77 protein-coding genes, 2 tRNA genes and 1 riboswitch are annotated in these 86,521 nt (G+C 62.5%); of the genes, 48 read left to right on the top strand and 31 right to left on the bottom strand.

Annotation, left to right across the window (positions count from 1 at the left end; all coding sequences use genetic code 11):
• Positions 1 to 41: 41 nt before the first annotated feature.
• Both B2J69_RS04440 and B2J69_RS04435 read left to right on the top strand, forming a co-directional pair.
• A tRNA-Asp gene (locus tag B2J69_RS04440) sits at positions 42 to 118 on the top strand.
• Positions 119 to 126: 8 nt separating this feature from the next.
• Positions 127 to 202, top strand: a tRNA-Trp gene (locus B2J69_RS04435).
• Positions 203 to 318: 116 nt separating this feature from the next.
• On the opposite strand, the gene hdfR is transcribed toward B2J69_RS04435, so the two are convergent.
• A complete protein-coding gene (gene hdfR, locus B2J69_RS04430; protein WP_081136806.1) occupies positions 319 to 1,143 on the bottom strand; it encodes an HTH-type transcriptional regulator HdfR in 825 nt (274 codons plus the stop codon).
• A 121-nt stretch (positions 1,144 to 1,264) separates the two neighbouring features.
• On the opposite strand from hdfR, the gene B2J69_RS04425 reads away from it, so the two are divergent.
• Complete coding sequence (locus B2J69_RS04425; protein WP_033753510.1) at positions 1,265 to 1,603, top strand: DUF413 domain-containing protein; 339 nt, start codon at positions 1,265 to 1,267, stop codon at positions 1,601 to 1,603.
• A gap of 27 nt (positions 1,604 to 1,630) precedes the next feature.
• On the opposite strand, the gene B2J69_RS04420 is transcribed toward B2J69_RS04425, so the two are convergent.
• Positions 1,631 to 3,151, bottom strand: a complete 1,521-nt coding sequence (locus tag B2J69_RS04420; protein ID WP_081136804.1) for a YifB family Mg chelatase-like AAA ATPase — start codon at positions 3,149 to 3,151, stop codon at positions 1,631 to 1,633.
• A gap of 328 nt (positions 3,152 to 3,479) precedes the next feature.
• On the opposite strand from B2J69_RS04420, the gene ilvL reads away from it, so the two are divergent.
• From ilvL to ilvA, 6 genes are all read left to right on the top strand, one after another.
• Positions 3,480 to 3,578, top strand: coding sequence for an ilv operon leader peptide (gene ilvL / locus B2J69_RS04415; protein WP_071813600.1), 99 nt, complete (start codon positions 3,480 to 3,482; stop codon positions 3,576 to 3,578).
• Between the two features lie 149 nt (positions 3,579 to 3,727).
• Positions 3,728 to 5,374 (top strand): acetolactate synthase 2 catalytic subunit, encoded by a 1,647-nt coding sequence (ilvG, locus tag B2J69_RS04410; protein WP_081136802.1) that lies wholly within the window; start codon positions 3,728 to 3,730, stop codon positions 5,372 to 5,374.
• Positions 5,371 to 5,634: an acetolactate synthase 2 small subunit gene (gene ilvM, locus B2J69_RS04405; protein WP_081136800.1), complete on the top strand. Its 264-nt coding sequence runs from the start codon at positions 5,371 to 5,373 to the stop codon at positions 5,632 to 5,634. Before ilvG ends, ilvM begins: the two co-directional genes overlap by 4 nt.
• 12 nt (positions 5,635 to 5,646) lie before the next feature.
• The gene (locus B2J69_RS04400) at positions 5,647 to 6,576 is read left to right on the top strand and encodes a branched-chain amino acid transaminase (RefSeq protein WP_081136798.1); all 930 of its coding nucleotides are present in this window, start codon (positions 5,647 to 5,649) and stop codon (positions 6,574 to 6,576) included.
• 60 nt (positions 6,577 to 6,636) lie between these two features.
• Positions 6,637 to 8,487: a dihydroxy-acid dehydratase gene (gene ilvD / locus B2J69_RS04395; RefSeq protein WP_081136796.1), complete on the top strand. Its 1,851-nt coding sequence runs from the start codon at positions 6,637 to 6,639 to the stop codon at positions 8,485 to 8,487.
• 3 nt (positions 8,488 to 8,490) lie between these two features.
• Complete coding sequence (ilvA, locus tag B2J69_RS04390) at positions 8,491 to 10,038, top strand: threonine ammonia-lyase, biosynthetic (protein ID WP_081136794.1); 1,548 nt, start codon at positions 8,491 to 8,493, stop codon at positions 10,036 to 10,038.
• Here ilvA and ilvY read toward each other — a convergent pair whose 3' ends face one another.
• Complete coding sequence (ilvY, locus tag B2J69_RS04385; RefSeq protein WP_081136792.1) at positions 10,039 to 10,920, bottom strand: HTH-type transcriptional activator IlvY; 882 nt, start codon at positions 10,918 to 10,920, stop codon at positions 10,039 to 10,041. It abuts the gene before it with no gap.
• A gap of 162 nt (positions 10,921 to 11,082) precedes the next feature.
• Here ilvY and ilvC point away from each other — a divergent pair, with 162 nt between their 5' ends.
• The gene (gene ilvC, locus B2J69_RS04380; protein ID WP_081136790.1) at positions 11,083 to 12,558 is read left to right on the top strand and encodes a ketol-acid reductoisomerase; all 1,476 of its coding nucleotides are present in this window, start codon (positions 11,083 to 11,085) and stop codon (positions 12,556 to 12,558) included.
• A 59-nt stretch (positions 12,559 to 12,617) separates the two neighbouring features.
• Here the strand turns inward: ilvC and B2J69_RS04375 are convergent, their stop codons facing one another.
• The 5 genes from B2J69_RS04375 to B2J69_RS04355 all read right to left on the bottom strand — a co-directional run bounded on the left by B2J69_RS04375 (position 12,618) and on the right by B2J69_RS04355 (position 18,250).
• A complete protein-coding gene (locus B2J69_RS04375) occupies positions 12,618 to 13,616 on the bottom strand; it encodes an aldo/keto reductase (RefSeq protein WP_081136788.1) in 999 nt (332 codons plus the stop codon).
• 81 nt (positions 13,617 to 13,697) lie between these two features.
• A complete protein-coding gene (locus tag B2J69_RS04370) occupies positions 13,698 to 14,618 on the bottom strand; it encodes a LysR family transcriptional regulator (RefSeq protein ID WP_081136787.1) in 921 nt (306 codons plus the stop codon).
• An 80-nt stretch (positions 14,619 to 14,698) separates the two neighbouring features.
• Positions 14,699 to 16,033 carry an MFS transporter gene (locus tag B2J69_RS04365; protein ID WP_081136785.1) on the bottom strand — a complete coding sequence of 445 codons (1,335 nt, stop codon included), beginning with the start codon at positions 16,031 to 16,033 and terminating at the stop codon, positions 14,699 to 14,701.
• Positions 16,034 to 16,294: 261 nt separating this feature from the next.
• Positions 16,295 to 17,305, bottom strand: a complete 1,011-nt coding sequence (gene yhjD / locus B2J69_RS04360) for an inner membrane protein YhjD (RefSeq protein ID WP_081136783.1) — start codon at positions 17,303 to 17,305, stop codon at positions 16,295 to 16,297.
• A gap of 45 nt (positions 17,306 to 17,350) precedes the next feature.
• Positions 17,351 to 18,250: a LysR family transcriptional regulator gene (locus B2J69_RS04355; protein WP_081136808.1), complete on the bottom strand. Its 900-nt coding sequence runs from the start codon at positions 18,248 to 18,250 to the stop codon at positions 17,351 to 17,353.
• Positions 18,251 to 18,365: 115 nt separating this feature from the next.
• Between B2J69_RS04355 and B2J69_RS04350 the strand changes: the two genes are divergently transcribed.
• The gene (locus B2J69_RS04350) at positions 18,366 to 19,124 is read left to right on the top strand and encodes an SDR family NAD(P)-dependent oxidoreductase (protein ID WP_081136780.1); all 759 of its coding nucleotides are present in this window, start codon (positions 18,366 to 18,368) and stop codon (positions 19,122 to 19,124) included.
• A 20-nt stretch (positions 19,125 to 19,144) separates the two neighbouring features.
• Here B2J69_RS04350 and B2J69_RS04345 read toward each other — a convergent pair whose 3' ends face one another.
• The gene (locus B2J69_RS04345; protein WP_081136778.1) at positions 19,145 to 19,993 is read right to left on the bottom strand and encodes a PhzF family phenazine biosynthesis protein; all 849 of its coding nucleotides are present in this window, start codon (positions 19,991 to 19,993) and stop codon (positions 19,145 to 19,147) included.
• A gap of 98 nt (positions 19,994 to 20,091) precedes the next feature.
• Between B2J69_RS04345 and B2J69_RS04340 the strand changes: the two genes are divergently transcribed.
• Entirely contained in the window at positions 20,092 to 20,715 is a 624-nt protein-coding gene (locus B2J69_RS04340; protein ID WP_081136776.1) for a glutathione S-transferase family protein, read from the top strand.
• Here the strand turns inward: B2J69_RS04340 and B2J69_RS04335 are convergent.
• Positions 20,682 to 22,169 carry an aminotransferase-like domain-containing protein gene (locus B2J69_RS04335; protein WP_081136774.1) on the bottom strand — a complete coding sequence of 496 codons (1,488 nt, stop codon included), beginning with the start codon at positions 22,167 to 22,169 and terminating at the stop codon, positions 20,682 to 20,684. The genes B2J69_RS04340 and B2J69_RS04335 overlap by 34 nt on opposite strands.
• Before the next feature lie 135 nt (positions 22,170 to 22,304).
• Between B2J69_RS04335 and B2J69_RS04330 the strand changes: the two genes are divergently transcribed.
• Positions 22,305 to 22,886 (top strand): LysE family translocator, encoded by a 582-nt coding sequence (locus B2J69_RS04330; RefSeq protein ID WP_081136772.1) that lies wholly within the window; start codon positions 22,305 to 22,307, stop codon positions 22,884 to 22,886.
• Here B2J69_RS04330 and B2J69_RS04325 read toward each other — a convergent pair.
• The 3 genes from B2J69_RS04325 to B2J69_RS04315 all read right to left on the bottom strand — a co-directional run bounded on the left by B2J69_RS04325 (position 22,883) and on the right by B2J69_RS04315 (position 27,795).
• Positions 22,883 to 25,267 (bottom strand): phosphoketolase family protein, encoded by a 2,385-nt coding sequence (locus B2J69_RS04325; RefSeq protein ID WP_081136770.1) that lies wholly within the window; start codon positions 25,265 to 25,267, stop codon positions 22,883 to 22,885. The two genes, B2J69_RS04330 and B2J69_RS04325, sit on opposite strands and share 4 nt — an antisense overlap.
• Before the next feature lie 155 nt (positions 25,268 to 25,422).
• Positions 25,423 to 27,039 (bottom strand): malate dehydrogenase (quinone), encoded by a 1,617-nt coding sequence (mqo, locus tag B2J69_RS04320; RefSeq protein WP_081136768.1) that lies wholly within the window; start codon positions 27,037 to 27,039, stop codon positions 25,423 to 25,425.
• Positions 27,040 to 27,552: 513 nt separating this feature from the next.
• Entirely contained in the window at positions 27,553 to 27,795 is a 243-nt protein-coding gene (locus B2J69_RS04315) for a DUF1158 domain-containing protein (protein WP_081136766.1), read from the bottom strand.
• Positions 27,796 to 28,097: 302 nt separating this feature from the next.
• Between B2J69_RS04315 and mntP the strand changes: the two genes are divergently transcribed.
• From mntP to B2J69_RS04265, 11 genes are all read left to right on the top strand, one after another.
• Positions 28,098 to 28,673 (top strand): manganese efflux pump MntP, encoded by a 576-nt coding sequence (mntP, locus tag B2J69_RS04310; RefSeq protein WP_081136764.1) that lies wholly within the window; start codon positions 28,098 to 28,100, stop codon positions 28,671 to 28,673.
• Positions 28,674 to 28,791: 118 nt separating this feature from the next.
• A complete protein-coding gene (gene azuC, locus B2J69_RS24500) occupies positions 28,792 to 28,869 on the top strand; it encodes a stress response protein AzuC (protein WP_143806243.1) in 78 nt (25 codons plus the stop codon).
• A 251-nt stretch (positions 28,870 to 29,120) separates the two neighbouring features.
• Complete coding sequence (dgcN, locus tag B2J69_RS04305; RefSeq protein ID WP_081136762.1) at positions 29,121 to 30,128, top strand: N-acetyltransferase DgcN; 1,008 nt, start codon at positions 29,121 to 29,123, stop codon at positions 30,126 to 30,128.
• Between the two features lies 1 nt (position 30,129).
• Positions 30,130 to 31,095 carry an N-acetyl-D-Glu racemase DgcA gene (gene dgcA / locus B2J69_RS04300; RefSeq protein ID WP_081136760.1) on the top strand — a complete coding sequence of 322 codons (966 nt, stop codon included), beginning with the start codon at positions 30,130 to 30,132 and terminating at the stop codon, positions 31,093 to 31,095.
• Positions 31,096 to 31,112: 17 nt separating this feature from the next.
• Positions 31,113 to 32,972, top strand: coding sequence for an ABC transporter ATP-binding protein (locus tag B2J69_RS04295; protein WP_081136758.1), 1,860 nt, complete (start codon positions 31,113 to 31,115; stop codon positions 32,970 to 32,972).
• Positions 32,973 to 33,003: 31 nt separating this feature from the next.
• Positions 33,004 to 34,539 carry a glutathione ABC transporter substrate-binding protein gene (locus B2J69_RS04290; protein ID WP_081136756.1) on the top strand — a complete coding sequence of 512 codons (1,536 nt, stop codon included), beginning with the start codon at positions 33,004 to 33,006 and terminating at the stop codon, positions 34,537 to 34,539.
• Between the two features lie 30 nt (positions 34,540 to 34,569).
• Positions 34,570 to 35,502, top strand: a complete 933-nt coding sequence (locus B2J69_RS04285; protein ID WP_081136754.1) for an ABC transporter permease — start codon at positions 34,570 to 34,572, stop codon at positions 35,500 to 35,502.
• The gene (locus B2J69_RS04280; protein WP_081136751.1) at positions 35,499 to 36,383 is read left to right on the top strand and encodes an ABC transporter permease subunit; all 885 of its coding nucleotides are present in this window, start codon (positions 35,499 to 35,501) and stop codon (positions 36,381 to 36,383) included. The genes B2J69_RS04285 and B2J69_RS04280 overlap by 4 nt, the downstream gene beginning before the upstream one ends.
• A 2-nt stretch (positions 36,384 to 36,385) precedes the next feature.
• Positions 36,386 to 37,438 carry a DmpA family aminopeptidase gene (locus tag B2J69_RS04275; RefSeq protein WP_081136748.1) on the top strand — a complete coding sequence of 351 codons (1,053 nt, stop codon included), beginning with the start codon at positions 36,386 to 36,388 and terminating at the stop codon, positions 37,436 to 37,438.
• Positions 37,435 to 38,256, top strand: a complete 822-nt coding sequence (locus tag B2J69_RS04270) for a M55 family metallopeptidase (protein ID WP_081136746.1) — start codon at positions 37,435 to 37,437, stop codon at positions 38,254 to 38,256. Before B2J69_RS04275 ends, B2J69_RS04270 begins: the two co-directional genes overlap by 4 nt.
• 93 nt (positions 38,257 to 38,349) lie before the next feature.
• Positions 38,350 to 39,186 carry a fumarylacetoacetate hydrolase family protein gene (locus B2J69_RS04265; protein ID WP_081136744.1) on the top strand — a complete coding sequence of 279 codons (837 nt, stop codon included), beginning with the start codon at positions 38,350 to 38,352 and terminating at the stop codon, positions 39,184 to 39,186.
• Here the strand turns inward: B2J69_RS04265 and B2J69_RS04260 are convergent.
• Genes B2J69_RS04260 through B2J69_RS04235 form a run of 6 tightly spaced genes read right to left on the bottom strand, consistent with a single transcriptional unit; the run spans position 39,176 to position 45,763 of the window.
• Positions 39,176 to 40,687, bottom strand: coding sequence for a serine hydrolase domain-containing protein (locus B2J69_RS04260; protein WP_081136742.1), 1,512 nt, complete (start codon positions 40,685 to 40,687; stop codon positions 39,176 to 39,178). The two genes, B2J69_RS04265 and B2J69_RS04260, sit on opposite strands and share 11 nt — an antisense overlap.
• The gene (locus tag B2J69_RS04255; protein WP_081136740.1) at positions 40,684 to 41,424 is read right to left on the bottom strand and encodes an ABC transporter ATP-binding protein; all 741 of its coding nucleotides are present in this window, start codon (positions 41,422 to 41,424) and stop codon (positions 40,684 to 40,686) included. The genes B2J69_RS04260 and B2J69_RS04255 overlap by 4 nt, the downstream gene beginning before the upstream one ends.
• A 9-nt stretch (positions 41,425 to 41,433) precedes the next feature.
• Entirely contained in the window at positions 41,434 to 42,261 is an 828-nt protein-coding gene (locus B2J69_RS04250) for an ABC transporter ATP-binding protein (RefSeq protein WP_081136738.1), read from the bottom strand.
• Positions 42,262 to 43,158 (bottom strand): ABC transporter permease, encoded by an 897-nt coding sequence (locus tag B2J69_RS04245; RefSeq protein WP_081136736.1) that lies wholly within the window; start codon positions 43,156 to 43,158, stop codon positions 42,262 to 42,264.
• Entirely contained in the window at positions 43,158 to 44,171 is a 1,014-nt protein-coding gene (locus tag B2J69_RS04240; RefSeq protein WP_081136734.1) for an ABC transporter permease, read from the bottom strand. Before B2J69_RS04240 ends, B2J69_RS04245 begins: the two co-directional genes overlap by 1 nt.
• Entirely contained in the window at positions 44,168 to 45,763 is a 1,596-nt protein-coding gene (locus B2J69_RS04235) for an ABC transporter substrate-binding protein (protein WP_081136732.1), read from the bottom strand. The genes B2J69_RS04240 and B2J69_RS04235 overlap by 4 nt, the downstream gene beginning before the upstream one ends.
• A gap of 190 nt (positions 45,764 to 45,953) precedes the next feature.
• Here B2J69_RS04235 and B2J69_RS04230 point away from each other — a divergent pair, with 190 nt between their 5' ends.
• The 4 genes from B2J69_RS04230 to B2J69_RS04215 all read left to right on the top strand — a co-directional run bounded on the left by B2J69_RS04230 (position 45,954) and on the right by B2J69_RS04215 (position 50,343).
• The gene (locus B2J69_RS04230) at positions 45,954 to 47,045 is read left to right on the top strand and encodes a dipeptidase (protein WP_081136730.1); all 1,092 of its coding nucleotides are present in this window, start codon (positions 45,954 to 45,956) and stop codon (positions 47,043 to 47,045) included.
• A 2-nt stretch (positions 47,046 to 47,047) separates the two neighbouring features.
• Positions 47,048 to 47,956, top strand: a complete 909-nt coding sequence (locus B2J69_RS04225) for a LysR family transcriptional regulator (protein ID WP_081136728.1) — start codon at positions 47,048 to 47,050, stop codon at positions 47,954 to 47,956.
• Between the two features lie 82 nt (positions 47,957 to 48,038).
• A complete protein-coding gene (locus tag B2J69_RS04220; protein ID WP_081136726.1) occupies positions 48,039 to 48,959 on the top strand; it encodes an alpha/beta fold hydrolase in 921 nt (306 codons plus the stop codon).
• Complete coding sequence (locus B2J69_RS04215; protein ID WP_081136724.1) at positions 48,952 to 50,343, top strand: hypothetical protein; 1,392 nt, start codon at positions 48,952 to 48,954, stop codon at positions 50,341 to 50,343. Before B2J69_RS04220 ends, B2J69_RS04215 begins: the two co-directional genes overlap by 8 nt.
• Before the next feature lie 24 nt (positions 50,344 to 50,367).
• On the opposite strand, the gene B2J69_RS04210 is transcribed toward B2J69_RS04215, so the two are convergent.
• Positions 50,368 to 51,723 (bottom strand): MFS transporter, encoded by a 1,356-nt coding sequence (locus B2J69_RS04210; RefSeq protein ID WP_081136722.1) that lies wholly within the window; start codon positions 51,721 to 51,723, stop codon positions 50,368 to 50,370.
• Positions 51,724 to 51,888: 165 nt separating this feature from the next.
• Entirely contained in the window at positions 51,889 to 52,791 is a 903-nt protein-coding gene (locus B2J69_RS04205) for a GntR family transcriptional regulator (protein WP_081136720.1), read from the bottom strand.
• Positions 52,792 to 52,928: 137 nt separating this feature from the next.
• On the opposite strand from B2J69_RS04205, the gene B2J69_RS04200 reads away from it, so the two are divergent.
• Positions 52,929 to 53,957, top strand: coding sequence for a zinc-binding alcohol dehydrogenase family protein (locus B2J69_RS04200; protein WP_081136718.1), 1,029 nt, complete (start codon positions 52,929 to 52,931; stop codon positions 53,955 to 53,957).
• Here B2J69_RS04200 and B2J69_RS04195 read toward each other — a convergent pair.
• Entirely contained in the window at positions 53,929 to 54,864 is a 936-nt protein-coding gene (locus tag B2J69_RS04195) for a nucleoside hydrolase (protein WP_081136716.1), read from the bottom strand. The two genes, B2J69_RS04200 and B2J69_RS04195, sit on opposite strands and share 29 nt — an antisense overlap.
• Before the next feature lie 311 nt (positions 54,865 to 55,175).
• A riboswitch (Fluoride riboswitch) is annotated at positions 55,176 to 55,252 on the top strand.
• 88 nt (positions 55,253 to 55,340) lie between these two features.
• Here B2J69_RS04195 and crcB point away from each other — a divergent pair.
• On the top strand, positions 55,341 to 55,718 hold the full coding sequence (gene crcB / locus B2J69_RS04190; protein ID WP_081136714.1) for a fluoride efflux transporter CrcB: 378 nt from the start codon (positions 55,341 to 55,343) through the stop codon (positions 55,716 to 55,718).
• 74 nt (positions 55,719 to 55,792) lie between these two features.
• A complete protein-coding gene (locus tag B2J69_RS04185; protein WP_081136712.1) occupies positions 55,793 to 56,596 on the top strand; it encodes a sugar phosphate isomerase/epimerase family protein in 804 nt (267 codons plus the stop codon).
• On the opposite strand, the gene B2J69_RS04180 is transcribed toward B2J69_RS04185, so the two are convergent.
• The 4 genes from B2J69_RS04180 to B2J69_RS04165 all read right to left on the bottom strand — a co-directional run bounded on the left by B2J69_RS04180 (position 56,593) and on the right by B2J69_RS04165 (position 60,014).
• Entirely contained in the window at positions 56,593 to 57,198 is a 606-nt protein-coding gene (locus B2J69_RS04180) for an alpha/beta hydrolase (RefSeq protein WP_236722685.1), read from the bottom strand. The two genes, B2J69_RS04185 and B2J69_RS04180, sit on opposite strands and share 4 nt — an antisense overlap.
• Before the next feature lie 10 nt (positions 57,199 to 57,208).
• The gene (locus B2J69_RS04175; protein ID WP_081136708.1) at positions 57,209 to 58,150 is read right to left on the bottom strand and encodes a glutathione S-transferase family protein; all 942 of its coding nucleotides are present in this window, start codon (positions 58,148 to 58,150) and stop codon (positions 57,209 to 57,211) included.
• A 76-nt stretch (positions 58,151 to 58,226) separates the two neighbouring features.
• Positions 58,227 to 59,150: a LysR family transcriptional regulator gene (locus B2J69_RS04170; RefSeq protein WP_081136706.1), complete on the bottom strand. Its 924-nt coding sequence runs from the start codon at positions 59,148 to 59,150 to the stop codon at positions 58,227 to 58,229.
• Between the two features lie 39 nt (positions 59,151 to 59,189).
• On the bottom strand, positions 59,190 to 60,014 hold the full coding sequence (locus tag B2J69_RS04165) for an oxidoreductase (protein ID WP_081136704.1): 825 nt from the start codon (positions 60,012 to 60,014) through the stop codon (positions 59,190 to 59,192).
• A 144-nt stretch (positions 60,015 to 60,158) separates the two neighbouring features.
• On the opposite strand from B2J69_RS04165, the gene B2J69_RS04160 reads away from it, so the two are divergent.
• Both B2J69_RS04160 and B2J69_RS04155 read left to right on the top strand, forming a co-directional pair.
• The gene (locus B2J69_RS04160; RefSeq protein WP_081136702.1) at positions 60,159 to 61,079 is read left to right on the top strand and encodes an AraC family transcriptional regulator; all 921 of its coding nucleotides are present in this window, start codon (positions 60,159 to 60,161) and stop codon (positions 61,077 to 61,079) included.
• A 73-nt stretch (positions 61,080 to 61,152) separates the two neighbouring features.
• Positions 61,153 to 62,277 (top strand): GNAT family N-acetyltransferase, encoded by a 1,125-nt coding sequence (locus B2J69_RS04155; RefSeq protein ID WP_081136700.1) that lies wholly within the window; start codon positions 61,153 to 61,155, stop codon positions 62,275 to 62,277.
• Here the strand turns inward: B2J69_RS04155 and B2J69_RS04150 are convergent.
• Positions 62,274 to 64,106: an ABC transporter ATP-binding protein gene (locus tag B2J69_RS04150; protein WP_081136698.1), complete on the bottom strand. Its 1,833-nt coding sequence runs from the start codon at positions 64,104 to 64,106 to the stop codon at positions 62,274 to 62,276. The genes B2J69_RS04155 and B2J69_RS04150 overlap by 4 nt on opposite strands.
• Positions 64,107 to 64,169: 63 nt before the next feature.
• On the opposite strand from B2J69_RS04150, the gene B2J69_RS04145 reads away from it, so the two are divergent.
• The 3 genes from B2J69_RS04145 to B2J69_RS04135 all read left to right on the top strand — a co-directional run bounded on the left by B2J69_RS04145 (position 64,170) and on the right by B2J69_RS04135 (position 67,673).
• Positions 64,170 to 64,667 carry a GNAT family N-acetyltransferase gene (locus B2J69_RS04145; RefSeq protein WP_081136696.1) on the top strand — a complete coding sequence of 166 codons (498 nt, stop codon included), beginning with the start codon at positions 64,170 to 64,172 and terminating at the stop codon, positions 64,665 to 64,667.
• 338 nt (positions 64,668 to 65,005) lie between these two features.
• Positions 65,006 to 66,397 (top strand): MFS transporter, encoded by a 1,392-nt coding sequence (locus tag B2J69_RS04140; protein ID WP_081136694.1) that lies wholly within the window; start codon positions 65,006 to 65,008, stop codon positions 66,395 to 66,397.
• 112 nt (positions 66,398 to 66,509) lie between these two features.
• Positions 66,510 to 67,673 (top strand): HD-GYP domain-containing protein, encoded by a 1,164-nt coding sequence (locus tag B2J69_RS04135; protein ID WP_081136692.1) that lies wholly within the window; start codon positions 66,510 to 66,512, stop codon positions 67,671 to 67,673.
• On the opposite strand, the gene B2J69_RS04130 is transcribed toward B2J69_RS04135, so the two are convergent.
• Both B2J69_RS04130 and B2J69_RS04125 read right to left on the bottom strand, forming a co-directional pair.
• On the bottom strand, positions 67,670 to 69,760 hold the full coding sequence (locus tag B2J69_RS04130; protein WP_081136690.1) for a TonB-dependent siderophore receptor: 2,091 nt from the start codon (positions 69,758 to 69,760) through the stop codon (positions 67,670 to 67,672). The two genes, B2J69_RS04135 and B2J69_RS04130, sit on opposite strands and share 4 nt — an antisense overlap.
• Positions 69,757 to 70,854, bottom strand: coding sequence for an ABC transporter substrate-binding protein (locus tag B2J69_RS04125; RefSeq protein WP_081136688.1), 1,098 nt, complete (start codon positions 70,852 to 70,854; stop codon positions 69,757 to 69,759). Before B2J69_RS04125 ends, B2J69_RS04130 begins: the two co-directional genes overlap by 4 nt.
• A 239-nt stretch (positions 70,855 to 71,093) precedes the next feature.
• Here B2J69_RS04125 and kdpF point away from each other — a divergent pair, with 239 nt between their 5' ends.
• Genes kdpF through B2J69_RS04095 form a run of 6 tightly spaced genes read left to right on the top strand, consistent with a single transcriptional unit; the run spans position 71,094 to position 78,726 of the window.
• Complete coding sequence (gene kdpF, locus B2J69_RS04120) at positions 71,094 to 71,183, top strand: K(+)-transporting ATPase subunit F (protein ID WP_081136686.1); 90 nt, start codon at positions 71,094 to 71,096, stop codon at positions 71,181 to 71,183.
• Positions 71,183 to 72,871, top strand: coding sequence for a potassium-transporting ATPase subunit KdpA (gene kdpA / locus B2J69_RS04115; RefSeq protein WP_081136684.1), 1,689 nt, complete (start codon positions 71,183 to 71,185; stop codon positions 72,869 to 72,871). Before kdpF ends, kdpA begins: the two co-directional genes overlap by 1 nt.
• On the top strand, positions 72,868 to 74,913 hold the full coding sequence (gene kdpB, locus B2J69_RS04110; protein WP_081136682.1) for a potassium-transporting ATPase subunit KdpB: 2,046 nt from the start codon (positions 72,868 to 72,870) through the stop codon (positions 74,911 to 74,913). Before kdpA ends, kdpB begins: the two co-directional genes overlap by 4 nt.
• Before the next feature lie 10 nt (positions 74,914 to 74,923).
• Positions 74,924 to 75,487, top strand: a complete 564-nt coding sequence (gene kdpC, locus B2J69_RS04105) for a potassium-transporting ATPase subunit KdpC (RefSeq protein ID WP_081136680.1) — start codon at positions 74,924 to 74,926, stop codon at positions 75,485 to 75,487.
• Between the two features lie 8 nt (positions 75,488 to 75,495).
• Positions 75,496 to 78,168 (top strand): two-component system sensor histidine kinase KdpD, encoded by a 2,673-nt coding sequence (gene kdpD, locus B2J69_RS04100; RefSeq protein ID WP_081136678.1) that lies wholly within the window; start codon positions 75,496 to 75,498, stop codon positions 78,166 to 78,168.
• 54 nt (positions 78,169 to 78,222) lie between these two features.
• The gene (locus B2J69_RS04095; protein ID WP_081136677.1) at positions 78,223 to 78,726 is read left to right on the top strand and encodes a TIGR00645 family protein; all 504 of its coding nucleotides are present in this window, start codon (positions 78,223 to 78,225) and stop codon (positions 78,724 to 78,726) included.
• On the opposite strand, the gene B2J69_RS04090 is transcribed toward B2J69_RS04095, so the two are convergent.
• Positions 78,723 to 79,664: a LysR family transcriptional regulator gene (locus tag B2J69_RS04090; RefSeq protein ID WP_081136676.1), complete on the bottom strand. Its 942-nt coding sequence runs from the start codon at positions 79,662 to 79,664 to the stop codon at positions 78,723 to 78,725. The genes B2J69_RS04095 and B2J69_RS04090 overlap by 4 nt on opposite strands.
• Before the next feature lie 95 nt (positions 79,665 to 79,759).
• Between B2J69_RS04090 and B2J69_RS04085 the strand changes: the two genes are divergently transcribed.
• The 4 genes from B2J69_RS04085 (at position 79,760) to B2J69_RS04070 (ending at position 83,810) form a co-directional block, all read left to right on the top strand.
• Positions 79,760 to 80,968 (top strand): MFS transporter, encoded by a 1,209-nt coding sequence (locus B2J69_RS04085; protein ID WP_081136675.1) that lies wholly within the window; start codon positions 79,760 to 79,762, stop codon positions 80,966 to 80,968.
• Between the two features lie 60 nt (positions 80,969 to 81,028).
• On the top strand, positions 81,029 to 82,378 hold the full coding sequence (locus tag B2J69_RS04080) for a cation:proton antiporter (protein ID WP_081136674.1): 1,350 nt from the start codon (positions 81,029 to 81,031) through the stop codon (positions 82,376 to 82,378).
• 18 nt (positions 82,379 to 82,396) lie between these two features.
• Positions 82,397 to 82,747 (top strand): hypothetical protein, encoded by a 351-nt coding sequence (locus B2J69_RS04075; protein ID WP_081136673.1) that lies wholly within the window; start codon positions 82,397 to 82,399, stop codon positions 82,745 to 82,747.
• Between the two features lie 166 nt (positions 82,748 to 82,913).
• A complete protein-coding gene (locus tag B2J69_RS04070) occupies positions 82,914 to 83,810 on the top strand; it encodes an alpha/beta hydrolase (protein WP_081136672.1) in 897 nt (298 codons plus the stop codon).
• Here B2J69_RS04070 and B2J69_RS04065 read toward each other — a convergent pair whose 3' ends face one another.
• Entirely contained in the window at positions 83,811 to 84,725 is a 915-nt protein-coding gene (locus B2J69_RS04065; protein WP_081136671.1) for a bestrophin family protein, read from the bottom strand.
• Between the two features lie 224 nt (positions 84,726 to 84,949).
• On the opposite strand from B2J69_RS04065, the gene B2J69_RS04060 reads away from it, so the two are divergent.
• Both B2J69_RS04060 and B2J69_RS04055 read left to right on the top strand, forming a co-directional pair.
• Entirely contained in the window at positions 84,950 to 85,591 is a 642-nt protein-coding gene (locus B2J69_RS04060) for a hydrolase (protein ID WP_081136670.1), read from the top strand.
• Positions 85,592 to 85,733: 142 nt separating this feature from the next.
• A partial coding sequence (locus tag B2J69_RS04055) for an Rpn family recombination-promoting nuclease/putative transposase (protein WP_143806242.1) occupies positions 85,734 to 86,521 on the top strand: 788 nt, incomplete at its 3' end.

Here is an 86,521-nt window from a genome sequence, read left to right as displayed (position 1 = left end):
CGGTTATCAGCGAGACCCCGCTGGTAGCAGCAGTATTCGGTGGTGCGGTAGTTCAGTCGGTTAGAATACCGGCCTGTCACGCCGGGGGTCGCGGGTTCGAGTCCCGTCCGCACCGCCACCCTCTTTAGGGGCGTAGTTCAATTGGTAGAGCACCGGTCTCCAAAACCGGGTGTTGGGGGTTCGAGTCCCTCCGCCCCTGCCAGAAAAAAGAATCCTTTGCTTCGGCGAAGGATTTTTTTTTTGCCTGTCATCCAGCCAAAGTAAAAAAGGCCGACAGATCAGCCTCTTTTCACCTTAATTCACTTTACTCAGCACTCATCAACGCGCCAGAACCGGAAACTTCAACAGCTGACGAATATGCGCCTGCTGGTCGCTGTTCTGCAGCCACACCGCATACAAAGGACGCACAGCCACCGGCGTATCGGGGATCACCATCAGATCGCTGTAGAGGCTATGCCAGTAGTCCGGCAAAAAGGCGCACGCACCCGTGGTATAGAGCAGCTCGCGCGTAACGTGCGCAGAGGTGGTGGTTAATACCGGCACGTCGTCGCCGCCTGACAGGTAACTCTCGTGCTGATGGAAGTCCGCGCCCCATTCCAGCTTGATATAATCATACTTCTCACGCTTCTCTGTTTTACGCGCTCTGAAAAGCGCCAGAGAGATATGGCCAATCTGCTGGCTGGTCAGCTCATCCATCTTCGGTGCTTCGGTGGTGACCAGCAGATCCAGCTGTCGCTCATGCAGCTGCTTTACCAGCAGATGCCGCTGCGCCACGCGCGCTTCAAGATGAAGGCTCTCACGGTTCTCATAAAGCGTTTGCAGCCACGGCGTCAGATAGGCTTCCCATAGTGACGCGCTGGCGCCTATCGACAGCTCATGGTGCTGCTGCGTGTGTGAAACCTCTTTCTTCGCCATCATCCAGGTGCTCATCAGGCTTTCCGCGTAGGGCAGAAGGCGTTCCCCTGCCGACGTGAGCCGTATGTTATTGCGATGGCGAGTAAACAGGTTAACGCCTAGCTGATTTTCCAGCTGACGAATACGAAAGCTGACGGCGGACTGTGTGAGGTAAAGTGCTTCCGCAGCCCGGCCAAAATGGCGCGTTCTGCTCACTTCCAGGAAAGTTTTCAGTAATTCCGTATCCACAGCTTTCTCCCAAAAATTGTTTGTCGTATAGATTTAAATGTTTTGTTTTACACTCTGTCAAGCCTATCTAATACTCCGCGCCATTAATAGCTCGGCCATAAGAGAATCAGGAGCGTGTAAGATGGCGGAAAGCTTCTCAACCACAAATCGTTTCTTTGATAACAAACATTATCCGCGCGGGTTCTCGCGGCATGGTGATTTCACCATCAAAGAGGCCCAACTGCTGGAGCGTCACGGTTTTGCTTTCAACGAACTCGATTTAGCAAAACGCGAGCCGACGACGGAAGAAGAGCGTCTTTTCTTAGAAGTATGTCGTGGTCTGCGTGAGCCGCAAACCGAAGCTGAACGCGTATGGTCCAAATACACGACGCGCATTAAGCGTCCTAAGCGTTTCCATACCCTGTCAGGCGGCAAACCTCAGATGGATACCGTTGAAGATTACAGCGACAGCGACGATTAAGCAGAATGGGGCCATCAGCCCCATTTTTTATTCCAGACTGCGATGCAGATGAATGAGTAGGCGATCGATAGTGCGGTAACTAACCGCTTCCTGAAGATGACAGCGCAAAATCCTCTCCTCACCCGCTAAATCAGCAATTGTGCGCGCCACCTTTAAAATACGCTGCCATGCGCGTACCGAAAGCCCAAGCTGATTCAACACCTCTTCCAGCCATACCGCATCCTCGCTGGCAATATCACACCACTGTTTTATATCGGCATGCGTCATGTGCGCGTTAATTTTACCTTCGCGCGCCATTTGCAACGCGCGTGCGTCGATTACGCGCGCAGCGACCTCTGCTGAAGACTCGCCTGCGTCAGGTCGCTTGCTTAATATCCCACCTGGCAGCAGCGGCACCTCTATCGACAGGTCGAAGCGGTCGAGAAAAGGCCCCGACAACTTGCTCAGATAGCGCAGCACCTGCTGCGGCGAACAGCGATTATGCTGACCCTGATAGTGTCCGGTCGGGCTCGGGTTCATGGCCGCAACCAGCTGAAAGCGCGCAGGATAGGTTACCTTTGCGCGCGCGCGCGAAATGGCGATATGACCTGACTCAATTGGCTCCCGCAGCGCATCCAGCACCCGACGGTCAAACTCCGGTAGCTCATCCAGAAACAGCACGCCGTTGTGCGCCAGAGAAATCTCGCCCGGACGAGGCAAAGAGCCGCCGCCGATAAGCGCATACATCGAAGCGCTATGGTGAGGCGCGCGGAACGGCCGCTTACGCCACGCCTGAGACAGCGTCCTGTTCTGCGTCAGGCTGGCGATCGCCGCGCACTCCAGCGCCTCGCTATCGCTCAACGGCGGCATGATGCCGGGCAACCGCGTCGCCAGCATGGTTTTGCCGGTGCCGGGCGGTCCGATCAGCAGCAGGTTGTGTCCGCCCGCCGCGGTAATTTCCAGCGCCCGCCGCCCCTGATCCTGCCCAATGATGTCGCGTAGATCTTCTGCCGCCTGATCGGCACTAGCCTGCTGAACGCGTGCGCAGGAAAGCGCAGCCTGATCTTGCAGAAACGCGCAGATCTCCAGCAGGTGCGAAGCGACCCGCGTCTCGCCATGCTGGATCAAGCCGACATCCTGCTGATTCTCGGCCGAAAGAATCAGCTCTCTTCCGGCGCGCATCGCCGCCATCGCGGCCGGAATGGCGCCCTGAACGCCGCAGAGCGCGCCGTTAAGCGCGAGTTCGCCCACGAACTCATGCTGCGTCAGTTTCGCGTCAGAGAGCTGTTCAGACGCCACCAGAATAGCGATGGCCATCGGCAGATCGTAACGGCCGCCCTCTTTAGGCAGATCGGCCGGCGCCAGATTGATAGTGATGCGCTTTGCGGGAAAGCTGAACCCGCTATTAATGATGGCGCTGCGCACCCGCTCGCGCGCCTCTTTGACCGTCGTTTCGGGCAATCCCACCAGCGTCAGCGCGGGCAAGCCGTTGCTGATATGCGCTTCGATGGTGACCAACGGCGCCTCGACGCCAATCGCTGCTCGGGTAAGCACTCTGGACAATGTCATAACCGCTCCTTAACGCGGCGATTATGGCGCGCAGAAAACGCGACTGCGATGGCGAATCGCTCAGGCTTCGAGAGAGGCCTGAATAAAACAGGCGGCTATGCACGGCATTGCTTTTTTTCTCGAGCGAACAGGCAAATCTCTCCTTTCTTATTGCGTCACGGTCGTAATGAATATTTATCAACCCTGAAATAAGTCAGTGTTTACAGTCTGATAGCTGATTGGCACGCGCAGAGGCATAAAAAAATCTGATGGAAAAAGTTGTCATCCCCTGCATAACTGTGATAACTCTGTAGGTATTACTTCGAACAAACGAAAAAACAGACAACAGATGAAAGCCCTTCTACAAGTGATTAGCCTAGTCGTGATTAGCGTGGTGGTGATTATTAACCCACCGTGCGGGGCTACGCTTGGAGAAAGAAAGGCTTAAAAATCAAGCCTGGAATTCGAAAAACCCCCGCACCGAAAGGTCCGGGGGTTTTTTTTCGACCAGTGCAAATCTCAGCGAATTACCGAGGAGCAAACAATGAGCAGTAGCATAAAATTCTGTTGTTCCCCTAAGGATACAGGAGAATAACCATGACAGGTGCACAGTGGGTAGTTCAGGCTTTACGCGCGCAGGGTGTCGAAACCGTGTTTGGTTATCCTGGCGGCGCCATCATGCCCGTGTACGACGCGCTCTATGATGGCGGCGTGGAACACCTACTGTGTCGTCATGAGCAAGGTGCGGTGGTCGCCGCGATCGGCTATGCCCGCGCCACCGGCAAAACCGGCGTCTGCATTGCCACCTCCGGTCCCGGCGCGACCAACTTAATCACCGGCCTGGCGGACGCCATGATGGATTCCGTGCCGGTCGTCGCCATCACCGGCCAGGTCTCTTCGGCGTTTATCGGCACCGACGCCTTCCAGGAGATCGACGTTTTAGGCCTGTCGCTGGCCTGCACCAAACACAGTTTCCTGGTTGAATCGCTAGACGAGCTGCCCTCGGTAATGGCGGAAGCCTTCGCTATCGCGCAGTCAGGCCGTCCGGGTCCGGTACTGGTCGACATCCCTAAAGATATCCAGATCGCCAGCGCCGAGCTGACGCCCCATCTGCTGCCGGTTGAAGAGCAGATCGCGCATTCGCCGCAGCATATTGAAGAGGCGCGCGCGCTGATGGCGCAGTCGCATAAGCCGATGCTCTATATCGGCGGCGGCGTCGGCATGGCGCAGGCGGTTCCCGCGCTGCGCGCTATGGCACAGCAGACCGGCATTCCAGTGGTCGCCACGCTGAAAGGCCTCGGCAGCGCCGACAGCGACAGCGACGTCTATCTCGGCATGCTGGGTATGCACGGCACCAAAGCGGCGAACCTGGCTGTGCAGTCTTGTGATTTGCTGATTGCCGTCGGCGCGCGCTTTGACGACCGCGTTACCGGCAAGCTCGATACCTTCGCGCCACACGCCAGCGTAATCCACATCGACATCGATCCCGCCGAGCTGAACAAGCTGCGCCGCGCACACGTGTCGCTGCAGGGCGATCTGAATCAGGTGCTGCCCGCGCTGAGCATGCCGCTGCAAATTGAAGGCTGGCGCGAAGAGGTGAAGGCGATGAAAGCGGCGTTCAACTGGCGCTACGATCATCCCGGCGAGGCGATCTATGCGCCGCTGCTGCTGAAGCAGCTTTCCGACCGCAAGCCGGCGAGCGCCGTCATCACCACCGACGTCGGCCAGCACCAGATGTGGACCGCGCAGCATATGAACTTCAGCGCGCCGGAGAATTTCATCACCTCCAGCGGCCTCGGCACTATGGGCTTCGGCCTGCCGGCAGCGGTCGGCGCGCAGGTTGCGCGTCCCGACGACACCGTGATCTGCGTATCGGGCGACGGCTCGATCATGATGAACATTCAGGAGCTGGGCACCATCAAGCGCAAGAAGCTGCCGGTGAAAATCTTGCTGCTGGATAACCAGCGTCTCGGCATGGTGCGCCAGTGGCAACAGCTCTTTTTCGACGGTCGCTACAGCGAAACCATTCTGACCGACAACCCCGATTTTCTGACGCTGGCCAGCGCGTTTGATATTCCAGGCCAGCGTATTAGCCGTAAAGATGAGGTCGACGCCGCACTTGATGCTCTGCTGAACAGCGAAGGTTCTTACTTCCTGCATGTTGCGATTGATGAGCATGAAAACGTCTGGCCACTGGTGCCGCCTGGCGCCAGCAACGCAAACATGATGGAGAAAACCGTATGAACCAGCACCAATTGTCTATCGAAGCCCGCTTTCGTCCTGAAATATTGGAGCGCATTTTACGCGTCGTCCGTCATCGCGGCTTTCAGGTTTGCGCCATGAACATGGGTGCAGTGGCGAACGGCGAAACCATTAATATCGAAATGACCGTTGCCAGCCAGCGTTCAGTCGATTTACTGTCTTCACAGTTAAGCAAACTTATGGATGTCGCCAGTGTCGAGATCCAGCAACAAACATCACAACAAATCCACGCCTGGTCGTGAAAGGAAATAAGAATGAGCACGAAGAAAGCAGACTTTATTTGGTTCAACGGGGAGATGGTTAAGTGGGAAGACGCGAAAGTCAGCGTCATGTCTCACGCGCTGCACTACGGTACTTCTGTGTTTGAAGGCGTGCGCTGCTACGACTCGCACAAAGGCCCGGTGGTGTTCCGTCACCGTGAACACATGCAGCGTCTGCACGATTCCGCCAAAATCTATCGTTTCCCGCTGCAATACAGCGTCGAAGAGCTGATGGAAGCGACGCGTAAAGTGCTGCGCGACAACAATCTGAAAAGCGCCTACATCCGTCCGCTGGCGTTTGTCGGCGACGTTGGTCTGGGCGTGAACCCGCCGGACGGCTACACCACTGACGTGATCATCGCCGCCTTCCCGTGGGGCGCGTATCTGGGCGCCGAAGCGCTGGAAAACGGCATCAACGCCATGGTCTCTTCCTGGAACCGCGTGGCGCCGAACACCCTGCCAACCGCGGCGAAAGCGGGCGGCAACTACCTCTCCTCTCTGCTGGTGGGCAGCGAAGCGCGCCGCCACGGCTATCAGGAAGGCATCGCGCTCGACACCAACGGCTATATCTCCGAAGGCGCGGGCGAAAACCTGTTTGAAGTTAAAGACGGCATTCTGTTCACTCCGCCGTTTACCTCTTCTGCGCTGCCGGGCATTACCCGCGACGCCATCATCAAGCTGGCGCAGGATATGGGCATCGAAGTACGTGAGCAGGTGCTGTCGCGCGAATCGCTCTACCTGGCTGACGAGATCTTCATGTCCGGTACCGCCGCAGAAATCACGCCGGTACGCAGCGTTGACGGCATTCAGGTTGGCGAAGGCAAACGCGGCCCGGTAACCGAAAAAATCCAGAAAGCCTTCTTCGGCCTGTTTACGGGCGAAACCGAAGACAAATACGGCTGGCTGGATCAGGTTAACCCATAACAAGAGAGTAACGCGGGCGCAGCAGTGCCCGCGTCATTTACAGACTGGAGTAAACAGAGCATGCCTAAGTACCGTTCCGCCACCACCACGCATGGCCGCAATATGGCGGGTGCCCGAGCCCTGTGGCGCGCCACAGGAATGACCGACGCCGATTTCGGCAAGCCGATTATCGCCGTGGTCAACTCATTCACCCAATTTGTGCCGGGCCATGTCCACCTGCGCGATCTCGGCAAGCTGGTTGCCGAGCAGATCGAAGCGGCAGGCGGCGTAGCCAAAGAGTTCAACACCATTGCGGTGGATGACGGTATCGCCATGGGCCATGGCGGCATGCTCTATTCGCTGCCGTCGCGCGAGCTGATCGCCGACTCGGTCGAATACATGGTCAACGCGCACTGCGCCGACGCCATGGTTTGCATCTCCAACTGTGACAAAATCACCCCGGGCATGCTGATGGCGTCGCTGCGCCTCAATATTCCGGTGATCTTCGTCTCCGGCGGTCCGATGGAAGCGGGAAAAACCAAGCTTTCCGACAAAATCATCAAGCTGGATCTGGTCGACGCGATGATTCAGGGCGCCAACCCGAACGTCAGCGACGCCGACAGCGAACAGATCGAACGCTCCGCCTGTCCGACCTGCGGCTCCTGCTCCGGCATGTTCACCGCCAACTCAATGAACTGCCTGACCGAAGCGCTGGGCCTGTCGCAGCCGGGCAACGGCTCGCTGCTGGCGACCCACGCCGACCGCAAAGCGCTGTTTATCAACGCGGGCAAGCGCATCGTGAGCCTGACCAAACGCTATTACGAGCAGGATGACGAGAACATGCTGCCGCGTAACATCGCCACCAAAGCGGCCTTTGAGAACGCCATGACGCTGGATATCGCCATGGGCGGCTCCACCAACACCGTTCTGCACCTGCTGGCCGCCGCGCAGGAGGGCGAAATCGACTTCAATATCTCCGATATCGACCGCCTGTCGCGCAAAGTGCCTCAGCTGTGCAAAGTGGCGCCGAGCACCCCGAAATACCATATGGAAGACGTTCACCGCGCCGGCGGCGTTATCGGCATCCTCGGCGAGCTGGATCGCGCCGGCCTGATCGACACCAGCGCGCGCAACATCCTGCAGCAGACGATGCGCGAGACGCTGGATCAGTACGACATCATGCTGACCAAAGACCAGGCGGTGAAGGATATGTTCCGCGCCGGTCCGGCGGGCATTCGCACCACCCAGGCCTTCTCGCAGGATTGCCGCTGGGACACGCTGGATGACGATCGCGCCGAGGGATGCATTCGCACCCGCGAGCACGCCTATTCGCAGGATGGCGGTCTGGCGGTGCTCTACGGCAACCTGGCGGAAGATGGCTGTATCGTTAAAACCGCGGGCGTAGACAAAGAGATCCTGACCTTTAAAGGCCCGGCGAAAGTCTATGAAAGCCAGGATGACGCGGTTGAAGCGATCCTCGGCGGCAAAGTGGTGGCGGGCGACGTAGTGGTGATCCGCTACGAAGGGCCGAAAGGCGGGCCGGGCATGCAGGAAATGCTCTATCCGACCACCTACCTGAAATCGATGGGCCTCGGCAAAAGCTGCGCGCTGATCACCGACGGACGCTTCTCTGGCGGCACCTCCGGCCTGTCGATCGGCCACGCCTCGCCGGAAGCGGCCAGCGGCGGCACCATCGCGCTGGTGAAAGATGGCGACATCATCGAGATCGATATCCCGAACCGCGGCATCAGGCTGGCGGTGCCGGACAACGAACTGCACGCGCGTCGCGAAGAGGAAGAAGCGCGCGGCGAAGCGGCCTATACGCCGCACGGCCGCGTGCGTCAGGTTTCGTTCGCGCTGCGCGCCTACGCATCCCTCGCCACCAGCGCCGACAAAGGCGCGGTGCGCGACAAGAGCAAGCTGGGAGGCTAACCAATGGCTGAGGCTCAACCGCTACCTGCGTCGCCCTGCGGCGCGGAATATCTGCGCGCCGTGCTGCGCTCACCGGTGTATGAAGTCGCACAGGTGACGCCGCTGCAAAAAATGGAAAAGATTTCATCGCGTCTCGGCAACACCATTCTGGTGAAGCGCGAGGATCGGCAGCCGGTGCACAGCTTCAAGCTGCGCGGCGCCTACGCGATGATCGCCGGACTAGACGAAGAGCAGAAAGCGCGCGGCGTGGTAACGGCGTCGGCCGGCAACCACGCGCAGGGCGTGGCGCTCTCCGCCAGCCGGCTCGGCATCAAATCGCTGATTGTGATGCCGGTAGCCACGGCAGACATCAAGGTGGATGCAGTGCGCGCATTTGGCGGTGAGGCTTATCTCTTCGGCGCTAACTTCGACGAGGCGAAAGCCAAAGCGATCGAGCTGGCGGAGCAGCAGGGCTACACCTTCGTGCCGCCGTTTGACCATCCGGCGGTAATCGCCGGTCAGGGCACGCTGGCGATGGAGCTGCTGCAGCAGGACGCGCATCTCGATCGCGTCTTCGTGCCGGTGGGCGGTGGCGGCCTGGCAGCGGGCGTGGCGGTGCTGATCAAACAGCTGATGCCGCAAATCAAGGTGATCGCGGTGGAGTCGGAAGACTCCGCCTGCCTGAAAGCGGCGCTTGAAGCGGGCGAGCCGGTGGATCTGCCGCGCGTCGGGCTGTTCGCCGAAGGCGTGGCGGTGAAGCGCATCGGCAGCGAAACCTTCCGCCTGTGTCAGGAATATCTCGACGACATCATCACCGTCGACAGCGACGCCATCTGCGCGGCGATGAAAGATCTGTTTGAAGACGTGCGCGCGGTGGCGGAGCCGTCAGGCGCGCTGGCGCTGGCGGGCATGAAGAAATATATCCAGCAGCACGACATCAAAGGCGAGCGGCTGGCGCATATTCTTTCAGGCGCCAACGTCAACTTCCACGGCCTGCGCTATGTTTCCGAGCGCTGCGAGCTGGGCGAACAGCGCGAAGCGCTGCTGGCGGTGACCATCCCGGAACAGCAGGGCAGCTTCCTGAAGTTCTGTCAGACGCTGGGCGGACGCGCGGTGACCGAGTTCAACTACCGCTACGCCGACGCCGACAACGCCTGCATCTTCGTCGGCGTGCGTCTGACGCGCGGGCTGGAGGAGCGCGGCGAGATAATCAGCCAGCTGATTCAGGGCGGCTATCAGGTGGTGGATCTCTCCGACGACGAGATGGCGAAGCTGCACGTGCGCTACATGGTGGGCGGCCGTCCGTCGAAGCCGCTGCGCGAACGGCTGTTTAGCTTCGAGTTCCCGGAGGCGCCGGGCGCGCTGCTGAAGTTCCTGCAAACCCTCGGCACGCACTGGAATATTTCGCTGTTTCACTATCGCAGCCACGGCACCGATTACGGTCGCGTGCTGGCGGCGTTTGAAATCGGCGACAACGAACCGCGCTTTGAGTCGCATCTCACCGAGCTGGGCTACGACTTCCACGACGAAGCCAATAACCCGGCATTCCGTTTCTTCCTCGCCGGGCAGTAATTACAGCAGGTGCCAGAAGGCGTGAATCAGCGGCTCTCCGAGCCGCTTTTTTTGTACGCAGACGCCCAGCTCCAGCGGCGCCACCGACTCCACATTCTCCAGCGTCAGCACGCGATTGCGCACCGGCTCCGGGCTATTCTCCAGCACCACGTCCGGCAGCAGCGCGATGCCGCAGCCGAGCGCCACCATCGACACAATCGCCTCATGGCCGGAAACCGTGGCGTAGATTTGCGGATTGGGAATACGGTGACGACGAAACCAGAGATCGATGCCGCGTCGTGCCGGACCCTGATCGGGCAGGATAAAGGGGATCTGCGCCCAGTCGGGCGACGGCTGGGTCGCCTGGCTGCGCACCGGACAGGGCAGCGCCGGGGCGATCAGCACCAGCGGGATCAGGCCCAGCGGCGTAAAGTCGATGCTGGCGGGCAGCGACTCGGGCCGCCCGGCGATCGCCAGATCCGCCTCGCCGGACTGCACCATTTCAATGGCGTCGGCGGCGTCGCCGGTAGTCAGCTTAATCTCCACCTGCGGATGCTCGGCGCGAAAGCGATCCAGAATCGGCGGCAGGTGGCTGTAGGCGGCCGTCACCGAACAGAACAGGCGCAGTTCGCCGCTCAGCGACGGGCCGTTAAGATCCATCACGTGGCGCAGCTGCTGATACTGCAACAGCGTCTGCTGCGCGAACTGGCGCAGACGCTCGCCCGCTTCGGTCAGAGTGACGGTGCGGTTGTCGCGCAGAAACAGCGCGTGCCCCACATCCTCTTCAAGGCGCTGGATCTGGCGCGACAGCGTGGACGGACTGACGTGCATGGCGCGCGCAGTGCGGCCAAAGTGGCAGCTTTCAGCCAGATGAAGAAACAGCTTTAAATCTCGTAAATCCATGCGCCTTGACCTCTCCCGTAGCGTTGCAAATTCTGCAATGTGACCTTGCTAATATATCAATTTAAGCAACAGATTTCCTGTCATATGATGGGGTCATTCGCGGCGCTGCTGTTTACGCCGTTACAGGACAAAAACAAACACAACATCTGACCGGAGTGCCCCATGGCTAACTACTTCAACACACTGAATCTGCGCAACCAGTTAGCGCAGTTAGGCAAATGTCGCTTTATGGCGCGCGATGAATTCGCCGACGGCGCCAGCTTCCTGAAAGGGAAAAAAGTGGTCATTGTGGGCTGTGGCGCGCAGGGCCTTAACCAGGGCCTGAACATGCGTGACTCTGGTCTGGACGTCGCTTATGCGCTGCGCGCCGAAGCGATCGCCGAGAAGCGCGCCTCCTGGCGCAAAGCCACCGAGAACGGCTTTAAGGTCGGCACCTATGAAGAGCTGATCCCGCAGGCTGACCTGGTGGTGAACCTGACGCCGGACAAGCAGCACTCTGCCGTGGTGCAGGCGGTGCAGCCGCTGATGAAAGATGGCGCGGCGCTGGGCTACTCGCACGGCTTCAACATCGTTGAAGTGGGTGAAACCATCCGTAAAGACATCACCGTGGTGATGGTGGCGCCGAAATGCCCGGGCACCGAAGTGCGCGAAGAGTACAAGCGCGGATTCGGCGTGCCGACGCTGATCGCCGTGCACCCGGAAAACGACCCGAAAGGCGAAGGCATGGCGATTGCCAAGGCCTGGGCCGCAGCCACCGGCGGCGACCGCGCGGGCGTGCTGGAATCCTCTTTCGTCGCGGAAGTGAAGTCTGACCTGATGGGCGAGCAGACCATTCTGTGCGGCATGCTGCAGGCCGGTTCGCTGCTCTGCTTCGACAAGCTGGTGGCGGAAGGTCACGATGCGGCCTACACCGAAAAACTGATCCAGTTCGGCTGGGAAACCATTACCGAATCCCTGAAGTTCGGCGGCATCACGCTGATGATGGATCGCCTCTCTAACCCGGCGAAACTGCGCGCTTATGCGCTGTCAGAGCAGCTGAAAACCATCATGGCGCCGCTGTTCCAGAAGCATATGGATGACATCATCTCCGGCGAATTCTCGTCAGGCATGATGGCTGACTGGGCCAACGACGACAAAAACCTGCTGACCTGGCGCGAAGAGACCGGCAAAACCGCGTTTGAAACCGCGCCGCAGTTCGACGGCAAAATCGACGAGCAGGAGTACTACGACAAAGGCGTTCTGATGGTGGCGATGGTGAAAGCGGGCGTTGAGCTGGCGTTTGAAACCATGGTCGACGCAGGCATTATTGAAGAGTCCGCCTACTATGAGTCGCTGCACGAGCTGCCGCTGATCGCCAACACCATCGCGCGTAAGCGTCTGTATGAAATGAACGTGGTGATCTCCGACACCGCCGAGTACGGTAACTATCTCTTCTCCTTCGCCGCGGTGCCGCTGCTGAAAGAGTTTATGACTCAGCTGCAGCCGGGCGACCTGGGCAAAGCGATCGAAGGCACCCAGGTTGATAACGCGCAGCTGCGCGACGTCAACGAAGCGATTCGCCAGCATCCGATCGAAGCGGTTGGCCGTAAGCTGCGCGGTTATATGACCGACATGAAGCGTATCGCCGTCGCCAGCTAAGCCACGCGCGCCACCTTTTTCAGCACTGATAAAACCCCGGCCTGCCGGGGTTTTTCCTTTCAGGCGTTTACGCCTTTCATCCCTTCTTCCGTATAGCGCGCTCCCTGCACCTCAACGCGCTGGTGGAGGGTGTTGAGCAGCGCCACGTCCGCCTCTTCCAGCCTTATCTCTGCCGCCTGCGCGTTTTCAGTCAGATAGTCGATCTGTTTCGTGCCGGGGATCGGCACCAGCCTGTGGTACTGCGCCAGCAGCCAGGCGAGCGCAATCTGGCCGGGCGTGCAGCGATACTTCTCCGCCAGCGGACGCACCGCGTCCAGCAAGGCCGCATTATGATCGAGGCTCGCCTGCTGAAAGCGCGGATTGTGCTGGCGAAAGTCCCCATCGGCAAAATCGCTGTTGTGGCGATATTTGCCGGTCAGGAAGCCGCGGCCCAGCGGCGAATAGGCCACAAGCCCGACGTCCAGCGCTTTTACCGTGGGCAGGATCGCCTGCTCAACGTCGCGCGTCCACAGCGAGTACTCTGTCTGCAGCGCGGCGACGGGATGAACGGCGTGCGCGCGGCGCAGGGTGGCGGCCGAGACTTCGCAAAGCCCGATGTGGTTTATCTTGCCCTCCTTCACCAGCTGGCTCAGGCACGCCATGCTCTCTTCAATCGGCGTCGCCTGGCTGACGCGGTGAAGATAGAACAGATCGATGCGCTCGACGCCCAGCCGCTTTAGCGAGTCGTGGCAGCAGCGGGTGATGTAGTCAGGCCGGTTGTTGATGGTGCGGCTATACGCCTCCTCTGGCGCGCGCTCGATGCCGCACTTGGTGGCGACCCTGAACCGGCTGCGCGCGGCGCTCTCCAGCCCGGCCAGAAAGCGGCCGATCAGCGTTTCATTGTGGCCGCGGCCATACTGGTCCGCCGTATCAATAAAGGTCTGATCCAGATCGATAAGCTGGTGGAGAACGCGCAGCGACTGCGCCTCATCCGTCGCGCCGTAGAATTCGCTGAGGCCCATGGCGCCATAGCCGATGGCGCTGACCGCCAGGTCTTTTGCTAAGAATCGCGTTTGCATAATCCCTCCTGTTTGCCTGCGCTGATTCTTTCACCCGCCGGCGCAGCAGGGAATTGCCATTTTTGTGATGCCGAAAAGGTATTAAGGCGCGCTGTCGCTCAGGGTGTTCAGCGCCTGCAGCAGCACAGCGCGCGCGTCGTGACGGCGCGTGGCGGCGTAGACGTCGATAGCCAGCTGCTGCGCTTCCCTGTCGGGCAGCGGCCGGTAACACAAGCCTGCCTGAGCAAAGGCGCACTTTGACTGCGGCAGCAGCGCGAAGCCTTTACCGCGGGCGATATGCGACAGCATCGTCAGCGAATCCTCCGGCTCTTTGCGCTTTGTCAGCGGCGTTTTCAGCTGGGCGAAAAGCTGTTCGCACTTGTCATAAAAGGCGGGATTGGCGCGTCTGGCAAACCAGAACAGCGGCAGGCCGCTGAGGTCGTTTAGCGAGACGCTTTCCTGCCGGCTGGCGGGATGCCGGGCGGGCAGCGCGACAAGCAGCGGCTCGCGGCAGATCCAGCGATACTGCACGCCTTGCTCGTCGCCTGCGCCTTTCTCTCCGGTCAACACCAGATCCAGCGTCTGCTGCGCCAGACATTGCAGCAGCTGGGCCGAGGTCAGATCGGGCGAATCGATCTCATCACCGCTGTCCAGCAACGCCAGCCGCGCGGCGACCGGCGCGATGCGCGTAAAGTCCAGCGTGCGGGTCAGTCCGATGCGCAGCCGATGCTGGCGGGAAAGGGAATCAGCGCTAAGGGCGTCAAGATCGGCGAGAATTTTCTCCGCTTTGCCGACCAGCGCGCGTCCCGCCTCGGTCAAACTCACCGCGTGAGTGCTGCGGCTGAACAGCGGCTGGCGCAGCAGCGCTTCAAGACTCTGGATCTGCCGCGTCAGCGGCGGCTGGGTCATGCTGAGGCGTTCGGCGGCGCGGCGAAAATTCAGCTCGTGCGCCACGGCGAGAAAACACTGAAGCTGTTTAACGCTGGGAAGGGTGTTGCTGATCAGGTGCGCTGCCGTCGCCATGGCTCTTTTCCTGCATACCGGGAAGAGAGCCACTATAACATAGCGAGAAACCCGGCCTGAGCCGGGTTTGTTGATGTGGGTTACACCGCTTCGTACAGCGTCTGGTGGCGCGTCTCTTTGCAGGCGATCAGCGCGATCAGCGTCAGCGCCGCCATCGCCGCCAGATAGTAGCCCACCGCCTGCAGGCCGTAATTAGCGTTCAGCCAGGTAGCGATATAGGGCGCAACCGAGGCGCCGAGAATCGACGACAGGTTATAGGAGAACGAGGCGCCGGTATAACGCACTTCGGTCGGGAACAGCTCCGGCAGCAGGGCGCCCATCGGGCCGAAGGTCAGCCCCATCACGCTCAGGCCGAGCAGCAGGAACGCCATCACCAGCGCCTGCGAACCCGAGCCCAGCATCGACGGGAACAGGAAGGCGAAGCCGATAATCAGCAGCGTAATCGTAATCATGGTTTTACGACGGCCGAAGCGATCCGCCAGCAGTCCGGCGATTGGCACCATCACGCCGAAGCCGATCACCGCCATCATCAGCATCCACAGGAAGCTGTTGCGCGAGAAGCCGAGACCCGCCGGCGCCGGCGCGGTGCCGTAGCTCATCGAGTAGACGGTCATAATGTAGAACAGCGTGTAGGTCGCCAGCATGATAAAGGTGCCGAGAATGGTCGCCGTCAGATGCTTACTCAGCAGCGCGGCGATCGGCACGCGCACCTGTTTTTTCTCTTTCTGCACCTTCGCGAACACCGGGCTTTCATGCAGCGAAACGCGCACGTAAAGGCCGATAATCACCAGCACCGCCGAGAGAATAAAGGGCACGCGCCAGCCCCACTGCATAAACTGCTCGTCGGTCAGCAGCCAGGAGAGCAGCAGAAAGGTGCCGTTGGCAAAGAAGAAGCCGATCGGCGCGCCAAGCTGCGGGAAGGAGCCGTAGAGCGCGCGTTTTTTCGCCGGGGCGTTTTCCGTCGCCAGCAGCGCCGCGCCGCCCCATTCGCCGCCGAGGCCAAGCCCCTGGCCAAAACGCGCCAGCGCCAGCAGCAGCGGGGCCGCCACGCCAATCGACTGATAACCCGGCAGCAGGCCGATCACCACGGTAGAGACGCCCATGGTCAGCAGCGAGGCGACCAGCGTCGCCTTACGTCCCACGCGGTCGCCGAAGTGGCCAAACAGCGCGGAGCCGATCGGACGCGCCACAAAGGCGATGGCGAAGGTCGCCAGCGACTGCAGCGTCGCCACGGTGTTATCGCCCTGCGGGAAGAAAATATGCGGGAAAACGATCACCGCCGCGGTGGCGTAAATATAGAAATCGAAGAATTCAATCGCCGTACCGACCAGCGAGGCCACCACGACTTTGCCGCGAGAGTTCACTGGCGTATCGTCTTGTGACTTTTTCAGAGGTTCTGTGATGGAGGCTTGCATAACTGTTTCTTAATTGTAAATAGAGACAGGGAATATTACGCACCTGTCATGCCGCATTCAACGGCGATAAACCGCGCCAGAACGGGCTTTTTCGGCGAAAAAGTGAATAATTTGTGCTGGCATGGAATGCGTGGATTAAGGCAGGGAGAAGCCCGCCTTTTGCAGCGGGAATCTCTATAAAACGGGGAAATAAAAGTGACCCTTCAGCTATTCATCCTGCTGGTTGGCTAAAAAACAGCCGAAGGGAGAAATTTTTCGCTACTAGTAACCTTTTTTACGTCCGCCTTCCGGCAGCTGCGGATCGTCCTTATATTTCGCGGTGGCGATCCAGGCGGCGCAAAACAGCGTCAGGCGCGCAAAGAAATAGAAAAACGCCATCAGGCCGAGCACGGAGCCAAAGGCCGCGCCGGAGGGCGACGAGGCCAGCTTCGGCAGCGTCAGCGTCATCACGAACTTGATCACCTCAAAGCCGATAGCCGCCAGCAGCGTGCCGCGAAACAGCGCTTTCTTGCGCGGCTTGTGGCGCGGCAGGATCCAGAAAATCCACAGGAACAACAAATAGTTGGCCATAATCGAAATCGCCAGCGCGATGGCGGTCATCGCCGGGCGCAGCCACTCGATATCCGCCAGCCCCAGCGCGTTGACGATCGCCGCCTGCGCCGCGCCGGCGATAGAGGTCAGCGACAGGGTGATCACCAGCGCCAGCATCAGGCCGATCAGTGAGATAAGGTCACGCAGATATTTTTTCCAGAACTTCTCCTGATCGTCCGGCTTGCGCTCCCAGACGTCGCGCGACTGGGCGCGCACCGCTTCACGCAGGTTGCCCATCCAGTTGATGCCGGAGTAGAGCGCCAGCAGCAGACCGGTGATGCCGACGGTGGCGCGCTGCTGAATCGCGGTATTCACCGTATTCTTCAGCGTGGTGGCGAGCGTGGGATCGCTGATGCCGCTGACGATCTTGTTGATCAGCTCCGACAGCAGATCCTGATTCGACGCCAGCACAAAACCCACGGCGGCGAACGAGACCATTAAGATCGGGATCAGCGATAAAAACGAGAAGTAGGTGATGGCGGCGCCGAACTGGCTGCCGAGACGATCGTTAAAGCGCTCCAGCGCGCGAATAAAGTGCGCCACGGCCGGGATGGCCTGAAACCAGGCGGCAAAACGCGAGACGCGACGAATCGAGCCGTCGACGGTTTTATTGCCGGTCTGAATATCAATCAGCGGTTTGGGCTGCTCGGAATGGGTAGCATGTTCCTGTTTGTCCGTCATAGACAGTTGTCATCCTGCTTAACATAAAAAAGCAATTATAGCCGCTCAGGTGACATACTCCTGCAGTACCTGACTCAGCCACTCCATAAATACGCGCACCCGGCGCGCCACGTTGCGCCGATGGGGATAGAGCAGCGAAATCGGCATCGGCTTCGCCGGGAAGGCGTGCAGCACCTCCACCAGCTGGCCAGACTCCAGCAGCGGATAGATGCCCATCGCCGGCACCTGAATAATGCCCAGCCCGGCCAGACAGGCGGCGCGATAGGTTTCGGTGCTGTTGACGGTGACAACGCCGCCGGTCTGCACGTAGTGGCACTGTTTGCCGTCAAAATATTCAAAGCCGGGCGACGGCTGGCCGAGCTGTTGGGTGTAGTGCACCATGGCGTGAGACGAGAGCGCCTCCAGCCTCGTCGGCATGCCGAAGCGGGAGAGGTAGCCGGGGCTGGCGCAGTTGATTAAGGTGTAGGTGCCGATTTTGCGCGCAATCAGGCCGGAGTCTTTTAGCTCGCCGACGCGGATGACGCAGTCGAAACCTTCACGGATCACATCTACCATGCGGTCGCTGCTGCTCAGCTCAATCTCTATCCCAGGGTAGTGCTGCAGAAATTCCGGCAGGCGCGGCAGGATAAAACCGGTCGCCATCGCCACCGACATATCGACGCGCAGCTTGCCGCTGAGCGTGGCGGGATCGTGCTGAAACAAACTGTCCATATCGTCGAGCATCGACAGCAGATCGAGGCAGCGGTCGTAGTAGACCAGCCCATCCTGCGTCAGCTGCACGCGGCGCGTGGTGCGGTGCAGCAGTCGGGTACCCATCTGATTTTCCAGCGCCTGCAGCTGGCGCGACACGCTGCCTTTCGGCAGGCCAAGGCTTTCCGCCGCGCGGGTAAAACTGCCCATCTCCGCCACCCGCACAAAAACCTGCATTGCGTGAATTTTATCCATGTTGTTCACCGATTGTTGTTGTAAGTGAAACAGTGCGGCGTATTCCCATGCGTTTATAGATCAATTATTCGGGAATATGCTGATCCTGTGTTCAATTTCTCAACAGGATCGAAACATGTCTAACAAAATTGCTGTAATTACCGGCGCAAATCGTGGTTTAGGCAAGAATGCGGCGCTAAAACTGGCCGCAAAGGGCGTTGATATCCTTTTTACCTACCGCAGCCATCGCGACGAAGCGGAGGCGGTGGTCGCTGAAATCACAGCGCTGGGCGGCCGCGCGGCCGCGCTACCGCTGGATGTCGGCGACAGCCGCCAGTTCGACGGCTTTGTCACCGAGGTGAAAGCGGCGCTGCAAAAGCAGTGGCAGCGCGAGCGCTTTGACTATTTAATCAACAACGCCGGACATGGTCACTATAAGCCCTTTCGCGAGACCACGGAGGAGGAGTTTGACGCGCTGGTCAACGTTCACTTTAAAGGGCCCTATTTTCTGACGCAGAAGCTGCTGCCGCTGATTAACGACGGCGGACGCATTCTGAATATCTCCAGCGGCCTGACGCGCATGACCTATCCCGGTTCCGCCACCTACGCCTCGGTAAAAGGCGCGATGGAGGTGCTGACGCGCTATCAGGCGAAAGAGCTGGGCGAACGCCGCATTCGCGTCAATATCCTGGCACCGGGCGCCATCGAAACCGACTTTGGCGGCGGTCGCGTGCGCGACAACAAAGAGATCAACGACACCATCGCGGCGCTGACCGCGCTGGGCCGCGTGGGCCAGCCGGATGATATCGGCGACGCCATCAGCGCCATCCTTAGCGAGGAGAGCGGCTGGATCACGGCGCAGCGCATTGAGGCGTCAGGCGGCCAGGCGTTATAACCCGCGCGGGGACTGCAGGCCTACAGCGCGATGGTGCCGTCAATCACCGTCACCGTCTTGCCGCCGATCCAGATCTGGTCGCCCTCGAAGCGCACCGATACCCGTCCCTGACGCTGGATCGCCGTGCCCTGACGCGTCCGGTAATCCCGCTGCTGGCCCTGGGCGGCAAAATAGCGCGCCAGACAGGCGTTGGCGCTGCCGGTAATAGGATCTTCCGTCAGGCTGTTGTTCTCGACCAGCAGGCCGCGCACCTCATACTGCTCGCTCTCGCCCTGCGGCAGCGGGCCGAACGGCATCACGCCGGTGGCGCCCGCATGGGCGATCAGGCGCTGTAAATCGTTCACGGCAGGTTTAATCGCCAGCACCGCCTCGGCGCTGATCATCGGCACCAGCAGCCAGCGAATGCCCATATCCACCACCACCGGCGTCTGCGTGGTGTCGAACCGCTCGCAGTTGAGTGCGTTGCCCATCAGCGCGTCGGTAAAAGGGGTAATTGTCGCCTCCGGCGCGGCGAACGCCAGCGAGCCGTCGGCGGTGATATCAATAGTGACGTTGCCGACGCCGCACTCCTGCACCATCCTGCCCGGCGTTTTTGTCGGCCAGCCCGCTTCCAGCAGCGCGTGCGCCGTGCCCAGTGTGGGATGTCCGGCAAACGGCAGCTCGCCCTCGACGGTAAAGATGCGCACGCGGTAGTCGGCCTGCGGATGCTGCGGCGGCAGCACAAAGGTGGTTTCCGACAGATTGGTCCAGCGGGCGATAGCCTGAAGCTGCTCGTCGCTCAGACCTTGCGCATCCATGATCACCGCCAGCGGATTGCCGTTAAACGCCAGCGAGGTAAAGACATCAACTTGCTTAAACGCGACTTTCATGACTACTCCTTTCTCAACAGGGCATTTCCGCGCCCGGGATTTGCGTTTATCGCCTGACAGGGTTATCAATATGTTAACAATTGCTGCAGGAGACCGTTATGCTGAAAATTCTTGGGCGCGACTCGTCGATCAACGTGCGCAAAGTGCTCTGGCTCTGCGATGAACTGGATCTCGACTATGACCACGAAGCGTGGGGCACCGAACCCGACTCCCTGCGCAAACCGGAATTTCTCGCGCTGAACCCCAACGCGCTTATCCCGGTGCTGATCGACGACGACTTCGTGATGTGGGAGTCGAACGCGATTTTGCGCTATATCGCGAACGCCTACGAAGGCGACTGGCTCTATCCGCAAAACCCGCGCGCCCGCGCGCCGATTGACCAGTGGATGGACTGGCAGTCCACCGAACTCAACACCTCGTGGCGCTACGCCTTTATGTCGCTGGTGCGCAATTCCCCCGCGCATCAGGATCCGCGCCTGCTGGCGGCGGCCTGCAAGGGCTGGACGCACACCATGGGCATTCTCAACCAGCAGCTGGAGAAAACCGGACGCTACGTCGCAGGCCGCAACTTTACGCTGGCGGATATCGGCGTCGGGCTGGCGGTCAATCGCTGGTTCGAAACTCCGCTGGATCATCCCAACCTGCCGGCGGTGCGCAACTACTACGAACGCCTCACCGAACGTACGCCTTACACCGTCTGGGGCCGCAACGGCAAGCCCTGATCGTTACCTGGCGCCAGACCCGCCAGCTCGCAGGCGATGGCGCCGGTGCGCTTCAGCGCCCAGGTGTAGCGTTCGTCAAACGGATAGCAGCAGGAGAGCCGCAGCGCGTGGTTATAGCGCTCGCTGAGCGAATAGAGCGCGCCGGGCGTCACGCAGATCTGTTCCTGCAACAGGCGACGGAACATCGCCACCGTATCGACCCGCTGCGGCAGTTCCACCCAAAACACAAACCCGCCGCGCGGCAGCGTGGCGCGCGTGCCCTGCGGGAAATAGCGGGCGATCAGGCCGCGCGCCTCATCCATATTGGCGGCGTAGCGGCGGCGCAGCGTGCGCAGATGGTGATCGTAACCGCCGTTGGCGAGAAATTCCGCCAGGGTTTCTGACAGCAGGCGCGATTCCGCCATTGAGGAGACCGCTTTCAGACGGGCGACCGCCTCATGGAAGCGGCCCGCGGCGATCCAGCCGATGCGGAAGTCCGGCGCGACGGTTTTGGTAAAGCTGGTGCAGTAAATCACCCAGCCGTCGCTATCGAACGACTTCACGGCGGGGGAGAGCGGCCAGTCGAACTGCAGCTCGTCATACAGCCCGTCCTCCAGCAGCGGCACCTGGTAAGCGTTGACTAACGTCGCCAGCCGCTGTTTGTTCTGGCGCGACATGCAGCAGCCGAGCGGGTTTTGCGCGCTCGGCATGGCGATCAGCGCCTGAATGCGCTTCTCCTGCAGCAGCATCTCCAGCGCGTCGAGCGAAAGCCCGTGCTGCGGATCGGTGGGGATCTCCAGCGCCTTCAGCCCCAGCGACGCCAGCAGCGGAAACAGGAAAAAGTAGGTCGGCGACTCCAGCCCGACGCAGTCGCCCGGCTGCGTGACCGCGCGCAGCGCCAGCTGCAGCGCCTCCATACAGCCGTGGGTCAGGGTGATGGCGTCGCTGGTCAGCGACATGCCCCCATGCAGCGCGCGGCGCGCGATCTCCTCCCGTAAGCGCTCACTTCCTGGCGGAAGCGCATAGCGGCCGATAAGATCGGGGCTGCGCCGCAGCAGCGAGGCGGTAATACGGCCCAGGCGCGCCGAGGGATACAGCTCGCCGTCCTGCGGACAGGCAAGGGAGATATTGATGTAGTCGGGATGGTTCTGCGCGGCGAAGACCTGGTCGATCAGGTCGAGCTTTTCGCTGCTCGGATCTTTGATGCGTGCGCGGTGCGGCGCCGGCGGCGTCACCGCGGGCAGCACGCTGCGCACGTAGTAGCCCGACTGCGGCCGCGCCTCGATCAGGCCGCGATCTTCCAGCAGCTGCCAGGCATTGAGCACGGTATTGATACTGATCTGACGCGTCTGCGCCACGCGGCGAATCGCGGGAAGGCGCTTGCCGGGCTTGAGCGTGCCCTGATGGATCGCTTCGGCGAAGCTATCGGCCAGCTGGTGGTAGAGCGGCCGATCGTCTGATAAGGAAGGGGACACAAAAGCCTCCGCGCGGCATGGGTACAATTGTAAAAATCGTTAACTGTAACCATAACAATAGTGATTTTGTGTCTCTGTTACCAACTCTTTTCCCGCTCTAGCATAGAACTCTGTTTCCTTTCAGAGAATAGCGCCATGCTCGATCCCTCTTTTTTCAGCTACGTTACCGTGATGTCTATTACGCCCGGCCCCAACAACCTGCTGCTGGCAACCTCCGGCGTTAATTTCGGCCTGCGCCGCACCCTGCCGATGATCTCCGGCGTGCTGCTGGGCTGCCTACTGCAAAACGCGCTGGCGGTGCTGGCGCTGGAGTGCCTGCTGAGCTGGATGAGCGCCGTTCGGCTGCCGCTGACGCTGGCGGGCTGCGCCTATCTGATCTGGCTGTCGTGGAAGCTGTGGCGGGCAGGCGCGCCGACCCAGCGGGAGAAGGCGCAGCCGATGACCGTGGCTGGCGCTATCGGCTTTCAGGCGGTCAATCCCAAAGCCTGGCTGATGGCCACGAACGTGGCGCTGCTCTGGAGCGCGCAAAGCGGGCTGCTGCCGGTGATGCTCGGCTTCGCGCTGGTGAATTTGCCCTGCATTTTGATCTGGGCGGCGCTGGGCGATCGGCTGGGCCTGCATCTGCAGACCCGCTGGAAGCGTCAGCTCTTCAACAGCGTGATGGCGCTCTCGCTGGTCGCCACCACGCTGTGGATGCTGGCGGACGCCCTGCGTTAGTCCGGCGCGCCGTCGCCCGTTTCTGACGGCCACTTCCAGCCGCGCACCTCCGGCACGTCTTCGCCATATTCGCGCACGTAGCGATGGTGTTCGGCGATGCGCTCCTGCAGGTCGTCAAGCAGCTCAGGATGGCGATCCGCCAGCCCCGGCACGCGCAGGATCGCCTCCTGCGCCAGATGATAGCGGTCCAGCTCGTTAAGCACCGTCATATCGAACGGCGTAGTGGTGGTGCCCTCTTCGTTGAAGCCGCGCACGTGGAAGTTGCGATGGTTGTTGCGCTGATAGGTCAGGCGATGCACCAGCGCCGGATAGCCGTGGAAGGCGAAAATCACCGGCCTGTCGAGGGTGAACAGCGCGTCGAATTCCGCTTCGCTTTTGCCGTGCGGATGCTGATCCTGGGTCTGCAGCGCCATCAGATCGACCACGTTCACCACGCGAATGCGCAGGTCGGGCAGATAGCCGCGCAGCAGATCCACCGCCGCCAGCGTCTCCAGCGTTGGCACGTCGCCGGCGCACGCCATCACCACGTCCGGCTCTTCGCCCTGCGGCGTGGTGCCCGCCCAGCGCCATTCGCCCATGCCCGCTTCGCAGTGCGCGATAGCGCTCTCCATATCCAGCCACTGCGCCGACGGCTGCTTGCCCGCCACGATCACGTTGATGCGATCCCAGGTGCGCAGGCAGTGATCGCCGACCCACAGCAGCGTGTTGGCGTCCGGCGGCAGATAGATGCGCACGATATCCGCTTTTTTATTGGCGACGTGATCCATAAAGCCGGGATCCTGGTGGCTGTAGCCATTGTGATCCTGGCGCCAGACGTGAGAAGAGAGCAGATAGTTGAGCGACGAGACCGGCTTGCGCCAGCCGAGTTTGCGCGTCACCTTCAGCCACTTGGCGTGCTGGTTGAACATCGAATCGACGATATGGATAAAGGCTTCGTAGCAGTTGAACAGGCCATGACGGCCGGTCAGCAGATAGCCCTCCAGCCAGCCCTGACACTGATGCTCGCTGAGGATTTCCATCACGCGGCCATCGCGCGCCAGCTGCTCGTCGTAGGGTTTCATCGGCTCCAGCCAGGTGCGGCTGGTGACGTCGAACACCGGCGTCAGACGGTTCGAGGCGGTTTCATCGGGGCCGAACAGGCGGAAATTATGCTGATTGCGCGCGAAAATCTCCGCCAGATAGCGGCCGAACTGCTCGGTGGCCTGCGCCAGCTGCGAGCCGGGCGCTTTCACGTCAAAGGCGAACTCGCGGATATCAGGGGTGTTAAGCTCGCGGCGCAGCAGGCCGCCGTTGGCGTGCGGCGAGGCGCCCATGCGCTTGTCGCCCTGCGGCGCCAGCGCGCGCAGCTCCGGCTTCAGCCGACCCTGCTCGTCAAACAGATCGTCCGGCTGATAGCTGCGCAGCCACTGCTCCAGAATCTGGCGATGTCCCGCATCCTCGCGGCAGGCCGCCACCGGCACCTGATGGGCGCGCCAGAAATCCTCGACTTTTTTACCGTCCACCTCCTGCGGGCCGGTCCAGCCTTTCGGGCTGCGCATCACGATCATCGGCCAGCGCGGGATCCCTTCCTGCTTGCCGCCTGCGCGCGCCGCCTGCTGATAAGCGGCGATGTTATCGAAGGCGCGCTCCAGTGTAGCGGCCATCTGCTGATGCATCTGCTCCGGTTCGTGGCCGCTGACAAACAGCGGCTCGTAGCCGTAGCCGCTAAACAGCTGCTGCAGATCCTCGTCGCTGGCGCGTCCCAGAATGGTCGGGTTGGCGATTTTATAGCCGTTGAGATGCAGGATCGGCAGCACCGCGCCGTCGCGCGCGGGATTGAGAAACTTAATGCCGTGCCAGCTCGACGCCAGCGGGCCGGTTTCCGCCTCGCCGTCGCCGATCACGCAGGGCACGATCAGATCGGGATTATCGAAGGCGGCGCCAAAGGCGTGCGACAGCGAATAGCCGAGTTCGCCTCCTTCGTTGATCGATCCCGGGGTTTCCGGCGCGGCGTGGCTGGGAATGCCGCCGGGAAAAGAGAACTGCTTGAACAGGCGCTGCATCCCGTCAATATCCTGGCTGACGTGCGGGTAGATTTCGCTGTAGCTGCCCTCCAGCCAGGTGTTGGCCACCATGCCGGGGCCGCCGTGGCCCGGCCCGCAGATATAGATCAGGTTCAGGTCGCGCTGGCGGATAATGCGGTTGAGGTGCGCGTAGATAAAGTTAAGGCCCGGCGTGGTGCCCCAGTGGCCCAGCAGGCGCGGCTTGATATGTTCCGGCTGCAGCGGCTCGCGCAGCAGCGGGTTCGCCATCAGGTAGATCTGCCCGACGGAAAGGTAGTTGGCGGCGCGCCAGTAGCGATCCAGCAGCTGAAGATCGCTGGCAGCGGTCGGTTGTGACATCGGACATTCTCCTGGTTAGCGAAACGTGATGGGGAATAAGCGTTTCATTAACCCTAATAGAGAATCCGCCACTCGACCAGGCGCGGTCACGGCGCGGGGCGCTGCGCCGCCCATAAAAAAGCCCCGCCGAGCGGGGCATTGTCGTCACAACGTGATTACTTGCCGACCACGTGCGCGGTTTCGCGCGCTTCGTCGTTGGCGGCGTTTGGCGTTACCGGCGGCGTATAGGCGAGCTTGAGTACGCGGCTGGTATCCGCCAGCACTTTCTCCGTCAGCGCGACGTCGCCGTTGAGCTTGCGGCCCCATGACGGCACCACCGCGCGAATGCGGTTCTGCCATTCGGTGGAGGCCATCTGCTCTGGCCAGGCCTTCGCCATCAGCTCCAGCATAATCGGCGCGGCAGTCGACGCGCCCGGCGAGGCGCCGAGCAGGGCAGCGATGGTGCCGTCCTGCGAGGTGACCACTTCGGTGCCGAGACGCAGCACGGCGCCCTCTTTGGCGTCTTTCTTGATAATCTGCACGCGCTGGCCCGCGGTCACCAGACGCCAGTCGTCCGGCTGCGCATCCGGCACGTAGGCGCGCAGCGCCTCCATGCGATCGGCATCGCTCTGCAGCACCTGATCGACCAGATATTTCACCAGATCGAAGCTTTTCAGCCCGACGTTCATCATCGGCAGCAGGTTGCCGCTGTTCATCGAGCCGAACATATCGAGCAGCGAGCCCTGTTTAAGGAATTTGGTAGAGAAGGTGGCGAACGGGCCAAACAGCAGCACGCGTTTACCGTCCAGCACACGGGTATCGACGTGCGGCACCGACATCGGCGGCGCGCCGACCGAGGCTTTGCCATATACCTTCGCCATATGCTGGCGTACCACGTCTGGATTTTCGGTCACGAGGAAAGAGCCGCCGACCGGGAAGCCCGCATAGCCGCCTACCTCGGGAATGCCGCTTTTTTGCAGCAGCGGCAGCGCCGCGCCGCCTGCGCCGATAAAGATGTTTTTCGCCGTGAGCTGGCGCTTCTCGCCCGTCGCCAGCGAATGCAGCGTCGCCTGCCAGCGGCCGTCGCTCAGGCGCTTGAGATCGCGCACTTCCTGGCGCAGACGCAGGCGGAAGCTGGAGCGTTTCTCCAGCGAGGCGATCAGCTGACGCGTCACTTCACCAAAGTTAACGTCGGTGCCCATTTCCGTCCAGGTCGCCGCCACTTTCTGCCGGCGGTCGCGGTTCTTCATCACCAGCGGGATCCACTCGGCAATCTGCTGCGGATCTTCGGAGTAGGCCATGCCGCGGAACAGCGTGCTTTTCTGCAGCGCCTGGTAGCGCTTGCGCAGGAAAGCCACGTTCTCGTCGCCCCAGACGAAGCTCATATGCGGCGTGCTGTTAATAAAACGTTCAGGCGAGTGGAGATGGCCCTTTTGCACCTGATACGCCAGGAACTGACGGGAGATCTGGAAAGATTCGTTGATCGCCAGCGCCTTGCTGATGTCGATGCTGCCATCCGCCTTTTGCGGCGTATAGTTCAGCTCCGCCAGCGCGGCGTGGCCGGTGCCGGCGTTGTTCCAGCCATTGGAGGACTCTTCCGCCACGCTCTCCAGCCGCTCGACCATCTCAATGGTCCAGTCCGGCTCCAGCTCCTGTAGCCAGGCGCCCAGGGTCGCGCTCATCACGCCGGCGCCGATCAGCAGGACGTCCACCTCTTTACGCTCGGACATCTGCGGTTTTTCCATGCCAATGGCGCTCATTGCGAGCGTAAGATTTACAGCTGTTTTGCACATGAGGCGACATCTCCTCTCTCTGTTGACCTGATGCTCAACAGTTTCGCAGGCGAAATAGTCACGCTTCTTGGGAGCGCGTTGCGCTATTTCCTAAAGGTTAAGACTCAGGTTCGTTTAAGCGGGATGCAGGTTAACTGCACGTTATGCTTTGTCTGTTGAATATAACATTCTCGTCTCTGAATTAAACATTTGTTTATTTTTTAAATGCAGAAATGATTCAGCATAAGAATTAATCATCTCAGCCTGGCGGCTATAAGGAATTTTTTACCGTAAACTCAGCGGGTTAACCTAATATGATGTTGCGTAACTGCACAATGACAGTGCATAACGGCAGATGACGAGAAAATGGCCATATTTTATAAGCCAATGATTTTATGGATTTATACTGAAAGGGATCGATAAGGAATTTTTGACGTGACGACCGGGAAACCGCGTTTCTGTAAAAATAGTGTTACATTTTTGTGATTTTGATCGGCCCGCGCCAGAGGAAAAAGGCGCGGGCGGAGAGGTTCGTCAGGAACGAAACCAGCGGCGATAAATAAAGCGGATCACATAGAACTCCGCCGCGCCCAGCAGCAGAAACCACACGCAGAAGATCAGGGTGTAGAGCTGGTTGATATCCTGCAGGTGCAGCCGTTGGGTCAGGCTTCTCGCCATTGTCAGGCCAAAATTGGGCGCTGGCAGCAGCAAAGCAGAGAGAAAGCCAAGCAGCAAAATGCCGCCGGGAATAATCAGGGACTCGAAAGGATTTTTCATCAGCAGGTTCCGCGTTAATCAGCGCGGCTATTTTCCGGCAATCGCCGCCAGGGTTCAATCCCCGCGCGTCGGCGAGGCGCATGCGGTAAAAAGGCCGCAAGAAAAGGCTTAAGTACCATCAACTTAGCGGCAAAAGATAGCGAACGATAAAAGTTATAGCCTTTGCTATACTTAAATCCCTGATTTTGTTGTCTTTTTATCGGGCATCATGCGTGCTAGACTGCGCGCACTTTTATCAGACTGAACAGATAATGCGGTCAAAAGCGGGTGTTCGAACGCTTTTTACCCTGACACTAGCCATTATGACTTTTATCGCCACCCTGATCCTGGCTTTCGGCATGTCGATGGACGCCTTTGCCGCTGCGTTAAGCAAAGGCGCGGCGCTGCATCGCCCCGGATTCAAAGAAGCGCTGCGTACTGGCCTGATTTTTGGCGCCATTGAAGCGCTGACGCCGTTGATCGGCTGGGCTGCTGGCCTGGCCGCCAGCCGCTATGTAATGGCGTGGGACCACTGGGTCGCCTTTTTCCTGCTGTCGTTCCTCGGCGGCCGCATGATGATGGAAGGCTTCCGTCAGACGGCGACGGCTGAGCCGTGCGAAGCGCCGCAGCGTCACGGTTTTCTGGTGCTCGCCACCACGGCGGTCGCTACCAGCCTCGATGCGCTGGCGGTTGGCGTCGGCCTGGCCTTTTTGCAGGTCAACATTATCGCCACCGCGCTCACCATCGGCATGGCGACCACCATTATGGCGACCACCGGCGTGCTGGTAGGGCGTTTAGTGGGGCCGGTGCTGGGCAAATGGGCGGAAGTGCTCGGCGGGCTGGTGTTGATCTCCATTGGCTGCACTATTCTCAGCCAGCATCTTCATCTCTTCGCCTGAGATCGGCCGAGCAGATTAATGCTGTTTTTGTGATCTGGTTCAAAATTTATTGCCTGCAAAATGCACAGAAGTTATAATTTCTCTGCATTTCTTCAACAAATTTTGAATCAGGTACGCTATGAAACGCTTTATGAAATATGTTTTCCGTGCTTATGTTGAAACCTTTAAGTACGTCCCGCCAGGCGCAATGTATTAATTCTCTCTTGTTGCATCGCCTCAGGTAATCACGGCGTCTGCTGCGCCGTGATGCCCGCTAGCCATAGCCTTTTCTTTTTACCCTTTCCCTGCTTTTCGCCTGCTCAACCCGCCATTGCGCGCCTGTCATAAGCGCAGCTTTTTGCTATAGCCCCAGGTTATAGCCCGCGACCAAACAAGCATTCGTCCCGCTCTCTCTGCCGTGAAATAGTGCGCTTCAGACCCTTAACCCTGTCTGAAAGAGAGCGCATCATGTTTATCCCGCAACCTTATCTGCTGTTTCTCGGCGACGTCACCGATCCGCTTGCGGCCAAAACCGCGCGCGGCATTCAGGTATGGCGGCCCGAACAGTGCGTCGGCGAAATGCGTCTGCCCGGCTGCACCGTTTCCCTTGGCCTCGACGAGCTGGACATTGCCGCGGCGAAGGCGCGCGGCGCGAAAACCCTGGTGCTCGGCACCGCCAACGCGGGCGGCGTTCTGCCGCAGCACTGGATGGAGAGCGTCACCTCCGCCATCAAAGCGGGCATGAACGTGGCGAGCGGCCTGCATCATCGCCTGGCGGACGAGCCGGAGCTGGTGGCGCTGGCGGAGGCGCACGGCGTCGCGCTGTTCGATATCCGTCATATGCGTCCAAAACTGGCAGTGGGCAGCGGTAAAAAACGCAGCGGCAAGCGCGTGCTGACTGTCGGAACCGACTGCTCGGTCGGCAAAATGTACACCTCGCTGGCGCTGGAAGCCGCGATGCGCGAACAGGGCCTGAAGGCGGATTTCCGCGCCACCGGGCAGACCGGCATCCTTGTGGCGGGCGAAGGCATCGCTATCGACGCGGTTATCGCCGATTTTATCGCCGGCGCGGCGGAGGCGCTCTCGCCCGCTAACGACGACGATCACTGGGATATCGTCGAGGGGCAAGGCTCGCTGTTTCACCCCTCCTACGCGGGCGTCAGCATGGGATTGATCCACGGCGCGCAGCCGCACTGGCTGGTGATGTGTCATGAGATGGGACGTCCGCATATGCGGCATTTACCGCATCAGCCGATGGTGGGCCTGGCGGACTGCGTCGAAGCCAATCTGCGCGCGGCGCAGGTCACCAGCGACAATCCGCAGCTGGCGGGTTTCGCCATCAATACCTCGAACTTCAGCGAACAAGAGGCGCGCGACTACTGCGCGCAGCTCAGCGCAACCTTTGGCGTGCCGGCGACGGATCCGGTGCGTTTCGGTATTGCGGCCATCGCCGCGCTGCTGAAAGAGCGAGGCTGATATGCGCCGTATGCTGATCGACGTGCTGACGCTGCCGCTGGCGCGGCCGTTTGCTATTGCGCGCGGCACCCGCACCGCCGTGGCGGTGATACGGGTCACGCTGGAGCAGGATGGCTTTATCGGGCGCGGCGAATGTACGCCGACGCCGCGCTACAACGAGTCCGTCGAGAGCGTGCACGCACAGCTCAACGCAATGAAGGACGCGATTGAAGGCGGTCTCAGCCGCGACGCGCTGCAAACCCAGCTCAACGCGGGCGCGGCGCGCAACGCGCTGGATTGCGCCCTGTGGCGTCTGGATGCCGCGCGCGCCAGGGGGACGCTGTGGCAGCAGGTTGGCGTGGCCGCGCCCGCGTCGGTGGTGACCGCAGAAACCCTGAGTCTCGACAGCGTCGAGAAGATGGCCGAGGCGGCGGCGGACGCGGTGTCGCGCGGCGCGCGGCTGCTGAAAATCAAGCTCGACCGCGAGGCGATAGTAGAAAAGGTGGCGGCTATCCGCGCCGTCGCGCCGGATGCCACGCTGATCGTCGACGCCAACGAAGCCTGGGGCGGCCTTGAACTGCCGACGCTGTTCGCGGCGCTGTTGCCTTACCGACTTGCAATGATCGAACAGCCGCTGCCGGCGGGCGAGGATGCCGGATTAGAGCATATTGCCCATCCCATTCCCCTTTGCGCCGACGAAAGCTGCCACACGCGCGGCGACATCGCCGCGCTGCGCGCGCGCTACGAGATGATCAACATCAAGCTCGACAAGTGCGGCGGCCTGACGGAGGCGCTGGCGATGATCGACGAGGCGCGAAAGCAGGAGATGCGCATCATGGTGGGCTGCATGCTCGGCTCCTCGCTGGCGATGGAGGCGGCGCTGCTGGCCACGCCGCAGGCGGAGCATGTCGATCTGGACGGTCCCATCTGGCTGGCGGCGGACAGTTCGCCCTTCCTGACCTATTCACAAGGCCGCATCTGGCTGTAAACGCACAAGGAGCAACGATGACGGACCTTTCTCGCCAGTCCGACGCCAGCGTGGCCGGATCAAGCAGCGCGCCGGTGCTGGCGATAGAGCATCTCAGCGTCAGCTTTCGCGGACGCAGCGGCGTGCATCAGGCGCTGCACGACGTCTCCTTCGCCATTCAGCCAGGGGAAATCGTGGCGGTCGTCGGCGAGAGCGGCTCGGGAAAATCGGTCACTTCGCTGGCGGTGATGGGGCTGCTGGCCGCCTCGGCGCGCATCGACGGCGGCGCGATCCGCTTTCGCGACCGCACAGGCGAAACGCGCGATCTCAGCCGGCTCAGCGACGAGCAGCGGCGCAGGCTGCGCGGCCGCGAAATGGCGATGATTTTTCAGGAGCCGATGACCTCGCTGAATCCGGTGCTGCGCGTGGGCGATCAGCTCACGGAAGCGCTGCGCGACCACCAGATCTGCTCCGGCGCCGAAGCGCAGGCGCGCGCGCGGTCGCTGCTGCGTCAGGTGCGCATCGCCGACATCGATCGCGTGATGAAAAGCTTTCCGCACGCGCTCTCCGGCGGCATGCGTCAGCGCGTGATGATCGCCCAGGCGCTGGCGTGCGATCCGGAGCTGCTGATTGCCGACGAACCGACCACCGCGCTCGACGTCACGGTGCAGGCGCGCATTCTGCATATTCTGCGCGAGCTGCAGCGGGAAAAGCAGATGGCGGTGCTGTTTATCACGCATGACATGGGCGTCGTCGCCGAGGTGGCGGATCGCGTGGTGGTGATGTATCGCGGCCATGTAGTCGAACAGGGGCCGGTAGAGGCGATTTTCGCCGCGCCGCAGCACGACTACACCCGCGCGCTGCTGGCGGCGGTGCCGAAGCCGGGAGAGATGCGCGAACAGCGCTGGCCGCAGCGCTTTCCGCTGCTGCACGGCGACGCGCCGGCCGAGGAGCCGCATATCACCGCCCGCTACGAAGAGAAACCGCTGCTCGACGTGCGCGGCCTGAGCGTGCGCTTTCCCATTCGCAGCGGCATTTTCTCCGCGCTGACGCACCGCGTGCATGCGGTGGAGCAGATCGACTTCGCCCTCTGGCCAGGGGAAACCCTGGCGATCGTCGGCGAAAGCGGCTGCGGCAAATCGACCACCGGCCGCGCCCTGATGCGGCTGGTTGACGGCGACGCCGACAGCATTCTGTTCGCCGGCCGGGAGATTGCCAGCCTGAAAGAGGCGCAGTTCCAGCCGCTGCGGCGTGAAATCCAGATGGTGTTTCAGGATCCCTACGCCTCGCTCAACCCGCGGCTCACCGTCGGCTTTACCATTGCGGAGCCGCTGCTGTTGCACGGACTGGTGCGCTCGCTTGAGGAAGCAACGCCGCAGGTCGAGGCGCTGTTAGCGAGCGTCGGTCTGCTGCCGGAACACGCACGACGCTATCCCCATGAGTTTTCCGGCGGCCAGCGGCAGCGCATCGCCATCGCCCGCGCCATGGCGCTGAAACCCAAAATTATTATTGCCGATGAAGCGGTCTCCGCGCTCGACGTGTCGGTTCAGGCGCAGGTCATCAACCTGATGATGGATTTGCAGCAGCAAACCGGCGTCGCGTGGATTTTTATCTCGCACGACATGGCCGTAGTGGAGCGCATCGCCAACCGCGTCGCGGTGATGTACCTCGGACAGATCGTCGAGATCGGACCGCGACAGTCGGTGTTCAATCAGCCGCAGCACCCCTACACGCAACGCCTGCTGGCCTCGGTGCCGGTGGTCGATCCGCTCAACCGTCCAGCACGCCGGTTTGACGAGAGTGAAATCCCGTCGCCTGTGCGCAGCGTAAAAGAGACGGTCAGTAAACATCGTTATCGTCAGGTCGCGCCCGGTCACTGGGTGGCCGACGCGCGTTAACTGCGCCTACTCATCAATACCAGGAGCCTTTATGAAGCCACTATTCCGCCGCGCCTCTCTTGCCCTCGCGCTCTCTCTGGCCAGCGTCGCGCAGGCGCAGGATCTGCGTATTTCGATGTACGCCGATATCACCGGCCTCGATCCGCATGACACCTCCGATAACATCAGCTATTCGGTGCTGAGCGGCATCTTTGAACGCCTGTTCCAGTTCGACGCCAAAATGACCCTGACGCCCTGGCTGGCGACGGGCTACACCAGCAACGACAACGCCACGCAGTTCACCCTGACTCTGCGCGACGGCGTGACCTTTCAGGACGGCACGCCTTTTGACGCCGACGCGGTGAAGGCCAACCTCGAGCGGCTCGCCGACCAGAAAAAGGGGCTAAAGCGCAACAGCCTTTACCGCATGATCAAAAGCGTTACGGTGCTGGCGCCCAATAAAGTGCAAATCGATCTCAGCGAATCCTTCGGCGCCTTTATCAACACCCTGGCGCACCCCTCGGCGGTGATGTGGAGCCCAGCGGTGCTGAAGGCTTTTCCCGACGAGGCGCAGCTGCGCCTGCATCCGGTCGGCACCGGTCCGTTTAGCTTTGTCGACTGGCAGCCGGGCAAGGCGGTAACGCTGACGAAATTCAGCGGCTACTGGAACAAGGGCTGGCCGAAGGTGGACCGGGTGATCTTCTCGCCCAGCCCGGAAGACGCCACGCGCGTCGCGGCGCTGAAGTCGGGCCAGGTAGACGCCATCTATCCGCTGCCGTCCGATCTCGTCGCCGCGGTGCAGAGCGACAGCCGGCTGGCGATCCAGCGCGATCCCAGCATCTATCTCTACTACATGGCGATCAACACCCAGCACAAGCCGCTGGCGGACAGGCGCGTGCGCCAGGCGATCAACTACGCCATCAACCGCGAGCTGTGGCTGAAAGTGGGCTTTGCCGGCATGGGCGCGCCCGCCACGTCGGCGATCCCGAGCGGCGTGCAGTTCTACCAGAAGCAGAGCGAGCCGAACTATCGCTACGCGCCGGAAGAGGCGAAGGCGCTGCTGAAAGCGGCGGGCTATGCGGACGGGCTCGATCTCAAGCTCTGGTGCACCAACGCCACCGCCAGCGTCCGCGCCGCGCAGTTTCTCAAGGCGCAGCTGGCGTCGGTCGGCATCCGCGTGACCGTGACACCGATGGATTCCGGTACGCGCAACGCCAGACTGTGGGGCGTAAAGGATCCGAAACAGGCCGAGTACGATCTTTACTACGGCGGCTGGTCCACCTCGACCGGCGACGCCGACTGGGCGCTGCGTCCGCTGTTCGCCAGCGAATCCTGGGTGCCGACCTCTTACAACGTCTCCTACTACAGCAATCCGGCGGTGGATAAAGCGATTGCCGGCGGCCTGGCGACCGCCGAACCGGCGAAGCGCGCGGCGGCCTACGCCGAGGCGCAGCGCCTGCTGTGGCAAGAGGCGCCCATCGCCTTTCTCGGCACGCCAGACAACCTGGTCGGCAAAACGAAAACGCTGAGCGGCGTCTCGATGCTGCCCGACGGTAATCTGCTTTTTAACCAGGCGATTTTCAAATAACGCCTGTCGGCTCTGCAAAAAAGGAAGGCTATGTTCGCATACATTCTGCGTCGACTGCTGGAGATGATCCCGGTGCTGCTGGTGGTTTCGCTGCTGGTGTTCGGCTTTATCAAGCTGCTGCCCGGCGATCCGGCGCGCATCTACGCCGGGCCTGACGCGCCGATCGAGGCGGTCGAGGCGGCGCGTCAGCATCTCGGCCTGAACGATCCGCTGCCGCAGCAGTATGTTAACTGGCTGGGCGGTATGCTGCGCGGCGATTTGGGCGTCACCTACCGCACCCAGCAGCCGGTGCGGGAGGTGATCCGCAAAGGCTTTATGCCGACGCTGTGGCTGGCGCTGGCGGGGTTCGCCTGGTCGGTAACGCTGGGGCTGGCGCTGGGCGTCGCCGCGGCGCTGCGGCGCGGCGGCTGGCTGGACTGGACGCTGATGAGCGCCGCGGTCGGCGGCATTTCGATGCCGGCGTTCTGGCTCGGCCTGCTGCTGATCCAGTTCGTCGCCATGCCGTTCGGCCTCTTTTCGGTCAGCGGCTTCAACCAGCCCGCCGATATCATCCTGCCCGCCATCACGCTTGGCTCGTCGGTCGCGGCGGTAATGGCGCGCTTTACCCGCTCGGCGTTTCTTGAGGTGGCGCAGGAGGATTATGTGCGCACCGCGCGCGCCAAAGGGCTGCGCGCCGCGCGCGTCACCTGGAAACATGTGATGCGCAACGCGCTGATCCCGGTGATCACCATGCTGGGATTGCAGTTCGGCTTTCTGCTCGGCGGCTCTATTGTGGTGGAGAGCGTCTTCAACTGGCCCGGCCTGGGCTGGCTGCTGATTGAATCAATCAAGGCGCAGGACCAGCCGGTGATTCAGGCGCTGGTGATGCTGTTCGTGTTTGAATTTATCCTTATCAACCTGCTGGTGGATCTGCTCTACGCGGTGGTGAATCCGGCCATTCGTCTCAGTCAGGGGGCCAAATGAGCCAGCAGACGCTCACTACCGGCGACCGCGCCGCGATCCGCTCGCCGTGGCGCGACTTTCTGCACGCCTTTGTGCGCAATCCGCTGGCGCTGGCGTCAGGCGGCTTCGTGCTGCTGCTGCTGCTGGTTGCCCTTTTCGCGCCCTGGCTGGCGCCCTGGGATCCGATGGCGCCAGACTGGACGGCGCTCTCCGCGCCGCCATCTGGCGCGCACTGGATGGGCACGGACGACCTCGGGCGCGACGTGCTGAGCCGCGTGATCTACGGCGCGCGTATCTCGCTCTACGTCGGCGTGGTGTCGGTGACGCTCGGCATGCTGGTCGGCATCGTGCTCGGCCTGCTGGCGGGCTACTACGGCCGCTGGGTCGATATGCTGATTATGCGCGGCTGCGACGTGCTCTTCGCCTTTCCCGGCATGCTGCTGGCGATTGCGGTAGTGGCGATACTCGGGCCCGGCCTCAACAACGTGATTATCGCGGTGGCGGTGTTCAGCGTGCCGGTCTTCGCGCGCATCGTGCGCGCCTCGACGCTGTCGCTGAAGCAGGCCGCCTGGGTTGACGCGGTGCGCTGCGCTGGCGCGCCGGATCGGGTGATCCTGCTGCGCCATATTCTTCCCGGCACGCTGCCGAACGTGATCATCTACTTCACCATGCGCATCGGCACCAGTATCCTCACCGCCGCCGGGCTGAGCTTTATCGGCCTCGGCCCGGAGCCGGATGTGCCGGAGTGGGGCAATATTCTTGCCATGAGCCGCAGCATGATGATGGCGGGCCTGTGGCACGTCAGCGTGTTTCCCGGCCTGGCGATTTTTATGACGGTGCTGGCGTTCAACCTGCTGGGCGATGCGCTACGCGATACGCTGGACCCTAAACTAAAGAGCTAAAGATGGACTTTCAACAACAGCAGCGCGACCTGTTGCTGCAGCGCTGGCGCGCCACGCGCCGGCTGGGCCAGCCGCGCGGCGTCTGCGGGCCGACCAACGGCATCAGCGACGTGCCGGGCGTGCGCGTCGGTCACTACACGCTGGACAAGGATGAGCAGCAGACCGGCGTCACGGCGGTGGTGCCGCCGGGCGAGAATCTTTTCGCCCAGCCGTTGCCGTGCGGCGCGGCGGTGTTCAACGGCTTCGCGAAGCCGGTCGGGCTGGTGCAGGTTACGGAGCTGGGCGTGCTGCAGACGCCGATCCTGCTCAGCAACACGCTGGCGGTCGGCACGCTGTTCACCACCCTGGCGCGCGCGGCTATCCGCGCCAACCCTGAGCTGGGACGCGAGCTGCCCACGGTCAACCCGCTGGCGCTGGAGTGCAACGACGGCTGGCTCAACGATATTCAGGCGATGGCGATCACCGAAGCGATGGCGCAGGCGGCGCTCGACAGCGCCGACGTCGCGTTCGCGCGCGGCAGCGTCGGCGCAGGACGCGGCATGAGCTGCTTTAGCCTGAAAGGCGGCATCGGCAGCGCCTCGCGCCGCATTGCGTCGCTTAACGCCACGCTGGGGGTGCTGGTGCTGGCGAACTTCGGCGCGCTGGAGGCGCTGACGCTGGACGGCGTGCGGCTTGGCGAGCAGATCGCGCCGCTGCTGCCGTCGCTGACGCCGCAGCGCGACGCCGGCTCCATCATTATTATTATGGCGACCGACGCGCCGCTCGACGCGCGCCAGCTGACGCGCGTGGCGAAGCGCGCCGGCGCCGGTCTGGGGCGGCTTGGCAGCTACTGGGGACACGGCTCCGGCGACATCGCGGTGGCCTTCTCCACGCAGCCAGCGCCGCAGCCGCCGCAGGATGCCGCGCTGGAGCCGCTGCTGTCGGCGGCAGCCGACGCCACCGAACACGCGGTGCTCGACGCGCTGCTCAGCGCAGAGTCCGTTACCGGCTTTCGCGGCCACCATCGTCCGGCGCTCAGCGATGTGCTGGACCGCCTTGCAGGAGTCACACCGTGAAAATATTTATCTCCGCCGATATCGAAGGCGTCGCGGGTGTAATGCGCCCGGAACAGTGCACGCCCGGCCACGCCGACTGGCAGCTGGCGCGCGAGCTGATGGAGCAGGAGGTTAACGCCGCCATCGACGGCGCCTTTGCCGCCGGCGCGACCGACGTCGTTGTCGCCGACAGCCATGCGCAGATGACCAATCTGCGCGCCGCGCAGATAGATGCGCGCGCGCGTCTGGTGCAGGGCAAACCGCGCGCGCTCTCAATGGTTGAGGGACTGGAGCAGCAGCGCTTCGACGGGCTGATGCTGATCGGCTATCACAGCGCGGCGGGCGAGCACGGCGTGCTGGCGCACACCATCAACGGCCGCGCCTTCTGGCGCATCCTTATCAACGATCGGGTGGTGGGCGAAAGCGATATTTACGCGGCAGCGGCAGCGGAGCAGGGCACGCCGCTGTGGCTGGTGAGCGGCGACGACTGCCTGCAGCAGTGGATCGCCGAGCGCCACCCCGACGCGGACTATGTCTGCGTAAAGCGCGCGATTTCCCACACCAGCGCCGAGTCGCTCAGTCCAGAAGCGGCGCGCCAGCGCATTCGGCAGGCGGCGGAGCGTGCGGTGGCGCGCGCGCCGGGCGCGTGCGACGCCGCGCTTCGCCCACCTTATCGGCTGAGGCTGCAGGCGAGCAAACCGGTGCTGGCGGATCTCTTCTCGCTGATCCCCGGCGTCGCGCGTCTCGACGCCGTCACGGTCGGCTATCAGAGCGAGCGCATGGCGACGCTGGTCAGCCTGCTCAGCGCCTTTTCTTATCTGGCGTCGACACAAAATTAAACGCTATGTCATCGGATGAGCGGAAGTTTGTACGATTTTCATCTCATCTTTTGCTAACCTGCGCGCGAATTTATCGATAACAACGAGGCAGTAATGCAGCTTTGCAGTTTTTATCTTCCAGACCAGGGCATAAAAAGTTTCGGCATCGTCAAAGAAAACGGCGTGGTGGATGTCGGCACGCGCATGGGCGCTCAGTGCCCGGATCTGAAAACCTTTTTGCAGCGCTCCTCTCTGGCGGATCTCGCGGCGTTTCGCGATCTGCCCGCCGACTACGCGTTCGACGCGCTGCGCTTTCTGCCGGTAATTGACAATCCGGGCAAGGTCTTTTGCGTCGGCATGAACTACGCCGATAAGCGTAAAGAGTTTGCCGAAACCCAGAGCGCGCCGACGCTGTTTATCCGTTTCGCCGACTCTCTGACCGGTCATGGCCAGCCGCTGATGAAGCCCGCTTCTACCAGCGAGTTCGACTACGAAGGCGAGCTGGCGGTGATCATCGGCAAACCGGCGCATCAGGTGAAAGCCGACGAGGCGCTGGACTACGTGGCGGGCTACAGCTGCTTTATGGACGCCACGGTGCGCGATATGCAGTTTACCTGGTTCACCGCCGGGAAAAACTGGCCGCAGACCGGCGGTTTTGGCCCCTGGATGACCCTCGCTGAGACGATTGGCGATCCGCAGGCGCTGGCGATCAAAACCTTCCTCAACGGACGCGAAGTGCAGAACGACACCACCGGCAGCATGGTGCACAAGGTGGCGAATATTATTGAATATATCTCTGCTTTTAGTCCGCTCTCGCCGGGCGACGTCATTTTTACCGGTTCGCCAGGGGGCGTGGGGAAAAAACGCACCCCGCCGCTGTTTATGTTCAGCGGCGACGTGGTGGAAGTGGAGATTGAAAAGATCGGCAGGCTGCGCAACGTTATCGCGTAAACCGCACCACGCGGCTGCGGTTAAGCACTAATCGCAGCTCGTCTCCTCTGCGCTGTAGCATAAAGCGTTTCTGCCACGGCCCATCCTGCGCCGTCGCCAGCACGCGGTCGCCGCCCAGCGACTGTAGCCTGGCGACCAGCGCCGCCGGGCCGATGCCCATTGTGAGCCTCTCGCCCACGATCTCCAGTTCGCTGCGCCACTGCGGCAGGAACCAGCGCCCTTGCATCGCCTGCAGGCTGGCGCTGTCGGGCTGCGCCGGCACAAAGCGGCGCGGCGCATGGCCGATTTCGCCGACAATGGCGGCGCCGTCATGACGCAGGCGCAGCGGCAAGGTGCTGGAGAGCGATCGCGCGTCGCCGTGCGCGTCGCCGCGCCACAGGGTTTCGCTCGCGCCGAGCCAGGTCGCCGCGTCGCCGCCGATCTCCAGCCACTCCGCCTCTTGCTCCCCAACATAGAGGCCGGGCGCCAGATCGTGCCCCTTCTCCGGCAGCGTGCGGTTGAGCAGCGCCGCCATCACGCGCAGCGCGCTTTCCGAGGTGGCGATATCCTCACGGTTCGCCACCAGCGCCACGCCAGCATGGCGCTCGGGATGCAGCAGAAAATAGCTCTTGTAGCCCGCGTGCGACCCGCCGTGGCCAAACAGCGTCTGGGTGCCGATCTGGCTGCTGGCCAGGCCTAGCCCGTAGCCGCTGACGCGCCCGTCCGCCAGGGTGCGCGGCGCGCTGAGGCGCTGCAGCACGCCCGCGCCGGGGCCGCTGTCGCTCAGCAACGCCTGTAGCCAGCGCGTCAGATGGCGCAGGCTGCCGGTGACGCTGCCGGAGGCGGAAAGATGCAGGCCGGCGCTGGCGAGCCGCCAGCGGCTGCCGTCGAACCAGTAGCCTGGCGCCAGGCCGGGCACCACGTCGAACCAGGTTTCCGGCGCGGTCAGGCTGATATCGAGCGGCTGGCAAATATATTGCTGCAGCAGCGCGTCGAAACGCACCCCTTTGGCTTTGAGCGCCTCCTCCACCAGCCGGTAGCCGGTGTTGGTATAGGAGACTTCGCTGCCGGGCAGGTAGTTCAGCTCGCCCTCTGCGGCGATAAACGCCAGCAGATCGGCGTCCGTCGTGGCGTTGTAGACCGACAGGCCGATCAGCGACAGCGTTTCGCGCAGATCCGGCAGCCCGCTCGACATATCCAGCGCCTGACCGACGGTTACCTGCCCGTTAGCGCCGCGCAGCTGCGGCAGGTGATCCACCAGCCGGTCGTCAGGCGACAGATAACGGCGTCCCGGCCCGGTCGCCAGCGCCGCAAAAAGGTGTTTGGTCATCGACGCGAAGCGCACCACGCTGTCGAGGCTAAACGGCGTCTGCTGCGCCAGGTCCGCCAGCCCGGCGCAGTGCGTCGACTGCACCTGACGCGCGTCGAACAGCACCATCGCGCCGCCCGGCGCGTCGGGCTGGCGCCAGCCCTGCACAATCTCTTCGGCGACCGCTGCCGCCCGTTGCCACTCCAGCGTCATGCCGGCTCCTCCAGCCCAATGCTTAAATCAAACAGCTGCGCGGTGTGCGGATGGCGGATGCGGCGCGCGCGCAAATCGTCCGCGCTGAGCTGCTCCACCATTTCGCCGTGCTGCATTACGCCGATGCGCTGACAGAGATGCGTGACCACCGCCAGATTATGCGTCACCAGAATATAGGTGAGGCGGCGCTCGCTGCGCAAATCGCTGAGCAAATTCAGGATTTCCGCCTGCACGGAGACATCGAGCGCAGAGGTCGGCTCATCCAGCAGCAGCACCTCTGGTTCGGCGATCAGTGCGCGGGCGATCGCCACGCGCTGGCGCTGGCCACCGGAAAGCTGATGAGGATAGCGGAAGCGCGCGGCGGCGGGCAGGCCGACATCGCTCAGCGCCTGGCTAATGCGCTGTTCGACGCGATCGAGGCGATGCACCAGCAGCGGCTCATGCAAAATGCGGTCGATGGTCTGGCGCGGATGCAGCGAACCGTAGGGATCCTGAAACACCATCTGCACCTGACGAAAAAAGGCGCGGCCGCGTCGGGCGCTCAGCGCCATGCCGCCAAAGCGAATGTCGCCGCGCCAGGCATGATTCAATCCCGCCAGCGCGCGCAGCACCGTTGATTTGCCCGAGCCGCTTTCGCCTACCATGCCAAAACTCTCGCCGTTGCCTACCTGAAAAGAGACCGCTTTGACGGCGCGCTGCGCGCCGAAACTGATATCCAGATTGTTGATTTCAAACATAGCTTGCTCCTAATCGCGCCAGGCGGCGTCGCGCTGCAGCGTCGGCAGGCGCGCGCGCGGATGACGCAGCGACGGCAGACAGGCCAGCAGCCCCTGGGTGTAGGGATGCTGCGCCTGATGCAGCTGGCGGGCGTCAAGCTGCTCGACGATACGCCCGGCGTACATCACCGCCACGCGATCGCAGAAGTGCGACACCAGCGGCAGATCGTGGCTTATGAGGATGAGCCCCATGCCGCGCGCCGACACCAGGTCGTCGATCAGGCGCAAAATCTCCGCCTGCACCGTTGCGTCGAGCGCGCTGGTGGGCTCGTCGGCAATCAGCAGTTCGGGATCGGGCGCCAGCATCATGGCGATCATCACGCGCTGCCCCATGCCGCCGGACACTTCATGGGGATAGCGCAGCGCCACCGCCGCGGCGTCGCGGATTTTCACCTGCTCCAGCAGGCCGATCGCCGCCTGCATCGCCGCCTTTCTGCTGCCGCCTTTGTGCTCGCGCCAGGCTTCGGCAATCTGCTGGCCGATGGTCATCACCGGGTTAAGCGAATATTTCGGGTCCTGCAGAATAAAGCCGACGCGCCGGCCGCGGATCTGGCGCAGCGTTTTTTCGCTGGCGCCGCGCAGGTCGATGCCGTCAAACCGCAGCACGTCGGCGCTGACCTCGGCATTGCCGGGCAGCAGCTGCATCAGGCTGCGCGCGGTAAGCGATTTGCCGGAGCCGCTTTCGCCGACAATGGCGAATTTCTCTTTGCCGACGCTAAAGCTGACGCCGCGCACCGCCTCGAAGCTTTCGGCGCGGCTGCGAAAGGCGATGCGTAAGTTTTCAATTTCCACCAGCATTTAGCGCTCCCTGGGATCGAGGACGTCGCGCAGGCCGTCGCCGAGAAAGTTAAAGGCCAGCGAGGTGAGAAAAATCGCGATGCACGGCATCAGCGGCACCCACCATTCGCTGAAGAGAAAGCGGCGCGCGGTCGCGATCATGGTGCCCCATTCCGGCGACGGCGGCTGCGCGCCCATGCCGAGAAAGCCGAGGCTGGCGGCGGTAATAATGATGGAACTCATATCGAGCGTGACGCGCACGATCAGGCTCGGCACGCACAGCGGCATAATGTGGCGCAGAATAATGCGCAGCGGCGACGCGCCGGTCAGGCGGCTGGCGGCGATAAAATCGCTGTGGCGAAACTGCAGGGTTTCGGCGCGCGCCAGCCGGGCGTAAGGCGGCCAGGCGGTCAGGGCGATCGCCAGCACCGCGCTCTCGATGCCCGGCTTAAGCGCTGCGACAAACGCCAGCGCTAGGATCAGGCGCGGGAAGGCGAGAAAAATATCGGTAATGCGCATCAGCGCCTTATCAACGACGCCGCCGAGATAACCGGCCACAGAGCCGATCAGCAGGCCGAGCGGGGCGGTCAGCGCCACCACGGCGATAACCATGCCGAGCGTGGTGCGGCCGCCGTAAATAATGCGCGTCCAGAGGTCGCGCCCCAGTTCGTCGGTGCCGAGCCAGTGCGCGGCGGACGGCGCCGCCAGACGGTTTTCCAGATGCTGCGCGCCCGCGTCATACGGCGTCAGCAGCGGCGCGGCGACCGCCAGCAGCAGCATCAGCAGGATAACGCCCAGACCGGCTATCGCCAGCGGGTTGCCGCGCAGGCTAAGCCACAGGCGGTAGCGGCGGCCCCACACCGCCTGCCGGCGGTTGGTCGGCGAATCGGCGAGCAGCCAGTCACGTGAAATAGCCATTATTTTACCCGTGGATCACAGAGTCGATAGAGAAGGTCGGCAAGCTGATTGAGCAGCACGTAAACCGTACCGACCAGCAGCGTGGCGCCAACCACCGGATTCATGTCGGCGTTCATCAGCGAGGTGGTGAGATACTGGCCCAGGCCCGGCCAGGCGAAGACATTTTCCGTCACCACCGCGCCCTCCAGCAGCCCGGCGTAGGTGAGCGCCAGCACCGTCACCAGCTGCACCGCCACCGTCGGAAAGGCGTGGCGCCAGATCACGCGGCGCGACGACAGCCCCTTGGCGCGCGCGGTGATCACGAACTCGCCGCTGAGGGCGTTGAGCATAAAGGTGCGGGTCATGCGCGTGATGTAGGCCATGCTGAAGTAGGCGAGGATGCAGACCGGCTGCGCCATGTGCGCCAGCGCGTCGCGGAAGGCGTCATATTCCCCTGCCAGCAGAGAGTCGACGGTGAGAAAGCCGGTGACCTGCGGGATCATATCCTGCCAGATAATATCCTGCCGCCCTGGCCCCGGCGCAATGCCGAGCACGGCGTAGAACAGCAGCAGGCTGAGCAGCGCCAGCACGAATACCGGCAGCGAATGGCCGGCGAGGCAGATAACGCGAATGCTCTGATCTAGCCAGGAGCCCTGGCGCACCGCTGCCCAGACGCCGAGGGGGATGCCGATCAGCGCGGCAATCAGGATCGCCGCCGTCGCCAGCTCCATGGTAGCCGGGAAAAAACGCGCGATATCGCTGGTGACGCTGTTCGAGGTCAGCACAGAGCGGCCTAAATCGCCGTGCAGCAGCTGGTTAAGATAGTGGCCGAACTGCACGTAGAGCGGCTGATCCAGCCCCATCTCCGCGCGCACCCGCTCGACCACCGCCTGCGGCGCGTTGTCGCCGACCGCCGCCAGCACCGGATCGGTCGGCATCACCCGACCGATAAAAAAGGTCAGCACCGTCAGGCCGAACAGCGTCAGCAGCAGGCTGCCCAGCGTGCTGACGCCGCGCTTTACCGCGCCCGTCACGCTTTTTTCACCTGCTGATAGGGCCACTGCTCCAGCACCGTCAGATGGACGTCAGACAGCGTCTTCGCGCAGGCGGTGGTCTGGATCTGCTGCATCATAAAAATAAACGGGCTCTTTTCCCGATGCAGCTGCTGAATTTTTTGATACAGCGCGAGGCGCTGCGCCGGGTCGCTTTCATGCAGCGCCTGCGCAGTGAGCTGGTTGAATTCGTCGTCTGACCAGCCGCAGCGCCACGCCAGGGTGCGGTTGCGCGCGCCGGTGGTGTTGTCGGTGTTGACGCAGAACGCTTCCGTATTGGAGTTCGGATCGAAGTAGTCCGCGCCCCATGAGGTGATAGCCAGCTGATGCTGACGCGCACGCATCTTCGTCAGCACCTGACGGTTCTCCGAGGCGATCAGCGACACCTTAATGCCGATGGCGCCGAGCTGGGTCTGAATCGCCTGCGCGATATCGGGATAGGGCTGCATCGAGTAGTGGTCGAGGGTGATCTCGAAGCCGTCCGGGTAGCCCGCTTCCGCCAGCAGCGCTTTGGCTTTTGCGACGTCGCGATGAAAAGGGGTATCGTCCAGCGCGGCCGGAAAGCCGGAAGGCAAAAAGCTCTGATGCACGTTGTAGGTGAGCGACAGGATATTTTTCTGAATGCTCTCGTAGTCGATCGCCCACTTAAGCGCCTGCCACACCTGCGGCTTTTGCAGCAGCGGATGCGTGGTGTTGCAGGACATCAGCATAATGGCCGAAAGCGGCTGTTTCTCCAGCGTGACCTTGCTGTCTGACTGCAGCGGCTTTAACTGCTCGGTGGTGAGATCGTAGGCGACGTCGACGTCGCCTTTTTGCAGCATCAGCGACTGCGCGGCGGGGTCAGCGATATGCTTGAGGATCACGCGCTTAATGGCGCTCTGGCCGGCATACTGCGGGCTCAGCTCCAGGATCACCGTTTCGCTCGCCTTCCAGCTGCGCAGCGTAAAGGCGCCGGAGCCGGCGCTGTGCTGTTTCAGCCAGGCGTTGCCGAGGTCGCCGTTCTGCTGATTGGCAAGGCAGGCTTTTTTCGACACGATGCTGCCGACCGTGGCGGAGAGACAGTAGAGCAGAAACGACTCCGAGGCGGGCGCGCCCAGCGCCATCTCCAGCGTATGGGCATCTTTCGCCGTGACCTTGCTGGCCACGTTCTCTTTGGTGAAGCCGAACTGGTTGATAATAAACGCCGGGCTCTTATCCAGCTTGACGATGCGCTCGATGGAAAACGCCGCATCCTCTGCGGTCACCGGCGAGCCGTCGGCAAATCGCGCCGCCGGATCGAGATAGAACGTATAGACAGAGCCGTCGCTGTTCGCCTGCCAGCTTTTCGCCAGCATGCCGACGATTTTATCCGCCTGCTGCGCATCGGGCTGCACCAGCTTCTGGTAGAGGTTGCCGCAGATCTGACCGCCCGTCGCTTCAAAGCTTTCGTGAGGATCGAGGCTGGTCATATTGTCGAGCTGCATTGCCATCACCAGCATGCTGGGCGGCGTGGCGGCAGAGGCGGAGTTGAGGCTAAGGAACGAGAAAAAGGAGACGGCGCCGCATCCTGCAATAAAGTTTCTTCTGGTGACCATGAAAAATCCAGGTTATTGATATTTAAAATGAAAATATAAAATATGCGCGTTTTTTGTCTTGACATGCGTCTGCGCTGCGGGGATTAATAAACGCTCACCGAAGCACAATACGGCCTTGCTCTGTTTTGGTGCGCCTGCGCTTGCCGCATGCCGCCTTTGTGCACTCTCCCTCGCAGATGGAATGGAAAAAATGTCGGAAAATCATCAAGTGGCACCGCTCGCCGTCCCGGTATTCGATGGTCATAACGACGTGCTGTGTCGACTCTGGCAGCATCACTACGCTGATGCGGTTAACGCCTTTATGCAGGGCACCGCGTCGGGTCATCTCGATTTTCCGCGCCTGCGCCAGGGCAACGTGGCGGGCGGCATTTTCGCCGTATGGGTGCCTTCCCATCCCGCGGTGGCTGCCGCGGCGGACAGCGAACAGGTTGCAAGAAGTGCGCCAACTCCCGCTGATTTTCCGCAGGAAGCGGCGATCGCCGCGCGCGACGCCACCTTTTCGATGCTGGCGATCCTGCTGCGCATCGAACAGGCGTCGCAGGGAAAAGTGAAAATTTGCCGCAGCGCAGGCGACATTCGCGCCTGTATGGCCAGCGGGACGCTGGCGGTGGTGATGCACATCGAGGGCGCCGAGGCGCTGGACGTCAACGGCGAGCTGCTCGACATTTTTTACGCCAGCGGGCTGCGCAGCCTGGGGCCGCTCTGGAGCCGGCCTAATCTGTTTGGCGCTGGCGTGCCGTTTCGCTATCCGTCGTCGCCCGATCTCGGCGACGGCCTGACCGAGGCAGGCAAGCAGCTGGTGCGCGACTGCAATCGTCGGCGCATTCTGGTGGATCTCTCCCATATGGATGAGAAAGGCTTCTGGCATACCGCCGCCATCAGCGACGCGCCGCTGGTGGCGAGCCATTCAAACGCCCACGCCCTGAGCGCGCAGTCGCGCAACCTGACCGATCGCCAGCTGGCGGCGATTGCCGAGACGCGCGGCTTTGTCGGCGTCAATTTTGCCGTGCCTTTTCTGCGCGAAGATGGCCGGCGCGACGCAGAAACCAGCCTGCAGGAGATTGTTCGCCATATCGAGTATCTTCTCGACAAAGTCGGCGAGGATGGCGTCGGCTTCGGCTCCGATCTCGACGGCGCCACCATGCCGGACGACTTCCGCGACGCCGCCGGCTTCCCGCGGCTGGTGGCCGCACTGGCGGCGCGCGGCTATGGTCCTGAGCTGCTGCATAAAATTTGCTACGGCAACTGGCTGCGGGTGCTGGAAGCGACCTGGGGCGAATAACCATGCGTCTGCGTCATATCGAAGTGTTCCAGGCGGTGGCTCAGACGGGCTCCATCAGCGCCGCGGCGCGGCTGCTGAACGTCTCGCAGCCCAACGTCAGCCGCGTGCTCAACCATGCCGAACAGCAGCTGGGGTTTGCGCTGTTCGAGCGGCGCGCGCAGGGGCTGGTGATCACCACTGAAGGGCGGCGGTTGCTGCCGGAGATCGACGCGCTCTATCACCGCCTTCAGGCGATTAATCAGCTGGCGGATCAGCTGCGGCGCGGTGAAGGGCAGACGGTGCGCGTCGGCGCGGCGCACGCGTTCGGCCAGATGGTGATGGCGCCCGCGCTGGTGCGCTATCGCCAGCAGGCAGCGGCGGTTAACGTCGAGCTGGTGACCGAACATTTTTCCACCCTGTGCCGCAACATTCTCGACGATCAGCTCGATTTCGCGCTGGTCTTCGGTCAGCAGGTGGATGCGGATCTGCTGGCGGAGCCGCTTTTCCACTCGACGATGGTGGCGCTGCTGCCGCTTCACCTCAGGCGCGAAGAGCCGGTGTCGCTGGAGTGGCTCTGCGCCAATAACCTGCTGCTGATGCAGGCGCAGGATCCGCTGGGCCGCGTGCTGCACCGCGCGCTTGACGACAAACGCCTCTATCCGGCGGTGTCGCTTTCGATTAAGACCTATTCGGTTATCGCTGATATGGTGCTGGCGGGCGGCGGCGTCGGCGTGGTCGACCTTTTTACCGCCTGTCGCTACGCCGATCAGCTGACGCTGCTGCCGGTCGCGCAGCCGCTGCCGTTCGAGGTGATGCTGATCAGCCGTCGCGACCGGCCGCAGTCCCAGTCCACTCTGCATCTGAAGCAGGTTATCCGCCATCGCCTGTGGGAAATCGCGCAGCAGTGCGAGGCGCGGCTGGCGCGTCCCTGAAAATAACTTTCCCCCGCCTCGCCTGCTGGTCACGATTTCGCCGCCTACACTGAAGTGACACATCCATATTCAGGAGCGGGTAATGAGGCGTAAGGAACAACCGACGCGCTGGAAAAGCGGCGCGCTGCTGGCCGGGCTGGGGCTGGGCGCAGCGGCGGCCTGGTGGGGCGTTCAGCAATGGCAGCGTTTAAAACAGACGCCGCCGGTGTCGCCGCGCAGCCACCACGCGGGACTGGCCGGATACTTTCAACAGATCGGCGAGTGGCGCATGTTTACGCGCGTCACGCCCCACGACGCGCCCGGCCTGCCGCTGGTGCTGGTGCACGAACTGGTGATGTCGGGCCGGGCGATGGAGGAGCTGGCGCTGGCGCTGAGCAACAACTATCGCGTGCTGGTGCCGGATCTGCCTGGATTCGGTGCCAGCGTCCTGCCGCCCTCGGCGCCGGTACTGTCGGTGGAGGAGCAGGCCGACGCGCTCTGGCAGTGGCTGCAGCACAACCAGCTGACGCGCGCGATCTGGATCGGCAGCGCCTCGGGCTGTCAGGTGCTCGCCGCGCTGGCCGTCAGGCATCCTGAAGCGGTGGCCGGGCTGGTTTTCCAGGGCCCGACGGTCGATCGCCACGCGCGCAGCCTGCTGCGTCAGGCGTGGCGCGGCTGGCGCAACAGCCGTCTCGAACGCCATCGCTCCTCCACGTCGCTGATGCACGTCGACCTCGCCAAAGCGGGCCTGTGGCGCGCGCTGAAAAACCATCGTCTGCTACTGCACGATCGCATCGAACACCGGCTGCCCTACATTAACGTGCCGACGCTGCTGCTGCGCGGCTCGCGCGACACGGTGTCCCCCGCGCGCTGGGTCGAGGAGCTGGGCGCGCTGCTGCCGCGCGGTGAAGTGCTGACGCTGCGCGGCGGCACCCATACGCTGCACTATGTCTATCCGTGGAGTTTCCGCCACGCTATCCGTCCGTTTCTGACGCGTATTCAGCAGGAGGAGCAGCATGAGTAAACGGCCTAAAGGCATCGCCCGCTTCGACTCAGCCACCACGATGCTGATGGCGCTGGCCCATACGCTGCATGACAAACCGGTCGACAGCCCAGACGCGACGCCGCTGCGCGATCGCCTGCTGCCGTCGCTCGACCGTCTGCCGGGCCGGCTGAAAGAGTGGGGCTACGCCGTCGGCGGCATGGCCGAAGGCATCAGCGAATCGCAGGCGGGCGATCTCGATATCGAAGGCATCGCCGAATGGATGGTGAGCGAATATCCGGCGCGCGACTATCCGGCCGCCTTTATCGGCTCGTCAAACGGCGCGCTGACCCATCTGGCGGCGGCAGTGGGCGCGCCCTGGCTGCCGCAGACCTTTCTCTGTCCAGTGCGCGCGCCGCACAGCGATCCCGATGACGCACAGCGCGGCTTTGAGCAGGGCAAATCGATTGCGGCGGCGCTGCTGGCGGCCTGGCCGCGTCTGGCGGTGCACCATATTCAGGATCCCAACCAGGACCGCCTGCTGCTCGACAAGCTGCGCTACTTCCATCTGAAGCTGCGCGCGTTGCCGCTCGCCTTCAATGAATTCCTGATGCGCAGCCTGCCGGGCAACAGCACGCTGTTTGTCAGCCACTGCACGCAGCAGTGGCCGGTGACGCGCACCAGCGATCGCTCTTTCTTTCAGTTCGGCGCGCTCGGCGGCGCGACCGAAAAAGAGTATCTGCAGGGCGGCGGACGCGTGGCGGAGCTGCTGGCGCGCTACGGCAGCGACCGCGAGCAGTGGGATGCGCCCGCGCCCACCGACAGCGTGCCGGAAGCGGAGTGGGGGCTGGATGAATACCTTAAATCGCCGCTGAAAAAGCTGGCGGCGGATCAGGGCTGGCAGCTGCTGGAGATACGCTATCAGGATCCCGAGGCGCTGAGCTTTGTGGTGGCGGAAATCTATCGCGACTGGTATCTGGCGGCGGGCATTCACGCCACGCGCCTGACGGTGGCGAGCTACCTGCTGATGGATCCCTGGTGCACCATGCGCCAGCACGCCATCCCGTTCTGGCTGATGTCGGGCGCCGAGCCCTCCGCCGCGTCGCTGGCGCGCTTCCTCGACCGCCAGCCGCGCTATCGCGACATCGATATGCTGCTGTTCTCTTCAGGCGTGGAGAGTATTGGTCTGGCGCCGCTTGAACGCTGGCAGGCGCTGCTCGATCGCGCCATGCAGGAAGGCGCGCTGGTTGGCGTGGACAGCGAGCGCTATCCGCAGGATATCAGCGCCTTAGCGCATTTTGACTCGGCGCTGCGGGCGCGGGCGCCGCTCTTCGCGCCGCCGCCGCCGCTGAGCGTGGAGAAGGTGATTGCCGGGATTGAACGCTACGGCGCGCGCCACGGCGTGACGCTGCACAAACTGAACTAGCCGGGCATCAGCCCGGCCGTCCGCTTAGGCTGCGCCGTCGGTAATCGGCTTGCGCACCAGCACCAGATAGGCGAGGGCGCCCACCACGGCAATGCCGGCGCAGATCATCAGCGCCAGGCTGAACGATTTGGTGGTATCCAGCACCCAGCCGGTAATAACCGGCGCGAACGAGGCGAACACAAAGCTGGCGAAGTTCTGAATGCTGCCGACCGACGCGGTCATGCGCGCCGTGACGTTAGCGTGGATCAGGCCCCAGCAGGAGGTGCCGGCGAAGTGGATGCAGAACAGCGCCATGCCGATCAGCGTCACCGCGCTGGTGGTATCGGTGGCGCGCGTCACGAAGGCGGTAAAGGCCGCCGACAGCAGCATGCCGGAGATAATGCACACCTTACGGGTTTTCACCGCGTCGAAGCCGCGACGCACCAGCGCATCCACCGCATAGCCGTTGAGCAGCATGCCCGCCGCGCCGAACAGGAACGGGATCGCCGCCAGCAGGCCGGTGCTCTTCAGATCCAGATGATAGGTCGACTGCAGATAGCCCGGCAGCCAGGCGATATAGAGCCAGGCGGTGTAGTTGATGCCGCTGAAGCCGATCATCATGCCCCACATGGTGCGCTGCTTAAACAGGCCGCGCCATTCGGCGAAGCTCAGCGGCTCTTTGCGCGACGCCACGCTGCCCGCCTGCAGATAGTGGATCTCTTCCGCGCTGAGCCTGCTGTTGTCGCGGTCGCGATAGATCATGTACCAGCCAATCGCCAGAAACATGCCGAGCACGCCGATGGTAATGAACATGCCGCGCCAGCCGAAGGCCAGCATCATGGCGGCGAGCACCGGCGGCGCCACCGACAGGCCAATCATCGAAGCGGCGTTGAAAAAGCCCATCGGCATGCCGCGATCTTTAATGTTGAACCAGTCGTTGATCACTTTTACGCCGCACGGGTTCATCGGCGCTTCGCCGATGCCGAGGCCGATACGCACCAGAATAAACTGGGTGAAGTTATGCACCAGCCCAGCCGCCGCCTGAAACAGCGACCAGATAAACATGCCGATGCCTAACATAATGCGCGGGCCTTTGCGGTCCAGCAGCGCGCCGCACGGCAGCTGCGCCAGGCCGTAGGCCAGCGAAAAGGCGGAGAGCAGCATGCCGATCTCCGTGGCGCTGAGTCCCAGCTCTTCGCGAATGGTCATATTGGCCACCGAGAGCGAGCTGCGATCCAGATAGTTGATAATGGCGGCGCACAGCAGCAGCAGCATCGCGGTGATCTGAATCTTGCGAATGCGCGGCGAGCGCACGATATCGCTGCGCGCCGGCACGTACTCCTGCCCAGGCTGCGCGTCGGCGGCCGGGTTTTTGCTGTCGCGGGTTGAGGTATTTTCCATGGCATTCTCCCGTAGCGGGGTCGTTATCGTTATCGGATATCAAAGGACACGGCGGTTCAGCCCCGCCATGAGTTGCAGTCGAGACTAGAAGCAATGCAGCCGGGATGTTGCGAAGATGTTTCTGATTCGTGCGGGAGCTAATGCTTTGTGGTTTTTAATCGGTTTTTAATTGTACTGCCGGATCGAGCGCGCCATCGACGAGCGGGAGGTCGCCAGATGATTGTGCAGCGCCAGCAGCGCGTCGACGTCCTGACGGCCGATTAGCGCGGAGAGCAGCGCCATATGCTCCTCCAGCGCCACGATGTTGCGCTGCTTGAGATCGCGCTCATCCCGCTGATAGTGCGAGTGAAAAATAACCGAGATAATCTCCAGCGAGTGGTTGAAAAAGGGGTTGTTGGCGGCGGAGAGGATCAGCGAATGCAGCTCTTTATCCAGCGCGGCGAACTGGCGATAGTCGCTGGCGATGGTATCGCGCAGGGCGCGATGGCGATCCAGCAGGTCACGCGCCTGGATCCAGCGTTCATCCTGCGGCGGCAGATTGAGAAAACGCGTCAGCGCATGCGTCTCCAACATCTCGCGCAGCTCGAACAGCTTGTCAGCGTAGTCGAGAGTGAACTTCTTCATGCGCCAGCGCCCGCGTTTCACCGGCTCCAGCAGGCCGTAGCGCATAAAGCGCAGCAGAAATTCGCGCACCACCACCGGGCTGACCTTCACCCGCTGCGCCAGCTGTAGCTCGCTAAAGGCGTCGCCAGGCGAGAGCTGGCGCTGGTTAATCATCTCGAAAAACGCCTGTTCGAACTGGCTCGCCTGCTGCTCAATCGGCGACGTCAGTTCGCTAAAGCCATCCTCTTCCTGCGGCTGCCGCACAATCACATAGGTGCCCGCCACTTTTTCCAGCACGCCGCGCTGCGCCAGATAGTGCAGCGTATGGCGCACCGTGGTGCGGCTGATATTGAACATCTCCGCCAGCGCCGCCTGCGCGGGCAGCGGCGAACGGATATGACGCTGGGCGATCCCTTCCAGCATCTGGTTGATGACGTTCTGGCGCAGATTCAGGTTGCGGCTCACGGGGACTCTCCGGGTTTTTATTTATTAAAAACCATTCAAATCCCAAAAAAAACGTCATGCCTCACAGATCGCGCGGGCAAAACAGCCGGTTTGCGATGGTTTCGTCATAACTGCGGCAAGACAACAGGAGAACCACCATGACAACAATGAAAAGCCTGGTCATCGCTGAACCGAAAAAAATGGTCTGGGCCACGCGCGAGCAGCCCGTGCCTGCGGCGGGCGAGGCGCTGATTAAAATCATTACCGCCGGCATCTGCGGCACCGACATCCACGCCTGGGCGGGCAACCAGCCTTTCTTCAGCTATCCGCGCGTGCTGGGCCATGAGCTGTGCGGCGAAGTGGTGGCGCTGGGGGAAGGCGCAGCAGGCGTTGAACCCGGCCAGCGCGTGGCGCTGATCCCCTATCTCTCCTGTCTGCGCTGCGACGCCTGCCAGAGCGGCAAAACCAACTGCTGCGAAAAGATCTCGGTGATCGGCGTGCATCAGGATGGCGGCTTTTGCGACTACCTTGCCGTGCCGGTCAGCAATCTGCTGCCGGTCGATAAGGTGGCGCCAGAGGCCGCGGCGCTGATTGAGCCGTTCGCCATCAGCGCGCACGCCGTGCGCCGGGCGAATGTCGGCGCGGACGAGCATGTGCTGGTGGTGGGCGCGGGGCCAATTGGCCTGGGCGTGGCGGCGATTGCCGCAGCGGCGGGCGCCAGCGTCGCGGTGGCGGACACCAGCGAATTCCGCCGCGCGCACGTCACTAAAGAGCTGGGCGTGGCGGCGCTCGACCCAACGCAGGACGATTTTTACGACGCGCTGCGCGCGCAGTTCAACGGCAGGCTGGCGCTCAAGGTGATCGACGCGACCGGCAGCCCGGCGGCGATGAATAACGCGGTCAACCTGATGCGCCACGGCGGCACCGTGGTCTATGTCGGCCTGCACAAAGGGGATCTGGTGATCCCGGACAGCGAGTTTCATAAAAAAGAGACCACGCTGATGGGCAGCCGCAATGCGACGCGCGAAGATTTCGACCGCGTGCGCGATTTAATGGCCAGCGGCCAGCTGCGCGCCGAGATGATGCTCAACGCGCACTTCGCCTTCTCGACGCTGGCGGAAAGCTTCGAGCCGCAGGTGATCAACAACCGCGAACTGATTAAAGGGGTAATTCACTTCGATCGCTAAGCGTGCGGAAGAAGTGGTCGCGCACCCGCGCGGCGTCCACGTCCAGCGCCACGCGCTGGGCGGGCAGATGGCGAAACGGATCGTCCCGCGACGCCAGCGCGCTTAGCTTACGCACCGTTTGCCCACGCGCGATACCCTCGGTGATCGCGCGCAGCGGCCCTTCGCTTAGCTGAAATGCCTCGGGCTGGCAGAGCCAGGCGATCGCCAGCGTGTCGTGCAGCGCCATGCCGTCGAAGCCCTCTTTTTGCAGACTGTAGGCGAGGTAGGGCCGCACGATGGCGCTCAGCACCGGCTGGTTAAGCTGCCGTACTTCCTCACCGCTGATCAGCACCTTATGGGTCACGTCGAGCGGCATCACCACCACGTTGAGCGCCGAACTCAGCACCTGATCGGCAGCGTGCGGATCTTTCCAGATATTAAACTCGGCGAAGGGCGTCACGTTGCCGCTGTGGCCGTCGGTGCCGAACGCGCCGCCCATGATCACCAGCTCTTTCACCAGCGGGATAATGTCCGGCGCCTGGTTAATGGCGCTGGCGATATTGGTCAGCGGGCCAATCGCCACCAGCGTAATCTCATGCGGCTGCGCGCGCACGCTGTTGATAATAAAGGCGACCGCGTCCGGCGCCGCGTCGCTGTAACTATTGTCAAACGCGTCGCCTAAACCATCTTCGCCGTGCAGCCGGGCCGGTTCGCTGGGCGCCAGCGCCAGCGGACGCGAGCAGCCGCGATAGATCGGCGCGTTAATCTGCATTTTTTCGCAAAACAGGCGGGCGTTCTTCACCGCCTGGCCCACCGCCACGTTGCCGAACACCGTGGTAATGCCCAGCAGCCGCTGCGTCCGCGCCGCATAAGCCAGCGCAAATGCGTCATCTACGCCGATATCGGTGTCGAAAATCAAGGTGCGCATAAAATCTCCTTAACGCATGACCCTAAGAGGGGACGTCGCTATCGCCTGAATGCCTGAATAAAAATTGACCAGAAAAAAGCGATGCCTTTAGACTAACAAAACGGGAAAACTGGCGAGTAACTTAGCCAACTAAAAGAGGTTTTATGCACAAGTTAAACCCTTACAATGCTAAAACACAGCTGCCTAAGCTGATCGCTAATATTGTTAAGTGCCGCCAGCAAGCGCCCGCAATTTTTTAAAATCCCACTTTTTTCCGCCGCCTGCTGCGCCTCTGCCCCGCTTGTCACTCCTTGCTCATCATCGTACTATCAACGCCTTAAGGTGATGGCGTTCCACCTTTGCCAACCGCCTGCTGGCGATCCCAGCGGCTGATGACGCCTGACATTAACCCTAATCCTCTCGCAGGCGTTATTGGTGTGTCAGGCCGTTCTCTCTCCGCCATAACCCTGCGCGATTGCTGACTACAGGAGCACATTATGTTGAAGTCGCTGTTCGCCGTTATGCTGGGCGGCGCTGTGGGCTGTACGCTGCGCTGGCTGATCTCGCTGCGCTTTAACGCGCTGTTTCCCTCGCTACCCCCTGGTACGCTGCTGGTCAATCTGGCGGGCGGCTTTATTATCGGCGCGGCGCTCGCCTGGTTCCTCAAATATCCGCAGCTCGATCCCGCCTGGAAGCTGCTGATCGTCACCGGCCTGTGCGGCGGCCTGACCACTTTCTCGACTTTCTCGGCAGAAATTCTCATGTTGCTACAATCAGGTAAGTATTTGTGGGCGATGGCGAGCGTGCTGGTGCACGTCACCGGATCGCTGCTGATGACCTTCGCCGGCTTCGCGCTGGTGAACGCGCTCGGCTAAAAGCAAATACCGCGTCGCAGCGGCATTCCGCCTCTGCGGCAACCGATTATTCCGGACAATTAAGGAGGACGTTCATGACTCAGCCTGCATTCCTTAACCTGGTGCTGTTAAGCGGTGAACCCGAAGAGAAGCTACAGGCCGCGCGCGACGCGGGATTCGATCAGGTGGAAATCTGGCGTGAAGATGTTGAGGCCTGTCATGGCGGCGCAGCGCGGCTGGCGCAGCAGGGCATCGGCTTTACCAACCTGCAGGTGCTGCGCGATTTCACCGGCGCGCCTGGCGATCTGCGTCGGCAAAAGCGCGACGAGCTGCGCCAGTTTATCGAGATGGCGCAGGCTCTCGGCTGCGACACCCTTCAGGCGCCCGCCACCACGCGCGAGGACTGCATTGCGCAGCATATCGACGAAGATTTGCGCTGGCTCGCCTCGGAAGCCGCGCGTTTCGACATGCGCATTATGTATGAGCCGATGGCCTGGTGCAGCGTCGATAATACGCTGCCGAAAGCCTGGGAGCGGCTGCAGCGGCTGGATCAGCCCAATATCGGGCTGGTGGTGGATCTGTTTCATATCTGCGCGCTGGGCGGCGACGCCTCGCATCTCGACAACATTCCCGCCGAGCGGATCTATGAAGTGCAGCTGTGCGATATGGCGGTTCAGCCGTCGCCGCAGGATAAAGAGGCGATCATGACCCTCGCCAAACACCAGCGCCAGCTGCCCGGCGCGGGCATCATCGATATCAACAGCTTCGTCGACAAGCTGAAAAGCGCGGGCTATCAGGGACCGGTGGGCATCGAGGTGTTCAACGACGACCTGAAACGTCAGCCGCCGCGCGAAGCGGCGCAGCAGGCGTATGCCGCGTTACGGCGTTTCTGGCCTTAGTCCTGCAGACACTGCGCGATAAAGGCGGCGGCGCGCATCGCCCCCTGCGCGGAAATGGTGTGCTCTGTCCTGGGTTCAAGCTGTAGCTCAAGCGGCACGCCCGCCGCTTTCAGGCGCTGCGCGGCCGATTCGCTCTCACGCCACGGGATCACCGCGTCGGCGTGGCCGTGGATCAGCAGCGCGGGCGTCTGAGCCGCCGGCGACAGCGCCTCGTCGAACGCCAGCCGGCCGGAAAACGCCACCACGCCCGCCAGCGGGAAACGACCTGACGCCAGCGCGTCGAGCGCCATGATCGATCCCTGCGAAAAACCGACCAGCACCACCTTATGCCAGGCATCCTCCATGCCGTGCTGCGCCAGTATCGCTCCCAGCGTGGCGTCGAAAGTTGCGCGCGCGGCGCGCACCCGCGCCGGACGGTTTTCCGGCGTCACGCCGTCGAGGCTGAACCACTCAAAGCCCGCGCCGTGGGGAAAGGGAAAGGGCGCATCGGGCGCCGCGAAGATGACGTCCGGCAACAGCGGCGCCCAGTGGCGGCCCAGCGTTGCTAAATCCTCGCCGTTGCTGCCGACGCCATGCAGAAAAATCACTAACGCTTTCGCCATCCGTTTCTCCTTAAAAACCATACTCGCTCATATCCGGGCCTGCCGGCACAATGCCGTTGGGATTCAGCGCCTTAATGGAATAGTAGCCCTGTTTAATGTGCTCGACGTTAACGGTTTCGCGCACGCCGGAAACCGACAGCATGCTCTTCAGATAGCGGTTGAGCAACGGATAGTCGCGCACCTGACGCTGATTGCACTTGAACAGGCCATAGTAGGCGACGTCGAAGCGGATCAGCGTGACGAAGAGGCGAATATCCGCTTCGGTGACGCGCTCGCCCAGCAAAAAGGTGCGGCCGTCGGCCAGGCGCGCCTCCAGCTCGTTCAGCTGGGCGAATACATCGCTGTAGGCCTGCTGATAGCTGATCTGCGTGGTGGCGAAGCCGGCGCGATAGACGCCGTTGTTGAGGCGCGGATAGATCGTCTCGTTCAGCGCCTCAATCTCGTCGCGCTGCGCGGCGGGAAAGAGATCGATGCGGTTATCCGCCAGGTCGCCGAAGCCGCTGTTAAGCATGCGCAGAATATCCGCCGACTCATTGTTGACGATGGTCTGCGTCTGCTTATCCCACAGCACCGGCACGGTGGCGCGCCCGGTGAAGTCGGCATCGGCGCGGGTATAGAGCTCGTGCAGATAGCGCGCGCCGTTAAGCGTGTCGCGGTCTGCGCCGGGAAAATCGCCGAAGCGCCAGCCCTGTTCGCCCAGCTGCGGCTCCACCACCGACACGCTAATAACCGACGCCAGGCCTTTCAGCCTGCGGGCGATCAGCGCGCGTGAAGCCCAGGGGCAAATCAGCGCCACATAGAGATGGTAGCGATCCGGCTCGGCGGGAAACGCCGTGCTGCCGTCGCTGCTGATCCAGTGGCGAAAACTCGAGGTCTGGCGGACGAATCCGCCCTGTTTATCCGTGGCCTGAACCGGATGCCACTCTGCACTCCATTTACCGCTGACTAACATGGCGCTGCTCCTTATTCTGAGATGAGCAGCAGCTTATTCCTCTTCCTGACCGCTGATAATCGGGTCAAAACCGCAATCATTCTTTCCATTCTGGAAGCGATCGCCCCGGCGGGAAACGATCAAAATGATCCACTAAAAAATCGACCAGCAGCCGCGTGCGCTGCGCCAGGTGGCGCGCGGCAGGATAGAGCGCGAACAGGCCGAGCGGCGGCACGTCGTAGCGCGCCAGCACCGGCACCAGATCGCCGCGCTGCAGCGCGGGCGCGGCAATAAAGTCCGGCAGGCGCGCAATGCCGAGTCCGGCGACCGCCGCCTGCAAACACGCCTCGGCGTTGGCGAAGCGCAGCCGTCCGCGCACCGGGACGCTGACCGTCTCGCCGTTGTCGCCGGCGAAGGGCCAGTTCCAGGGGTCGCGAAAGTTGGTGTCGGTAATGCACTGGTGCTCGCTGACGGCGCGCCAGTGCTGCGGCGTGCCGTACTGCTGCAGATAGGCCGGCGACGCGGCCAGTCGAACATGAATGTCCCCCAGACGCCGCGCGACCAGGCTGCTGTCGCTCAGGTTGCCGACGCGCACGGCGATATCGAAGCCTTCGTCCACAATGCTGACCAGCCGGTCGGTAAAGCTGACGTCCAGCTCAATCAGCGGATAGCGCCTGGCGAAGGCGACCAGCGCGCGCGCGAGCACCGCGCCGCCGAAGGTGACGGGCGCGCTGATTTTCAGGCGGCCGCTGGGCGTGCTGGCGCTTTCCCGCACGCGGGCGTCGAGCGCGTCGAAGGCGTCCAGCAGCGCTTTGACCCGTTCGTAATAGGCGCGGCCGACGTCGGTAGGCGACAGGGCGCGGGTGCTGCGCTTGATCAGCTGCACGCCGAGCTGCCGCTCCAGCTTAGAGACCAGTTTTGACGCCTGGCCGCTGCTGACGCCGAGTCGCGCCGCGGCGGCGGCAAAGCTGCCCAGCTCCAGTACGGCGACCAGCATCCGGTCGCAATCGAGCCGATCCATAGGGCGTTCCTGCAAGAGAAAACGCCACTCTACCGGTTTTTAGCCGTCGGTTGAACGCGTGACGCGCTCCCATTCCGCGAGGCTGCTCTCCAGCGCACGCAGTTTGTCGCGCACCAGCTGCAGCGCGTCGCTGCCCAGCAGCAGGTGCGCCGGCGGCGCAGGGTGATTTAGCAGGTCGAGGATCGCCTGCGCCGCTTTGTGCGGATCGCCATTCTGCCGGCCGCTTTTGGCGAGGCGCGCTTCACGCACCGGATCGAAAAGCGCGTCGTAATCGCCGATGGTGCGTGGGCTGCGCACCATCGAGCGGCCCGCCCAGTCGGTGCGAAACGATCCCGGCGCCACGGCGGTCACGGCGATGTTAAAACCGGCCAGCTCCTGACTCAGGGTCTCTGAAAAGGCTTCCAGCGCGAATTTACTGGCGCAGTAGTCGCTGATGCCGGGCAGCGTAATAAAGCCGCCCATCGAGGTGATATTGATAATTCGCCCGCGCCGCCGCGCGCGGAAATACGGCACCAGCGCCTTCATCATCGCCACCGCGCCCCAGAGGTTCACCTCAAACTGATGGCGCATCTCCGCCAGCGTCGCCTCTTCGAAAATGCCTTCATGGCCGTAGCCCGCGTTGTTAATTAGCGCGTCGATTGGCCCGTGCGCCTGTTGCAGCGCGGCCATCAGTGGGGCGATGCGCTTAACGTCGGTGAGGTCGAGGATCGCGCCGTGGGCGCGCGCCGGATCCTGCGCCGTAAAGGCCTCCAGCGCCGGCTGGCTGCGCACGGTGCCGATAACGCGGTGGCCCGCCGTCAGCGCAGCCTGCGCCAGCGCCTGACCGAATCCGCTGCTGACGCCGGTGATCATAATCGTCTTCATCTCTTTTCCTCTCTGTGGGTGAGCCTGTAGCCTGCGCCCGCGGTGAGCAAAAGAGGATGCCTGTTTATCTGCCATCCTTGCCTGAAACGCTGATTTTCAGGCGCGCCAGCGGCCAAACCGCGCGATAGCGTGCATAATCCTGTTATGAACGCCGACTCTCTCCGCCTGATCGCCGCGCTTGCGCCGCAGGAAGGCTACAATCTGACGCCGCTGCCCGACGTGCGGCTGCTGCGATCCAACCGTCCGCTGAGCCGCACGCCGGTGCTCTACGATCCCGGCATCGTTATCGTGCTGCAGGGGCGCAAGCGCGGCTATTTCGGCGACCGCGTCTACTGCTACGACGCGCAGCACTATCTGGCGGTCTCGGTGCCGGTGCCCTTTACTATGGAGACCGACGCCAGCGAAGAGGCGCCGCTGCTGGCAATCTATATGCACCTCGATCTCGCGGTCGCGGCAGAGCTGCTACTGCAGATGGAGCAGGCGGGCGCGACGGTAGGGCACAAACCCGCCGGCCTGCTGTCCACGCCGCTCAGCGACGCGCTGCAGCGTTCGGTCGCGCGGCTGCTCTACGCGCTGGGCGATCCGCTGGAGGCCGCGCTGCTCGGGCCGGCGCTGGTGCGCGAAATCTACTTCCACGTGCTAAGCGGCGAGCAGGGCGGCGAGCTGCGCGCCGCGCTGGCGCAGCAGGGCGCCTTCGGCAAAATCGGCCAGGCGCTGCGTCATATTCATCAGCACTATGCGCAGGCGCTGGATATCACCCAGCTCGCCCGCCGCGCGGGCATGAGCCACGCCACCTTTCACCTCCACTTTCGCGCCATCACGCAGACCTCGCCGATGCAGTATGTGAAGTCGATCCGCCTGCATCAGGCGCGGCTGCTGATGGTGCGGCAGCAGATGACCGCCGCCGCGGCCAGTCAGGCGGTGGGGTATGAAAGCCCTTCGCAGTTCAGCCGCGAATTCCGTCGGCTGTTCGGCCTGTCGCCGGGCGAAGAGGCGAGGCGACTGCGGGAGGGCTTCGCGCTGCCGCCGGCTCAGCCAGACGCGCGCTTCGTCGCTTCACATTAGGTGCCGTCGCCCTTTCGCTGCGCGGCAAAACCTGCTTGACTAACTTTCTGCCCGTTTTGGCCTGGAGCCCTGCATGTCTCTGTTTCACCTTGCTTCGCTGGCGGATGTCGACGCCGCTGAATGGGACGCGCTGCTGCCCGACGATCAGCCCTTTTTGCGCCACGCCTTTCTGCTGGCGCTGGAGGAGAGCGGCAGCGTGCGCGCCGAGAGCGGCTGGCAGCCGGATCACCTGCTGTGGCGGGAAGCGGGCGCGCTGCGTGCCGCTATACCCGGCTACCGCAAGCGCAACTCGTGGGGCGAATATGTTTTCGATCACGCCTGGGCGGACGCCTGTCAGCGCGCGGGCATCCGCTACTACCCGAAGTGGCTGGGCGCCATTCCCTTTAGCCCGGTGACCGGCGCGCGCCTGCTGGGCGAACCGCAGGCCGCCGCGCAGCTGCTGGCCGCGCTGCCGGAGACGCTGCATCGCCACGGGCTGAGCAGCGCGCATATCAACTTTACCGACGCGCCCGGCGACGCGCTGCTGCGTCAGCAGCCGGAGTGGCTGATGCGGCTCGGCTGCCAGTATCACTGGCACAATCGCGGCTACCGCGATTTTCAGGATTTCCTCGACACGCTGATGTCGCGCAAGCGCAAACAGCTGCGCAAAGAGCGCGAGCAGGTGGCGCAGAGCGGCTTTGAATTTAGCTGGTATCGCGGCGACGAGCTGCGCGAAGATCAGTGGGACTTCGTCTATACCTGCTACGCCAACACCTACGCGGTGCGCGGCCAGCGCCCCTATCTGACGCGCGATTTCTTCAGCCTGCTGGCGGCGCGGATGCCGGGCAGCATTCGCGTGGCGATTGCCCGTCTGCACCATCAGCCGGCGGCGATGGCGTTCTGTCTGGTGGATGGCGAGACGCTCTACGGCCGCTACTGGGGCTGCCTGGCGGAGTTCGACCGCCTGCATTTCGAAACCTGCTTCTATCAGGGCATGGACTACGCTATCGCCTCGGGCCTGAAGCGTTTCGATGCCGGCGCGCAGGGCGAGCATAAGCTGGTGCGCGGCTTTGAGCCGCAGCTCACCACCTCATGGCACTATCTGGCGCATCCCGGCCTGCGCGACGCGGTGGCGGATTTTCTGCAGCAAGAGCGGGAAGGCGTGCGCGCCTGGGCGGAGGAAGCGCGCGACGCCCTGCCGTATCGACGCGGCGATTAATGGTCGCCGACGAAGCCGCTGGTCTGGTGCCGCCACAGCCGCGCATAGAGGCCGTTGTGCGCCAGCAGCTCGCTGTGGTTGCCCATCTCGACGATATGTCCCTTATCCAGCACGATTAGCCGGTCCATTTTGGCGATGGTCGAGAGGCGGTGCGCGATGGCGATCACCGTTTTGCCCTCCATCAGCGTGCCCAGACTCTCCTGGATCGCCGCTTCCACCTCGGAGTCGAGCGCCGAGGTCGCCTCATCCATGATAAGGATCGGCGCATCCTTCAGCAGCACGCGGGCGATGGCGATACGCTGGCGCTGGCCGCCTGAGAGCTTCACGCCGCGTTCGCCGACGTGCGCGTCGAGTCCGGTGCGCCCTTCGGCGTCGGAAAGGCGCGGAATAAACTCGTCGGCGCGCGCGCGGCGGATCGCCGCCTGCAGCTCTTCTTCCGTCGCGTCGGGACGACCATACAGCAGGTTCTCGCGAATCGAGCGGTGCAGCAGCGAGGTGTCCTGGGTAATCATGCCGATCTGGCCGCGCAGGCTCGCCTGCGTCACCTCGGCGATATTCTGATCGTCGATGGTGATGCGTCCGCCGTTAAGGTCATAGAGACGCAGCAGCAGATTCACCAGCGTCGACTTGCCCGCGCCGGAAGGGCCGATCAGGGCGATTTTCTCGCCGGGTTTGATGTTGAGGTTGAGACGGTTAATCACCTGGTGGCCGCCGCCGTAGTCGAAGCGGATATCCTCGTAGCGGATCTGGCCGCGCGTCACCTTCAGCGCTTTCGCCTGCGGCGCGTCCTGCACGCTGAGCGGCTGGGCGATGGTATTGATGCCGTCCTGCACTGTGCCGATATTTTCGAAAATACCGTTCACCACCCACATGATCCAGCCGGACATATTGACCAGCCGCACCACCAGCCCGGTCGCCAGCGCGATGGCGCCGACGCTGATCAGCGACTGGCTCCACAGCCAGAGCGCCAGCCCGGAGGTCGAGACGATCAGCAAACCGTTAAGCGAAGAGAGCGTCACGTCCATGCTGGTGATCATGCGGCTCAGCCGCTGGTTCTTTTCGGTCTGCTCCTGCAGCGCGTCGCGCGCGTAGCGCTTTTCCAGATCGTGATGCGCAAACAGCTTTATCGTCGAGATATTGGTGTAGCCGTCGACAATGGTGCCCATCAGCTTCGATCGCGCCTGCGACGCCACCACGGAGCGCGCCTTGACGCGCGGCACAAAGAAGCGCAGCGAGGCGATATAGGCGACGATCCAGATCACCAGCGGGATCATCAGCCGCCAGTCCGCTTCGGCAAACAGCACCAGCGAGGTGATGGCGTAGATCAGCACGTGCCAGATGGCGTCCACCAGCTGCACCGCCGAGTCGCGCAGGGCATTGCCAGTCTGGGTAATGCGCTGGGCGATGCGGCCGGCGAAATCGTTGTGGAAGAAGTTCAGGCTCTGGCGCAGCACGTAATTATGCTGCTGCCACTGGATCATGCTGGTCATGCCGGGATTAATGCTCTGGTGCACCAGCATATCGTGCAGCGCGATAAAGATCGGCCGCAGGATCAGCGCCACAAAGGCCATCCACAGCAGGATCGGCCAGTGTTCCGCGAACAGCGTGGCGGGCGTCGCGCCGTTGACCAGGTCGATAATGCGGCTCAGATAGCTAAACAGCGCCACCTCAATCAGCGCTGAGCCCAGCCCGACCACCAGCAGCGCCGCAAAGCTCGGCCACACCTGGCGCAGATAGTAAAAATAGAAAGGCCCGATGCGGCTGGGCGGCGAATCGGATGGAGCATCCTGGAAAATATTGATAAAACGTTCGAAACGGCGATACAACATAACGACTCTCTTTACGCCTGGGGAGAGTAAACAGCTTAGTGTAACTTAAGAGGGATTACCGATATGGAATTGACCATCCGCGGTCGCGAACCCAGCGATGCCGCTGGCTATCAGCGTCTTTACAGCCAGCCTGAGGTCTATCGCTGGACGACGCAGCTGCCGTTTCCCAGCGTGGCGACATGGCAGAAAAAATTCGAACGGATGGACAGCGAAGGCTATATCGGTTTCGTTGCCGAACTTGACGGGCAGATGGTCGGCGAGCTGACGCTGTTTGTGGAAAACCGGCCGCGCACCCGGCACGGACTGAGCTTCGGCATCGGCGTCGATCCCGCTTTCAGCGGGCGCGGCATCGGCGAACGCCTAATCCGCGTTGGACTCGATTACGCCTTCAACTGGCTGGGCGTGACGCGCGTCGAGCTGGAGGTGTTTCACGACAACCAACGCGCGCGGCGGCTCTATCAGCGCATCGGCTTTGAGCAGGAAGGGGTGCGCCGCAAGGCCTGCCTGCGCGACGGCGACTATCACGATATCGTTGTGATGGCGCTGCTGCGCGATGGCTAGAGAGCAAATGGGCCAGCCACACCCGCCTGTTTTTAGGTTTATATGACCTGGTTTTCACCTGCAAGCCGCTGCGTTTCATAGCGCAGCGCGCCATGATTTCCTGGAGCTGGCGCACATTCCCCATGCGCCAGCTGACGTTTCTGCCGCTTATGTGCGGCGCCGCAAGCTGTGTTGTGAAGGCTGCCAAAATCCGTGTCAGAGAGCGCGCATGATTTCAACACTCGCCCAATGACCAACCCTTCGCCTGCTACCTATATTTCCTCAACAGCGAATTCAAAGCGGTATTCCTGATAATAATTCCAGGGGCAGGACGCTCCGCATCCTGAGGAATTCACCTGATGACCATAGCTCAATCTGCTGCGCGGCCAAGCCGCGTGCGTATCTGGATCCTGTGCCTGATCCTGTTTCTTTCCGTGGTGGCCTACGCCGACCGTTCGATCCTGTCGATCTCCGGATCGGCGATCAAAGATGAGTTCGGCCTGTCGGCGATCCAGCTCGGCCTGATCCTCTCCGCCTTTAGCTGGGCCTATGTGATCGGCCAGATCCCCGGCGGTCTGCTGCTCGATCGCTTCGGCGCCAAAAAAATCTACGGCATTACGCTGGCACTCTGGTCGCTTTCCACCATTGCGATGGGCTTTGTCGGCGAATTCGCCGGCGGCATGACCGCCGCGCTGGTGCTGATGTTTACGCTGCGCTTCGCGCTGGGGCTGATAGAGGCGCCCAGCTTCCCGGCCAACGCACGCGTGGTGATTATGTGGTTTCCCAGCGCCGAGCGCGGACGCGCCTCTTCGCTGTTTAGCACGGCGCAATACTTCGCCGTGGCTATTTTCTCGCCGCTCTCTGGCTGGCTGGTGTCGCGCTTCGGCTGGGAGTGGCCCTTCTTCGTGCTCGGCGGCATCGGCGTGCTGGCGGTGTTTGTCTGGGCGGCCTATATGCGCGAGCCGCGCCAGCATCCCGGCGTGTCGGAAGGGGAGCTGCGCCATATCGTCGAGGGCGGCGCGCTGGTAGATATCGACGCGGCCCATACCCTGAAAGCGCGTCCGGCGGTCAGCAAAGCGATGTTCAAAACTTTGCTCTCCAGCCGCATGCTCTGGTGCGCCTACCTCGGTCAGTACTGCACCATCGCGCTAAGCTACTTCTTTATCACCTGGTTCCCTATTTACCTGGTGCAGGCGCGCGGCATGAATATTATGGACGCCGGCTTCGCCACCATCGCGCCCGCGCTGTTCGGCTTTCTTGGCGGCATCAGCGGCGGCTACATCTCCGATATGCTGATCAAACGCGGCTGGAGCCTCTCCTGGGCGCGCAAAACGCCGTTTATCATCGGCATGCTAATGGCGGCGTCGCTGGTGATGGCGGCGGTGATCCCGAGCAACCTCGGCATTATCGCCATTATGTCTTTCGCCTTTTTCGGCAAGGGCGTGGCGGCGGGCGCCGGCACCTGGACATTAATTAGCGATACCGCGCCGAAAGAGGCGGTCGGCCTTGCTGGCGGCATATTCAACGGCATCAGCAATATCGCCGGCTTCGTCACGCCGCTGCTGTTCGGCGTGATTGTCGGGCTGACCGGCAGCTACAGCATCGGGCTGGGATTTGTCGGCGCGCACTGCGTGGTTGCCGCGCTGCTGTTCCTGTTCGTGATGGGGCCGATCGCTCGCGTCGGCGAAGCGCAGACGCCGGAAGCGGCGCGCGAGACGCAAAAAGCGGCGCACGGCATCAAGGCGCTTTAACTTCCCGCCGGTCGGCGCGCTGCGCCGACCACCGACCACTTGATTCTCACTGAAGAAAATTTGCTCACTTGCCGATACTTCTCTACCAGGGGCGATCCTAAGGAGAGATATCGTGATCAAGCAAATCACCGTCGACGAGCTGCGGCCAGGGATGTTTATCCATAAGCTCGATGTCTGGTGGATCAAAGATAAGCGCATCCGTAATCAGATGCTGGTGACCGATCCGCGCCAGATCGCGATGTTGCGTAACGAAGGGATCCAGCAGTTGTGGATCGATCTAAATAAATCCGTGCAGGCGCCCGTCGCGCCGTCGCCGGCGCGCAAGCCCATCGCCCGCACGCCGTTTTTCCAGGAGCTGGATCAGGCGCAGAAGATTTTTCAGCAGGGCAAAACCCAGGTGATGGCGATGTTCAACGAGGCGCGTCTCGGCCATAGCCTTAACCTGGCGGGCACGCTCGATCTGGTGGATGAGATCGCCGGCTCTATCCGGCGCGAACCGACCGCGCTGCTGAGCGTGGCGCGCCTGAAAAATCATGACGATTACACCTGGCTGCACTCGATGGCGGTCTGCGGGCTGATGATCACGCTGGGGCAGCGGCTGGGGCTGGACAGCAGGCAGGTGCGGCGCGTCGGCATGGGCGGCCTGCTGCATGACGTCGGCAAGGCGGCGGTGCCGCTGGAGATCCTCAACAAGCCCGGCAAGCTCAGCGATGAGGAGTTCGAGGTGATGCGCCAGCATCCGGTGATCGGCGCGCAGATGCTGATGGAGGCGGACGCCGACGCCGATCTGCTCGATATTGCGCTGCATCACCATGAAAAATATGACGGCAGCGGCTATCCGCACCGGCTGAAAGGCGAGGAGATCTCGCTCTACTCGCGCATGGCCGCGGTGTGCGACGTCTACGACGCGCTGACCTCGACGCGCGTCTACCGCAAAGGCTGGTCGCCCGCCGACGCGATGCACAATATGCTGAGCTGGCGCGGCCACTTCGACAATCAGGTGCTGCATACCTTTGTGCGCGCCATCGGCATCTATCCGGTGGGATCGCTGGTGCGGCTGGCATCGGGACGCGTGGCGCTGGTGGTCAAGGCGGGCGAGCGCTCGCTGCTGAAACCGGTGGTGCACGCCTTCTGGTCGCTGCACGCCCAGCGCGAAGTGAAGCCGGAGCGTATCGATCTCGGCGACAGCTTCTGCACCGACAGCATTATCGGCGCGGAAGAGAGTCAGCTCTGGCAGAACGCCGATCTCAACCGCGTCTGGGCGCTGGCGAGCTAGAAATCGACGCTGGCGCGCAGCACGATTTCGCGCGGCTCGCCCACGGCGACGCGCAGGTTATTGCCGCTTGACGGATAGTAGGTCTTATCAAACAGGTTGTTGACGTTGACCTGCCACTTCAGGCGGTAGCCGTTTAGCGGCGTCTGCCAGGCGACAAAGGCGTCCGCCACCGTGTAGTCATCGAGGTAAAAGCTGTTGGCCGCATCGCCGGGCCGACGGCCGACGTAGCGCGCGCCGACGCCGGCGCGCAGGTCGTCCGCCGCCAGCAGGCCGGTGGCGCCGAAGTCGTTGGTGAGGAACAGCGCGGCGGTATGGCGCGCGGTGTTGGTCATGGCGTTGCCGTTGTTCTCAGGATCGGCGGTGACGCGCGCGTCGGTCCAGGCGTAGCTGCCCACCAGGCTGAGCGACTCGGTCAGCTTGCCCGCCAGATCCAGCTCGACCCCCTGCGAACGCACCTTGCCGGCGGTGCGCGTCACGGTTTCGCCCTCTACCAGCTCATCCACCATCACGTTGCGCTTCTGGATATCAAACAGCGCCAGCGTGCCGGTTACGCCGTTGGGCAGATCGATCTTGCCGCCCACTTCCCAGGCTTTACCCAGCTCCGGCGGCAGCGCGCCGATCTCGGTGGCGATAGAGGAGTTGGGCTTAAAGGATTCGGTGTAGCTGGCGTAGAGGCTCGACCAGCTGTTGAGGTTGTACACCACGCCCGCGCGCGGCACCAGTCGGCTGTCAGAACTGCGGGTGCGGGCGACAAACGGGCGGCCTTTGCCCGCCATCACGTCAAAGCTGTCGTAGCGCAGGCCGCCCAGCAGCAGCCAGTTCGGCGTCAGGCGGATCGCATCCTGTAAAAACAGGCCACGGCTATCGATATTCTCGCGCTGATCGCTGTCGGCGGCGCTCACCGTCGAGGTAGACGCCATCTCGTCATACACCGGATGCCAGATGTTGAAGCGGCTGTTCTTCGTGCCGCGCAGCATATCGCCGCGGAAGGTGCGGTCGGCTTCGTAATCAAATCCCGCCAGCAGCTGATGGTTGACGCGTCCCCAGTCGACATCGCCATTCAGCGTCAGCTGCACCAGCTGCGAACGGCTCTGCGCATCGCCGGTGGCGTCCGCCTGGCGCGTCAGCACGCCGGTATCGGCGTTAAAGGCGGTGGCGCGCGCCTGATGGTCGCTGTAGGTGTTGCGCGTAAAGCTGTAGTTGAGATGCGCCGTCCAGCTGTCGCTCAGGATCCGATCGGCGGCCAGCGTCAGGGTATCCTGATCGCCACGCGTGGCGTTGAAGCGCTCGTCGAAGCGCTCTTCGCGCGGCGTATTCACCGGCTTGCCGCTTTTCGGGTTAATCACCGTGCCGCGATCGAAAGGCACCAGATACTCCATATGTTCCCAGGCGACGCGCAGCGTGGTGCTCTCGCCGAACCACGTCAGCGACGGCGCAATCACCGTCTGGCGCGTGCGGCCGAAGTTGCGCCAGTAGTCGGTCTCGTCGTGATCGACGATCAGTCGCCCGGCAAAGCCGCTGGTGCCGAGCGGGCCGGTGACGTCGAGCTGCCCGCCGCCGCCGCCAAAACTGCTGTTGCGCCCCTCCAGATGCACCTGCGGCGTCAGCAGCGGCTTCTTGCTGATAATGTTGACCAGCCCGCCAGGCTCGTTCATGCCGTAGAGCATGGAGGAGGGGCCTTTCAGCACCTCGACGCGTTCGCTGGTGGGAGTAAAGTTGCGCGCCTGAATCGAGCGCACGCCGTCGCGCAGGATCGAGCCGTCGCGGTTATCGCCAAAGCCGCGCTTGATCAGCGCGTCCTGGGTGCCGCCCAGCGTATTGGCCTGGGTGATACCGCTGACGAACTTTACCGCGTCGTCGAGATCCTGCGCGTCGCTGTCCTGCAGCACCTGCTGCTCCACCACGGTGACGTTCTGCGGCGTGTCGATAATCTTTGCCAGCGCGCGCGTGGCGGTCACGCTGCTGTGCGGCTGGTAGCCGCTTTCCTGCGGCTCTGCCTCTTGAGTGACCAGTAGCGTCGATTCCTGCGCCTGCAGGCCGCCGGAGAGCAGCGCGCCGCCCAGCAAAAAGGGAGAAAGGTGTTTCATTGCGGTAGCTGGCTCCAGAAGGTCCCTGATAACGTCAGCGGCAGAAAGCGCTGATAAAGTTGTTCAAGCGTGCGTTGCGGATCGAGGTCGGCAAACAGCTGCGGATAGAGCGCTTTGGCGAACACCTCTACCGCCACCACATGCCACGGGCTGAGGTAGAAGTTGTGCCACAGGCCCCAGGCGCGCTGGTTTTTCACCGCCTCGAGCTGGCTGAGCGCCGGCTGCGCGGCGAGCAGCCGTTGCAGGCTGGCAGCCGCCTGGTCGGCGGCGATCTGCGGGCCGAGCTGCAGGGTTTTATCGTTGTCCGCGTCCGCCATGCCGGTGGCGATATAGACCTGCGGCCGCCGCGCCAGCGCCTGTTCGGGATTGATCTCGCCAAACACCCCTTTTACCGCGCCCGCCGCGATATTGTCGCCGCCCGCAAAGGCGAGCAGCTGGCCGAGATTACCGTTCACTGCCGTGGTGCAGCAGCTGTCGCGGCGGCCCAGATGCAGATGCAGCATCACGCGGGTTTTCGCGCCGTGATAGCGCGCCAGCCGATCGCGCACCTGAGCCATATGCTGCTGATAGAAGTCGATAAACGCCTGCGCGCGCTGCGGCTGGTCGAATACCTCGCCCAAAATTTTCAGGCTCGGCACCGTGTTGTTAAGCAGGTCGACGCGCAGGTCGACATAGATCACCGGAATATTGACCTGCTGCATCAGCTGGCGGAAATGCGCCTCCTGCGCGCCGCTTTTCGCCAGGCGCGGCAGAATAATCAGATCGGGTTTAAGCGTCAGCAGCTGTTCGGGATTGAGATCGCGCAGCGCGCCAGCGCCGAGCTGCGGCACCGCGTTTATTGTCGGGAACGCGGCGGTAAACTGTCGCCAGCTTTGCGCATCGTACTTCGCCATATCCCCCGGCCAGCCCGCGATGCGCGCCGCCGGATTGCCGGGCACGATCAGCGCCAGGGTGTAGAGCATACGGCTTTCGCCCAGAATAATGCGCTGCGGATGGTCAGGAATAATCACCTTCTGGCCGGTGATATCGACGACCGATTTTGCGACGGCAGCGGTGCTGCACAGCAGCAGCAGCAGAGAAAAAAGAAAACGCATCAGCACTATTTCGCAAGGAAATCGAAATGATAATGAATATCAGTCGTCTTCACAATGTCCCAGCACGCGTGGCGGTGCCTTGCCGGGTTATATAACTAAAAAAGGTGGTTTCCAGCGGCCATCCGCCTGTTTTATCGCCATTTTTATAACTTTTTTACGCCCGCTACAGGCAATTTAACCGCTTCTTTATACCGAAGCGCGCAGGCTAACGCGAAACCCTGATCCCTCTGGAGGTCTTTGTGAGCGTGGGCGTAATGGCCGGCATCGTGCTGGTGTTTTTGTTACTGGGCTACCTGATCTATGCCCTGCTGAATGCGGAGGCGTTTTAATGGCCGCCAATGCGTTTTTACTGATCGCCGCGTTTTTCGTGGCGTTAATGGCGCTGGCGCAGCCGCTGGGACGCGGGCTGGCGGTGCTGATCGCTGACAGGCCGTTGCTGGCCAGCGTCGAGCGCCCGCTCTGGCGGCTGCTCGGCGCCGACGCGCCCGCCATGCGCTGGCCGCACTATCTGCTGGCGATCCTGCTGTTTAACCTGCTCGGCCTGCTGCTGCTGCTGGCGATCCTGCTGCTGCAGGATCGGCTGCCGCTTAATCCGCAGCAGCTACCCGCGCTGAGCTGGCATCTGGCGCTGAATACCGCGGTGAGTTTCGTCACCAACACCAACTGGCAGTCCTACGGCGGCGAAAGCACCCTGAGCTATTTCAGTCAGATGGTCGGTCTGACGGTGCAGAACTTCGTGTCCGCCGCGACCGGCATCGCGGTGGCGTTCGCGCTGATCCGCGGTTTCGCCAGCCGCAACAGCGACGCGCTCGGCAACGCCTGGCGCGATCTTACGCGCATCACGCTCTATCTGCTGCTGCCGATCAGCCTGCTGATGGCGCTGCTGTTCGTCAGCCAGGGCAGCATCCAGAATTTCCTGCCCTACCATGAGGTCACCACGCTGGAAGGGGCGAAGCAGACGCTGGCGATGGGGCCGGTGGCGTCGCAGGAGGCGATCAAAATGCTGGGCACCAACGGCGGCGGCTTCTTTAACGCCAACTCGGCCCATCCGTTCGAGAACCCCAACGCGCTGACTAACTTCGTGCAGATGCTGGCGATCTTTCTTATCCCGGCGGCGCTCTGCTCTGCCTTCGGCTACGCGGTGCGCGATCGCCGTCAGGGCCATATGCTGCTCTGGGCGATGTCGCTGATGTTCGTTGTGGCGGTCGTGGCGGTGATGTGGGCAGAAACGCGCGGCAATCCGCATTTGCTGGCGCTCGGCGCGGACAGCGCGCTGAACATGGAGGGCAAAGAGACGCGCTTCGGCATTCTTAACTCCAGCCTGTTTGCGGTGATCACCACCGCCGCGTCGTGCGGCGCGGTAAACGCGATGCACGACTCCTTTACCGCGCTGGGCGGCATGGTGCCGATGTGGCTGATGCAGCTGGGCGAAGTGGTGTTCGGCGGCGTCGGCGCCGGTCTGTACGGCATGCTGCTGTTCGTGGTGCTGGCGGTGTTTATCGCCGGGCTGATGATCGGCCGCACGCCGGAATACCTCGGCAAAAAGGTCGACGTGCGCGACATGAAGATGACCGCGCTGGCGATCCTGGTGACGCCGACGCTGGTGCTGCTCGGCACCGCGCTGGCGATGATGACCGATGCGGGGCGCGCCGGCATGGCGAATCCGGGCATTCACGGCTTTAGCGAAGTGCTCTATGCGGTGTCGTCCGCCGCCAACAACAACGGCAGCGCCTTTGCAGGCCTGAGCGCCAACACGCCGTTCTGGAACCTGCTGCTGGCGTTCTGCATGCTGGTCGGCCGCTTCGGCATCATTATTCCGGTCATCGCGCTGGCGGGCAGCATGGCGGTGAAAAAGGCGCAGCCGGTGGGCAACGGCACGCTGCCGACGCACGGCCCGCTGTTTATCGCGCTGCTGATCGGCGCGGTGCTGCTGGTGGGCGCGCTGACCTTTATTCCCGCTCTGGCGCTGGGTCCAGTCGCCGAGCATCTGCAACTTCTTCAGGGTACGCACTCATGAGTCGTCAACAACAGGCGCTGAACGGCGCGCTGATGCGCGTCGCGCTGCTCGACGCGCTGAAAAAAGTGGATCCGCGCGTGCAGTTCCGCAATCCGGTGATGTTCGTGGTCTGGCTCGGCAGTTTGCTCACCACGCTGCTGGCGCTGGGCATGACGGGCGGCTGGCTCGACGGCAACGCCCGCTTTACCGGCGCCATCGCCCTCTGGCTCTGGTTCACCGTGCTGTTCGCCAACTTCGCCGAGGCGCTGGCGGAAGGGCGCAGCAAGGCGCAGGCGAGCAGCCTGAAAGGCGTTAAAAAAACCAGCTTCGCCAAAAAGCTGGCGGAGCCGCGCCACAACGCGCAGTGGCAGCAGGTGTCGGCCGACAGCCTGCGCAAAGGGGAGATCGTGCTGGTGGAGGCGGGCGACATTATCCCGTGCGATGGCGAAGTGCTGGAGGGCGGCGCCTCGGTGGATGAGAGCGCCATCACCGGCGAATCCGCGCCGGTGATCCGCGAGTCGGGCGGCGACTTCGCCTCGGTGACCGGCGGCACGCGCATCCTCTCCGACTGGCTGGTGATCCAGTGCAGCGTCAATCCGGGCGAAACCTTTCTCGATCGCATGATCGCCATGGTGGAAGGGGCGAAGCGGCGCAAAACGCCGAACGAGATCGCGCTGACCATTCTGCTGGTGTCGCTGACCATCGTGTTTCTGCTGGCCACCGTCACCCTGTGGCCCTTCTCGGCGTGGGGCGGCGCGCCGGTGAGCGTCACGGTGCTGGTGGCGCTGCTGGTCTGTTTGATCCCGACCACCATCGGCGGCCTGCTCTCCGCCATCGGCGTGGCGGGCATGAGCCGCATGCTGGGCGCCAACGTTATCGCCACCAGCGGCCGCGCGGTCGAGGCGGCGGGCGACGTCGACGTGCTGATGCTGGACAAGACCGGCACCATTACGCTCGGCAACCGTCAGGCGACGCAGTTTCTGCCCGCGCCGGGGGTTAGCGAAGAGCAGCTGGCCGACGCGGCGCAGCTCGCCTCGCTGGCGGATGAAACCCCCGAAGGGCGCAGCATCGTGGTGCTGGCGAAACAGCGCTTCAACCTGCGCGAGCGCGATCTGACCACCATGGGCGCGAGCTTTATTCCCTTCTCGGCGCAGACGCGCATGAGCGGCGTCAACGTGCAGAACCGGCTGATCCGCAAAGGGGCGGTGGACGCGGTGAAGCGTCATATCGAGGCCAACAGCGGCCGCTTCCCGGCGCAGGTCAACGCGCTGGTAGAAGAGGTGGCGCGCGCCGGCGGCACGCCGCTGGTGGTGTCGGAAGGGGCGAAGGTGCTGGGCGTGGTGGCGCTGAAGGATATCGTTAAGGGCGGCATCAAAGAGCGCTTCGCCGAGCTGCGCAAGATGGGCATTAAAACGGTGATGATCACCGGCGACAACCCGCTGACCGCGGCGGCGATCGCGGCGGAAGCGGGCGTCGACGACTTTCTCTCAGAGGCGACGCCGGAAGCGAAGCTGGCGCTGATCCGCCAGTATCAGGCGGAAGGGCGGCTGGTGGCGATGACCGGCGACGGCACCAACGACGCGCCGGCGCTGGCGCAGGCGGACGTGGCGGTGGCGATGAACTCTGGCACCCAGGCGGCGAAAGAGGCGGGCAACATGGTGGATCTCGACTCTAACCCCACCAAGCTGCTGGAAGTGGTGCATATTGGCAAGCAGATGCTGATGACGCGCGGCTCGCTCACGACCTTCAGCATCGCCAACGACGTCGCCAAATATTTCGCCATTATTCCGGCGGCCTTCGCGGCGACCTATCCGCAGCTCAACCTGCTGAACGTGATGCATCTGCATTCGCCGTCGTCGGCGATTCTTTCTGCGGTCATTTTCAACGCGCTGGTGATCGTCTTTCTGATCCCGCTGGCGCTGAAGGGCGTCAGCTATCGGCCGCTGAGCGCCGCGGCGCTGCTGCGCCGCAACCTGTTGATTTATGGGCTGGGCGGGCTGCTGGTGCCCTTTATCGGCATTAAAGCCATCGACCTGCTGCTGGTGCTGCTGGGTCTGGCATAAGGAGAAAAAAATGAGTCAGTTACGTCCGGCAATGTTAGTTTTACTGCTGCTCACGCTGGTCACCGGCGTGGGGTATCCTTTGCTGACCACCGGCCTGGCGCAGTGGCTGTTTCCGGCGCAGGCCAACGGCTCGCTGATCGACGGGCGCGGCTCGGCGCTGATCGGCCAGAACTTTACCCGACCCGGCTATTTCTGGGGTCGGCCGTCGGCGACCGGCGACGCGCCCTATAATGCGCTGGCGTCGAGCGGCAGCAATCTGGCGGCGAGCAATCCGGCGCTGGACAAGGCGGTGGCGGAACGCGTTGCCGCGCTGCGCGCCGCCAATCCGCTCTCGCCGCAGGCGGTGCCGGTGGATCTGGTGACCGCCTCGGCCAGCGGCCTTGATCCAGCGGTTTCCCCCGCCGCCGCGCACTGGCAGGCGCCGCGCGTCGCCACCGCGCGTCAGCTGCCGCTGAAAACGGTCGAGGATCTGATCGACGCCAATACCGAGCGGCCGCTGCTCGCCTTTAGCGGCGATCCCACCGTCAACGTGCTGCGGCTTAATCTGGCGCTGGACGCGCTGACTCAACCCTGAAGGACGTGATGAACGACGAACGCCAACGCCCCGATCCCGACGCGCTGCTGCTGCAGCAGGCCGACAGCCATCGCGGCAAGCTGAAAATCTACTTCGGCGCCTGCGCGGGCGTCGGCAAAACCTGGGCCATGCTGCAGGAGGCGCAGCGGCTGCGCGCGCAGGGACTCGACGTGCTGATCGGCGTGGTGGAAACCCACGGCCGCGAAGAGACCGCCAGCCTGCTGCACGGACTGGCGGTGCTGCCGCGGCGCGCCACCGGCCGTTCGCGCCATGCCGAGTTCGATCTCGACGCGGCGCTGGCGCGCCATCCGGCGGTGATCCTGATGGATGAGCTGGCGCACACCAACGTGCAGGGTTCGCGTCACCCCAAGCGCTGGCAGGATATCGACGAGCTGCTGGATGCGGGCATCGACGTCATCACCACCGTCAACGTGCAGCATCTGGAAAGCCTTAACGACGTGGTGGGCGGCGTTACCGGCATCCGCGTGCGCGAAACCGTGCCCGATCCCTTTTTCGACAGCGCCGATGAGGTGGTGCTGGTGGATCTGCCGCCGGACGATCTGCGTCAGCGCCTGAAAGAGGGTAAGGTCTACGTCGGCGATCGCGCCGAGCGCGCCATCGAAAACTTTTTCCGCAAGGGTAATCTGTTCGCGCTGCGCGAGCTGGCGCTGCGCCGCACCGCCGACCGCGTCGACGATCAGATGCGCGCCTGGCGCGACCAGCAGGGCCGCGATCGCGTCTGGCACACGCGCGACGCCATTCTGCTCTGTATCGGCGACGACGCCGGCAGCGAAAAGCTGGTGCGCACCGCCGCGCGACTGGCGGCGCGCCTCGGCAGCGTGTGGCATGCGGTCTACGTCGAGACGCCGCGCCTTAACCGGCTGTCGGAAGCGCGGCGGCGCGCGGTGCTGAAAACCCTGCAGCTGGCGCAGGAGCTGGGCGCGGAGACCGCCACGCTCTCCGACCCCGATGAGGCGCAGGCGGTGCTGCGCTACGCCCGTGAACACAACCTCGGCAAGATCGTCACCGGGCGCCGGCCGCTGCGGCGCTGGCGGCGCGACAGCTTCGCCACGCGGCTTGGCAAGCTGGGACCGGACCTCGACCTGCTGGTAGTGGCGCTGGACGAGCCGGCCGGCGACGCGCTGCCGTTAGCTGACGCGCGCGTCGGCGGCGACCGCTGGCGTCTGCCGCTGCGCGGCGTGCTGATGGCGCTGCTGCTCTGCATCCTGGTCACCGCCGCCGGACGCTGGCTGCTGGCCGGGTTCGACACCGCCAACGGCGTGATGATCTATTTGCTGGCGGTGGTGATTATCGCGCTGCGCTACGGGCGCTGGCCGTCGGTGATCGCCACGGTGATGAATATCCTCGCCTTCGACCTCTTTTTCGTCGCCCCCACCGGCACGGTGGCGGTCTCTGATTTGCAGTATCTGGTGACCTTCGCGGTGATGCTGGCGGTGGGCGTGATCGTCGGCAACCTCACCGCGGGCGTGCGCTATCAGGCGCGCGTGGCGCGCTACCGCGAGCAGCGCGCGCGCCACCTCTACGAGATGGCGAAATCGCTCGGCAGCGCGCTGACGCCCGAGGATATCGCCGCCACCGCCCAGCGCGTGATCGAGGTGACCCTGCAGGCGCGCAGCCTGCTGCTGCTGCCGGACGAGCAGGGCGAGCTGGTGGCGACGGGCGCGGCGACGCCGGGCAGCGAGCCGGATCGCGCCATTGCCAAATGGAGCTACAGCAAGGGACAGCCCGCCGGCGCCGGCACCGATACGTTGCCCGCCGTGCCCTACCAGATCCTGCCGCTCAAAAGCGGCGCGCACTGTCGCGGGCTGCTGGTGGTCGAGCCGCAAAACCTGCGCCAGCTGATGATCCCGGAGCAGCAGCGGCTGGTGGAGACCTTTACCGTGCTGATCGCCAACGCGCTGGAGCGGATGGCGCTGTCGCAGAGCGAAGCGGCGTCGCGGCTGGCGGCGGAGCGCGAGCAGCTGCGCAACGCGCTGCTCTCTGCGCTGTCGCACGATCTGCGCACCCCGCTCACCGTGCTGTTCGGCCAGGCGGAGATGCTGATGCTGGATCTTGCCAACGACGAGTCGAAGTATGTTACCCAGGCGAACCAGATCCGCGAGCAGACGCTGAGCACCATCCGCCTGGTGAGCAATATGCTCGATATGGCGCGCATTCAGTCGGGCGGGCTGAACCTGCGCGAAGAGTGGCTGGCGCTGGACGAGGTGATCGGCGGCGCGCTCAGCAGCATGGCGCCGTCGCTAAAAGGGCACGGCGTGACGCTCGACCTGCCGTCAGATCTGGTGCTGATTAAAGGCGACAGCGCGCTGCTGGAGCGGGTGCTGACCAACCTGATCGAGAACAGCCTGAAGTATGCCGGCAACAGCGCGCAGCGCGGCATTCGCGCCTGGCGCGAGCACGATCGGCTGGAGATGGCGGTCTGGGACAACGGGCCGGGCATTGCCGACAAAGACCTGACGCGTATTTTCGACAAATTCGCGCGCGGTGATAAAGAGTCATCGGTGCCGGGCGTCGGGCTGGGGCTGGCGATCTGCAAAACCATCGTCGAGAGCCACGGCGGGCGCATCTGGGCGGAGAACCGTATTGAAGGCGGCGTGGCGTTCCGCCTCTCGCTGCCGCTGCCGCCCGCGCCTGAAATTTCTGAAGAGGCGCTGAAATAACTTCACAGAGGATCGGTTATACTGCCTCACCTGTCTGATTACCTGTGGGAAATTATGGAACGTTTTACCGAAAACCTGATGTATGCGTCGCGCTGGTTGCTGGCTCCGGTTTACATTGGACTTTCGCTGGGTTTGCTGGCGCTGACGATTAAGTTCTTTGAAGAAATTTTTCACCTGCTGCCCAATATACTCAGCATTGCGGAAAACGATCTGATCCTGCTGCTGCTGTCGCTGGTGGACATGACGCTGGTGGGCGGCCTGCTGGTGATGGTGATGCTCTCCGGCTATGAGAACTTCGTCTCTAAGCTCGATATCGACGAACATAAAGAGAAGCTGAGCTGGCTCGGCAAGATGGATTCCAGCTCGCTGAAAAATAAAGTCGCGGCGTCGATCGTCGCTATCTCCTCTATCCATCTGCTGCGCGTGTTTATGGAAGCGCGCAACGTGCCCAACGACAAGCTGATGTGGTACGTGATCATCCATCTGACCTTTGTACTGTCGGCTTTTGTGATGGGCTTGCTGGACAATATGTCGAAAAGCGAGAAGAAGTCCGCCTAGCGCGGAAACGTCCCGGCTGGCCGCGTGCCGGTCAGCTGCGGCATAACCTCCCGTATCATTTCAAAAAACTTCTGCAGGCGCGCCGGGTAGTAGCTCGCCCAGGGATAGGTGAGCCAGACCGGCAGCGGCGGCGCCTGCCACTGCGGCGTCAGCTGCACCAGCTCGCCGCGTGCTAAATCCTCCTGCACCACCCACGACGACATGATCGCCGCGCCCATACCCATCAGCGCCGCTTTGCGCACCGCGTAGAGGCTGTCGCTGCTCAGGCGCGGCGCAATCGCCATATTGACCGGCTGGCCGTCGTCAATGCGCTGTAACGCGATTTCGTTACGGTAAAAGCTGGTCAGCGCCAGCCACGGCAGATCCGCCAGCTGCTCGACGGCGTCGACCGGCGCGTGCCGCGCCAGCAGCGCCGGCGAGGCCACCACGATGCGCGGCACTTCCGCCAGCAGAATCGCCACGATAGCGGGATCGCTCAGCGAGCCGACCTGAATCGCGCAGTCGACGTTTTCGGCGATAAAGTCGGGCGTGCGATCGTTAAGCATCCACTCTACGCTAAGGCGCGGGTAGCGCATCAGGTACTCCACCAGCGGCGCGACCAGCTGATCCTGACCAAAGGCGTGCGGCGCGCGCACCCGCAGCGTGCCGACCGGCTCGTCATTGGCGTGGGTCAGCTCATCCTCCAGCGCGTGCCAGGTCGCCAGCAGCTGGCGCGCCTGGGCGTAGCAGCGCTCGCCGTCGTCGGTGAGCTTCAGCGCGTGGGTGGTGCGCATGATCAGCTTTAGCCCAAGACGATGCTCCAGCGCCTGCAGCCGACGACTGATGGTGGGCTGGGTGGTGTTGAGCTGCTGCGCCGCCGCCGACAGGCTGCCGCTCTCAACGATGCGGATAAAGGTCTGCATCAGTTCAATACGATCGGGACTGGAGAGGTTGCTCATACGTATCACGCATAACGGTTTTGCTTTTTCTCAGTCTACAACGTATGGCGGCGATGCGCTTTACTAAGCGCCGGATACTTCTGGAGAACGACAACATGTCAGCAATTAACAGCGTTGCGGCCAGCCCGGCCGAGACTTTGCCCGGCCCGCTGGTGTTTACCCTCGCCGCAGGCGCAGGGCTGAGCGTGGCCTCGATTTACTACAGCCAGCCGATGCTGGATATCATCGGCAAACAGTTCAACGTCGGCGTCGGCGCGGTCGGCATGGTGCCGATGCTGACGCAGATGGGCTATGCGCTGGGCATTCTGCTGCTGGCGCCGCTGGGCGACCGCCACGATCGCCGCGCCATCATTCTGATTAAAGGGCTGCTGCTGGTGGCGGCACTGCTGCTGTGCGGCTTCTCCGGCGGCCTGAACGCGCTGCTGATCGCCAGCTTCGCCACCGGCCTGACGGCGACGGTGGCGCAGGATATCGTGCCAGCCTCCGCCGCGCTGGCCCCTGAACGCAGCCGCGGCAAAACGGTCGGTACGGTGATGACCGGCCTGCTGGTGGGCATTCTGCTGTCGCGCGTGGTGAGCGGCGTGGTGGCGGAGTATTTCGGCTGGCGCGCCATGTACTGGCTGGCGGCGGCGCTGGTGCTGTTGATTAGCCTGGCGCTGTGGCGCGTGCTGCCGCGCTTTACGCCCGGCACGTCGGTGAGCTATCCGCGCCTGCTGCTGTCGCTGGCGCATCTCTGGCGCCATCATCAGACGCTGCGCCGCGCGGCGCTGGCGCAGGGGCTGCTGTCGGTGGGCTTTAGCGCCTTCTGGTCGACGCTGGCGCTGATGCTCAGCGATCGCTTTCATCTCGACAGCGCGGTAGCGGGTGCCTTCGGCCTGGCGGGCGCGGCGGGCGCCATGGCCGCGCCGCTGGCGGGCAGCGTCGCCGACCGCATCGGTCCGGCGCGCGTCACTATCGTCGGCGCCGGGCTGGTCACCGTCTCCTTCGCGCTGATGTTTCTGCTGCCCGCGCTGCCGCTGCCGGCCCAGCTGACGCTGATCGTGCTCAGCACCATCGGCTTCGATCTCGGCGTGCAGGCCACGCTGGTGGCGCATCAGACGCTGGTCTACAGCCTGGCGCCGGAGGCGCGTAGCCGCCTGAACGCGCTGCTGTTCACCGTAGTGTTTATCGGCATGGCGACCGGTGCCGCGCTGGGCAGCCTGGCGCTGGCGCGCTGGGGCTGGAACGGCGTCGTGACGCTTGCCACGCTGGCCGGCGCCGCCAGCTTCGCGCTTCGCCTGGCGAGCCGTCACCTGAAGAACTGATCCCGCTTTCGTGCGCTTGTGCCAGGATTAAAAGATATTTTTCAGGGAAAACGAAGCGTTATGAACTTTCTTGCCTGGATGGCGGCCACCGGCTGCCTCCTGTTATTAATGTCGCTGGCCTCGGGATGGATCCATCGCGGGCCAGTGACGTCGTTTGGGCTTTATCTGTTAGCCGGGATCCTGTGCGGGCCCTGGGTGTTTGACGTGGTGCAGATCGACATTCTGAAACATTCGGAAGCCGCCGCGCATATCACGGAAATCACCATGGCGGCCTCGCTGTTTATCACCGGGCTGAAGCTGCGTTTGCCGCTGCGCGCCCACAGCTGGCGCGTTGGCATGCGGCTCGCCTTTCCGGCGATGCTGCTGACGGTCGGCGGCATGACGCTGCTGGCGCACTGGCTGGTGGGCTTCGACTGGCCGCTGGCGCTGGCGTTCGGCGCCATCGTCGCGCCGACCGACCCGGTGCTGGCAAGTCTGATTTCGGTCAACGACGCGCGCGACGACGACGCGCTGCGCGTGGCGCTCTCCAGCGAGGCGGGCATGAATGACGGATCGGCGCTGCCGCTGTTGATTCTGGCGCTGCTGCTGTTTAACGGCGAAAGCCTCAGCTGGAGCAGCTTTGGTCACTGGACGGCGGTGGAGGTGATCTGGGGCATCGGCGCTGGCCTGGGGCTGGGCTTCGCGTTTGGCCGCCTGGTCGGTCTGCTGGCGACGCGGCTGCGCAGCGCGCACGGCGATGTGGCACCCAACGATTTTCTCGCGCTGGCGCTGATTGCGCTGAGCTATGCGGCGGCCGAGGCGATCGGCGCCTCGGGCTTCCTGGCCACCTTCGCCGCCGGCGTCGGGCTGCGTCGCGCCGAGCTGCGCGTGTTTAAAGCCTATCCGCCGGAAGAGCTGAGCGAAGAGCAGCGGGTGTTGCCCGCCGAAGCGCTGGTTAATCCCAACAATCGTCTGGAGCACGCGGGCGAAAGCGGCGGCATGATAAAATCGGTTGGGCTGGTGGTCAGCGACGCGCTCTCTTTTGGTGATACCATTGAGCGTTTGCTGGCGGCGGCGATGATGGTGGTGCTGGGCGTGACGCTGGCGCACCACTGGAACCTCAACGGCATTCTGCTGGGGCTGGCGCTGTTTATCGTGGTGCGCCCGCTGGCGGTGTGGCTGACCACGCTGCGCTGCGGCATTCCAGCGGTAAGACGCCTGCTTATCGGCTGGCTGGGTATTCGCGGCATCGGCAGTATTAACTATATCGCCTTTGCCTGGGTGCACGGCATGGCGGGGCAACAGGCCGAGACCATGGTTGATATGGCGCTGACGCTGGTGGTGTGCAGCATCGTCATTCATGGCGTGACGGTGACGCCGCTGCTGAACTGGCGCTCGGCGCGCCTCTCCGCCCGGCAGAACGACGAATAGACTAAAACAGGAGCAGATATGAAAAAGCCGTTACTGATTGTACTGGGGCTGCTGGCCTCATCCGCCGCGCTGGCGGCTGACGACGACACCAATATTCCGCAGGAGAACGTCTACGCCAGCAAGCTATGCCATATCGTCAGCGGGGAAACCCAGGTGGGCACGGCCGACTCCTACGTGCAGAAAATGAAAAGCTATACGGCGATGAGCAAATCCCCCAGCGCCATGAATCAGCCGAGCTTTGATGAAGATATTGCCAACGAGGTGGCGAACGCCTGGCTGCAGCTGGGCGAGGAAGAGCGCGGCAAACTCCGCGCCGACGAGCCGCAGTGCGAGCAGACGGTGATGACGCAGTTTCAGCAGGAAGATTAAGCGTTGCGGCACCCAGCATAAACGCGCCATCCGGGCGCGTTTTTTTGTGGCATTTTTTCCCGAATTGCGTACATAATCGCCAGCAATTGATACGCATCACATAATTACAGCGTCGCCGCAGACAGGCGCGTCTGAATCAGCTACTGGCATTGACTCAACGGGCATCATGATCACGCGTCGACACTTTCTTTTAGGCTCCGGAGCGCTTCTCCTCTCTATGACTGCGGGCAAACTCTTTGCGCGCGACGAGGTGATCCCGCTGTGGCCGGATGAGCCGCCGGGCGGCGGCGGGCCGTCCGGGCCGCTGCGCGTCAACAAACACGGCTCCTGGTCCAACATCGTCAGCCCGACCATTCAGCGTTTTAAACCGGAAAATCCCAACGGCGAAGCGGTGCTGATCGCGGCGGGCGGCGGCTACAAGTTTATCGGCATGGGCCGCGAGGCCTGGCCGGTGGCGCGCTGGCTCAACAGCAACGGCTATACCGCCTATGTGCTGAGCTATCGACTGCCGGAAGAGAAGTGGCAGGCGGGGCATCTGGCGCCGCTGCAGGACGCGCAGCGCGCGATTCGCCTGGTGCGTTCGTTTGAGCGCAAAGTGCATGTGCTGGGCTTTTCCGCCGGCGGACATCTGCTCGGCATGGCGGCGGCGCGGCCTGAATTCCGCTCCTATGAGATTCAGGATGAGCTGGACCATGTGGTGCCAAAAGTCGACAGCGTCGGGCTGATCTATCCGGTGATCACCCTGGAAGCGCCCTATACCCATACCACCACGCACCGCATCCTGGTGGGCAACGGCGCAACGCCGGTAGAAGAGGCGAACTGGTCGGTACAGAACTACGTGACCCGCAGCTATCCGCCAACCTTTCTGGCGCAGGCGGAAGATGACCACATCTCTAATCCCTACAACACCGAGCTGATGCGCGATACCTGCCGCCGCAATCGCGTGCCGGTCGAACTGATCGAGATCAGCCGCGGCGGCCACGGCTTCGGTCTCGGCCAGGCCGGGACGCCTGCCGCGCTGTGGGATCAGGCCTACGTGCGCTGGCTCGACCGGCTCGGCTAATCAGGTCAATATGCGACGGCCGTCGGGCTGCGGCAGCGGCGGCAGCGGGAAGTCGTCGTTCATTTCACGCAGGCTGCGCTCAATGCTGACGCACAGGGCGTTTAGCGGCAGATCGTTGGCTTCGACGCCAAAGGGATCCTCCAGCTCCTCCGACACCGATTCCAGCGCCAGAAAGGTGTAGGAGATAAACATCGACACCAGCGGCGTCATGCCGTGCAGATCGCTTACCAGCGCAAACGGCAGCAGGGTGCAAAACAGCGAGACCGTGCGGTGCAGGATCAGCGAGTAGGCGAAAGGGATCGGCGTGGAGGCGATGCGCTCGCAGCCGCCCAGCACCTGCGACAGATGATTAAGATTTTCATCCATGCTCTGCCAGAGAATATCGGACACCTTGCCCCGCTGACGCTGCTCGCCCAGCCATTTGCCCAGGCACAGCAGCGCGCGGCTGGCGGGCATCGGGCTGCTCAACACCTCATCGCGCCAGCGTGGCGGCAGCAGACGCGTCAGATCCTCGTGCGCGTCGCTGTTGCGCAGCTGATGCTTCATGCTGAAGCTGAACGCCATCTGCAGCCCCGCAAATTCCCGCGCGTGCGCCTTGTCCAGCGGCACGCTCTTGACCTGACGCAGCAGCGAGCGATGAGCAATCAGCATGCTGCCCCACAGCGTGCGCGCTTCGGTAAACCGCGCGTAGCTGGCGTTATTGCGAAAGCCGAGAAAGATCGCCAGCGCCACGCCGAGCAGGCTGAAGGGCGCGGTTGTCAGGTGGACGCCGAGCGATTCGTACCACTGAAAACAGACGATGGCGACAATCGACATCACCAGGTTTAGCGACAGGCGGAAGCCAATTTTCGGCAGCACCGAACCGTGCCAGCCCAGCAGCCGACGGAACCAGTGTTGGTAGGGACGAACAATCATAGTGAATGCGATGTAGAGGTTATTTTCGTGGTGTAAGCCTACGCCGACAGAGGAATAAACGCGAGTTTTTGCCGCTTTCTTCTGAAAAATATTATTAATATCAGCTATCTAAAATAATTTTTAATAACTTGTGAAATTCTTTCCGTTATCTCTTAACAGGCTGGCTGCGTAAAGTTCATCTCAACGGAAACACAACATTCAAACCCTTTGAGAGGAACAACATGATGTCTAAATTCGACCTGCTGGACCCGCAAAACTCAACGCTGATTTTCATCGACCACCAGCCGCAGATGTCTTTCGGCGTCGCCAATATCGATCGTCAGCAGCTTAAAAATAATACCGTCGCCCTCGCGAAGGCCGGAAAAATCTTTAACGTGCCGGTGATTTACACCTCGGTAGAAACCGAAAGCTTTAGCGGCTATATCTGGCCGGAACTGCTGGCGGTGCACCCGGAGTCGAAGCCGATTGAACGCACCTCGATGAACTCCTGGGAAGATGCGAAATTTGTTGAAGCGGTGGAGAAAACCGGGCGTAAGAAGCTGGTTATCTCTGCGCTCTGGACGGAAGTCTGTCTCACTTTTCCGGCGCTGATGGCGCTGAAAGAGGGCTACGAAGTTTATGTGGTGACGGACACCTCCGGCGGCACCAGCGTCGACGCCCACGAGCGCTCGGTGCAGCGTATGGTGCAGGCCGGCGCGATTCCTGTAACCTGGCAGCAGGTGCTGCTTGAGTATCAGCGCGACTGGTCACGCAAAGAGACCTACGACGCGGTGATGGATCTGGTGCGCGAGCACAGCGGCGCCTACGGCATGGGCGTCGATTACGCCTACACTATGGTGCACAAAGCGCCGGCGCGTCAGGCCTGATTTTTACAAAATAAATAACGCGTGGGCGAAGGTTCGGTAACGGGCCTTCGCCCTTAATTATCTATGACTTACCGGTCTCGCTAATGACACTGTTTTTCAGCTGTGTCAGGCTCTGGAGATGTTTTTTTCAGAGTCAGGAAAGATGAAGAAGAAAAACAGTACACCAACCCCGCACGACGCCACCTTCCGGCAGTTTCTCAGCCAGCCAGATGTTGCGCGCGATTTTATGGAGCTTCACCTGCCGGCGACGCTACGCGCTATATGCGACCTGAGTACGCTGAAACTGGAGTCCGGTTCGTTTGTTGAGGATGACCTGCGTCCATACTTCAGCGATGTGCTCTACAGCCTGAAAACCACCAGCGGCGATGACAGCTACGTGCATGTGCTGATTGAGCACCAGTCGACGCCGGACAGGCATATGGCGTTTCGGCTGCTGCGTTATGCGGTAGCGGCGATGAAACGTCACCTTGATGCAGGGCACAAGACACTGCCGCTGGTGCTTCCGCTGCTGTTTTACGCCGGTAAGCGCAGCCCGTATCCGTTCTCTACCCGCTGGCTGGACGCGTTCAGCGATCCGACGCTGGCGGAAAAGGTTTATGGCAATCCTTTTCCGCTGGTAGACGTTACTGTTATACCTGACGATGAGATAGCCGAGCATCGCAGCATGGCCGCGCTTACCCTGCTGCAAAAACATATCCATCAGCGCGATTTGTCGGAGGTGATGGACAGACTGGCGTCAGTTTTGCTAGCGGGCTGGCTCTCTTCATCACAGATAATATCGCTGGTACACTATATTGTTCAGGCAGGCGAAACCACAGACGCCAGCGCCTTTGTCCGCGAACTGGCACAGCGGATACCGCAACAGGAGGACGCACTGATGACCATTGCAGAACAGCTCAGGCAGGAAGGCCGCAAACAAGGCAAGCTTGA

This window comes from Pantoea latae, from assembly GCF_002077695.1.
Taxonomy (GTDB): domain Bacteria; phylum Pseudomonadota; class Gammaproteobacteria; order Enterobacterales; family Enterobacteriaceae; genus Pantoea; species Pantoea latae.
Note: the sequence above shows the minus strand (reverse complement) of the source record. Positions and strands in the feature narration are given on the sequence as shown.

Excerpts from the sequence above, each read along its gene's own strand:
- B2J69_RS04425 (WP_033753510.1), top strand. The coding sequence starts at position 1,265 with ATGGCGGAAAGCTTCTCAACCACAAATCGTTTCTTTGATAACAAACAT.
- B2J69_RS04420 (WP_081136804.1), bottom strand. The coding sequence starts at position 3,151 with ATGACATTGTCCAGAGTGCTTACCCGAGCAGCGATTGGCGTCGAGGCG.
- ilvL (WP_071813600.1), top strand. The coding sequence starts at position 3,480 with ATGAAAGCCCTTCTACAAGTGATTAGCCTAGTCGTGATTAGCGTGGTG.
- ilvG (WP_081136802.1), top strand. The coding sequence starts at position 3,728 with ATGACAGGTGCACAGTGGGTAGTTCAGGCTTTACGCGCGCAGGGTGTC.
- ilvM (WP_081136800.1), top strand. The coding sequence starts at position 5,371 with ATGAACCAGCACCAATTGTCTATCGAAGCCCGCTTTCGTCCTGAAATA.
- B2J69_RS04400 (WP_081136798.1), top strand. The coding sequence starts at position 5,647 with ATGAGCACGAAGAAAGCAGACTTTATTTGGTTCAACGGGGAGATGGTT.
- ilvD (WP_081136796.1), top strand. The coding sequence starts at position 6,637 with ATGCCTAAGTACCGTTCCGCCACCACCACGCATGGCCGCAATATGGCG.
- ilvA (WP_081136794.1), top strand. The coding sequence starts at position 8,491 with ATGGCTGAGGCTCAACCGCTACCTGCGTCGCCCTGCGGCGCGGAATAT.
- ilvY (WP_081136792.1), bottom strand. The coding sequence starts at position 10,920 with ATGGATTTACGAGATTTAAAGCTGTTTCTTCATCTGGCTGAAAGCTGC.
- ilvC (WP_081136790.1), top strand. The coding sequence starts at position 11,083 with ATGGCTAACTACTTCAACACACTGAATCTGCGCAACCAGTTAGCGCAG.
- B2J69_RS04375 (WP_081136788.1), bottom strand. The coding sequence starts at position 13,616 with ATGCAAACGCGATTCTTAGCAAAAGACCTGGCGGTCAGCGCCATCGGC.
- B2J69_RS04370 (WP_081136787.1), bottom strand. The coding sequence starts at position 14,618 with ATGGCGACGGCAGCGCACCTGATCAGCAACACCCTTCCCAGCGTTAAA.
- B2J69_RS04365 (WP_081136785.1), bottom strand. The coding sequence starts at position 16,033 with ATGCAAGCCTCCATCACAGAACCTCTGAAAAAGTCACAAGACGATACG.
- yhjD (WP_081136783.1), bottom strand. The coding sequence starts at position 17,305 with ATGACGGACAAACAGGAACATGCTACCCATTCCGAGCAGCCCAAACCG.
- B2J69_RS04355 (WP_081136808.1), bottom strand. The coding sequence starts at position 18,250 with ATGGATAAAATTCACGCAATGCAGGTTTTTGTGCGGGTGGCGGAGATG.
- B2J69_RS04350 (WP_081136780.1), top strand. The coding sequence starts at position 18,366 with ATGTCTAACAAAATTGCTGTAATTACCGGCGCAAATCGTGGTTTAGGC.
- B2J69_RS04345 (WP_081136778.1), bottom strand. The coding sequence starts at position 19,993 with ATGAAAGTCGCGTTTAAGCAAGTTGATGTCTTTACCTCGCTGGCGTTT.
- B2J69_RS04340 (WP_081136776.1), top strand. The coding sequence starts at position 20,092 with ATGCTGAAAATTCTTGGGCGCGACTCGTCGATCAACGTGCGCAAAGTG.
- B2J69_RS04330 (WP_081136772.1), top strand. The coding sequence starts at position 22,305 with ATGCTCGATCCCTCTTTTTTCAGCTACGTTACCGTGATGTCTATTACG.
- B2J69_RS04325 (WP_081136770.1), bottom strand. The coding sequence starts at position 25,267 with ATGTCACAACCGACCGCTGCCAGCGATCTTCAGCTGCTGGATCGCTAC.
- mqo (WP_081136768.1), bottom strand. The coding sequence starts at position 27,039 with ATGTGCAAAACAGCTGTAAATCTTACGCTCGCAATGAGCGCCATTGGC.
- B2J69_RS04315 (WP_081136766.1), bottom strand. The coding sequence starts at position 27,795 with ATGAAAAATCCTTTCGAGTCCCTGATTATTCCCGGCGGCATTTTGCTG.
- mntP (WP_081136764.1), top strand. The coding sequence starts at position 28,098 with ATGACTTTTATCGCCACCCTGATCCTGGCTTTCGGCATGTCGATGGAC.
- azuC (WP_143806243.1), top strand. The coding sequence starts at position 28,792 with ATGAAACGCTTTATGAAATATGTTTTCCGTGCTTATGTTGAAACCTTT.
- dgcN (WP_081136762.1), top strand. The coding sequence starts at position 29,121 with ATGTTTATCCCGCAACCTTATCTGCTGTTTCTCGGCGACGTCACCGAT.
- dgcA (WP_081136760.1), top strand. The coding sequence starts at position 30,130 with ATGCGCCGTATGCTGATCGACGTGCTGACGCTGCCGCTGGCGCGGCCG.
- B2J69_RS04295 (WP_081136758.1), top strand. The coding sequence starts at position 31,113 with ATGACGGACCTTTCTCGCCAGTCCGACGCCAGCGTGGCCGGATCAAGC.
- B2J69_RS04290 (WP_081136756.1), top strand. The coding sequence starts at position 33,004 with ATGAAGCCACTATTCCGCCGCGCCTCTCTTGCCCTCGCGCTCTCTCTG.
- B2J69_RS04285 (WP_081136754.1), top strand. The coding sequence starts at position 34,570 with ATGTTCGCATACATTCTGCGTCGACTGCTGGAGATGATCCCGGTGCTG.
- B2J69_RS04280 (WP_081136751.1), top strand. The coding sequence starts at position 35,499 with ATGAGCCAGCAGACGCTCACTACCGGCGACCGCGCCGCGATCCGCTCG.
- B2J69_RS04275 (WP_081136748.1), top strand. The coding sequence starts at position 36,386 with ATGGACTTTCAACAACAGCAGCGCGACCTGTTGCTGCAGCGCTGGCGC.
- B2J69_RS04265 (WP_081136744.1), top strand. The coding sequence starts at position 38,350 with ATGCAGCTTTGCAGTTTTTATCTTCCAGACCAGGGCATAAAAAGTTTC.
- B2J69_RS04260 (WP_081136742.1), bottom strand. The coding sequence starts at position 40,687 with ATGACGCTGGAGTGGCAACGGGCGGCAGCGGTCGCCGAAGAGATTGTG.
- B2J69_RS04255 (WP_081136740.1), bottom strand. The coding sequence starts at position 41,424 with ATGTTTGAAATCAACAATCTGGATATCAGTTTCGGCGCGCAGCGCGCC.
- B2J69_RS04250 (WP_081136738.1), bottom strand. The coding sequence starts at position 42,261 with ATGCTGGTGGAAATTGAAAACTTACGCATCGCCTTTCGCAGCCGCGCC.
- B2J69_RS04245 (WP_081136736.1), bottom strand. The coding sequence starts at position 43,158 with ATGGCTATTTCACGTGACTGGCTGCTCGCCGATTCGCCGACCAACCGC.
- B2J69_RS04235 (WP_081136732.1), bottom strand. The coding sequence starts at position 45,763 with ATGGTCACCAGAAGAAACTTTATTGCAGGATGCGGCGCCGTCTCCTTT.
- B2J69_RS04230 (WP_081136730.1), top strand. The coding sequence starts at position 45,954 with ATGTCGGAAAATCATCAAGTGGCACCGCTCGCCGTCCCGGTATTCGAT.
- B2J69_RS04225 (WP_081136728.1), top strand. The coding sequence starts at position 47,048 with ATGCGTCTGCGTCATATCGAAGTGTTCCAGGCGGTGGCTCAGACGGGC.
- B2J69_RS04220 (WP_081136726.1), top strand. The coding sequence starts at position 48,039 with ATGAGGCGTAAGGAACAACCGACGCGCTGGAAAAGCGGCGCGCTGCTG.
- B2J69_RS04215 (WP_081136724.1), top strand. The coding sequence starts at position 48,952 with ATGAGTAAACGGCCTAAAGGCATCGCCCGCTTCGACTCAGCCACCACG.
- B2J69_RS04210 (WP_081136722.1), bottom strand. The coding sequence starts at position 51,723 with ATGGAAAATACCTCAACCCGCGACAGCAAAAACCCGGCCGCCGACGCG.
- B2J69_RS04200 (WP_081136718.1), top strand. The coding sequence starts at position 52,929 with ATGACAACAATGAAAAGCCTGGTCATCGCTGAACCGAAAAAAATGGTC.
- B2J69_RS04195 (WP_081136716.1), bottom strand. The coding sequence starts at position 54,864 with ATGCGCACCTTGATTTTCGACACCGATATCGGCGTAGATGACGCATTT.
- crcB (WP_081136714.1), top strand. The coding sequence starts at position 55,341 with ATGTTGAAGTCGCTGTTCGCCGTTATGCTGGGCGGCGCTGTGGGCTGT.
- B2J69_RS04185 (WP_081136712.1), top strand. The coding sequence starts at position 55,793 with ATGACTCAGCCTGCATTCCTTAACCTGGTGCTGTTAAGCGGTGAACCC.
- B2J69_RS04180 (WP_236722685.1), bottom strand. The coding sequence starts at position 57,198 with ATGGCGAAAGCGTTAGTGATTTTTCTGCATGGCGTCGGCAGCAACGGC.
- B2J69_RS04175 (WP_081136708.1), bottom strand. The coding sequence starts at position 58,150 with ATGTTAGTCAGCGGTAAATGGAGTGCAGAGTGGCATCCGGTTCAGGCC.
- B2J69_RS04170 (WP_081136706.1), bottom strand. The coding sequence starts at position 59,150 with ATGGATCGGCTCGATTGCGACCGGATGCTGGTCGCCGTACTGGAGCTG.
- B2J69_RS04165 (WP_081136704.1), bottom strand. The coding sequence starts at position 60,014 with ATGAAGACGATTATGATCACCGGCGTCAGCAGCGGATTCGGTCAGGCG.
- B2J69_RS04160 (WP_081136702.1), top strand. The coding sequence starts at position 60,159 with ATGAACGCCGACTCTCTCCGCCTGATCGCCGCGCTTGCGCCGCAGGAA.
- B2J69_RS04155 (WP_081136700.1), top strand. The coding sequence starts at position 61,153 with ATGTCTCTGTTTCACCTTGCTTCGCTGGCGGATGTCGACGCCGCTGAA.
- B2J69_RS04150 (WP_081136698.1), bottom strand. The coding sequence starts at position 64,106 with ATGTTGTATCGCCGTTTCGAACGTTTTATCAATATTTTCCAGGATGCT.
- B2J69_RS04145 (WP_081136696.1), top strand. The coding sequence starts at position 64,170 with ATGGAATTGACCATCCGCGGTCGCGAACCCAGCGATGCCGCTGGCTAT.
- B2J69_RS04140 (WP_081136694.1), top strand. The coding sequence starts at position 65,006 with ATGACCATAGCTCAATCTGCTGCGCGGCCAAGCCGCGTGCGTATCTGG.
- B2J69_RS04130 (WP_081136690.1), bottom strand. The coding sequence starts at position 69,760 with ATGAAACACCTTTCTCCCTTTTTGCTGGGCGGCGCGCTGCTCTCCGGC.
- B2J69_RS04125 (WP_081136688.1), bottom strand. The coding sequence starts at position 70,854 with ATGCGTTTTCTTTTTTCTCTGCTGCTGCTGCTGTGCAGCACCGCTGCC.
- kdpA (WP_081136684.1), top strand. The coding sequence starts at position 71,183 with ATGGCCGCCAATGCGTTTTTACTGATCGCCGCGTTTTTCGTGGCGTTA.
- kdpB (WP_081136682.1), top strand. The coding sequence starts at position 72,868 with ATGAGTCGTCAACAACAGGCGCTGAACGGCGCGCTGATGCGCGTCGCG.
- kdpC (WP_081136680.1), top strand. The coding sequence starts at position 74,924 with ATGAGTCAGTTACGTCCGGCAATGTTAGTTTTACTGCTGCTCACGCTG.
- kdpD (WP_081136678.1), top strand. The coding sequence starts at position 75,496 with ATGAACGACGAACGCCAACGCCCCGATCCCGACGCGCTGCTGCTGCAG.
- B2J69_RS04095 (WP_081136677.1), top strand. The coding sequence starts at position 78,223 with ATGGAACGTTTTACCGAAAACCTGATGTATGCGTCGCGCTGGTTGCTG.
- B2J69_RS04090 (WP_081136676.1), bottom strand. The coding sequence starts at position 79,664 with ATGAGCAACCTCTCCAGTCCCGATCGTATTGAACTGATGCAGACCTTT.
- B2J69_RS04085 (WP_081136675.1), top strand. The coding sequence starts at position 79,760 with ATGTCAGCAATTAACAGCGTTGCGGCCAGCCCGGCCGAGACTTTGCCC.
- B2J69_RS04080 (WP_081136674.1), top strand. The coding sequence starts at position 81,029 with ATGAACTTTCTTGCCTGGATGGCGGCCACCGGCTGCCTCCTGTTATTA.
- B2J69_RS04075 (WP_081136673.1), top strand. The coding sequence starts at position 82,397 with ATGAAAAAGCCGTTACTGATTGTACTGGGGCTGCTGGCCTCATCCGCC.
- B2J69_RS04070 (WP_081136672.1), top strand. The coding sequence starts at position 82,914 with ATGATCACGCGTCGACACTTTCTTTTAGGCTCCGGAGCGCTTCTCCTC.
- B2J69_RS04065 (WP_081136671.1), bottom strand. The coding sequence starts at position 84,725 with ATGATTGTTCGTCCCTACCAACACTGGTTCCGTCGGCTGCTGGGCTGG.
- B2J69_RS04060 (WP_081136670.1), top strand. The coding sequence starts at position 84,950 with ATGTCTAAATTCGACCTGCTGGACCCGCAAAACTCAACGCTGATTTTC.